Annotated in this window: 102 protein-coding genes, 1 pseudogene and 1 riboswitch (2 of these 104 only partly in view); of the genes and pseudogenes, 26 read left to right on the top strand and 77 right to left on the bottom strand. The window is 38.7% G+C overall.

The genetic code is table 11. The features are described from left to right. Positions 1 to 2,239: the 5' portion of a calcium-translocating P-type ATPase, PMCA-type gene (locus tag IGJ99_RS01100; protein WP_010736593.1), read on the bottom strand. Its footprint begins 422 nt before the window's first position; 2,239 of the gene's 2,661 nt are visible here — the first part of the coding sequence; the start codon lies at positions 2,237 to 2,239; its stop codon lies off the left edge, out of view. Positions 2,240 to 2,808: 569 nt separating this feature from the next. Beyond that, the gene (gene queA / locus IGJ99_RS01095; RefSeq protein WP_023518954.1) at positions 2,809 to 3,840 is read right to left on the bottom strand and encodes a tRNA preQ1(34) S-adenosylmethionine ribosyltransferase-isomerase QueA; all 1,032 of its coding nucleotides are present in this window, start codon (positions 3,838 to 3,840) and stop codon (positions 2,809 to 2,811) included. A gap of 261 nt (positions 3,841 to 4,101) precedes the next feature. On the opposite strand from queA, the gene IGJ99_RS01090 reads away from it, so the two are divergent. Genes IGJ99_RS01090 through IGJ99_RS01075 form a run of 4 tightly spaced genes read left to right on the top strand, consistent with a single transcriptional unit; the run spans position 4,102 to position 7,498 of the window. After that, positions 4,102 to 5,271: a betaine/proline/choline family ABC transporter ATP-binding protein gene (locus IGJ99_RS01090; protein ID WP_023518953.1), complete on the top strand. Its 1,170-nt coding sequence runs from the start codon at positions 4,102 to 4,104 to the stop codon at positions 5,269 to 5,271. 3 nt (positions 5,272 to 5,274) lie between these two features. Next, positions 5,275 to 5,916 carry an ABC transporter permease gene (locus IGJ99_RS01085; RefSeq protein ID WP_409173710.1) on the top strand — a complete coding sequence of 214 codons (642 nt, stop codon included), beginning with the start codon at positions 5,275 to 5,277 and terminating at the stop codon, positions 5,914 to 5,916. Further along, complete coding sequence (locus tag IGJ99_RS01080) at positions 5,913 to 6,830, top strand: osmoprotectant ABC transporter substrate-binding protein (protein WP_096081316.1); 918 nt, start codon at positions 5,913 to 5,915, stop codon at positions 6,828 to 6,830. Before IGJ99_RS01085 ends, IGJ99_RS01080 begins: the two co-directional genes overlap by 4 nt. 5 nt (positions 6,831 to 6,835) lie before the next feature. Further along, positions 6,836 to 7,498 (top strand): ABC transporter permease, encoded by a 663-nt coding sequence (locus tag IGJ99_RS01075; RefSeq protein ID WP_062806264.1) that lies wholly within the window; start codon positions 6,836 to 6,838, stop codon positions 7,496 to 7,498. Between the two features lie 318 nt (positions 7,499 to 7,816). On the opposite strand, the gene IGJ99_RS01070 is transcribed toward IGJ99_RS01075, so the two are convergent. From IGJ99_RS01070 to IGJ99_RS01025, 10 genes are all read right to left on the bottom strand, one after another. After that, the gene (locus IGJ99_RS01070) at positions 7,817 to 8,053 is read right to left on the bottom strand and encodes a type II toxin-antitoxin system PemK/MazF family toxin (RefSeq protein ID WP_010736600.1); all 237 of its coding nucleotides are present in this window, start codon (positions 8,051 to 8,053) and stop codon (positions 7,817 to 7,819) included. Then, positions 8,053 to 8,274, bottom strand: coding sequence for a type II toxin-antitoxin system PemI/MazE family antitoxin (mazE, locus tag IGJ99_RS01065; RefSeq protein ID WP_010736601.1), 222 nt, complete (start codon positions 8,272 to 8,274; stop codon positions 8,053 to 8,055). Before mazE ends, IGJ99_RS01070 begins: the two co-directional genes overlap by 1 nt. A 164-nt stretch (positions 8,275 to 8,438) precedes the next feature. Next, on the bottom strand, positions 8,439 to 10,262 hold the full coding sequence (locus IGJ99_RS01060) for an APC family permease (protein ID WP_010736602.1): 1,824 nt from the start codon (positions 10,260 to 10,262) through the stop codon (positions 8,439 to 8,441). A gap of 300 nt (positions 10,263 to 10,562) precedes the next feature. Then, positions 10,563 to 13,268 (bottom strand): YhgE/Pip domain-containing protein, encoded by a 2,706-nt coding sequence (locus tag IGJ99_RS01055; RefSeq protein ID WP_062805853.1) that lies wholly within the window; start codon positions 13,266 to 13,268, stop codon positions 10,563 to 10,565. A 649-nt stretch (positions 13,269 to 13,917) separates the two neighbouring features. Then, positions 13,918 to 14,280, bottom strand: coding sequence for a type II toxin-antitoxin system PemK/MazF family toxin (locus IGJ99_RS01050; protein ID WP_019722700.1), 363 nt, complete (start codon positions 14,278 to 14,280; stop codon positions 13,918 to 13,920). A 10-nt stretch (positions 14,281 to 14,290) separates the two neighbouring features. Then, complete coding sequence (gene alr, locus IGJ99_RS01045; protein WP_010736605.1) at positions 14,291 to 15,409, bottom strand: alanine racemase; 1,119 nt, start codon at positions 15,407 to 15,409, stop codon at positions 14,291 to 14,293. A gap of 15 nt (positions 15,410 to 15,424) precedes the next feature. After that, a complete protein-coding gene (gene acpS / locus IGJ99_RS01040; RefSeq protein ID WP_010736606.1) occupies positions 15,425 to 15,775 on the bottom strand; it encodes a holo-ACP synthase in 351 nt (116 codons plus the stop codon). Between the two features lie 709 nt (positions 15,776 to 16,484). Further along, a complete protein-coding gene (cshA, locus tag IGJ99_RS01035) occupies positions 16,485 to 18,020 on the bottom strand; it encodes a degradosome RNA helicase CshA (RefSeq protein ID WP_066026494.1) in 1,536 nt (511 codons plus the stop codon). A 316-nt stretch (positions 18,021 to 18,336) separates the two neighbouring features. Continuing rightward, complete coding sequence (locus IGJ99_RS01030) at positions 18,337 to 19,689, bottom strand: UDP-N-acetylmuramoyl-tripeptide--D-alanyl-D-alanine ligase (protein WP_062805855.1); 1,353 nt, start codon at positions 19,687 to 19,689, stop codon at positions 18,337 to 18,339. Positions 19,690 to 19,886: 197 nt separating this feature from the next. Then, a complete protein-coding gene (locus IGJ99_RS01025) occupies positions 19,887 to 20,954 on the bottom strand; it encodes a D-alanine--D-alanine ligase (RefSeq protein WP_438770455.1) in 1,068 nt (355 codons plus the stop codon). A gap of 178 nt (positions 20,955 to 21,132) precedes the next feature. On the opposite strand from IGJ99_RS01025, the gene IGJ99_RS01020 reads away from it, so the two are divergent. Next, positions 21,133 to 22,878, top strand: coding sequence for an ABC1 kinase family protein (locus IGJ99_RS01020; protein WP_010734356.1), 1,746 nt, complete (start codon positions 21,133 to 21,135; stop codon positions 22,876 to 22,878). 179 nt (positions 22,879 to 23,057) lie between these two features. On the opposite strand, the gene IGJ99_RS01015 is transcribed toward IGJ99_RS01020, so the two are convergent. From IGJ99_RS01015 to IGJ99_RS00970, 10 genes are all read right to left on the bottom strand, one after another. Further along, entirely contained in the window at positions 23,058 to 23,423 is a 366-nt protein-coding gene (locus IGJ99_RS01015; RefSeq protein ID WP_438770454.1) for a DUF2512 family protein, read from the bottom strand. A gap of 175 nt (positions 23,424 to 23,598) precedes the next feature. Beyond that, positions 23,599 to 24,045 (bottom strand): YaiI/YqxD family protein, encoded by a 447-nt coding sequence (locus IGJ99_RS01010; protein WP_010734359.1) that lies wholly within the window; start codon positions 24,043 to 24,045, stop codon positions 23,599 to 23,601. Then, positions 24,026 to 25,399, bottom strand: a complete 1,374-nt coding sequence (locus IGJ99_RS01005) for a hypothetical protein (protein WP_023518946.1) — start codon at positions 25,397 to 25,399, stop codon at positions 24,026 to 24,028. Before IGJ99_RS01005 ends, IGJ99_RS01010 begins: the two co-directional genes overlap by 20 nt. Positions 25,400 to 25,833: 434 nt before the next feature. Continuing rightward, complete coding sequence (locus tag IGJ99_RS01000) at positions 25,834 to 26,322, bottom strand: GNAT family N-acetyltransferase (protein ID WP_175401354.1); 489 nt, start codon at positions 26,320 to 26,322, stop codon at positions 25,834 to 25,836. A gap of 25 nt (positions 26,323 to 26,347) precedes the next feature. After that, a complete protein-coding gene (locus IGJ99_RS00995; protein ID WP_010734362.1) occupies positions 26,348 to 26,950 on the bottom strand; it encodes a TVP38/TMEM64 family protein in 603 nt (200 codons plus the stop codon). Positions 26,951 to 27,282: 332 nt separating this feature from the next. Continuing rightward, positions 27,283 to 27,912: a uridine kinase gene (gene udk, locus IGJ99_RS00990; protein WP_010734363.1), complete on the bottom strand. Its 630-nt coding sequence runs from the start codon at positions 27,910 to 27,912 to the stop codon at positions 27,283 to 27,285. An 83-nt stretch (positions 27,913 to 27,995) separates the two neighbouring features. Next, positions 27,996 to 28,691: a YjjG family noncanonical pyrimidine nucleotidase gene (locus IGJ99_RS00985; protein WP_438770452.1), complete on the bottom strand. Its 696-nt coding sequence runs from the start codon at positions 28,689 to 28,691 to the stop codon at positions 27,996 to 27,998. Between the two features lie 132 nt (positions 28,692 to 28,823). After that, on the bottom strand, positions 28,824 to 29,141 hold the full coding sequence (locus tag IGJ99_RS00980) for a hypothetical protein (protein WP_010734365.1): 318 nt from the start codon (positions 29,139 to 29,141) through the stop codon (positions 28,824 to 28,826). After that, on the bottom strand, positions 29,134 to 29,445 hold the full coding sequence (locus tag IGJ99_RS00975; protein ID WP_010734366.1) for a type II toxin-antitoxin system RelB/DinJ family antitoxin: 312 nt from the start codon (positions 29,443 to 29,445) through the stop codon (positions 29,134 to 29,136). Before IGJ99_RS00975 ends, IGJ99_RS00980 begins: the two co-directional genes overlap by 8 nt. Positions 29,446 to 29,529: 84 nt before the next feature. After that, on the bottom strand, positions 29,530 to 30,246 hold the full coding sequence (locus IGJ99_RS00970) for a 16S rRNA pseudouridine(516) synthase (RefSeq protein ID WP_010734367.1): 717 nt from the start codon (positions 30,244 to 30,246) through the stop codon (positions 29,530 to 29,532). A gap of 321 nt (positions 30,247 to 30,567) precedes the next feature. On the opposite strand from IGJ99_RS00970, the gene IGJ99_RS00965 reads away from it, so the two are divergent. From IGJ99_RS00965 to IGJ99_RS00955, 3 genes are all read left to right on the top strand, one after another. After that, entirely contained in the window at positions 30,568 to 31,176 is a 609-nt protein-coding gene (locus IGJ99_RS00965; protein WP_023518943.1) for a 50S ribosomal protein L25/general stress protein Ctc, read from the top strand. A 328-nt stretch (positions 31,177 to 31,504) separates the two neighbouring features. Next, positions 31,505 to 31,828: a DUF960 domain-containing protein gene (locus tag IGJ99_RS00960; RefSeq protein WP_019722687.1), complete on the top strand. Its 324-nt coding sequence runs from the start codon at positions 31,505 to 31,507 to the stop codon at positions 31,826 to 31,828. A 217-nt stretch (positions 31,829 to 32,045) separates the two neighbouring features. Further along, positions 32,046 to 33,422 (top strand): MATE family efflux transporter, encoded by a 1,377-nt coding sequence (locus IGJ99_RS00955; RefSeq protein ID WP_010734370.1) that lies wholly within the window; start codon positions 32,046 to 32,048, stop codon positions 33,420 to 33,422. A gap of 46 nt (positions 33,423 to 33,468) precedes the next feature. Here IGJ99_RS00955 and IGJ99_RS00950 read toward each other — a convergent pair whose 3' ends face one another. Next, on the bottom strand, positions 33,469 to 34,767 hold the full coding sequence (locus IGJ99_RS00950; protein ID WP_010734371.1) for a hemolysin family protein: 1,299 nt from the start codon (positions 34,765 to 34,767) through the stop codon (positions 33,469 to 33,471). Positions 34,768 to 35,026: 259 nt separating this feature from the next. Between IGJ99_RS00950 and pepG1 the strand changes: the two genes are divergently transcribed. Then, positions 35,027 to 35,170 carry a type I toxin-antitoxin system toxin PepG1 gene (pepG1, locus tag IGJ99_RS00945; RefSeq protein ID WP_077151249.1) on the top strand — a complete coding sequence of 48 codons (144 nt, stop codon included), beginning with the start codon at positions 35,027 to 35,029 and terminating at the stop codon, positions 35,168 to 35,170. A gap of 137 nt (positions 35,171 to 35,307) precedes the next feature. Here the strand turns inward: pepG1 and IGJ99_RS00940 are convergent, their stop codons facing one another. The 4 genes from IGJ99_RS00940 to rpsO all read right to left on the bottom strand — a co-directional run bounded on the left by IGJ99_RS00940 (position 35,308) and on the right by rpsO (position 40,396). Beyond that, positions 35,308 to 37,305: a KUP/HAK/KT family potassium transporter gene (locus tag IGJ99_RS00940; RefSeq protein ID WP_062805860.1), complete on the bottom strand. Its 1,998-nt coding sequence runs from the start codon at positions 37,303 to 37,305 to the stop codon at positions 35,308 to 35,310. A gap of 100 nt (positions 37,306 to 37,405) precedes the next feature. Further along, positions 37,406 to 37,663: a GlsB/YeaQ/YmgE family stress response membrane protein gene (locus IGJ99_RS00935; RefSeq protein ID WP_010734373.1), complete on the bottom strand. Its 258-nt coding sequence runs from the start codon at positions 37,661 to 37,663 to the stop codon at positions 37,406 to 37,408. A 174-nt stretch (positions 37,664 to 37,837) separates the two neighbouring features. After that, positions 37,838 to 39,949 (bottom strand): polyribonucleotide nucleotidyltransferase, encoded by a 2,112-nt coding sequence (gene pnp, locus IGJ99_RS00930; RefSeq protein WP_019724328.1) that lies wholly within the window; start codon positions 39,947 to 39,949, stop codon positions 37,838 to 37,840. A gap of 177 nt (positions 39,950 to 40,126) precedes the next feature. Then, positions 40,127 to 40,396: a 30S ribosomal protein S15 gene (gene rpsO / locus IGJ99_RS00925; protein WP_010734375.1), complete on the bottom strand. Its 270-nt coding sequence runs from the start codon at positions 40,394 to 40,396 to the stop codon at positions 40,127 to 40,129. A 242-nt stretch (positions 40,397 to 40,638) separates the two neighbouring features. Here rpsO and def point away from each other — a divergent pair, with 242 nt between their 5' ends. Then, positions 40,639 to 41,202, top strand: a complete 564-nt coding sequence (gene def / locus IGJ99_RS00920; RefSeq protein ID WP_153829968.1) for a peptide deformylase — start codon at positions 40,639 to 40,641, stop codon at positions 41,200 to 41,202. 185 nt (positions 41,203 to 41,387) lie between these two features. Here def and IGJ99_RS00915 read toward each other — a convergent pair whose 3' ends face one another. The 5 genes from IGJ99_RS00915 to IGJ99_RS00895 all read right to left on the bottom strand — a co-directional run bounded on the left by IGJ99_RS00915 (position 41,388) and on the right by IGJ99_RS00895 (position 47,845). Next, the gene (locus tag IGJ99_RS00915) at positions 41,388 to 44,114 is read right to left on the bottom strand and encodes a hypothetical protein (protein WP_438770450.1); all 2,727 of its coding nucleotides are present in this window, start codon (positions 44,112 to 44,114) and stop codon (positions 41,388 to 41,390) included. 64 nt (positions 44,115 to 44,178) lie between these two features. Beyond that, on the bottom strand, positions 44,179 to 45,612 hold the full coding sequence (locus IGJ99_RS00910) for a hypothetical protein (protein ID WP_438770449.1): 1,434 nt from the start codon (positions 45,610 to 45,612) through the stop codon (positions 44,179 to 44,181). A gap of 151 nt (positions 45,613 to 45,763) precedes the next feature. Continuing rightward, positions 45,764 to 46,291, bottom strand: a complete 528-nt coding sequence (locus IGJ99_RS00905) for a transcription repressor NadR (protein ID WP_010734380.1) — start codon at positions 46,289 to 46,291, stop codon at positions 45,764 to 45,766. Between the two features lie 4 nt (positions 46,292 to 46,295). Further along, complete coding sequence (locus IGJ99_RS00900; protein ID WP_438770447.1) at positions 46,296 to 47,132, bottom strand: chorismate mutase; 837 nt, start codon at positions 47,130 to 47,132, stop codon at positions 46,296 to 46,298. Next, a complete protein-coding gene (locus tag IGJ99_RS00895) occupies positions 47,129 to 47,845 on the bottom strand; it encodes an NAD-dependent protein deacylase (protein ID WP_023518937.1) in 717 nt (238 codons plus the stop codon). The genes IGJ99_RS00900 and IGJ99_RS00895 overlap by 4 nt, the downstream gene beginning before the upstream one ends. A gap of 176 nt (positions 47,846 to 48,021) precedes the next feature. Between IGJ99_RS00895 and IGJ99_RS00890 the strand changes: the two genes are divergently transcribed. The 4 genes from IGJ99_RS00890 (at position 48,022) to brnQ (ending at position 53,070) form a co-directional block, all read left to right on the top strand. Then, positions 48,022 to 48,318 carry a hypothetical protein gene (locus IGJ99_RS00890; RefSeq protein WP_010734383.1) on the top strand — a complete coding sequence of 99 codons (297 nt, stop codon included), beginning with the start codon at positions 48,022 to 48,024 and terminating at the stop codon, positions 48,316 to 48,318. Between the two features lie 269 nt (positions 48,319 to 48,587). After that, a riboswitch (Lysine riboswitch) is annotated at positions 48,588 to 48,762 on the top strand. Between the two features lie 212 nt (positions 48,763 to 48,974). Then, positions 48,975 to 50,570 carry an ABC transporter permease subunit gene (locus IGJ99_RS00885; RefSeq protein WP_010734384.1) on the top strand — a complete coding sequence of 532 codons (1,596 nt, stop codon included), beginning with the start codon at positions 48,975 to 48,977 and terminating at the stop codon, positions 50,568 to 50,570. Between the two features lie 12 nt (positions 50,571 to 50,582). Further along, entirely contained in the window at positions 50,583 to 51,323 is a 741-nt protein-coding gene (locus IGJ99_RS00880; RefSeq protein ID WP_010734385.1) for an amino acid ABC transporter ATP-binding protein, read from the top strand. Positions 51,324 to 51,705: 382 nt separating this feature from the next. Then, positions 51,706 to 53,070: a branched-chain amino acid transport system II carrier protein gene (brnQ, locus tag IGJ99_RS00875; RefSeq protein ID WP_077151254.1), complete on the top strand. Its 1,365-nt coding sequence runs from the start codon at positions 51,706 to 51,708 to the stop codon at positions 53,068 to 53,070. Positions 53,071 to 53,364: 294 nt separating this feature from the next. Here brnQ and IGJ99_RS00870 read toward each other — a convergent pair whose 3' ends face one another. The 6 genes from IGJ99_RS00870 to treP all read right to left on the bottom strand — a co-directional run bounded on the left by IGJ99_RS00870 (position 53,365) and on the right by treP (position 58,788). Next, complete coding sequence (locus IGJ99_RS00870; RefSeq protein WP_019724219.1) at positions 53,365 to 53,739, bottom strand: hypothetical protein; 375 nt, start codon at positions 53,737 to 53,739, stop codon at positions 53,365 to 53,367. 131 nt (positions 53,740 to 53,870) lie between these two features. Continuing rightward, the gene (locus IGJ99_RS00865) at positions 53,871 to 54,341 is read right to left on the bottom strand and encodes a low molecular weight protein-tyrosine-phosphatase (RefSeq protein ID WP_010734388.1); all 471 of its coding nucleotides are present in this window, start codon (positions 54,339 to 54,341) and stop codon (positions 53,871 to 53,873) included. Between the two features lie 48 nt (positions 54,342 to 54,389). Next, positions 54,390 to 55,004 carry a TetR/AcrR family transcriptional regulator gene (locus IGJ99_RS00860; RefSeq protein ID WP_409173703.1) on the bottom strand — a complete coding sequence of 205 codons (615 nt, stop codon included), beginning with the start codon at positions 55,002 to 55,004 and terminating at the stop codon, positions 54,390 to 54,392. Positions 55,005 to 55,040: 36 nt separating this feature from the next. Continuing rightward, a complete protein-coding gene (ruvB, locus tag IGJ99_RS00855) occupies positions 55,041 to 56,042 on the bottom strand; it encodes a Holliday junction branch migration DNA helicase RuvB (protein WP_023518933.1) in 1,002 nt (333 codons plus the stop codon). 12 nt (positions 56,043 to 56,054) lie between these two features. Continuing rightward, entirely contained in the window at positions 56,055 to 56,657 is a 603-nt protein-coding gene (gene ruvA / locus IGJ99_RS00850; protein ID WP_010734391.1) for a Holliday junction branch migration protein RuvA, read from the bottom strand. A gap of 151 nt (positions 56,658 to 56,808) precedes the next feature. Beyond that, a complete protein-coding gene (gene treP / locus IGJ99_RS00845; protein ID WP_023518932.1) occupies positions 56,809 to 58,788 on the bottom strand; it encodes a PTS system trehalose-specific EIIBC component in 1,980 nt (659 codons plus the stop codon). Between the two features lie 222 nt (positions 58,789 to 59,010). Here treP and IGJ99_RS00840 point away from each other — a divergent pair. The 4 genes and pseudogenes from IGJ99_RS00840 to msrB form a co-directional block, all read left to right on the top strand. After that, positions 59,011 to 59,322, top strand: a pseudogene (locus IGJ99_RS00840) (recombinase family protein); the annotation flags it as partial. Further along, positions 59,303 to 60,547 carry an RNA-guided endonuclease InsQ/TnpB family protein gene (locus IGJ99_RS00835; RefSeq protein ID WP_023518930.1) on the top strand — a complete coding sequence of 415 codons (1,245 nt, stop codon included), beginning with the start codon at positions 59,303 to 59,305 and terminating at the stop codon, positions 60,545 to 60,547. The pseudogene IGJ99_RS00840 and the gene IGJ99_RS00835, both read left to right, overlap by 20 nt. Before the next feature lie 184 nt (positions 60,548 to 60,731). Beyond that, positions 60,732 to 61,445, top strand: a complete 714-nt coding sequence (gene treR, locus IGJ99_RS00830) for a trehalose operon repressor (protein WP_010734394.1) — start codon at positions 60,732 to 60,734, stop codon at positions 61,443 to 61,445. A 509-nt stretch (positions 61,446 to 61,954) separates the two neighbouring features. Continuing rightward, positions 61,955 to 62,401 carry a peptide-methionine (R)-S-oxide reductase MsrB gene (msrB, locus tag IGJ99_RS00825; protein WP_010734395.1) on the top strand — a complete coding sequence of 149 codons (447 nt, stop codon included), beginning with the start codon at positions 61,955 to 61,957 and terminating at the stop codon, positions 62,399 to 62,401. 123 nt (positions 62,402 to 62,524) lie between these two features. Here msrB and IGJ99_RS00820 read toward each other — a convergent pair whose 3' ends face one another. From IGJ99_RS00820 to IGJ99_RS00780, 9 genes are all read right to left on the bottom strand, one after another. Beyond that, positions 62,525 to 63,469 (bottom strand): tocopherol cyclase family protein, encoded by a 945-nt coding sequence (locus IGJ99_RS00820; protein ID WP_438770445.1) that lies wholly within the window; start codon positions 63,467 to 63,469, stop codon positions 62,525 to 62,527. Positions 63,470 to 63,643: 174 nt separating this feature from the next. Continuing rightward, on the bottom strand, positions 63,644 to 64,207 hold the full coding sequence (locus IGJ99_RS00815; RefSeq protein ID WP_169058188.1) for a Maf family protein: 564 nt from the start codon (positions 64,205 to 64,207) through the stop codon (positions 63,644 to 63,646). Positions 64,208 to 64,235: 28 nt separating this feature from the next. After that, positions 64,236 to 66,344, bottom strand: a complete 2,109-nt coding sequence (gene mutL, locus IGJ99_RS00810; RefSeq protein ID WP_224434408.1) for a DNA mismatch repair endonuclease MutL — start codon at positions 66,342 to 66,344, stop codon at positions 64,236 to 64,238. A gap of 17 nt (positions 66,345 to 66,361) precedes the next feature. Continuing rightward, positions 66,362 to 68,950, bottom strand: coding sequence for a DNA mismatch repair protein MutS (gene mutS / locus IGJ99_RS00805; RefSeq protein ID WP_421757542.1), 2,589 nt, complete (start codon positions 68,948 to 68,950; stop codon positions 66,362 to 66,364). Between the two features lie 13 nt (positions 68,951 to 68,963). Next, positions 68,964 to 69,338, bottom strand: coding sequence for a YlbF family regulator (locus tag IGJ99_RS00800; RefSeq protein ID WP_065095881.1), 375 nt, complete (start codon positions 69,336 to 69,338; stop codon positions 68,964 to 68,966). Between the two features lie 15 nt (positions 69,339 to 69,353). After that, positions 69,354 to 70,151 carry a TIGR00282 family metallophosphoesterase gene (locus IGJ99_RS00795; protein WP_023518925.1) on the bottom strand — a complete coding sequence of 266 codons (798 nt, stop codon included), beginning with the start codon at positions 70,149 to 70,151 and terminating at the stop codon, positions 69,354 to 69,356. Between the two features lie 450 nt (positions 70,152 to 70,601). Further along, the gene (locus tag IGJ99_RS00790; RefSeq protein ID WP_034689358.1) at positions 70,602 to 71,375 is read right to left on the bottom strand and encodes an HAD family hydrolase; all 774 of its coding nucleotides are present in this window, start codon (positions 71,373 to 71,375) and stop codon (positions 70,602 to 70,604) included. A gap of 14 nt (positions 71,376 to 71,389) precedes the next feature. Further along, positions 71,390 to 72,022: a DNA alkylation repair protein gene (locus tag IGJ99_RS00785; RefSeq protein ID WP_409173701.1), complete on the bottom strand. Its 633-nt coding sequence runs from the start codon at positions 72,020 to 72,022 to the stop codon at positions 71,390 to 71,392. A gap of 33 nt (positions 72,023 to 72,055) precedes the next feature. Beyond that, positions 72,056 to 72,853 (bottom strand): formate/nitrite transporter family protein, encoded by a 798-nt coding sequence (locus tag IGJ99_RS00780; RefSeq protein WP_010734405.1) that lies wholly within the window; start codon positions 72,851 to 72,853, stop codon positions 72,056 to 72,058. Positions 72,854 to 73,176: 323 nt separating this feature from the next. Between IGJ99_RS00780 and rpsD the strand changes: the two genes are divergently transcribed. Then, positions 73,177 to 73,788 carry a 30S ribosomal protein S4 gene (gene rpsD, locus IGJ99_RS00775; RefSeq protein ID WP_010734406.1) on the top strand — a complete coding sequence of 204 codons (612 nt, stop codon included), beginning with the start codon at positions 73,177 to 73,179 and terminating at the stop codon, positions 73,786 to 73,788. Positions 73,789 to 74,786: 998 nt separating this feature from the next. Continuing rightward, positions 74,787 to 75,329 carry a biotin transporter BioY gene (locus IGJ99_RS00770; protein ID WP_438747494.1) on the top strand — a complete coding sequence of 181 codons (543 nt, stop codon included), beginning with the start codon at positions 74,787 to 74,789 and terminating at the stop codon, positions 75,327 to 75,329. Between the two features lie 119 nt (positions 75,330 to 75,448). On the opposite strand, the gene IGJ99_RS00765 is transcribed toward IGJ99_RS00770, so the two are convergent. Genes IGJ99_RS00765 through IGJ99_RS00750 form a run of 4 tightly spaced genes read right to left on the bottom strand, consistent with a single transcriptional unit; the run spans position 75,449 to position 78,623 of the window. Next, complete coding sequence (locus IGJ99_RS00765; RefSeq protein ID WP_096081307.1) at positions 75,449 to 76,096, bottom strand: DUF998 domain-containing protein; 648 nt, start codon at positions 76,094 to 76,096, stop codon at positions 75,449 to 75,451. A gap of 28 nt (positions 76,097 to 76,124) precedes the next feature. Continuing rightward, positions 76,125 to 76,886: a 3-oxoacyl-ACP reductase gene (locus tag IGJ99_RS00760; protein ID WP_153829974.1), complete on the bottom strand. Its 762-nt coding sequence runs from the start codon at positions 76,884 to 76,886 to the stop codon at positions 76,125 to 76,127. Further along, positions 76,883 to 77,104: a DUF2829 domain-containing protein gene (locus IGJ99_RS00755; protein ID WP_010734410.1), complete on the bottom strand. Its 222-nt coding sequence runs from the start codon at positions 77,102 to 77,104 to the stop codon at positions 76,883 to 76,885. Before IGJ99_RS00755 ends, IGJ99_RS00760 begins: the two co-directional genes overlap by 4 nt. Further along, positions 77,094 to 78,623, bottom strand: a complete 1,530-nt coding sequence (locus IGJ99_RS00750) for a helix-turn-helix domain-containing protein (RefSeq protein WP_244063318.1) — start codon at positions 78,621 to 78,623, stop codon at positions 77,094 to 77,096. The genes IGJ99_RS00755 and IGJ99_RS00750 overlap by 11 nt, the downstream gene beginning before the upstream one ends. Before the next feature lie 433 nt (positions 78,624 to 79,056). Here IGJ99_RS00750 and IGJ99_RS00745 point away from each other — a divergent pair, with 433 nt between their 5' ends. Further along, positions 79,057 to 79,791, top strand: coding sequence for an MIP/aquaporin family protein (locus IGJ99_RS00745; RefSeq protein WP_019723412.1), 735 nt, complete (start codon positions 79,057 to 79,059; stop codon positions 79,789 to 79,791). Between the two features lie 619 nt (positions 79,792 to 80,410). Here IGJ99_RS00745 and IGJ99_RS00740 read toward each other — a convergent pair. The 3 genes from IGJ99_RS00740 to IGJ99_RS00730 are packed head-to-tail and all read right to left on the bottom strand — an operon-like array spanning position 80,411 to position 82,311. Continuing rightward, positions 80,411 to 81,307 (bottom strand): metallophosphoesterase, encoded by an 897-nt coding sequence (locus tag IGJ99_RS00740; RefSeq protein ID WP_438770443.1) that lies wholly within the window; start codon positions 81,305 to 81,307, stop codon positions 80,411 to 80,413. Between the two features lie 18 nt (positions 81,308 to 81,325). Further along, a complete protein-coding gene (locus IGJ99_RS00735) occupies positions 81,326 to 81,685 on the bottom strand; it encodes an iron-sulfur cluster biosynthesis family protein (protein ID WP_010734414.1) in 360 nt (119 codons plus the stop codon). Between the two features lie 47 nt (positions 81,686 to 81,732). Then, positions 81,733 to 82,311 (bottom strand): GNAT family N-acetyltransferase, encoded by a 579-nt coding sequence (locus IGJ99_RS00730; RefSeq protein WP_010734415.1) that lies wholly within the window; start codon positions 82,309 to 82,311, stop codon positions 81,733 to 81,735. 219 nt (positions 82,312 to 82,530) lie between these two features. Here IGJ99_RS00730 and IGJ99_RS00725 point away from each other — a divergent pair, with 219 nt between their 5' ends. Both IGJ99_RS00725 and IGJ99_RS00720 read left to right on the top strand, forming a co-directional pair. Then, the gene (locus tag IGJ99_RS00725; RefSeq protein ID WP_010734416.1) at positions 82,531 to 82,827 is read left to right on the top strand and encodes a hypothetical protein; all 297 of its coding nucleotides are present in this window, start codon (positions 82,531 to 82,533) and stop codon (positions 82,825 to 82,827) included. 67 nt (positions 82,828 to 82,894) lie between these two features. Next, on the top strand, positions 82,895 to 83,017 hold the full coding sequence (locus tag IGJ99_RS00720) for a hypothetical protein (RefSeq protein WP_010734417.1): 123 nt from the start codon (positions 82,895 to 82,897) through the stop codon (positions 83,015 to 83,017). A 185-nt stretch (positions 83,018 to 83,202) separates the two neighbouring features. On the opposite strand, the gene IGJ99_RS00715 is transcribed toward IGJ99_RS00720, so the two are convergent. Genes IGJ99_RS00715 through IGJ99_RS00700 form a run of 4 tightly spaced genes read right to left on the bottom strand, consistent with a single transcriptional unit; the run spans position 83,203 to position 86,832 of the window. After that, positions 83,203 to 84,156 (bottom strand): siderophore ABC transporter substrate-binding protein, encoded by a 954-nt coding sequence (locus tag IGJ99_RS00715; RefSeq protein WP_010734418.1) that lies wholly within the window; start codon positions 84,154 to 84,156, stop codon positions 83,203 to 83,205. Between the two features lie 21 nt (positions 84,157 to 84,177). After that, complete coding sequence (locus IGJ99_RS00710) at positions 84,178 to 84,933, bottom strand: iron ABC transporter ATP-binding protein (protein ID WP_023518917.1); 756 nt, start codon at positions 84,931 to 84,933, stop codon at positions 84,178 to 84,180. Further along, positions 84,930 to 85,889 carry an iron chelate uptake ABC transporter family permease subunit gene (locus IGJ99_RS00705; protein WP_438770441.1) on the bottom strand — a complete coding sequence of 320 codons (960 nt, stop codon included), beginning with the start codon at positions 85,887 to 85,889 and terminating at the stop codon, positions 84,930 to 84,932. Before IGJ99_RS00705 ends, IGJ99_RS00710 begins: the two co-directional genes overlap by 4 nt. After that, complete coding sequence (locus tag IGJ99_RS00700) at positions 85,882 to 86,832, bottom strand: ABC transporter permease (protein WP_153829978.1); 951 nt, start codon at positions 86,830 to 86,832, stop codon at positions 85,882 to 85,884. The genes IGJ99_RS00705 and IGJ99_RS00700 overlap by 8 nt, the downstream gene beginning before the upstream one ends. 383 nt (positions 86,833 to 87,215) lie before the next feature. On the opposite strand from IGJ99_RS00700, the gene IGJ99_RS00695 reads away from it, so the two are divergent. Continuing rightward, entirely contained in the window at positions 87,216 to 87,656 is a 441-nt protein-coding gene (locus tag IGJ99_RS00695) for a YueI family protein (protein ID WP_023518915.1), read from the top strand. Positions 87,657 to 87,798: 142 nt separating this feature from the next. Here the strand turns inward: IGJ99_RS00695 and gshAB are convergent, their stop codons facing one another. From gshAB to IGJ99_RS00665, 6 genes are all read right to left on the bottom strand, one after another. Beyond that, entirely contained in the window at positions 87,799 to 90,084 is a 2,286-nt protein-coding gene (gene gshAB / locus IGJ99_RS00690; RefSeq protein WP_349520721.1) for a bifunctional glutamate--cysteine ligase GshA/glutathione synthetase GshB, read from the bottom strand. A 400-nt stretch (positions 90,085 to 90,484) separates the two neighbouring features. Continuing rightward, the gene (ftsY, locus tag IGJ99_RS00685; RefSeq protein ID WP_010734424.1) at positions 90,485 to 91,483 is read right to left on the bottom strand and encodes a signal recognition particle-docking protein FtsY; all 999 of its coding nucleotides are present in this window, start codon (positions 91,481 to 91,483) and stop codon (positions 90,485 to 90,487) included. 12 nt (positions 91,484 to 91,495) lie between these two features. Then, on the bottom strand, positions 91,496 to 92,305 hold the full coding sequence (locus IGJ99_RS00680) for a Cof-type HAD-IIB family hydrolase (RefSeq protein WP_438747490.1): 810 nt from the start codon (positions 92,303 to 92,305) through the stop codon (positions 91,496 to 91,498). Positions 92,306 to 92,313: 8 nt separating this feature from the next. Continuing rightward, the gene (gene smc / locus IGJ99_RS00675) at positions 92,314 to 95,895 is read right to left on the bottom strand and encodes a chromosome segregation protein SMC (protein ID WP_438770439.1); all 3,582 of its coding nucleotides are present in this window, start codon (positions 95,893 to 95,895) and stop codon (positions 92,314 to 92,316) included. Positions 95,896 to 95,907: 12 nt separating this feature from the next. Continuing rightward, the gene (rnc, locus tag IGJ99_RS00670; protein ID WP_010734427.1) at positions 95,908 to 96,600 is read right to left on the bottom strand and encodes a ribonuclease III; all 693 of its coding nucleotides are present in this window, start codon (positions 96,598 to 96,600) and stop codon (positions 95,908 to 95,910) included. Between the two features lie 462 nt (positions 96,601 to 97,062). Continuing rightward, entirely contained in the window at positions 97,063 to 97,917 is an 855-nt protein-coding gene (locus IGJ99_RS00665; protein ID WP_153829980.1) for a helix-turn-helix domain-containing protein, read from the bottom strand. Positions 97,918 to 98,349: 432 nt separating this feature from the next. On the opposite strand from IGJ99_RS00665, the gene IGJ99_RS00660 reads away from it, so the two are divergent. Continuing rightward, positions 98,350 to 99,024, top strand: a complete 675-nt coding sequence (locus IGJ99_RS00660; RefSeq protein ID WP_023518912.1) for a hypothetical protein — start codon at positions 98,350 to 98,352, stop codon at positions 99,022 to 99,024. 608 nt (positions 99,025 to 99,632) lie between these two features. On the opposite strand, the gene IGJ99_RS00655 is transcribed toward IGJ99_RS00660, so the two are convergent. The 13 genes from IGJ99_RS00655 to IGJ99_RS00595 all read right to left on the bottom strand — a co-directional run bounded on the left by IGJ99_RS00655 (position 99,633) and on the right by IGJ99_RS00595 (position 114,987). Then, positions 99,633 to 100,259, bottom strand: a complete 627-nt coding sequence (locus IGJ99_RS00655) for an ATP-binding cassette domain-containing protein (protein ID WP_023518910.1) — start codon at positions 100,257 to 100,259, stop codon at positions 99,633 to 99,635. Further along, positions 100,252 to 102,222: a DUF1430 domain-containing protein gene (locus IGJ99_RS00650; RefSeq protein ID WP_438770437.1), complete on the bottom strand. Its 1,971-nt coding sequence runs from the start codon at positions 102,220 to 102,222 to the stop codon at positions 100,252 to 100,254. The genes IGJ99_RS00655 and IGJ99_RS00650 overlap by 8 nt, the downstream gene beginning before the upstream one ends. 172 nt (positions 102,223 to 102,394) lie before the next feature. Further along, positions 102,395 to 102,778, bottom strand: coding sequence for a hypothetical protein (locus IGJ99_RS00645; RefSeq protein ID WP_010734432.1), 384 nt, complete (start codon positions 102,776 to 102,778; stop codon positions 102,395 to 102,397). Positions 102,779 to 103,085: 307 nt separating this feature from the next. Further along, a complete protein-coding gene (locus IGJ99_RS00640) occupies positions 103,086 to 104,867 on the bottom strand; it encodes an oligopeptide ABC transporter substrate-binding protein (RefSeq protein ID WP_375152623.1) in 1,782 nt (593 codons plus the stop codon). A gap of 25 nt (positions 104,868 to 104,892) precedes the next feature. After that, a complete protein-coding gene (locus tag IGJ99_RS00635) occupies positions 104,893 to 105,807 on the bottom strand; it encodes an ABC transporter permease (protein WP_010734434.1) in 915 nt (304 codons plus the stop codon). A gap of 28 nt (positions 105,808 to 105,835) precedes the next feature. Further along, a complete protein-coding gene (gene opp4B, locus IGJ99_RS00630) occupies positions 105,836 to 106,798 on the bottom strand; it encodes an oligopeptide ABC transporter permease (RefSeq protein WP_010734435.1) in 963 nt (320 codons plus the stop codon). Continuing rightward, positions 106,798 to 107,742 carry an ABC transporter ATP-binding protein gene (locus IGJ99_RS00625; RefSeq protein WP_010734436.1) on the bottom strand — a complete coding sequence of 315 codons (945 nt, stop codon included), beginning with the start codon at positions 107,740 to 107,742 and terminating at the stop codon, positions 106,798 to 106,800. The genes opp4B and IGJ99_RS00625 overlap by 1 nt, the downstream gene beginning before the upstream one ends. Then, complete coding sequence (locus tag IGJ99_RS00620) at positions 107,743 to 108,747, bottom strand: ABC transporter ATP-binding protein (protein WP_010734437.1); 1,005 nt, start codon at positions 108,745 to 108,747, stop codon at positions 107,743 to 107,745. It abuts the gene before it with no gap. 587 nt (positions 108,748 to 109,334) lie between these two features. Beyond that, complete coding sequence (gene acpP, locus IGJ99_RS00615; RefSeq protein ID WP_023518907.1) at positions 109,335 to 109,577, bottom strand: acyl carrier protein; 243 nt, start codon at positions 109,575 to 109,577, stop codon at positions 109,335 to 109,337. A gap of 119 nt (positions 109,578 to 109,696) precedes the next feature. Continuing rightward, positions 109,697 to 110,698, bottom strand: a complete 1,002-nt coding sequence (plsX, locus tag IGJ99_RS00610) for a phosphate acyltransferase PlsX (protein ID WP_010734439.1) — start codon at positions 110,696 to 110,698, stop codon at positions 109,697 to 109,699. A 46-nt stretch (positions 110,699 to 110,744) separates the two neighbouring features. Further along, on the bottom strand, positions 110,745 to 112,781 hold the full coding sequence (gene recG / locus IGJ99_RS00605) for an ATP-dependent DNA helicase RecG (protein WP_019722580.1): 2,037 nt from the start codon (positions 112,779 to 112,781) through the stop codon (positions 110,745 to 110,747). A 109-nt stretch (positions 112,782 to 112,890) separates the two neighbouring features. Beyond that, positions 112,891 to 114,573 (bottom strand): DAK2 domain-containing protein, encoded by a 1,683-nt coding sequence (locus IGJ99_RS00600; protein ID WP_062805886.1) that lies wholly within the window; start codon positions 114,571 to 114,573, stop codon positions 112,891 to 112,893. Between the two features lie 51 nt (positions 114,574 to 114,624). Beyond that, entirely contained in the window at positions 114,625 to 114,987 is a 363-nt protein-coding gene (locus IGJ99_RS00595) for an Asp23/Gls24 family envelope stress response protein (RefSeq protein WP_010720424.1), read from the bottom strand. A 271-nt stretch (positions 114,988 to 115,258) separates the two neighbouring features. Here IGJ99_RS00595 and rpmB point away from each other — a divergent pair, with 271 nt between their 5' ends. After that, on the top strand, positions 115,259 to 115,343 hold the start of the coding sequence (gene rpmB, locus IGJ99_RS00590) for a 50S ribosomal protein L28 (protein WP_010734442.1). It continues 104 nt past the right edge of the window; the window shows 85 of its 189 coding nt (coding positions 1-85); it begins with the start codon at positions 115,259 to 115,261; its stop codon lies off the right edge, out of view.

Here is a 115,343-nt window from a genome sequence, read left to right as displayed (position 1 = left end):
TGGCAATTTTCTTCATTAGACCACGAGCGAAAATTCCTTCATTTTTAGGAATTGGTGCTTCATTCATGATCCCTTCCTCTGCTGGTTCTCTTCCTAGAGCGAAACCAGGTAGTCCATCAGCAACAACGTTTACGAACAACAGTTGAACGGCTGTAAATGGTGCCCCCCAACCAACTAACATCGCAATCAATACGATAAAAATCTCAGAGATATTACAGCTTAATAAGAAGTTGATGGCTTTTCGAATATTTTGATAAACGGAACGTCCTTGGCTAACTGCATCTACGATCGTAGCGAAGTTGTCATCGGTCAAAATCATGTCAGCGGCACTTTGCGCTACATCTGTACCGGTGATCCCCATCGCACATCCAACGTCACTCGCTTTCAATGCTGGCGCATCGTTCACACCATCACCTGTCATTGCGACCACAGCACCTGTTCGTTGCCATGATTTGACGATTCGGATTTTATCTTCTGGGGTTACGCGAGCATAAACGGATAAATCTTTTACTCGATCATCCAACTCTTCATCAGATAACGCACGGAGTTCCGCACCTGAAAGAGCTTCGTTACTATTGGTCAAAATTCCCAATTCTTTGGCAATCGCACTGGCAGTGACGACATGATCCCCAGTGATCATCACTGTTTTGATACCAGCTTTTTTCGCACGCTTGATAGCACCTTTACTTTCAGGACGCGGCGGATCGATCATACCGATCAAGCCAATCAAACGTAGATCTTTTTCTAAAGCTTCTGAAGTGATTTCTTGTGGTTTTTCGTCATACGTTCGATAACCTACTGCAATTACACGTAAGGCACGTTTCCCAAAACGGTCGTTGACCACTTCTGCTTGTTCAACGTCTCCAGACGTAAATTTTGGTGCTAAGACATCAAATGCGCCTTTAGTGATAGAGATATATTTATCACCCATTTTATGGACAGTCGTCATCATTTTTCGATCAGAGTCGAATGGAAGTTCGTCAACCCTTGGGTATTTTTCTTCTAATTCTTCTTTTGTATGATAGTTTTCCTCAACTGCACGTACAATTGCTGCTTCCGTTGGATTACCTTTGACGATCAATTCATCGTCCTCTTTTTCAACCGTCACATCTGTACATAATGCAGCCATTTTTAAAATTTCCATCGCGCTATTTGTCATTGAATCTTCGACATCTGTTACCTCATCTTCTTTACTCCACACACGACGTACGCGCATCCGGTTTTGTGTCAGTGTACCGGTTTTATCCGAACAGATGACATTCGCAGTACCGAGCGTTTCAACAGCTGGCAGCTGACGAATAATCGCATGTTTTTTCGCCATTTTCTGTACACCATAAGCAAGTGTCAATGTAACGATAACAGTTAATGTTTCTGGTACTGCGGCAACAGCTAAGGAAATCGAAGTCATGAACATTTCAAGTAACGGTTCCCCTTGAAGTTCACCAATCAAAAAGACTAAGGCAGCAGCTGCTAATGCAATCACACTGATTCGCTTCCCTAATTGATTCAAACGGACTTGTAGTGGTGTTTTCTGCATTGTATGGTCATTTAATAATCCGGCAATTTTTCCCATTTCGGTCTGCATACCAATCGCTGTGACGATCGCTTTCCCACGACCAGCAGCAACGGTACAACCTTTAAAGACCATGTTCAATTGGTCACCGAGAGAGTCATCTTCTTGACTTATGTAACCTGCGTCTTTTTCGACAGCCTCACTTTCACCGGTTAGAGCTGATTCTTCTACACGTAATTGTGATGTTTCAACTAAGCGAGCATCCGCAGCAATCGCTGATCCTGCTTCTAATACCAGCACATCCCCGACAACTAGATTCTCAGCATCTACTTTTTCTACTTTACCATCTCTGAGGACCGTAGCGGTTTGTTTATTCATATCTTGTAGGGATTCTAATGCTTTTTCTGCATTTCCTTCTTGAACAATCGCTAGAACTGAATTGATGATAACAATCGCAATGATCAAGAGTCCTTCGAACAGGTCTCCATGTTCAGTTGCAAATGCGGTGTAAAATGAAATGACTGCGGCAACTAACAAAACAATCGTGGTGAAATCTGAAAGACTTCGTATAAATTTTTTGAAGAGTGATTCTTTGGGGGCTTCTTCGAATTGATTTTTGCCTTGTTTTTGACTTCTTTCTTTTGCTTCAGTCATCGACAAGCCTTGATCTATATCTACTTTTGTTTCTTCTGCTATTTCTTCTATTGTTTTTTTGTAACTATCCATCCTATACCTCCTTTAAAAATCATACGTTATGTATAACGCACTATTTTAGTATAACATCATTTTTTTAATTAATTCAACTATATCGCATATATATATGAAGAGAAATATTTTAAAATAATCAATACATATCAATTGCAAACGCTACCAAAACGTGGTATGATTTAACCATAAGGAAGGAGGAAAAGACAAATAGATAGAAGAATTTCTCGATAGAGTAGTATAAGCAAACAAAGTTGTTAGAAGTACAAGTTTCACCTTAACGAGCATGTGAAGTAACCATTATAAATAGCGAATGCGTATGATTGTTTGAAACGAAAATCGTTCAAAAAAAGAAGTAGTGGGATACGTAACAATTAAATAACATGAACATCTGAAAATTGAATAGGAACAAGAGATGATTCAACTGTTGAAGATGTAAAGAAAACAAGATTTTTTGTTTATCAAGAAGAAATTCAACACCGTACTTTGCATGTTCTATGGAAAGTTACACTAATTCTATTTATTTGTTTCCTTCCGAAGCACAAAAGCCCCGACTAATCGAGAGTCGGGGTCTTTTTTATCTTAAAAAGTTACTTTACAAACATCGCATCTCCAAAACTGAAGAAACGGTAACGTTCATCGATGGCATGTTGATAAGCTGATAATGTTAATTCTCTACCAGCAAACGCACTGACTAGCATCACTAAAGTGGATTTTGGCAAATGGAAATTCGTAGAAAAAGCTTCAACTACTTTGAACTCATACCCTGGCGTAATAAAGATATCAGTCCAACCACTATCTGCTTTGATCTCCCCATCAAATTTCGTACCAATCGTTTCTAATGTGCGGATTGAAGTCGTTCCTACTGCCACGATTTTCCCGCCATTTTGGCGAACTTGATTCAAACGAGTAGCAGCTTCTTCGGTCAAACGATAAAATTCACTGTGCATTTCATGCTCTTCGATTTTATCGACACTCACTGGACGGAAGGTTCCTAGACCGACATGCAGTGTCAAATACACAAGCTCCACGCCTTTTGCTTTGATTTCATCTAATAATTCTGTCGTGAAATGTAAGCCAGCAGTTGGTGCAGCTGCTGAGCCATTCTCTTCTGCATAGACAGTTTGATAGCGATCTGGATCTTCTAAACGTTCTTTGATATAAGGCGGTAACGGCATTTCGCCAAGCGCTTCTAGATTCTCTAAGAAAATCCCCTCATAGGCAAACTCAATGATTCGTCCACCATGATCCAGCTCTTCTTTCACGACTGCTTTTAAACGGCCGTCACCAAAAATGATCTCTGTCCCTACTTTGGCACGTTTGGCTGGTTTGATCAGTGTCTCCCACGTGTCACCTTCTGTATTGGTCAAAAGCAATACTTCTAAGTGGGCACCCGTCTCTACTTTTTCACCGTATAAGCGCGCAGGCAATACGCGTGTATTATTCATCACTAACGCATCACCAGGATTTAATTCCTCAATGATTTCATGGAAATGTTTATCCATCATCCCACCTGTCTTACGGTCAACTACAAGTAATCGGGAATGATCCCGGTCTTTTAATGGTGTTTGGGCAATCAGTTCTTCGGGTAACTCAAAATCGAAATCTTCTGTTGTTAACATATCGTCACTCACTTTCTCTGTTTGGCCCTTTTATTTTACCATTTTATGCCGACAATGCCAAAAAGCAAAAATCTTATCCTTCCATTCATTTATGATTGGTTGCGTTATCTTTTCAGCTATATTTTATTTATAATTTCAAAAAACGCCTACTAGTCTAGTTATTTGTATAGTAAATAAATCATCAAATTTGTATTCCTTAGTTATTTTAGGCATACTATTATAAGAACATTCTTTATGGAAAAGAAAAGAAGAGGTGCAATGATGATCGAATTTCAGAATGTATCAAAAATTTATAAAGGTGGAAAAGTCGCGGTCGAGAACGTCAATATTTCTTTTGAAAAAGGCGAATTCATCTGTTTTATCGGTACAAGTGGTAGCGGAAAAACCACTACGATGCGAATGCTTAACCGCATGACGGACCCGACAGAAGGTCAGATTTTGATTGATGGAAAGTCGATCCAAGAAATCAATCCCGTTGAACTCCGACGACAAATCGGCTATGTGATTCAAAGTATCGGTTTGATGCCTCACATGACGATCCGGGAAAATATCACTCTTGTCCAAAAATTATTGAAGGTCAGCCAAGAAGAACGGAACAAAACAGCAGATAAAATGATCGACCTGGTGGAACTTCCTCGTGAAATGCTTGATCGTTACCCACATGAATTATCTGGTGGTCAACAGCAGCGTATCGGTGTCGTTCGCGCGTTAGCGGCGAATCAAGACATCATTTTGATGGATGAACCTTTTGGAGCATTAGACCCTATCACAAGAGATTCCTTACAAGATTTAGTCAAGGATCTGCAAGAACGTCTAGGAAAAACCATCGTCTTCGTGACACATGATATGGATGAAGCAATCAAATTATCCAGTCGTATCGCGATCATGAGTGAAGGTAGAGTCATTCAATTTGATACGCCACAAAATATTTTACGCCACCCTGCCAATGAATTTGTCGAAGAATTGATCGGTGAAGATCGCTTACTTCAAGCCAAACCAGATACCACAAAAGTAGGCGAAGTCATGCTGAACCAAGCCATCACGATCACGCCAGAAAAATCATTGCAAGAAGCCATCAAATTGATGCGTGAAAAACGCGTCGATACGCTTTTAGTGACGGATAATTCAAATACCTTAAAAGGATTTATCGATGTTGAAACAATCGATAAGAAACGTGGAAAAGTCTCGAGTGTTGGCGATATCTTGAACAAGGATGTTTTTTATGTAAAACAATCTGCTTATTTACGTGATACCTTACAACGAATCTTAAAACGTGGTTTAAAATATGTGCCAGTAGTTGATGAACAAAATAAAGTCGTTGGTATTTTAACTCGAGCCTCTCTTGTCGACATCGTCTATGACGTGATCTGGGGCGAAGAACCATCGCTTACTGATGCAATTGGTACGCCATCTGAAACAAAGGAGGTTTAACCAATGGCCGAATTTTTTCAACAACATGGCGCTGAGATCCTCTCAAAAAGTCTCGAACATCTCTATATTTCAGCAATTGCATTGGTCATCGGGATTGCCGTTGCTGTTCCTTTAGGTGTTCTTTTGACGCGTTTTCCTAAAGTCGCAACGATTGTTATTGGACTGACCAGTGCGTTACAAACAGTCCCTTCTCTTGCCCTATTAGCACTTATGATTCCTTTATTCGGTGTCGGTAAAATGCCTGCAATCATTGCCCTATTTATCTATTCCCTTTTACCTATTTTAAGAAATACCTATATTGGGATGAAAAATGTGGATTGGAATTACCGCGATGTCGCAAAAGGCATGGGAATGACAAATATCCAATCGATTTTTTCTGTCGAATTGCCGATCGCTATGCCGACGATCATGGCAGGTATCCGGTTAGCAGCAGTCTATGTGATTGCATGGGCAACCCTCGCCTCTTACATCGGCGCAGGCGGGCTAGGCGATTTGATTTTTAGCGGTTTGAATAATTATCAACCCGATTTGATTTTCGCTGGAACGATCCCTGTAACGATCTTAGCATTGCTTGCAGATTTCTTATTAGGACTATTGGAGAATCGGTTAACACCGATCGCATTGAGGGAGGAGAATGACGAATGAAACGAATCAGAAATAGTGTCGTTCTCGTATTGACCGTCTTATTACTTGCAAGTTGCTCCTTCCCAGGATTGGCAAGTAATACTGATGAAGATACGATTTCTATCACCGGTGGGATCACTTCTGAAGCTCAGATCATTGCCAGTATCGTTGCTGGGATGGTTGAACACTATACGGAAAAAAATACGACGATCATCAATAACTTAGCAACGACGACGATCAATCATCAAGCAATGATGAACGGCGACGCGTCTATTTCTGCCGCTCGCTATACAGGGACGGATTTGACTACTACCCTTAATTTACCGCCTGAGAAAGATCCTGAAAAAGCATTTGATATCGTAAAACGTGAATTTGAAAAAAGGTATGATCAAACCTGGTTTCCTTCTTATGGGTTCGAGAACACCTACGTTTTTCTTGTTCGCAAAGATACTGCGGAAAAATACAATTTAAAGAAAGTCAGTGACTTGAAAAATGTCGCCGATGAACTTGTCGCTGGAGTGGATACTTCCTGGATCAATCGTAAAGGAGATGGCTATGACGGCTTCAAAGAAACATATGGCTTTTCATTTGATTCCATCTTGCCTATGCAGATCGGTCTAGTCTATGACGCTGTAGAAGCTGGGAGAATGGATATCGTTTTAGGTTATTCGACAGACGGACGTATTGCTAGTTATGATCTAGTCATGCTAGAAGATGACTTGAGTTTTTTCCCACCTTATGACGCTGCACCGGTTGTAGATAATCAACTATTAAAAGATACGCCGGGTTTAGCAGAAGCATTAACAAAATTAAGGAATACGATCAGCACTGAAAAAATGCAACAATTGAACTATGAAGCAGACAATAATTTGGTTGAGCCTTCTGTCGTCGCAGAACGCTTTTTAAAAGAAAACCAATACTTTGGAGGGGAGTGACGATGATGGAAAACATGAATTGGCTTGAACAATTTATTTATTATTTTCAAGAGAATGGTACGTATGTCTTTTCACAGTTCCTACGTCACTTTCTCATTTCGATCTATGGCGTACTTTTTGCAGCAATCGTCGGTATCCCCGTTGGTATTCTCATTTCACGAAAACGTAAGTTAGCCAATTGGGTGATCCGTTTTACAAATATCATCCAAACGATTCCTTCTTTAGCGATGGTTTCGATTTTGATGATTGGTTTAGGTTTAGGGGTCAATGTCGTGATCGTCACGGTGTTCTTGTATTCGCTATTGCCGATCATCAAGAACACGTACACTGGGATGATCCAAGTCGACAAAAATATCCTTGATGTCGGTAAAGGGATGGGGATGACAGCCAGCCAACGTCTCTTTATGGTAGAACTACCGCTATCTGTGTCAGTCATTATGGCAGGCATTAGAAATGCTTTAGTCGTTGCCATCGGGATCACAGCCATCGGTGCCTTCGTCGGAGCTGGCGGACTAGGAGACATCATCATTCGTGGGACAAATGCCACAGATGGTACGTCGATCATCTTAGCCGGAGCCTTGCCAACAGCCTTCATGGCAATCATCACCGACTGGGTCTTAGGGATCATCGAACGCCGTTTAGACCCTGCGGCAAAGCATTCAAGATGACGAACATAGAGAATCCATATTGAACCCAATGGATTTCTATTTTTAAATAGTTGAAAACACCACCAGTTCAAGAAATAAATTCTTGATTTGGTGGTGTTTTTTTATTTGAAATTCAGATAGATAGTCATTGACTGAATCTTCTGGTATGTACAGTTCTACATAAACTATAAATAAATGAGTTGCTACTCACTCTGACAATAATGACGAAAAATCAAACACCATATCAATGATTTGCGCCACTTCACCTAATTCAGCCAGAGTGGCTTTCTCTACGAAGCGTATATTTCTCTGCTTTTCCATAAAATCAAATGTTTTGATTTAAAAAGGATTGATATATCCTTGTAGTTTATGCCTCTTATCTAATGCAATATGGTTTTTATATTTCGTATCAGTAATTGGACAAACCGCACACATTCCTGTTACTGCATTATAATGGTTCGCACTGACAACAATTGCAGGTCTTCTTTTTTTAATCTCTCTACCTATACTGGGATTGAAATTAATAATCACAAAATCGCCTTGTTTAGGCGTATAGCCATTAATAGTATATGCCATTAAATAATTTCCTTTCCTACCAGTGAATCCTCAGGAAAACCAGCACGTGCATCAATTGTTTCATCATTTTCAAATGCTTCATCAAAAATATTTTTTTTCTTTTTTATAAACGTGATTGTATCGTCTTCTCCCTTAACAGCACTATACTCAACATTTTCTTCTATGCCAAATTTAGTAGGTACAGTTAAAACAATCGCATTACCTTGTTTCCTAGTCTTCATAATCTTCGCCCTCCATTCTATCTATTATCATCATAATATAAATACAACGTGAATACATTTTTCGTAAAATTGAATACCCAACCCAATTTCATGTAACTATAAAAAAACCTTAGAACACCAAAGTGCTGTTCTAAGGTCAAAAATTGTTACTCGCTATCATGTAATTATTTTTTCAAATGATAACTATACGTACTTACGACGATATTTTCACGCCAAGAAAGACGTAAACGCAATCTCAGACTCGTCTGATTATGCAAGATATTCTGCCATCTGCGATTTGGTACAAACTGTGGAATCAATACGGTCGTCGTATAATTTTGTTTTGCAGCATTCTTGCTGACTATGTCCACATAACGCAAAATCGGATTTTGAATCGACCGATAAGAAGAATGGACGATTGAAAGACGAACATCTGGAAAATGCTTTTTAAATTCTGCTTGGATCTCTTTTTCCTTTTCGATATCCTCATCTAATGAAACGTGCATAGCAACAACATAATCACCAATCGAACGCGCATAATTCAACGCTCCGGTATTTACCCGCGTAACGTTCCCTACAAGTACCAAAACCGTATTTCCTTCATACTCGTGTAAGTTTACTTCGTCTTCTAATCGAAGTTGTTCTGCTACTTTTTTATAATGATCATGAATTTTATAGAAGACGAACATGACGATTGGCATGATGATGAAGAACGGCCAAATATCCCCTAAGCGGTAAACAAATAAAATTGCAATGATGGCATAAGAGATAAATGCACCCGTAATATTCGCAATTGATTTCGTCCACCACTTTTTGCCTTCTTTTTTCCATTTGATGACCATTCCTGTTTGCGATAATGCAAAGGGGATAAATACACCAATGGAATACAATGGAATCAATCGTTCAGTAGAGCCATTGAAAATAAACAATAGCACAATCGACCCTAATGCAAGCGTGATGATCCCATTTGAGTACCCTAAACGATCACCACGATCTTGGTACATATGAGGCATGAATTTATCTTTTGCTAAGTTATAGGCTAATACTGGAAAGGCAGAAAACCCTGTATTTGCTGCCACTGCCAAAATCAAAGCTGTCGCAAATTGCAAGATATAATACAAGATCCCATGTCCAAAAACAGCTTGTCCGATTTGGGAAAGAACAGTTACTTCTTTTTCAGGAACGATTCCATACCAATAGTTGATAAACGTGATCCCTACAAAAAAGAATCCTAAGATCAATGCCATCATCGTCAAGGTCATCGCTGCGTTTTTCGCCCGTGGCTTTTTGAAGAACGGTACTGCATTACTGATTGCCTCTACACCAGTCAATGAAGAAGAACCAGAAGAAAAAGCCCGTAAGATCAATGCGACGGAAACCCCAGGGACAACTGCACCAGGCAATGCTGTTGCTTGTAATGGTACTGCCCCAGTCACAATATTAAACAAACCAACGACAATCAATAAGGAGATGACGAGAATAAATGTATAGACTGGGAATAGTAAAAACGAAGCTGACTCTCTCAGTCCACGTAAGTTCAACATCATCAACAAGAGGACGATAGTCACTGAAATCGCTACTTGATGCCCATATAGAGCTGGTATAGCAGAAGTAATCGCCTCTGCACCGGCTGAGACGGAAACCGCAACAGTCAGCATATAATCGATCAATAAAGACCCGCCCGAAATCAGTCCAGCATTTTTACCGAGGTTCTCACTACTAACAACGTAAGCCCCACCCCCGTGTGGATATGCGTGAATGATCTGCCGATAAGAAAGAGTTAATGAAATCAATAAAATAATAACAAATGCAGCAATTGGCAATGAATACCAGATCGCAGCAGCAGACAACGCCACTAATACCACAACGATTTGTTCTGTTCCGTACGCAATCGATGACAACGCATCGGAAGATAGTAGTGCTAACGCAGCAAACCTTGTTAATTTATGCTCGTCGTTTTCCGCCGACTTCAACGGCTTCCCTACTAACAACCTTTTTAAGTAATCCAATTTCTATGCTCCTTTACACACCTTTTCCCCTACGAATTACAGGTGTCATTTTTTATAGTAAACAAGATGTTATAGTACGCCCTTGACCTTTAAATGTCAACAAAATTCGGGAAAAATACCGATAGAAAATCCCCATATTTTTTTAATTCATTTTCAGAGTGATTTCCATAATTAAACCACTTGCTTTCTCTGGTATAGAAAAAAGACGAGCTTAGGAAAATAACGTTATCCTAAACTCGTCTTCACTTAAAAACTGAGACTTCAAACCTTTACGAGAAACGAATAGATGGCATCACGTTTCTAGTGGAAGATTCGACTTTCATGCGCAGCTTCTTTGAATTTCTTCATTTTTTCACTTACAAATGGATAGGATACTGTACCAACGATTCCTACGACAATAAATATGCCGACTAATATCAAAATCGCATGTAGCGCATTTGGCCAATAGATACCACCAGCTGATTCACGTAAGAGGTTGACTGCATGAGTAAATGGCAAGAAAGGATTGATCATTTGGAAAAATTTCCCTGAAACTTGAATTGGATAGTTCCCACCACCACCAGATATGGACAAGACAAGAATAATGATGGCTATCCCTTTGCCGACATTGTCAAACAGTGCTGCTAAAACATAGACGATCATCATAAATGACAAAGCAATCAAAACAGCAAACAGTACACTGTAAACTGGATTCACTACATACACACCAAGCAAGAACATGTTCCCTAAAGTAACGATCAAGCTTTGAGCGATCGCCATCGTCAAGAAGGTCAACATGCGGGCGCCAAACTGTTCCCGTTTTGTATAGTTTTTACGCGCTTTTTTATCTAAATAATAATCTGTTGTAGCGACACTTGAAAGTAAGACCGCACCTACCCACAAACATAGCGCAGTATAGAACGGTGTACTTGCTGATCCATTATTAGGGATTGGATACAACGAATTAGTTTGCAGTTCCACAGGCATCGTAAAGAATTCACTTTCCTTTGTCGCATCTAATTTCAAGAGTTTGATGACTTCCCCAAGATCAACCTCTTCTTCTCCTTTACGGATCGTGTCTGCGGCTTTTTGGATACCAGCTTTGATGTTTGGCCAGTCGTTCGTGATCAAGTCTGCCGCAGCATTCACTGCTGTTTCGACTTCTGGCATTTTATCGTTGACGGTGGTCATTGTGGTATTGATTTCATTTTTGATCGTTGGCCAATCATTTTGGATAAAATCAGCAGCTAAACCAAGTTTCTCTTCTAATACAGGTAAGTCGTTATTGTATAGGTCAGCTCCCTTATTGATTCCATTTACGATCGTTTCCATATTACCATTTAGCATCGTATTTGCATCATGGACCTCTTGACCGATTGCAGGCATTTCTTTTTGATATTTCTCTAAGATCGCCACCGCATTTGTCACGGTTGCTTTGGTTGAATTTAATAGCGAATCAAAGTCGATTTGATCTGCTTTACTCAACGCACCTTGCGCCGTACTGATCGTATCGATCACTTGAGTCAAGATTGATTCAACGGTGGTGCTGACTTCATTTACATTGATACTACTGATCAATCTGTTGACAGAATTAGCAGCAGCTTGTACTTCTTCTAAAAGGCTAGTAACTTGAGAAACATCTCCTGCTTGAACAGCTTCATTTAATCGTGTTAAACGATTTTGTAAATCAGTTAATACTGGTTTAACACTCTTCAATGTATCAATAATAGGTTGTAGTTTTGTATTACCAGCATTGGCTTGTAAATCTTCCAAAAATGAAATCAACTTGTCAGTTGCTTGTTGTTGCTCATTAATACTGTTGATAAAATTAGTTAACAAGTTATTGATATTCGTTTTTTCATCATCTGTCAATTGCCCATCTTTGACAGCATTTTCGATTGTTTTCGCTAATGAACCTGTTGTGGTCGCTACTTGCCCAATCGAATCTAACGTCGTCTTCACGCTTGTCGTGATACCTGGTACTGCTTCTTTTAATTGTTCAGCGCCCGTTTTGGTATCCTCTGCGAGATTCTTCGCTTGTGATTCTAAATTTTTCACATCAGGTAAGATGTCTTGGACTTGTTGGATGATGGTCAATCCTTGTTTTGCTTCCTCGATTCCTTGATTCATCGTTTCTTCGATTGATGAAAAATCGTTGTCGATTTCAGCAATTTGTCGTCCAGCATCTTGGATCTCCGGGATTTTTTGTTGAAGGTCAAGAATGATTTTGGCTTGTTCCTTTAATTCTGGCATTTTATCGTTCAATTCAACGACCTTTTGTCCCATCTCATCCACTTCTGGGAGATAATCAACAAATTCATTTGCTTTCGCTAATTTGTCTTTGATATCTGGTAGTTGTTTTTGTAGATCAAGTACTTGTTGGGTATAGCCATCGATCGTATCTAAGTTTTCATCTGTTGATAAAATCATTGATTTTACTTTATTGATACTTACCAGATTTGTATCGATATCGTACCCAATTTCATTAAAGACTTTTAGTAAAGTTTCGCTCGCCGTCCGAATAAATTCACTGGAGATTTGTGATTGGATCGTAGATGCACCTTTATCTGTGATTTTTGGTGCAATGGCATTGATTTTTTCATTGACTGTATATTCAATTTCCGGCTTTTTGATATCACCACTCGTAAAGCTTAATAAATCCTCCGAGAAATTCTCTGGCAAATAGATACCAGCATAATACTCCCCAGACCGTACACCGTCTTCTAATTCTTTTTTAGAGTCAACAAACTGCCAACCTAAATCTTTATTTTCATGTAATGATTTCAGTACTTCTTTTCCGATGGCAACGTCTTGTCCTTCAAACTCAGCCGGCTTGTCTGCACTATAAACAGCAATCGGTAATTCCCCTGTATTGCCATAAGGGTCCCATAATGCTTTGATATTGAACCAAGCATATAATGAAGGAATGATCATAATTGCGATGATCAAGAGAGTCGCAACAGGATTTTTAAAAATTCGTTTCCAATCAAGTAAATATAAGTTTATTGTATTTTTTATTGATTTCATATTCATCACCTTTTTTTGTTTCAGCTGCATCACTTTATCATGAAAACCATACGATTTTCAATCCTATTTTCAATCCAGCAACTAATTTTTTGACAGTTAAATCAAACTGTCCGAATGTTGTCATCTTTTGCTTAATAAATAATTAATCTTCTTTTATCCACTAGTCCACTATCAAATGTAGCATCCCGATAAATTTTTTATGTGTAGTCAAATAAATCTGTTATAAAAAGCTTACCATAGTTTCTAAAAAAATGTCTAAATTGGTTACTCATAAAATTATAACCTTATTTTCAATATATATATTGTTATTTTATAAACCATATCTTCCGATAGAACTGGAAAATCCGGCAAAACTGAACCACACAAACAAAAAAAGGCACGACAGCCAGAGGTCGGGATCAAAATGTTTAGCTTCGAGAAATAAGGCACCATCCACGAAAATTATTTTTCAAATTTTTGTGGATGGCGCCTTATTTTCGAAGAGGTTACTTCTGTTCCCGCCGTTTATTCGGTTTTAGGTGGTGCGATAGGACGAATGTCCCAGACCATTGAAGTTCCTCTTTTTTGTTGTTGCCAAGCGCTGAATCGCGCAATGATTGACTAAACACACGGTGCTATTTTTTATGTATAAGCGTGCTGTTTTTGTCTTTTATTTTGACACTGGGACAAGCGCTTCGATACCAACACTGATTTTTAATGCACGATCGACATCTAACATGATCGATCGTTCCAAATGACAGACTTTTTCTTTTAATCTGGACTTATCAATCGTTCTGATTTGTTCAAGTAAAATGACTGAGTCTCTTTCGATCCCTGTTCCGGTCGCTTTGATTCCTATATGTGTGGGCAATTTAGGTTTCGCCATTTTCGCAGTAATTGCTGCTACGATGACCGTTGGACTAAAATGATTACCTAAATTGTTCTGAATCACTAAGACCGGTCTTGTCCCACCTTGTTCTGATCCTACCACCGGAGAAAGATCAGCAAAATAAATATCTCCTCTTTTTACCATACGCCTCTCCTCACTCTTGATATTCTCTAGGTATGCGGGGCCCTAGCACACATGCGACTTCGTAATGGATCGTACCCAATTGATCTGCTACATCTTGCATTGTGATTTTAGCCTGTTGATTTTCCCCAATCAACGTAACTTTAGTTCCTACTGGCATTTGATAGGGCAGACGGATCATCAATTGATCCATGCATACACGACCAATGATCTCACAATAATTCCCCTCCACTAATAATGAGAAACCTTGCATTTTCCGTAACCAACCATCTGCGTAACCGATTGGTACAGTTCCGATCCATTCTGAAGCTGAAGTCGTATAGGTTTTTCCATAACCTACACCTTCTCCTGCTGGCAACTCTTTCACTTGGATCAATTCAGATACAAGTTCAAGCGCTGGTTGTAGGGGATACACTTCCGCTAACGCGTGACCGGATGGATTCAAGCCATACATTGCTACCCCATAGCGGATCATATTGCCTGTAGCTTTTTCGTGCCATAATGCAGTAGCACTATTACTGCTGTGGACATATCTTGGTAAAGTAGGTAGACTTTCGATGATCTCACTGAATTTTTGGTTCTGCTGTTCCCAATAGGTGGTATCTGCTTGATCTGCTGTAGAAAAATGAGTATAGATCCCTTCCCATTCTAAATTGGGACTATCCTGGATGATTTCCACTGCCTCATTCACTTCTGCACTATTGAGAAAGCCAATTCTTCCCATTCCGGTATCGACTTTCAAATGCAATTTCAATAAATATTCTAGATGTCGTTCTGCTATATAAGTAGCCGCAGCTTCCAACCATTCTTTTATTCCCGCAGTAATAGATAGATCGTGGATGACTGCAAGTGTCAACGCATCGATCGGAACCATATTCAATACAAGAATAGGTTGTGTGAAACCTGCCTCTCTCAGCTCGATTCCCTCATCTAAAGTAGCTACGCAAAAACCAGAAGCTCCACCTTTTTTTGCAGCTTCTGCTGTTTCGATTGCTCCATGACCGTAACCATCTGCTTTGACAACAGCAAACAATTCTTTCCCATTCAATCGAGCTATTTCATTTGCTACATTTTCTGTAATTGCCTGTTTATGTACAATTGCTTTTGTCGGACGATGCCAAGCAATAACCATTGTTCTTCCTTCTTTCTAGTCTTCTAAAATAATCTGTGCAAAAGCTAACTCGTCTGTATGTGTGATGCTGACCCAGACTGCTCCTTCATGTGGAGATTTCGTTACAATTGGTTGTCCTGATCCATTTTTTAAAATTTCGATCTCTTGAAAGGTAACTTTACCGATCCCTGTTCCCCAAGCCTTTGAAAAAGCTTCTTTACATGCATAACGACCGCCTAAAAACTCAACCTGACGATGAAATGGCAGCAAACGAAACATTTCGATTTCACTTGGTGTCAGTACACGATCAATAAAGTTTTGCTTTTCTTTAATGATCTTAGCAATCCTCGACAGTTCAACTGCATCAATCCCAATCCCTTTTATCATACACGATTCTCTTTTCAAAAAATTTTAGAACACTCTAATTCTACCAAATTTTAGACAATTTACCACCAATAAGTCTAGAAATAACAAAAATGAAAGTTGTTTCCTAGTGAAAACCCACTTCTTCATTTTCTCCAATAAAAAACCATTGAGAATTGATTGATAAAAATCTCTGATGCAAAGAAAACAGTTCAAGTCACTTCATTTCTTTTTTTACGAACGTTTTTCAAAAAAACAAGACTTACAATTCGAAAAACAGCTGATATATAAATCATTTTCCGCCTTGTTTGTTTATAAAATCATTTTATTGGTATTAATTCTAATTTACCATGGATCACGCATAAAAAAAGAAATTATTTTTACTTAATAAACAAAAAAAACAAAAATTTGTTGCTATATCCTTAAAAAGCTAAATATTTTATTTTTTTAAATAACATTTTTGTTAAAGTTATCTAAATTACCTACTAAAAAGAGGAACTACGTTAAATTTATACTTAATACTCTTAGACTTCCCATTATTAGTAGGTTTTTACCCTATGATCTCTACTTCTTTATGTAATGAAAGAGAGAGTATGTTTGTTTTTTTCATTATCTATCATTGCCAAATAAACAATACAAAATAAGCCCGCCAAGGCCAAAAATAGGTAAGCTATTTTTGGATCTGACGGGCTTATTCGGATGGTCCTTCTAAGACCACCACTTTACATGTGGATTAGTCGTTGTTCGTGCGGATCACGAAACCACGTTTTTTGTCGTTTGTGCGTTTTCCACCATTGTCTTTTTGTTTGTTATGGTTTTTGCTGTAGCTACCGCTACCTTTTGAATTTTTGTTGCCACGGTAGTTGCCATTATCACGACGATTACGGTTGTTTCCGCCGCCACTTCCGCCACCACGTTTACCATTTTTGTTGTAGCCTTTTTTCTGCATAGGCAATGGACGTTCTGGTGTGATTTTTACTGGTGTTGCATCTGATGGATCTTTGGCTGTTGTTTTCAACAATAAAGCGACTAAATCTTGAGCAGAGTATTCTTCCAATAATTTATCCGCAGTTTGCAGATATTTATCTAAGCCATTCTCTTCAAGTTTTTCTTCGATTTGTTCAATAGCAGCGCCTAGTTGTCCTTTGAATGCTTCTTTTTCAGTCGGTGGACGTAAAGTTGTCATACGTTTTTTCGTTAAGTTTTCAATAACATGTAAGTAACCCATTTCGTTTGGTGTAACGAAAGTTACTGACATACCACCTTTACCTGCACGACCAGTACGACCGATACGGTGAACATAGCTTTCTGGGTCTTGTGGGATATCATAGTTGTATACATGAGTAACTCCTGAGATATCTAAACCACGTGCAGCTACGTCTGTAGCAACTAAAATATCTAAATGACCACTCTTGAATGAACGTAATACGCTCATACGTTTTTGTTGGGAAAGGTCGCCATGGATACCTTCTGCACGATAGCCACGAGCTTCTAAGCCACGAGCTAATTCATCTACACGACGTTTTGTACGTCCGAAGACGATCGTTAATTCTGGTGATTGTACATCGAGCAAGCGAGTCATCACATCGAATTTTTCGTATTCTTTTGCGCGTACATAGTATTGATCGATCAAATCAGCAGTCATTTCTTTGGTTTTGATTTTCACGTGTGTTGGATCTTTCATGAATTTCACACCGATGTTTTTGATTGCTGGTGGCATTGTTGCTGAGAACAATAGTGTTTGACGTTGGTCTGGTACTTTAGAGATAATACTTTCAATATCTTCTAAGAAGCCCATGTTCAACATTTCGTCTGCTTCATCTAATACTAATGTTTCAACTGTTCCAAGTTTCAATGTGTGACGGTTGATATGGTCTAACATACGACCCGGTGTACCAACGACGATATGTGGACGGTCTTTCAATCCACGGATTTGGCGACCGATATCGGCGCCACCATAGACAGCTTGGACACGGACACGTTTGTCACGTCCTAAACGATAAAGTTCTTCTTGTGTTTGGATCGCTAATTCACGTGTTGGTGCAATAACCAATCCTTGTAGTTCTTGACGATTTGCATCGATTTTCTCTAACATCGGTAAGCCAAACGCAGCAGTTTTACCTGTTCCTGTTTGTGCTTGTCCAATCACATCTTTGCCTTCCAAGGCTAGTGGGATCGTTTCTGATTGGATCGGTGTTGCTTCTTCAAATCCTGCACGTTCTACTGATTTTAATAATTCTGGTGATAATTCTAGTTCTTTAAATTTCAAATGAATCCTCCTATATGGTTGTTAACTGAGGATGTAGCTATAGTTTGCTACCCCGTCTTTTGTTCGGTCAAAGTGTCTGTTGCTTTTTTGACAGTGGCCACGCACGTTTCCCATCCATTCTTAGCCCCTGTGGCACCACCGAAAAATCACTTTGCGAAGTTTAGGCATTAGAAAAGCCAAACGGGTCGCGTTCAGCTTTATCATTGTTATGACATCTGGCTTTCGCATTTCATCATCAAGCCAGTCCAATTTCTCTTCATCTTTCGGCAATAGGTTATTCTAGCATAATTTATTGTTTTCTGCAAGTTTACAGTTTTTATTTCATTTCTTGTAGTCGTTCGACCACTTCAATCAAGCCCATACTATTACTACCTTTTAGTACAATCGTGTCATCTGGCTGGATCTCAGCAATCACCGCTGCAATCAATTGCTCTTTATTTTCTTCGGTATAATAAACCGGCAAATCAGGATATTTCTGAGCCAAAGCATCTTTTAACGCCTGCATTTCTTTTCCATACAAAAAGATCATCGAGAAGATGTCTGAAGAAATATGTTCACTCATTGAAGCATGCATGAGAGGCGAGTCTACTCCTAGCTCCAACATATCGGCTAAAACGGCAAGTTTTCGTCCCGCTGCTGGGAGGCTTGCTACAGTATCTAAGACTAATCCCATGGCTGTAGGATTGGCATTATAAACATCACTTAAGATCGCTGCCCCATTTCCAGCAGTCAGCCATTCTGTTCGATTTTGTGTCACTGAGACAGTTGCTAGACCTCGTCGGATTTCCGACAGAGACAACCCGAAAAACTGCCCGATCGCATAAGCAATCAGCGCGTTCGTCACATTATACTTACCAGGTAAAGGGATCGTGAATGATTCGCCTTCAACGATAAATGTCGTTTGTTGCTTTTCTTCGATGATTTGTTGTGCAGAAATATCGCCTTGTTCGATTCCAAACGTCTTGATTTTTTGAGACAATGGAGCAACCAACGGTTCTAACAATGGTTCATTATTCGGTACGATCAATAATCCGTCTGGTAGCAACCCGTCAGCAATTTCCATTTTTGCTTTGGCGATACCTTCTCGTGACCCTAAATTCTCGATATGAGCCTCACCGATCATCGTGATTGCTGCAACTTTTGGTTGTGCCAGCAACGAGAGTTCCGTAATTTCATTGGCATGATCCATTCCCATTTCTAAAACGATTTTTTCAGTATCCTGAGGCATATGCAAGATCGTATAAGGCATGCCAATATTATTATTGTAATTTCCTTGTGTTTTATAAGTTTTATATCCTTGCGCTAAGACAGAAGCTGTTAGATCCTTTGTGGTCGTCTTCCCATTACTACCGGTAACAGCCACTACATCCGCCCCAACTTTTTTTAAATAATACTGCGCCAACTCTTGCATTGCTTTTAAAGGATCAGAAACTGGTATGATCTCGATCCCCTCTGGTGCCTTTTCGGCTGCCCAACTCCAAAAAGAAGCAACTGCCCCATTTGCGATAGCTTGTTCAATAAATTCATGCCCATCTCTTGTGCCAGCTAAAGGAACGAACAAATCGCCTTCTTTGATTTTGCGGCTATCAAATTCTACTCCTGTGATTGATTGGGTTGACTCATGATGACTGCCAACTGCTTGAGCAATTTCTTGTATTGTTATGTTCATCCATTCTCTGTCCTTTCGATTTAGACCAGTAGTCCTATAGGAATAGGAACAAAAAAGGTGGTGAAAATCGCCAATACTGATAGCGTCGAATAGTAAAAATCTTTCGCTTTCAATCAGTACCAGATGATCATCCACAACCTTTATTTTGCTATACATACTACTTCGACACATTCATACTTGTGCTGATTACGTTTCAATTAGTCAAAGAAACTTTGTCTTTGATTATGACGGTTCACGCCTAATTGGATCAACTCTTCAATCAAGTCACCGTATTTCAAGCCCATATTTTCCCATAGCAAGGGGTACATGCTGAATGCTGTAAATCCAGGCATTGAATTTAATTCATTAAGGAATAATTCATTTTTATTCGTCAAGAAGAAATCACAACGGCTCAAGCCACTTCCACCTAACATCGTATACGCTAATTTTGCGTACTCTTGTGCTTTTTGATGGACTTCTTCTGGTACTTCTGCTGGAATCTGCATCTCGATGCGATTATTGATGTACTTCGCATCATAATCGTAAAATGCCACGTCTTTTACCACTTCACCAGGCAAGGTCGTGCGGACGTCTTCATTCCCTAAAACAGCGACTTCGATCTCCCGTGCTTCGATTCCTTGTTCAACGATGGCACGTGAATCGTATTGGTAAGCTGTTGCTAAGGCATTCTGTAATTCTTCTCGATTTTCAGCCTTAGTGATCCCCACGCTTGATCCCATATTTGCTGGCTTCACGAACATCGGATAAAGCAATGAGCCTTCACATTGGTCAAATACCTTTTTAGGATTTTCTTTCCATTGATTCTTCAAAACTGGAACATAAGGTACTTGCGGTACACCGGCTGCTTGTAAAATATATTTTGTCATGATCTTATCCATGGCACAAGCACTTGTCAGTACACCCGCACCGACGTAAGGCATATTCAAGGTTTCTAAGAATCCTTGGATCGTGCCATCCTCGCCATTTGGACCGTGAAGAACTGGGAAGACGATGGTTCCTTCTTCTTTGATCTCTCCTGGATTGATGACAGTACCCGTAAATCCTTCTGTCATTTTCCCACTTGGGTCCCACGTCAAGTGCAATTCTTCTTCACTTGTAGGTTTTTCAGTCAACAACGGGCCTTTGACCCATTGGCCGTCTTTACTAATAAATACGAGCTGTACTTGATAATAAGCATAATAAATAGCATTTAAAACGGAAAACGCTGAAAGAATCGAAACTTCGTGTTCCGCACTGCGTCCACCATATAATAAAGTAATCTTCAAAAGATTTTCCTCCTGTATTCGATATCATTCATTTTTACTTCATATTTTAGCACAAAAACAAAAGATGCAAACAGCTTATTTGAAAAAAGGTGAGGTACATGTCATTTTATTCAAAAAACAGCGGAATAGTTGTCGCTTTTTTTCTTTATCGTTATGATAAGAGAAAGGAGGCATAGTTATGACCAAAACTACTTCTCGAAGCCGGTTAACAGAAATCATTCACGTATTCATCAAAGAAAATGTTCTGCCTAATCTGATCCAACAAAAAAATCCTGAACAAGTAAAAAAAGCCTTTGAAGAACTTGGCTCAACCTTTATAAAAATTGGGCAAATGCTTTCTGTCCGTGATGACTTACTCTCTGCTGAGTTTACTAAGACATTCAAAACATTGCAAGACAATGTACCAAGTGATCCCTTTGTCACGACGAAAAAAACGATTGAACAGGAATTAGACGCATCCTTAGAAACGATTTTTACTAGCTTCAATAAAGCACCTTTCGCTTCTGCCTCTATGGGTCAAGCGCATCGTGCAACGTTAAAGAATGGCGATGCAGTCGTTGTAAAAGTCCAACATCCAAATATTGCGAAGGAAATCATGATGGACTTACAGTTATTCGAACGGGCGATTCCTTTGATCAAATATATTCCTGAAACAAGCGTCATCGATTTAAAAGGCGTGTTGCAAGAAGTCAAACGTTCATTGACAAACGAATTGGACTTCTACAAAGAAAGTCAAAATGGTGCACGTTTCTATAATCTAAACAACCATTGGTATGAAATTAGATCCCCTAAAATCTATGAGGCACTTTGCACAAAAAAAGTTATTGTGATGGAAGAAATGTCTGGAAAGAACTTCAACCAATTGATGAATCTTGAAGAAACGGATGAACGCCTCATTGAGACACTTACGAATACTCAATTGAAACAACAAGTGGCTAAACGATTGATCGAACATTTTATGAAGCAAATCTTTGACGATGGCTTTTTTCATGCCGATCCACATCCTGGGAATTTATTGTTCCATCCTTTAAGCGTTGAAGAACTTTCAGAAAATGTAACGACAGACACAAAAGAACACCAAAAACAACTAGGCTCGATTTCTTTCAAAACGACTGCTACTGTCACTGAACCATTGCAACCATATACAATCAGTTATATTGATTTCGGTATGATGGGTAGTCTCTCCGCTTCGCTAAGACAAAAGCTGATGGAAATCGTTTTAGCGATTTATACACGAGATATTTACCGTATTGAAAAAGCTGTCATCAACTTATGTCAACAAGAAGGGCCTTTTGATGAAAGTGAATTCCATCAACAACTCGCTAGCTTTTTGACGCAATATTTAGACCTCCCCATTGAAGAAATCGACTTGCAAGAAGTCTTTGCGCAGATCGTCTCGATTTGCCACCAGAACAACTTACAAATCGATCGTGATATCACGTTATTGCTTAAAGCGTTTAGCACATTAGAAGGAGTGATTCGTGTCCTTGATCCTGAAGTATCTTTGATGGAAGTCGCTACGCCCATTGCACAACGATATTTCTTAGCACATCTCTCTGTCGAAGATACCTTGAAGCAAGCGGGCTTAGATATACTCGATGGTATCAAAACCGTACCGAAAATCCCGCAACAAGTCTATCACCTTCTAGAAACTTGGCGTTCTGGACAAGGAAAAATCAATTTGGAACTAAAAAAACAAGACCAACTGATGAACCGGATCGAAAGTATGGTGAACCGTTTAGTATTTGGTGTGATACTCGCCGCATTGATCGTCGGCTCTTCGTTGCTTGTCCAAGCTGCACCAGACGATCAAATCAATTTTATTACACTATTAGGTATATTCACGTATACGATCGCAGCTGTGGTCATTCTCTTTTTAGCCATTGATACACTGATCAACTATTATAAAAAAAGACGAAAATAAACGAAAACATCCCAAAATATGAAACTATTTTCGGATGTTCTCGTTTATTTTTTTAGCTGTGTACTTTTGACACAACCTCATTGCTTGATGATTAGAGTTGCGGATACGACTATTCCTGTTTTTTAGTCTGTAGCCTTTTACTCGCTATCTATTTGATAATTTTAGCTTTTTTGGTTTGATTATTTCATTTTTCGTTCATCTGGTACGATTCTTTGCGAGAGCAACCACTTATGGAAGAACCATTCAGCGATCCCGATCAATACCGCCGGTACTAAAACCTTCATCCAAATATCCGTCATATCGTTCATAAAATAAAGATATAACCATAGAATGGCTGCAGCTGAACCAGCATCTGCAATTGTAGCCGCGATATTTCCTACTTTTCGTAAAATCAATAAATCACCTAATACATAGATCATGACAACAATGATTACTCCGACAATCGTTGAATCCATGAAACTAACACCATACAGTCCCGTTAAAACGATCCACAAAATTGCCCAAATCATGATTGCTTTTACCGCCAACGCCTTCACATGTTTCATTTTCTGCACTCCCTTCTTTTTTGGTTAAAAATATATGATTATATAATTAAATAATCTTCATAATTATATCTTTTGTTATAGAATCAATCAAAGATATCGTACTTTTTTAGTAATAAAAAAGAGGAACACCGCTTCTGTTTAGTTAGAAACAATGTTCACCTATTTTATATTCTATTCAAATTTCTGCAAGCGCTCGGATCAACGCTTTTTTGAACCTTTGGTGATCTTCATGAGTGAAAGGCTTCGGCCCTTTCGTCCGAATGCCCGCTTTTCTCAACTTACTGCTTTGATAACGTTGTTCTAATAATCCATCAATGTTCGTGGTATCAAATTCCTTCCCCGATTGATGAAAGACTCGAACACCTTTAGGTAAGACCAATGAAGCTAAGCCATAATCTTGAGTGATCAAAAAATCACCTTTTTTGATCAGCCCGACGATTTTATAATCTGCACTGTCTGCCCCTTTATCGACGTATACAAACTGTACATAGCTTGGATACTCTTTATTGGTATAGTGATCGACACTTGTCACGATCATCACCTCTAATTGAAAAGATGCCGCAATTTCAATCACGTCATTTTTCACTGGGGAGCCGTCACCATCAATGAATATTTTTTGCATGTTCTTTCCTCCATAAAAGATAAACAGCGATTACTCCCAGGATCAATACACTGACATTTATCCATTTTACGTAAACTAACAATTGGATCATCGCTTTTGGTACGCTCAGACTACCAGTCAATTGGAGCAATACACTCACAGGTTCGTCCAACCATCGTGCCGTCACCAACAGCAATGACATCAATAAAAATTGATGGGTCACACTTCCTTTGTTTTGTGTCGTAAACTTTTTGATCACACGATTATCCATCGGTATTTCTGTATCGATCTCATAATACGTACGATTCAACCAACTACCTACTACCGCGTGCCAAAAACTTAATAAGAATAAACCAACCACAAAGCCGATTTGTGGAAGTAACAGAACCATCAACGAACTAAATAATCCAGCTAATTGAATGAGGACTGGTTCGATCGTGGGAATCTGGATTGCTTGATTGCCAATGATTTTGGCTAACACCATGCCTGCAATATAAGGTAAATACATATATACGCCTAAATAGTCGAAACCATAGACACGGCCGATATAAAGTGTCCCGAATAAAAAAAGAAAATTACCTAACATGCCATTCAGAAAAGTAAAACTATTTAACCAAGTAGGTAATTTCCACTGCTTTCTAGCCCTTCCAAGATAAAAAGCTGCAAATAGAAACAACAGCATAAATCCATAGATTGCTACGTCAAATAATGCAGGATCAATCAACAAACGAGCATTTCTCAAAAGAAACAACAAAACGAAAAAGCCGATAAATAAAAGCAACTCTTTGGTCACTACCACATTCGACTTCATCTCTTTAAAATCCAATTCATAGCGAGGATAATGACTGATCGTATGGTATGCCATAATGTAGAACAATGTATATAACGCTAACGTCATCACGACTTGCGTCGACCCGGGAAGCTCGATCACCCGAAACAAAACAAGCAACAACAGGATCGCAAATGGAAATTTATTTGCTGACATGTTCGTGAATCCCTGTTGTTTTTCATGGTAATTCACTGTGATATTTGTGGGGATCAGCCATGCCGCACTTAGTCCTAAAAGTACACTTGACAGATAATACAGCGGGAAATAAAGGACGCCAAAAATCCCGATCAACGAACCTGCGCCACCCATCAATAAAGAAATCATCAACAAGGTATAACTATCCAGACCAAAGCGAATACTACTAACTAAAAACAGACCTGTCATTCTAAAGGTATAGAACAAAGTGAAGGGTAAAATCGACAACCATTGGTTCCCATCACTCAAACTTAAAAATAAAAGATACGGCACCAAGATAACCGTATTACTCAAAATAAAAGGTGTCGTCTGGGTAAAGTTCCGCCCAAATCGTTTGATATTATCAATCATATAAAAACTCCTTACGTGTTAAACATGAGTTACTTGTCATGTCAACGCATCATCTCTATAGGCATACCCATATGTCTGTAGGTACAAAACTGATTATACCATAGGAGCAAAGCAGCCAACACCCTATAGAGGTTGTGAAAGCAGCCCACTGATCCGCAGCCAACCGATAGACAAAAAAGCAGGAACTCCACAAAATTTGACTAGCAAATTTGGGAATCCCTGCTTATTTTTGAGTGCTGAACATTTCTGTTCGCCACTCACTGGTGCCTGAAAGAATCAGACAGACAAGTCCTTCTCCACAAAAGTCTTGTCCAGCACGCCTACATCCGGTAGGTGATCCGTGGATCATGTGCCGCCAAAATCAATTAGACCTCTAACGTTCAGAGATCTTCTCGACCCGTCGCATAACGTATACTTTAACACAAGCTACCATTTTATGCGAGTCTTTTTTTCATTTTATAATCAACCATTTGAAATCCTTCGCCGATATCGCTGATCAATTCTCCCTCAATGACAAATCCCTGATGTTGATAGACTGCGATTGCTTGTTGATTTCCTTGATTGACACGCAAGAAAATCTCCTGTGCTTCTGTTTCTTTTGCTAATTGTTCGTACCAACGAAAGACTTCTGAGGTCAAACCTTTCCCTCGTACGTCTCGAAGAATATAGAGTTTACTTAAATAGATCGAAGAACCCATCTTTTCATAAGCAGTATAGCCAATCGTTTTTCCCTCTAACTTCAATAAGAAATAGTTGACCCCTGCTGCACATTCTTTTCCGATCTGTTCTTTCGATTGATACGTCTCCAACATATAAGCGACTTGCTTTTGACCGATAATCGGCGTAAAGGCTTCGGGCCATACTTCATGGATAACTGTCACGAGTTCATCGAGTTCTTTCTCAGTTACTACTACTTTCTCCAACATTTTACTTCCTCCATTCAATGAACTAAAAATGCCCTTGTGCTTGCTGGAATAAAAACAACATGATCATACTATATACAGCGACCGACCAAGGTTTTAAAAGAATAACAATTTGCATGTATTCTCTAAATGAAAGCTTCGTCAATCCAGCGACGAGACAAATCAAATCATCTGGCGCAAAAGGTAAAAGTAAGGTAACGATCAATACCTTTTTGATATTGTTTGTTTTTTCAATGACTAGCTGTTCAAATTTTTGGAATTTTTTTGGTGATAAGATAAAACGGACAAAACTCGTACCATAATAACGCACGAATAAAAAACCGATTGCTTCACCAATAATCAAGCCAATACAACTATACAGCAACCCAAAGACATTTCCAAACATCAACATCCCTGCAACAGAAGAAATCCCTCCTGGCAGAATCGGAATGATCACTTGGATGATTTGGATAAGAATAAATAAAATGATCGCATAGCTCCCAAACTGTTGCATGAATTGTTGCAAAGAATCTGCTGATTGAAAGATTCCATGTCGATAGCCATACATGATCAATATGAAAAAAATACTTAATCCAACGAGTGGTGCGACTTGGATGGTTCTATGTACCCATGTTTTCTTCTCAGCCATACGCTTCTCCTACACTTTTCATTTTTCTATGTTTCATAAAAGAACAAGTAATGAACAACTACAAAATCGTCGTATGCAACTTCGAACAACAGAAGCTTGATCCTCTTGTGCCTCCTAAGCCCGAGTAAACAACGTGAAGTAGCTCCTTCAGAAATAAGCGTGAAATCCCAAAAATTTGAAGAAAAATTTTCGGTTTTTCACGCTTATTTCTCGGATTTGAGCACTTCCTTTATGGCTGATTACCCGCAGAAGTTACTTATAAAACGCCGTTTATTTGGTTTTAGAAGATAGGCATAACGGCTACTTCAGTTCTAACACCTGTTCTTATCTTTTTACTGGTGATTCAAAAAACTAGCAACTTTCGTTGTGATCAAGTCAATAGCTACGTGATTTTCGCCACCTTCTGGAACGATAATATCAGCGTAACGTTTTGTTGGTTCAATAAACTGATGATACATCGGCTTAACGACTGTTAAATATTGTTCGATCACAGAATCTAAGGTACGGCCGCGCTCTTCCATATCACGTTTGATCCGGCGAATGATCCGAATGTCATCGTCTGTATCTACATAGATCTTGATATCCATCAAATCACGTAAACGCTCGTCTTCTAAAATCAAGATACCTTCCAAAATAATCACTTCTTTTGGTTCTTGGATGATTGTTGCTTGACTTCTCGTATGAGCAACATAATCATAGACTGGTTTTTCAATGGCTTCATAGTTCAGTAGTTTTTCAACGTGCTGGATCAGCAGTTCATTATCAAAGGCAAAAGGATGATCGTAGTTTGTATTCAACCGTTCTTCAAAGCTAAGATGACTTTGATCTTTATAATAAGAATCTTGTTCAAGCATCATGATGGAGTGGTCTGGAAAGTGACTAAAAATCCCTCGGCTGACGCTTGTCTTTCCGCTTCCCGATCCGCCCGTCACACCAATGATAATTGGCTTGCTTTTTGTCATTGACTAAAACCTCTTTCATATCCGTTTTTTCATTCTAATCTATTATAGCGAAAAAAAAGGAAAATGCACTATTTTTCTGAAAATTAATGAGGTGAGATTTCCAAGAGCGGGTAAAGTTCTTCTAAAGAATCAATCCGATAGGTTGGTTGGATCTCTGGTATTTCAGGCAACTTATTTTTATTGAACCAGATCGTATCGATCTCTGCTTCATTTCCACCTTTGATATCAGAAGTCAGTGAATCACCGATAATCACCGTTCGTTCTTTGTCCAATTCAGGAATATTAGCAAACACGTGATCAAAAAAAGCCTTCATTGGCTTTTGTGCGCCAATCGCTTCTGAGACAAAAATTTCTCGAAAATAATGAATCATCCGAGCATCTGTTAATCGTTGATGTTGGGTTTGAGAAACCCCATTCGTCACTATATAAAGTTCTGCTTCACTTGACACTGCTTCCAGTAATTCATGGCTTCCAGGAATCCAATGATGGCCCTGATTCAAATAATGTCGATAACGTTGATCCATTGCTTGGCTATCTACGGTCTTGCCAAACTGTTGGAACAACAGACCAAAGCGGTTGCCTGTCACTTCATCTCTTGTCATCTGCCCCTTTTCAAATTCTCGCCATAAATGATGATTCAATGCTTTATAACTTGTTCTGATCTCTGGTGTCAGTTCAATGCCTTGTTCCGCAAACAATTGGTGCAAGGCTTCTGTTTCTGTTTGTTGAAAATCTAACAACGTATCATCTACGTCGAATAATAATGTATGATATTTCATCTGATTCTCCTATTTCTTCTATATTTGATATTTCGTTTATTTGCATTTTCGTGGGTTGTTGATTGTTTATCTATAAAAGAAATAAACAAGTGCCTTAGAACCGCCGGCTGTGCACTTGCTTATTAAATGACACTAAATCATTTTAGAAAGTCCAATTATATCTTCTTCTGAGAAATGTCCAATGACTCTGTAGGGATTGAAATTACTCTTCAATTCAAATCGGTTTCCTGTACCTACCCAAGATTTCTTGTTTAATCCTGCAGAATCTAAGTCTTTTATTTCATAATATCGCTTTTTGATCGCCTTTGATTTATTCTCATATTTACTTGTAATAGGAAGAATCAAGAATGAACCTCTGCTTCGAACACGGATAGCAATAGCAGGACGAGTTTTCCCTCCACTGCCATCGTTAAAGGGAATATAGATCAAGAACACGTCATGACTATTCATCTAGATCTCTCATCCATGACACTAGATCTTCGTGGTCACCGCTATTTTCTGGCGGATTAGTTTCAACAGACTCTTCCGCAACTCTCATTAACTGCAGTTCAGCCTTCTCTTTACTTGTTAAAGATAACTCAAATGGAATTTCTCCTCTGGCAGCTACCCTTTTATATAAAGCAGTGATTAAGATTGATGGATTTACTCCTAATGAATCTAAAATGCTTTCGACGTCAGTAGCTAGATTCTTATTGATATTCACTTGGACTTTCTTTTTTTCGTTGGTTTTATCTTTTTCTTTGATTTCAGACATAGAACATCACCTCTCACTCCTATTTTACTCCTAATAGGAGTGTAAAACAAATTCATTGAATGAACGATCAATTCATGATTATTACTATTTAAAATATTTTTTTAATTTTTTTAGTTCGTCTAACGTCAATGAGCGATAAGATCCTTCAGTCAAATGCGGATCTAGTTGTAATGGGCCCATGCTGATTCGTTGCAATGCAGTGACTTTTTTTCCACAAGCTAAAAACATCTTTTTCACTTGATGGAATTTCCCCTCTTCGATCGTCAGTCGTACGATACTTTTTTTATGTTGCGCGACAAGAATCTCTAAATGTGCAGGTAAGCATTGGTAACCACCATCAAAAACAATTCCTTTTTCAAAAGCAATTCGATCAGCTTCTGTCACTTGTTCATTGACAACTGCTACATATGTTTTCTGTACTTTTTTATCAGGCAACAACATTTCATAACCTAATTGGCCATTGGAAGTGATCAACGATAAACCTGTTGTATCTCGGTCTAATCGCCCAACTGGATACAAAGGTTGTGTGCGATCGGCTGAAGCCAACAAATCGATAACAGTCGTTTTGTGAATGTCCGTCACCGCTGTTACTGCTCTTTTCGGTTTATTCAGCATAAAGTATACTTCATTTGTATGTAGCTTTACGCCATCCACTTCGATACAGTGGAGCAAACTATCCACATTACGATTCTGTTTCTGTTCCACTTTACCATCGATACGTACGAGTTTCATCGCAAAAAGTCGTTTCATCTCTTTACGTGATGTTTCTAATTCTTTTTCTATTAATTTATCTAACCGCATAACTGCTTCCTTTCCTAGCTACATAAGCATTATAACCTGAATCATACACCATGCAAAATGGAAACGCTAAGTTGTTTCCTTGACTTACTCAGTGAATCGCGTTACGGTTAAAGAGTAAAGTGAATTGGATTTCTCATACACAGCGTAATGACCTGGTGGAGAAAAGTTGAATCCTGACTTTTTAAGGGCAGATGCGCGCATCTGTCTTTTTGCGTTTTTTCGCGCTACCTGATAATGTGCAAGAGACCATGTGACATTCACTTAAATAAAATCTGTCTGACACCAAAGCAGACAGTCACATTTTAAGGAGGAATTTTGGTTATGTCAGTATCATTAGAAGTAAGTAAAAGAGAAGTACGTCCCCGTTCATTGAGAAACAAATTGCGTCATGAAGGAAAAGTTCCTGCAATCGTTTATGGCTACAATGTAGAAAGCACGCCAATTTCATTTGATAGTGCGACATTTAGTAAAGTATTGCGTGAGAATGCCGCAAACACAGTTATCACAATGAACATTGAAGGAAAAAAAGTCAACACACTTGTTCATAAAATCCAATCAAACACATTTACCAACCAATTAGAACACGTGGAATTCCTATCTGTTAATATGACAGAAGAAACAGAAGTCGAAACAGAAGTTGTCCTTGTCGGCGAATCTACTGGTGTAAAATCTGGTGGTGTATTGGCTCAAAACTTATATACTGTGATTGTTTCTGCTACGCCAGATCAATTACCAGAAAACATCGAAGTGGATATCACTGATTTAGCATTAGGTGATTCGATCACTGTAGCGGATCTACCGAAAAATGACGCATACACGATCATTACTGATGGAGAAGAACAAATCGCCGCAGTTGTTGCACCAACAGAAGAAGAAGAATCAACTGGTGAAGCAGCAGAACCAGAAGTGATTGGTTCAACTGAAGAATAAACGTCTTTTGATCAACGAAGCAGTGACTTGTGTCATTGCTTCGTTTTTTTTTAATTCCCACTTAAAAAAAAATTGTTTTAAGAATGGTATATTCCTATTTATCAACCCTTATTTGTTTTTTGATAAGCGCAAAAACCCTTATATAATAAGGTTTCTTGAAGTCCTCTTAAAAGTTTCTTATACTTTGAAAAAAAGTATGCAAATATTGTTGCATTTTGTATAAATGTTTATTAGAATGAACCAACGTTAAAAAAGTATAACTCGTTTATCCTGATAATAATATGTTGTTCTCGTCATTTCGGTTTTTTAGACAAAGGAGGCTAAGCCGATGTTTGAAAGTTTTGATAATAACCGTAATCGATACGCATCATTAGGTGTGGTATCAAGTTTACCAGATGAACTGATCGATAGTATCTGGTTCATTATTGATTTAGACCTTAAGGGTGTTATTCCGTTAGATAATATTTTAGCTTTTGATTTAATGAACAATCATGGAAAAGTAACCTTGCATTTTTCTCAAGCGGGCAGTACCGTTGAGATGGGGATCGATTTGCCATTCCCTTATTCTCCACAGTATCCGGCGCAAGTATTTGCCTATGATGATGGGACCAGAGAAACCATTCTTCTCCCAAGTGAAATTAAACAGTACTAAAATAAACCCTTTGTTTTGCACGATAGCCAAGTAGTTGACTCTTTGATTTTCATCGCAGACTCACTTCTTGGCTACTTTTATGATGACCTTATCTGAAAATTTTCAGAAAACACAAAGCATTTTAGCTATTTATTTATCATGAGATTCTAATTGGTATTCCAAGGGTAAACACTATATACTACTAACTAAATTTTAAAAGAAATAAGGAGTTTACAAGATGCGCGATTTAACAAAAGGAAGCCCAGCCAAACTGATTTTGCTATTTACTGTCCCTTTATTGATAGGCAATGTTTTTCAGCAGTTTTACAACATGGTCGATATGATCATCGTTGGGCAGACATTAGGGAAAAACTCACTAGCAGCTGTAGGAGCTACCGGTGGATTGACTTTCTTGATTATTGGCTTTGCTCAAGGTCTAACCGCTGGTTTAGCCATTATTACAGCACAACGATATGGTGCGAAAGACTTCCGTGGTTTGAAAAAAAGTTTTGCTACAAGTGTCATGATTAGTGTCATTGTTACTGTGATTTTAACCGTCCTTAGCTTAGTATTTATTCGTCCGATGCTCCAGTTGATGCAAACACCTGCAGATATCATCGATGAAGCACAAACATTCATCGTCATCATCCTATGGGGAATCTTTGCTGCCGTCAGCTTCAATTTATTGTCAAATGTTATTCGCGCACTTGGTGATAGTCGAACGCCTTTACTCTTTTTGATCGTTGCGGTAATTATCAATGTTGTCTTGGATTTGATCTTTATTATCAACTTCGGTATGGGAGTAGAAGGTGCTGCTATTGCAACAGTGATTGCGCAAATTGCTTCTAGTCTATTATGTATCGTCTATATCAAGAAAAAGATTCCGATGCTTCAATTACGTAAAAAAGATTTTTCGTTCGATAAACAAGAGATCCGCACACATTTAAATGTTGCTTTACCAATGGCGTTCCAATCTTCGATCATTGCGATTGGTGCAATCGTCTTGCAATCTGCATTAAACAGCTTAGGTACAGATGTCGTAGCTGCCCAAGCCGCAGCTGGTCGAATCGATCAATTTGCTGTTCAACCTATGATGTCCTTTGGGATTGCGATGGCGACTTTTGCAGCACAAAACTATGGAGCGAAACAATATGGACGTATCTTAAAAGGCGTTCGTCAAACATTAGTCATGAGTATTGGCTTTAGTTTCTTAGCCGGAGCAATTGTTATTTTCCTTGGCCGACCATTGGTGAGCTTGTTTGTCAGCCCAAATGAAACTGTCGTTTTTGATTTGGCGCAAACGTATTTCAACATCAACGGCTCCCTTTACTGGATCTTAGCTATCCTATTTATCTTACGTTACACTTTACAAGGGCTTGGTCAAAGTAAAGTACCGACGATTGCAGGGATGATGGAGCTGATCATGCGTTCTTTCGCTGCGATCATTCTGACTGGGATCTGGGGCTATCCAGGTGCTGCTCTTGCTTCACCACTTGCTTGGGCTGGTTCTGTCATTGTCTTGCTCTACTCTTATATCCGCGCTGTGAAACATTTGAAACAGTTAGATGCCGAACAACAGCAATTTTCAATTGAAGATGCTGAAATCAGTTATTAGATTCAAAAAAAGTGTTCCTCCTATATTATGGGAAGAACACTTTTTTTTATGGATTCGTTGGTAAAATCACCAAGCTGAAATAGTCGATATGTGCATGATCATATTCTAAAACGGTGAATTGAAATTGATCGATCGTAATCACTGTACCTGCCTCGATATCTTTTTGATAGCTCGACATAAAACCAGCCAGAGTGATGAAATTTGTTTCTTCAAATTCTGGCACATCTTCATTGAAGTAGCGTTCAAAATCATCAAGCGTCAACTTACCTGAAACAATATAGCTACCATCTTCTTGTTTCGCAATCAACGCTTGGTCCACATCTGTTTCATCTCGAATCTCACCGACGATCTCTTCTAAAATATCTTCGATCGTGACAAGTCCACTTGTCCCACCATATTCATCCTTTAAGATCGCTATATGTTTTCCTTTTCTTCGCATGATCGTCAATAGTTTTTTGATGGGGATAGTTTCTGCTGTCACGATTGGTTCTTCAATCAGAGACTCCACCGTTATCTGGTCATCTTCTAAAGATTGTTTGATCAACGCAGGTAATGTCACGTATCCTAACACATTATCTTTGGATTCCAGTATGACAGGATATCTCGTATGCCCGCGTTCAATCGATTCCTTGATGGCTTGTTTGACTGTATCTGACGCATCAAAAACTTGCATCGATGTCCGATCTACTTGAATGTCTTTTGCCAGCGTGTCATCAAATTCAAAGACATTTTCTAAGTACTGGTATTCATCCTTTGTCAACTCGCCTTGCTGGTAAGAATTGAGGGCAACTAAAGTCAATTCTTCTTGCGAGAGTGTCTCTTCACCTTCTGATACTAGTTTCACGCCTAGCAATTTACCTAAGCTTGCTGCCGAATGATTCAATACCCAGATGAAAGGAAACATCGCCAGATAAAAATAATGCAAGGGTCTGACTACGAATAACACCACTTGTTCCGTATTGACGATACTATAACTTTTCGGCAAAAGTTCCCCCACCACAACGTCGACATACGTCACCAGAATGAACCCTAATGCGACAGAGATCGTTGCACTTATTCCCCGTCCGATCGGAAGTTGACCGATCCAAGGTTCCAACAATGCTGCCACAGAACCTTCGCCAACCCAACCAATGATCAAGCCTGTCAATGTGATACCCAACTGACTTGCAGATAAATAATCGTCTAAATGATGGGTCACATGAAGCGCTAGTTTAGCGTTCTTCACGTCGTCTTTTTCCAATTGCTCTAAACGGGAACGTCTGATTTTTACCAAAGCAAATTCACTCGCAACAAAAAAAGCAGTGATTGCTATCATCAAAAATAATATGACAAAATTTAATACCATTTGTTTCGCCTCACTTTTCCATTTCAATTGTACAACTTTTCGTAAAAAGAGTATAACTAGGAGGCTTTTGATTTCTGCTTCTCTACTAGATCACTCTAAATAATGGGAGGATTTATTCACTTGTATCACTAGCATTCAACAGCTATTCAATAACAAGAAAATTTATAAATTAAGGTTTAAAATGTGCGCATGTGCTATGCTATTACGTGACAGTACAGTTTAATGACGGTGGCTATCCTTCGAAAGCGAGGTGGTGCGTATGCACATCCTTTCTAAATCTTACGAAAGGAGACGCCTTTTGTCGGCACTCGATACAGTCCAATTGATGCTCAGCTTTGGTATGTTTACCATCACTCTGGTCACATTGGTTGTAGCATTGCTTAGCGACGACAAAAAGAAATAACCGTCCTCGGCCTAGGACGGTTATTTTGTAAAAAATAACTTGAAATATGCCGCTGTTAATTAAGCGGTACTGTCAAAGGGGAGTTGTTGACGCAACTCCTCTTTTCAGATTTAGTATAGCATAAACTAATTTTTTATCTACTTATTTTTTCGTTCTTTCAACCACGTTTTTCTTGTTCCACCAATCAGCAAAGGTACTGTTTCATGTTTGACTTCACTGTATTCTAAACCAAACCATGTTTCTGGCGTCGTAGCGATTTTCTTGATGGCAAGTTTGGCTTGCATGATTTGTCGTTCCCATTTCCCAAGAGTTGTTACATTGGAAACTACTTCGTCGATCAAGATGAATTGGAAATCGCCGACTTCTCTTCCTGGAGTCAATGAATACGTCTGTGGTTGTTTTGGTAGACGTCCTTGTTTCATTAAATCGTGGATGATTTGTCGAACGTAGACATTGATTTCTTGTTGCACGCGGAATCCTAAGAACAGGTTCACTTGAACAACGAAATCGGTCCCCATCATATCCACTTGATATTCTTTCGTATAAGGTTCATCGGTTACTTCTACATGGACAAACCAATAGGCCTTCGCCCGCTTTGGTCGTTTATCTAAAATAGAATACACGAACTGACGACCGACCTTCCCATCTGCCATATCTGGCACTAAGAAAACCACATTTGTTTGATACATTGGTAAGGATTTGTCCTCTTTCAATGCTTGAAGTTGTGGAATATATTCTTTTAATGCCACTTCTTCTGCGACCGATTCACGAATGATATTTCCTTGTTCCCAAACAAACATGACTGCTAGAATGACTAAAGCAATCAGCACAGCGACAAAACCGCCATGGAAGAACTTCACGATACTTGAAATAAAGAAGACGACTTCGATTGCCCCAAAGAAAAAGGTAATTGTATGAGCCAACCACTTCGGATAGCCAGTTTGGAGCAAATAGAAATAAAGTAAGGCAGTCGTCATCAACATCGTTACGGTAATGGACAGCCCGTACGCAGCTTCCATATGATGTGAGGTTCTGAAGGTCACGACAACCAGTGAACAAGCAATCCATAGAATCAAATTCACTGCCGGAATATACATCTGTCCGATACTGCTTCCAGGATACATGATTTTCAATCGAGGCAATAATTTCAATTTGATTGCTTCTGAAACTAGAGTAAATGATCCAGTAATTAGCGCTTGCGAAGCGATAACAGCCGCAATCGTTGCAAATATGACCCCAATGACAGTAAAACTAGCCGGCATCATTTGGAAAAATGGATTCAAGTTTTCGATCGCCTGTGTTTCTGTATTTTGATAGACATTCAACAGCCATGCTGCCTGCCCAAAATAATTCAATACCAAACATACTTTAACGTATGGCCAGCTTAAACGGATGTTTCGTTTTCCGACATGTCCTAAGTCAGAATAAAGCGCCTCTGCCCCAGTAGTTGCCAAAAAGATATTTCCTAGAATGAATAAACCTAGCTTATTATCAGGACTAAATAGCAACTGGATCGCATAATAAGGATTTAAGGCACGGATTACTGTCCAGTCTTGACTGAAATTAAACAAGCCCATCGCGCCTAAAAAGGTGAACCATAAAAACATAATCGGGCCAAATGCTTTCCCGACGACTTCTGTACCAAATCGTTGGACCATGAATAAAACAAAAATAATAACTAAAGTAATAATGACGATGATGTTCTGGTCATTGCCGAAACGGTCAAAGAATTGTGGAATCCCACGTAATCCTTCAATAGCGGTCGTAACCGTTACAGCAGGTGTCAGTACGCCATCTGCTAACAATGCTGCGCCACCGATCATTGCAGGTATGATCAGATATTTACCGCCTTTTCTAACCAAAGTATATAAAGAAAAGATACCACCTTCCCCATGGTTATCTGCATTTAATGCAATCACGACATATTTGATCGTCGTTAATAATGTCAAAGTCCAAAAAATCAAGGAGACTGCTCCGATAACAAAATCTGGGTTGATCCCTCGCAAGCCGCCATTGTCTTCTACGATTGCTTTCATTACATAAAGCGGACTCGTACCGATATCTCCATAAACAACTCCCATGGCTACGAGTAACCCTGCCATCGAGATTTTTTTTGTGTTATGCTTTGTTGTCACTGTTCCCCCTCATTTCTCCAATCCTATGATTGACCTAAATTTCACCTAATTATCCAAGGATTCAACCTTGGTGTCAATAAATTCGATAAAAATAACTAAGTCAACGATGCCTTCTTAAATAATCAGCAGTAAATGAGTAGAGAGCTAAACAAACGAGTGCCCCGATCAAGGATGGGATAAGATAAAAGCCACTGATCGACGGACCTAGATCGCCTAACACAAATTCACCTAACCAACTTCCAAAGAAACCAATGATAATATTTCCAGTGACGCCTCCTGGTACATCTTCATTAAGAACAGCTCCAGCAACGAATCCTAATATGCCACCTACTATCAATGAGAATAAAAAATGGATCATTTCCATTCCTCCTTTTGCACTTTAAATAACTAAGTGTTTTTTAAGAAAATTTAAATTGACCCTTTATGTCTTTTCTTTATCGATTTTAAAAAATAAGCGTACTACTTTTGAAAATATAAAATTATTTTCGTAGTAGTACGCTTATTAAAAAACTTTTATCTTAAAACGATGGAATTACTTCTTGTCCTCTTCGTTCAACATTGCTTTTCTTGAAAGATTCACACGACCTTGTTTGTCGATCTCTGTCACTTTCACCAACACTTCATCGCCTAGTTTCACAACGTCTTCTACATTGTTTACACGTTCATTCGCTAATTGAGAAATATGGACTAAGCCGTCTTTCCCTTTGATCAAGTTGACAAATGCACCGAATTTTTCGATACGAACAACTTTACCAAGGTAGACTTCGCCAACTTTGACTTCTTTTGTCAAATCTTCGATGATCTTGATTGCTTTTTGGATCATTTCTTTATCAGAAGAAGCAATACTTACTTTACCGTCTTGATCGATATCGATCTTCACGCCTGTTTCATCAATGATTCCATTGATCGTATCGCCACCTTTACCGATGACATCTTTGATTTTCGCAGGATCGATTTGGATCATTTCGATTTTCGGTGCATATTGGCTAAGCTCTTCACGTGGTGTAGCAATCGTTGAAGTCAATTCTTCTAAGATTTCCATACGTGCTTGTTTTGCTTGTGCCAATGCTTCTTTTAAGATTTGTTCCGTGATACCTTGGATCTTGATATCCATTTGTAGTGCTGTGATTCCATCTTTTGTTCCGGCAACTTTGAAGTCCATGTCGCCTAAATGGTCTTCTAGACCTTGGATGTCTGTTAAAATCGTGTAGTTTTCACCATCAGATACTAATCCCATAGCAATACCAGCAACAGGTGCTTTGATTGGCACACCTGCGTCCATCAATGCTAAAGTACCTGCACAGATACTTGCTTGAGAAGATGAACCATTCGATTCAAGTACTTCTGCCACTAGACGGATCGTGTAAGGAAACTCTTCTTCTGAAGGAATCACTTGTGCCAATGCACGTTCACCTAATGCACCATGACCGATTTCTCGACGACCTGGTGATCCGGCACGACCAGTTGAACCCACAGAAAATTGTGGGAAGTTATAGTGATGGATGAATCGTTTGCTGACTTCTACACCTAAGCCATCAATGATTTGGTGTTCCCCTAAAGGTGCCAATGTACATGATGATAGTGCTTGTGTTTGTCCACGAGTAAATAATCCAGAACCATGAACACGTGGCAACAAGCCAACTTCTGATGCTAAAGGACGGATCTCATCTAATTTACGACCATCAGGACGGATTTTGTCAATCGTGATCAACTCACGAACGACGTCTTTTTCAAGATCTTCCGTAATTTGTTTCACTTCTTTTAGTAATTGTGCTTCCTCTTCATGACCCGCAAATTTCTCTGCATAAGCTTCGCGAATATCGATTTTCACTTGGTCGATATTATCTTCACGAGCTAATTTTTCTTCTGTCATGACCGCTTCTTTCATCGTGCCATACGATGCATCAAAAATTTCTTTTTTCAAGTCAGCATCGACTTGTAATAAAGAAACTTCCATTTTTTCTTTGCCGACAGCTTGAACGATTTCTTCTTGGAATGCGACTAATTCTTTGATTGCGTCAAATCCAAATAATAATGCGCCCAACATATCTTCTTCTGAAACTTCTTTTGCGCCACTTTCAACCATGTTGATTGCTTGTTTTGTACCAGCTACGCTTAATTCGATATCGGTAGTCTCTGCTTGTTCAACTGTTGGGTTCAAGACATATTCGCCATTGACACGGCCAACTTCAACACCTGCGATCGGTCCATCGAATGGGATATCTGAAATCGATAAAGCTAGTGAAGAACCTAACATTGCTGCCATTGCTGGAGAACAATCTGTTTCTACACTCATCACGATATTTGTGACTTGGACTTCATTACGGAAACCTTCCGCAAACATTGGACGGATCGGACGGTCGATCAAACGAGCAGTCAAGGTTGCTTCCGTACTTGGACGACCTTCACGTTTGATAAATCCTCCTGGGATCTTACCAGCTGCATACATTTTTTCTTCATAATTGATCGTCAATGGAAAGAAATCTGTATCTTTCGCTTCTTTTGAAGCAACTGCCGCACTTAATACGACCGTATCCCCATAACGAACTAATACTGCTCCATTGGCTTGTTTGGCTAATTGGCCAACTTCGATCTCTAAGGGACGTCCGCCCCATGTCGTTTTAAAAACTTGTTTTTCTGACATAAATACTCCTTTTCTTTCTCGTGAACGCTAGACGCTACTAAACAAATGAAAACCGCGAAAGCGACCTTTTGCACCTTTCATTTGGTTAGTAGGAGTCCATCAAGCTGATTCACAGAAATGTTTGATAGTTTAAAGTAAAAAAGTGAGATTCACGCGAACCCCACTTTCTGTTAAAAATTAACGGCGTAAGCCTAGACGTTGGATCAATTCACGGTAACGTTGAACGTCAGTTTTACGTAAGTAAGCTAACAAGTTACGACGATGACCAACTTTTTTCATCAAACCACGGTATGAATGATGATCTTTTTTGTGAACACGTGCATGTTCGTTCAAGTGGTTGATTTCTTCAGTTAATACAGCGATTTGTACTTCTGGAGAACCAGTATCTCCTTCATGACGTGCGTAATCTTTGATGATTTCGTTTTTACGTTCTTTTGAAATTGCCATTTCTTTCACCTCGTTTAATTATTCCCCTGTGACTGAGTAAAACGTTGGTGATTCGTTTAACCAAGTAACAGGACATATGCTTTAAACATACAGCTATACTTTACCTGAATCTTTCTAATAAATCAAGTGTAGAATCCTTAAGAAAATCTAGTTGATTAAACAATCAGGCTACTACTTTTTCAAATTTATGGTAAACTATTAACCGAAAAGAGAGTGTTTGATAAGAAAGGGGTACATATTCCATGATCACAATGGATGATATTATTCGAGAAGGCAATCCAACATTACGTGAAGTAGCGCAAGAAGTCGCTCTTCCACTCAGTGAGGAAGATCTTTTATTAGGAGAAGAAATGTTGGAATTTCTTAAAAATAGCCAAGATCCAATCAAAGCAGAAGAATTAAATTTACGTGGTGGTGTCGGCCTAGCTGCGCCCCAGCTTGATATTTCAAAACGGATCATTGCGGTCCACGTACCAAATCCAGATCCAGAAAGCACAGAACCAACGTTGAGTACGGTCATGTATAACCCAAAAATCTTGAGCCATTCCGTCCAGAATGCTTGCTTAGGCGAAGGTGAAGGCTGTTTATCAGTCGATCGTGAAGTTCCTGGGTATGTTGTGCGCCATGCAAAAATCACGCTTTCGTATTATGACAAAAACGGTGAGAAACAAAAAATCCGTTTAAAAAATTATGAATCCATCGTGGTGCAACATGAAATTGACCATATCAATGGCGTAATGTTCTATGACCATATCAACGACCAAAATCCTTTTGCCTTAAAAGAAGGCGTCTTGGTGATCGAGTAATAATGGAGAATCACAAAAATGAACAGAGAGTGGCAGTTGCATCTGCTTTTCTCTGTTCATTTTTTCTACCGTAGAAAATCATCTTAGCCTTGTTCCATCATTTTTAAGAAATGGAGAAACGGAGACACTTGTTCCTTGTATCGAATACTCTTACATCTTCTTTTAAAGTTAAAAAGCTTAGCGAATCAACGTTCCGACATTTTTTTATGTTGGTATGTTGTTTTCTGGTGCATCCCGAGATTCTTTCCAAATCTAGTTTGCCGAAAATCAGTTAACGATGTAGCCATCCTAACTTTTTCTGAATTGATTTGTTTGGTAGTCTCATTTTCTGCTGGAGTGCTTCTCCCTTTTTCAAATAGATTATTGAACCGAGTCACAATACTACTAAAGCAATGGGTTTTACTTTTAGCTTCCTCTCTAGTGTTCGTGCTTCGATCATTCATCCCCACCACTTTTATTTGATACGATTGACTTTTTCTTTGAATTGATTGATCGGTAGCTTGATCAATTAATCGTTTTATTGGTTTGTGTAGTGGATCTAGCCTCACTTCGCCTCTGATATCAGGTGCTATTCTTCCAAATAGTGTACTTACATTTTTGTACAGCTTCAACTCATCTAAGGATTCTTCTATTACACTTTCCTTGTTTTGTGAAGTTTCTTTTCCAAATAAGCTGCTTTTGAAACTATCTAATTCATTTTTTTGTTCATTTGAACGCATTTTGGCAACTACAACTTGACCTTTTTTTACTACCGTGGTTAATTGGGTAACGACCCTCTTGAAATCTTTAAGGTTATCAGTGACTACTACTTTAGCTTTTTGGGGTTCGATCTGATCTAGCGAAGTGAATGTCCGTTCACATTTCTTGGTCTCTTCGTTTAACGGTAGAAGTACATCGATAGTTGCTTTTTTGGTCACCCCTATATGTAGATCCTCTATAGGAAAGTGTTCATTTTTGATAACTGATTTTGGCACACGATTTGCCCATAATTCCGGATCACGCTCCCATGGTGCAACTGCTCTTTGCCCATTTTCCCAAAAAACAAGTCTACCTTGCAGTTGGTTTCTTTGAAGATACAAGACTCGCAGCGCATGATCGAACACATCATTTCTAAAACCGTCAATTGTTTGATCCATTTGATAGGGAGGCGAATCTAATGGTACCCATAGCTCAACATCTTCTCTTTTTTTTACAGCTTCAATCAGGATCAATTCAGAACGGTGGATCAAGGGATTTTGGCTCCCCGCATCTACAATCTCTTCAAAGACTTGATTAGTATATTCTATTGTTTGTGTATACTCTTGCCTCTCTCCCAATGATTGGATTGGATAAACAGCGTTTGTGTTCAAATCTATGCTATCTCTCATTACTTGAATGATTTCTTCAAGTAGAGGATTGTCCTGTATTGCTCTTTCTAGATCCTTGTAATTAAATGAACATTTTCTTAAGGCGTGAAAAATCATTTCTATGTAAACTTTCGAATCATGGGGGATCTTTTTTTGTCTAGGATCTAAATGATCCAATTTTTCAATTAAGCCTTTTCTATCCTGTTCGTCACCAAAAATCAATACGTGTTTTAACTTTTCGCCATTTTTTTCTATTAGAGAAATCGTTTTCTGCGGGTCGTGAAGCAATCCAGGTTCGCTCAGTATCTGCTCCATCTTTGTTTCTTTTGGTACTTTGCGTTGGTGTAATTCCTCTTGTACTTCCTGTTCTTTCTTTTCTAAGGTAGCTATCATTCGTTGGGTCATTTCCTTAGCTATCGGAACCTGGATAAATGGTAAACGACCATTAATTATGTTGGTTATATACTTTTGTTCATCAAGATATTCTATTAAATCAGCAGAAGAAATCTCTGCAAGCTTACTCGTAGAATGAATGCCTAGTGACTCAATGATATTACTGGATTTTTCTTGGATCAGGTTCTCATCTATAGTTGGAAGTTGTCCAGGATGATTGAATATTGCTGAAATATAAGGATCTTCCTTAAAAAGAAAGTGGATTTGTGGATGCCATCGATGCTTTTTAGTATCAATATTTTCTAAAAATTCACTTTTGAGCTGCCCTTTTTTAAATAAATAATAAAAATATATATAATCAAGCTGCCGATTTAGCTCTGGATTCTTTCCTTTCAAAGCCATCAGAAATCGCTTACGCATTTCCAAAATTGATTCAGCATGTTCTGAATGCCATTTAGGTGTCACTTGCTCACTCGTATCTAAAGAAAAGATATCTTTCCTACAATGAAATAAAATTGTTTTTAGCGCAGCATCAACCTCGTTAACTGAACAATTTCCAGTCTTTTGTCCTTTCATGACGATGATTGGTATACCGATCGATTCGTTTTGGGTTGAAAGAGCTGCTAACCTTTTCAATACAAAATATGGTTTGCGAACTTCATGAAATCGCTCTTTAAGAAACAGTTCACTTAGTTCCGCAATATTTGTCGGAGGAATTTCAAAATAAGAAACCGTTTGATCATCGAAGTACCTCTCTTTATCCACCTTCATCACTACAAAAGAATTATTTTTTTTATAAACGGTCAATCCACATGTATGAGGTGAAACTTGTCCATGCTCTCCTGGATAAAAAGAAGAAGGTATCAACATGAAATCTGTTGAATCATTATTTCTCAATTTTTCAAAAATCATTTGAACTTGTTCTTTTTTCTCAAAATCATAAAAATCTTTGGTCCGTTTTAGCGATTCAATGATATTTTCTTTTTGGCTTTTTTTTATAAAAAATTCGTCTTGATCGTCATGAATCATTTGGATATACGTTGAGAATAGTAATTGATAATCTTTATTTAAACCAAAATGATTGATATTTTCTTGTAGTGATAAAGACAAAGCTAACAAATCCAACTTTTTTCTAAATTCATTCGTTAAGTCAGTTGTTGTTTGATTTAACATCGTTGACCTCCATATAATTATTATTTTTTACTCTTTCGTTTTCAAATACGTATTTTTTTCTCAGTCAGCGCAAACGCTCCTTGACACGTAACGTTTGCTTGCTTTGTGATTGACTGTTCGTCTTTGCATATGTTTTCAATTGTTTAAATTCTTTTTTCTCAGTAAGCATAGACACTTCTGGTTGTGCCAGGCTCTTTGACTTAGGCTGATAGGTCGCCCAAAACTCCGGATCAGACTCCCAAGGTGGAGAAACAAATTTTTTCTTTTCAATAAAAACGACTCGCTGCTTGAACCGCTCCCAGTTTCGATATAGATAGCGTAGTTCACTTCCAGTAATGCCGGGGACTTTTTTTACTACTCTTAAATCACAAAGTTCGTCTAATAGAAAGACTACTGTTACATGTTGAGACAACAAAGTAAGTTCTAGCCCGATTTTACAGCCTTTTTTTATGAAGTGTTGTTTGATCTCTGGACGATCAAATTGGGTATAATCTTTTGAAATGACCTCTTTAAAGATGTTTTTCAATTGAAATTTTTCAATCGTTTGTGTGACATGATAATATGTTTCCCACAATGGTAAATAGCGTTCCTTTTCGGGGAGGTAATCAATCCAATGACTAAAAAATTCTTCTCTACTTTTTTCTGTAGGACAATGTTTTATATATTCAAAAGTACTGTTCATTAAAATATCATTATACTTATCGATATTAACATCATTTGTGTCCTTATATTGGAAATGCTTTAACAAAACTTGATCTTCATATTTAAAGTGGATACGTGCTACCCATAATCCGTAGATTAGAAGATGTCTCTCTGACGAGAAAATAGCCGCTGATTTTCTCAAATCATTTTCCACACAATTTCTCCATAATCTAGCATTTCTTTCCCAAGGAGCTGCGACGATTTGTCCATTCTCCCAAAAGACAATTGTCGCTTTGAGTTTGTCTTTTTCATGATATAAACTGCGTAACGTAAAATCTGTATATCTGTTTTGCTTCCCTTGGATCGTTGCTGCAAAATTCCCACCATAAGAATCTAAAGATATCCAGATGACAAGATCACTTCGATTTTTCGCAACTTCAATCATTAATAATTCTGTGTTTTTTAACAATTGTATTCGTATACTATAAGCCAAAGTATCTTTCATTGAATGATTGGCAAATTGTCCTGTTTCCTTGTATTGTTGATACTCTTCAAGAAACGGCTCCGAGTAGATCCTGTGCAATTGAAACCTTGGGTCCTCCATCATGATGGCTTGAATATCTTCCCAGAGTGGGTATTTGCTGCCTGCTTTTATTTGGTCAATCAACTCTTTGGGTTGAAGAGAGAAATTCTCAAAAGGTTGTTGAATGAGATAGTCGACTAACTCTTCCATATAAACCAATGGGTCATATGGATTTGTTTTTTTCCTGAGTTCTCTATCATTCAACTGTTGTTCCAAAGTGCTTTCAGCTGCTCCAAAGCAAAGAATTGTTTTTTGATTTGTTCCTCGAAGCATTTTTCTCCCTCTTTCAATAAAAGTATTTGTAGCATTTCTGTTCATTATAGTTAAAGTTTTGCCATAGCATAAATCAATTATTTTATAAATAAAGAAAAAATGAGATTGAGATAGAAGTAAAAACACTCCTATCTCAATCTCATAAAGTAAATTATTGATTCCCTTCGAACAAGATGCCTGCTTCTGCCAAGCCTTGTTTGATTTGTTGCAATACTTCCTTATGTGAGTAACGGATCGTATGCAGATGGATCCCATCCGTTAATTCAGACAATAACGAAGCCTGACTTTTCCGATAACGTTTCATAAATGAACGAATATCTTCTGCTGTCTTGATATGAAGCATTCCTGTCAGTTCGCCGTACAAGGGATGCTCAACGATGACGTCTAGTATCTCGCCACCATGAGCAACGATCAACTGTAGTTCTTCCTCTGTTTGTTCTCTCTGATGTTGTACCGCAATTTTACTGATGAACCCATTTTTGTCTTGTTCATCTTCCAAAAGATATCCTCTGGCCGTCGCCACGATCGCTTCTCCTGCCGCTCGTAGCAACGCAATGTCTCCTACAATGATTTGGCGGCTGACACCAAAACGAGTAGCAAACTTACTGGCACTGACAGGTTTCTCTGCATCAACTAGCGTTTCAATAATTTCTTTTCGGCGAGTTTCTCCTTCAATCATTTATCTACTCCATTCGTTTCTTTTGATAGTTTCGTGAGTGCTTCATGATATCTGCATAAGTAACTAAGATCGTCTCACTGTATTCTGGTGTTTTCAACCAACTGGCAACTTTATCCAACACTTGTTGTTCTCTTTTTCCATCGTAAACCGCTTGGTTAGTGGCTCGTTTGACATCACCGATCTTCGTGACGGTAGCCATTCTTTTTTCAAGTAGTTCTACTAATTGGTGATCGATTTGATCAATCGATTGTCTCAACTCTTCCAATGACTCTTCAGGCATTGGTTCATCGATGCGTTTGATGATCCGTGCCGGATTCCCTGCGATCACTACATTATCTGGGAACGATTTGGTCACGACTGCTCCCGCCCCGACCACGACATTGTCTCCTAAAGTCACTCCAGGAGTGATGATCACTCCACCACCTAGCCACACATTATTGCCGATTTCGATTGGTTTAGCAAATTCTAACCCACTATTTCGCTTCACTGGATGTAGTGGATGTGTGGCAGTATAAAGCTGAACATTAGGGGCAAACATGCAGTTATCACCAATTTTGATCGTACTGACATCTAAGAATGTACAATTAAAGTTCGCATAAAAATTCTCACCTACGTAAATATTATAGCCATAATCAAAATTGATCGTTGGTTCCATATAAATCTTCTCGCCGGTAGCACCAAATGTCTCTTTAAGTAATTGACTGCGAAGTTCACTTGTTTCCGCTTGGTTGATGATCTGGCTTTGACTTCGAGCAAATTTTCTATCGGCTGATAATTCTGGATCACCCGCAAAATAAAGTTCACCGGCAATCATTTTTTCTTTTTCTGTTTTAGCTGTCATTTTACACTCTCCTGTACTTTTTTGAACACCTTCGTTCCATCTGTTTGGACAAATCGGTACGCCTCTGATAGATAGACAGGGGTCTGATTGATGACTAATAGCTTCGCTTGTGGTGAGCGAAACTGGATCAAATCACAAAAAGGATGGACTTGGAAACTTGTCCCTACAATCACAATCAAGTCGGCCTGACTGACAGCAAAAGCTGCTTGCTCTAATACTTCATCCTGGAACCCTTCTCCATATAACACAATATCTGGGCGGATCTGGCCACCACACAGTTGATGCTTGTCACTGGTCAGATAATCTTGCCAGTCAACAGGTTGATGGCAGTTTCGACAATAACAATGATACAGATTCCCATGAAAATTAACTAGTTTTTTACTTCCAGCTTTTTCATGTAACCCATCGATATTTTGCGAAACGACCCATACCTCTTTTTCTTTAGCCAACTCTACGATTTCTCGATGGATGATATTCGGGCGTGCTTCGGGATGATAAAGATGTTTGAGAAACGAATAAAATTTTTGTGGTTCTTCATCCATCGCTTGATGACTCAACAAATATTCTGGACGATCCATCCCTTGGTAAACACCTGTTAGTGAACGATAATCGGGTATTCCAGAAGGTGTGGACACACCTGCCCCTGTTAGAAAGGTCAGTTTTTGACTTTCAATTATCGCTGTCGCTGCTTCTTCAATTGTTTGTTCCAACATTTATCACTCACCTCTCTTCTATTATAATCGAAATAAAATGAAACATACCCTCAATCGAATGAAAATTCAGAGATTTTTTTTGAGAAAATACTCACAAACATCACTGACAAAACAATGAAAACGTGCTACAATACCAATGATCTGTATATTTTGAGTATGAAATGAGGTGAATCAATATGGTTGCATTCTTAATTTATTGGGGCGTTATTTTAGCATGTATCGCTTGGTTAGCATTAAGTATTTATTTCTCTATCTTCTATCTAGTACGTAAAGAAAATGGAAATCTATGGGCGTTTGCCTTTTTCAATGTATTGGCAGCAATTGTTCTAGCAATTACATTAGTTGTTTATCGCACATGGGGCTGGGGGATCACACAATACTCTAGTTTGATCTATCTCGTTTTAGCTATTTATGGGGTAACAGTTATTTTACAAGCCATTCTTGGTCGTGAACCTAAGAAAGCTACAGCTTAAAATACTTTTAGATAAAAAAGGAAACAGACTGCGTGATTTTGCAGTCTGTTTTTCGTTATTTTACTATCATTTAAGCGTTGCATAAAATGTATAATTATTCTTTTTTTGAAAACATTCTCTTTTCCTTTTTTCATGAAAGAAATTAAATAAACAGGATATTTCTTTATTTATCAACTTTTTTCTGCAAAAATGTAGTTTCTCATTGACAAAGTGGCTACTCTATCGTAGACTATTTTTTGTATAAATAACTGAATACGAGATGCCTCAATCAATGAGGTAGAGGTCGCGAGAATCATTAAACCTGTGGAGTGAAGCAAACATGTGGAAGCAGGGCTAGGGAGGATCGCCGAAATGTACTTTTTTTTGCTTAAAAAGTATGTTGGGACGTAAGTTAACAGCTTACGGACTGTCTTAGCAGTGATGCTAAGTTGCGCTATGTTTTGTGAGAGGTTTATCACTCTGTGAAATTTAGCGGCCCTTTTGTACCTACAAAGCGGTCGTTTTTTATTTCTCCTTGATAAGCAACTGCAATGCATGTATTCGACCACTCGTGTCAAGGCGCTTTGGTTATCAGCCAAAGAAGCTGAGCGAACGTTGGTCTTATCAGTATATGCCTGAAGGACCACGTACGTGAACAAACAAAAAGGAGAAGACAGATGAAAAAAAATTCAGTTACACTCACTCTAATTTTTACGTTTATTCTATCGATCTTTAGCTTGACCACTTTGGCTCATGCAGATGATAAAACACCGAGCGATCAATTTCGTGTCGGAATGGAAGCTGGTTATGCGCCCTTTAACTGGTCTCAACAAACAGATGCAAACAATGCCTATCCAATTCAAGGACAAAACAGCTTTGCTGGCGGATATGATGTACAAATTGCCAAAAAGGTAGCTGAAGGTTTAGGAAAAGAACTAGTCATTGTCCAAACGAAATGGGACGGTTTACCGCCTGCCCTTCAATCTGGAAAGATCGATGCAATCATTGCCGGCATGAGTCCGACGGCAGAACGCCAAAAAGAAATCGACTTTACTGATCCATACTATGAATCAGAACTTGTGATTGTCGTACAAAAAGATGGTAAGTTTGCGAATGCGACTAGCTTAGAAGATCTTTCTGGCGCAAAAATCACTGCACAATTGAATACATTCCACTATAACGTGATCGATCAGATCCCAGGAGTGGACAAGCAACAAGCAATGGATAACTTTTCAGCCATGCGAACAGCACTAGCTTCTGGCATGATTGACGGTTATGTTAGTGAACGTCCAGAAGGGGTAACCGCCACAAGCGTCAACCCAGCCTTGAAAATGCTCGAACTAGATGAAGCAAATGGCTTTCAAACAAATCCCGAAGATGTCCAGATTGCTGTAGGGATGCGTAAAGGTGATCCTGATCTTCAACAAGTCAACCAAATATTAAGCGGTATTTCTCATGATGATCGTATTGCTATCATGGACCAAGCCATTGAAGACCAACCTGCGTCAACGGATGGAGATGCAGAAGAAACTGGCTTGCTCCATGATTTCAAGACGATTTGGGATCAATATGGCAACATGTTCTTACGTGGAGCTGGTTTGACACTATTTATCGCATTGATCGGTACAGTTGTAGGAACAACATTAGGTTTATTGATTGGCGTCTTTCGCTCAATTCCAGAATCTGATAATAAAGTGACACGCTTCTTCCAAAAAGTAGCTAATTTCTTATTATCTGTTTATATCGAAGTCTTCCGTGGTACACCAATGATGGTTCAAGCCATGGTCATCTTCTATGGATTGGCTCTAGCCTTTGGTATTTCTCTGGATCGCACGATTGCTGCGTTGTTCATCGTTTCGATCAACACTGGTGCGTATATGACTGAGATTGTACGTGGTGGGATTTTTGCAGTAGATGGCGGACAATTTGAAGCAGCCCAAGCAATCGGCATGACCCACAGTCAAACGATGCGCAAAGTAGTGATTCCGCAAGTATTGAGAAATATTTTGCCGGCTACTGGAAATGAGTTTGTCATCAATATCAAAGACACCGCCGTATTAAGTGTCATTGGTGTAGCAGATCTATTCTTCCAAGGAAACTCTGCCTCTGGTGCCAACTTCCAATTCTTCCAAACATTCACGATCGTTGGGATCATCTACTTGATCATGACCTTCACGATCACAAGAATCCTACGTGTGATTGAGAAGAAAATCGACGGACCTACTGCGTATACAAAAATTGAAGAAGTCAACAACGCGAACCTACAGGAATAAGGAGGCAGTCCTATGAGTGAGAATATCATCGAAATCAATCATTTAAGTAAAAAATTCGGCGACAATGAAGTGCTGAAAGATATTAGCATGACCGTCAATAAAGGGGAAGTCGTGACCATCATCGGTTCCTCTGGTTCAGGTAAATCAACATTCTTACGTTGTATCAATTTACTAGAAAAACCATCAGGCGGCGAGATCATTTACAACAACGAAAACGTCTTAGCACCAAAATATAATTTACCAAAGTATCGGACAAATGTCGGTATGGTTTTCCAATCTTTCAATCTTTTCAATAATATGAATGTTTTAGAAAATTGTATTTCTGGACAAACCACTGTCTTAAAAAGAGAGAAAGAGCATGCCCGTAAAGTGGCAATCGAAAACTTAGAAAAAGTCGGTATGAGACAATACATCGAAGCTCGTCCTTCTCAACTATCCGGTGGTCAAAAACAACGGGTCGCTATCGCTCGTGCTCTATCAATGAACCCTGATGTGATGCTCTTCGATGAGCCAACTTCTGCCCTTGATCCTGAAATGGTCGGTGAAGTATTGAATACGATCAAAGATCTAGCCCATACTGGACTGACAATGATCATCGTAACCCATGAAATGGAATTTGCGAAAGAGGTATCTGACCGAGTGATCTTCATGGATAAAGGTGTGATCGCGGAAGAAGGAAGTCCTGAAGATATCTTCGTTCATCCAAAAGAAACACGTACGAAAGAGTTCTTGTCACGCATTTTGAATAACTAATAAAGTATCAAATCACCCTTAGTATTCAAACTACCGCAACTTGATTGAGCAAGGTCATCCTACTCAAAAAGTTGCGGTTCTTCTTTTTATTTATTGTTTTTGTTCCGATCGCTTTATCGGTTGAACTTTTGCGCAACCTCACGTAACATGTGGTTGTGAGAAACCTCTTCAAATTAAGAAGATTCAGATATTGGAGTGATCTTTTGACTAACATTTTTTCGAGGCAGTGAAAACACGCTACTTATTCCTCTCACAGGGTTAGCGGTCGTTTCGTCAATGTGTAGCATCATTCTAGAGAATTCGATAATTTTCAGAAAATTGTTGCAATTCATCACATAATTTGTTACTTTTAACAAAATACAAAAAAGTAAAGGAGTTTTCTATGTCAAAAAAATTATCATTCAAAGAAAATCTATTCATCGGTTCCATGCTATTTGGCCTATTTTTTGGAGCTGGTAATCTTATATTTCCTGTCCATATGGGGCAAGAAGCTGGTGCGGATATCTTCTGGGCAAATCTTGGCTTTTTAGTTACAGGGATCGGTTTACCATTCTTAGGTGTCATTGCGATCGGTGTTTCAAAGACCTCTGGTGTCTACGAATTAGCACAACGAATCAATAAAACTTATGCACTTATTTTTACTGTCTTACTTTATTTAGTCATTGGTCCATTTTTTGCCTTACCACGTTTGGCAACTACTTCTTTTGAAATTGGCTTAGCACCTTTTATTCCAGCAGAAAATCAAACATTATTTTTAGCTATTTTTAGTTTCTTATTCTTTTTAGCTGCTTGGTGGTTATCCAAACGTCCAACTAAAATCTTGGATTATGTTGGTAAATTTTTGAATCCCGCATTTTTAGTATTACTAGGTATCTTGTTATTACTTGCTTTTATCAACCCACTTGGCTCAGTGTCGGATGCGCCTGTCCAACCTCACTACCAAAACCAAGCATTCTTCACTGGTTTTACACAAGGATACAACACGTTGGATGCGTTAGCTGCCTTAGCTTTTGGGATCATTATCGTCACGACGATTCGTGGCATGGGTGTCACAAAGCCTTCTGATATTGCAAGAGATACGATCAAATCAGGCGCGATCAGCATCGTTTTGATGGGGATCATCTATACCCTACTTTCTTATGCAGGAACAATGAGTCTAGGAACATTCCCAATGAGTGCGAATGGTGGTATCGCCTTGGCACAAATTGCTGATCACTATTTAGGAACTTACGGGAGTATCCTATTAGCCTTTATCGTGATTCTTGCTTGTTTAAAAACAGGTATCGGACTGATTACTGCATTCGCAGAAACATTCACTGAATTGTTTCCTAAAAGAAGCTATCTATTCTTTGTAACCGGAACAAGTTTATTAGCATGTTTAGTTGCAAACGTGGGCTTAACGAATATTATTCAGATCTCTTTACCGGTCTTGATGTTTATTTATCCATTGGCAATGACCTTGATCTTACTTGTATTGTTTGGCCCATTATTTAAACAACGTACTTCTGTTTATCGAATGACCACATATTTCACATTACTCGCTTCCATCGTGGATGGACTGAATGCTTGTCCTGATTCAATTAAGCAAACAAGTTTCGTCAAAGGAATTTTAACATTCGCTGATTCCTATCTCCCATTCTTCTCATTAGGAATGGGCTGGATCACACCAGCATTGATTGGCTTTATCATCGGATTACTCTGGAGTTTCTTTAAAAATGAAAAAAAGTCTGACTTGATGGTTAGCTAACAAAAAAAGAGATGTTTAACTTTTTGTATAAAAAAATTAACAACTTTGGTAAACTTTCGTCACAAAATATTCACAACTCACCTTTAATATATAAGTATACCAACAAACAACCCTAACAACACTTTTTCATTTTTAACTCCTTTCCTGCTAGCTCCCCGGCTAGCAGGTCCTTTTTTTTTATTCATACCGATCCAACAAATCAAGTTCTTTGAGAATCTTTAGATTCTCTCTTTAGTAAGAAAAACATATAAAAAAGCTATGAAAAAGCAATCTACTTTTTCATAGCTTTTATTCTTATTTAGATAATCGCTCTTGGTCTCCCGTAGGCGAAAGACTAGTGATTTTTTCGATTTGTTCAATTGGGACGATTCGGATTTGTTGCTCTTGGTTTTGCAAGCGAATCATCACTCGGTCATGCTCAACTGTTTTCGTTGCCACCCAACCGGAAAAGGTTTCGTACTTATTGCTTAGTGGATTCTCGCGCACTTGTAGAATCACTAAACTATTCTGAGCTGCAGCTTTCTGGAGTTCGAGAATGAACTCCCCTTGTAACCGTACATTCTCAGCTTTTTCTTCTGTGTCATTCACAAATGAATCAAAAAGTTGAAACGAAGTATTAGTCACTAACTTTGTCAGTTTCTTCATTGGTGATACTGTTTCTTCATCCATTGAATGTACCCCTCCCCTAGCTAAGAATATGTTACTTAATTACTCCTATTTTATCCAATTTTTCTTAAAAAAACAAGAATATAGTTTATTTTATACCAACTTTTACCTAAAACCGTCAAACAACACATGTGTTATTTTAAGTCGTTTTCCATCCATAATTCAAGCCATTTTTCTAAGCCTTCATTGATCAATCGATAGGTTTCTTCAAAGTTATTCGTGTAATATGGATCAGGTACATTTTGTGCTTTTTTGCCAATGACTGGACTCAAAAATAGTTGGATTTTCTCTTGCGCTTCAATCGGCGCAAGTTGCTTTAAGTCAGCCACATTTGACTGATCCATACCGATGATCCAATCAAATTTTTGGAAGTCTTCTTGACGTATTTGGCGAGCAATCATTTCTTGCGTATCAACATGTTCTTTTGCCAAGATCGCTTGTGTACCTGGATGAGGGGCACTACCTACCTCATAGGTACTTGTTGCAGCCGAATCAATGACGAAGGAATCCAACAGATCCTGTTCTGCTACTTTCTTTTTTAATAACCCTTCTGCCATAGGTGAACGACAAATGTTTCCTAAACAAACAAATAATACTTTCGTCATAGCATTCTCTCCTTTTGTATTCCTATTTTTGGAATCAATGAAAAAAGGTCATTCGTCTTTTATTTCCTGTTCTTCTTCCAATGCGTACAACCGATACGAATACAATTCAGTATCTTTGGCTAAACGAAAGAACTGCATTGCAACTTCTAAGGGTGTTTCTGTATAACCTTGTGTGATCCAATTGACTAAGACTCCACTACAGCCATAGGAGAAAAAACGAGCATAAAATAATTTATCTTTGGAAGTTAGTTGTTTTTCTTCATCCATTTGCTCAAATATTTTAATAAATGAGGGTTGGATCAACGCAGAAAATTGCTTTTGCAGAATCTCCTGTTCTGAACTAACGGTACTTGAATAGAACTGTTTATTTTCGGCAATGGCTTTTAACATCAGCAATGCTTGCTCTTCCCAATTGTCGAGAGAAAGCGATTCTGTTTTTAGGTAATGCAATGAATCTTCATAGTACACCCAACGCAATAAATCATACTTATCGGTGAAATGATAATAAAATGTTTGTCGGTTGATGCCTGCTTCGTGTGCGATCTGTTGCACACTGATTTTGCGAAAAGGCTGTGTTTCGCAAAGCGACACCAAGATTTTTTTGATCATTTGTTTCGTATGTGAAGCGTCTCCCACAATGATCCCTCCCATCTCTTCAATCATTATTCTACTATTTGCTCTTTCAATAGAAAAGAGTGATCACACTTGGTAGTCATAGCCAAAGTGTTCATACGCATAGGCGGTAGCGATCCGCCCACGAGGAGTCCGTTTCAAAAAGCCTTTTTGGATCAAAAAAGGTTCATACATATCTTCGACTGTTTCTCGCTCTTCTCCAATATTAACGGATAAAGTGCTTAGACCTACTGGACCCCCACCATACAGCTCGATCATCGTACGTAGCAATTTCTGATCGACATAATCCAATCCCGCTTGATCGACCTGTAAGAGTGTCAATGCGCGGTCAGCAATCAACTGATCGATCTTGCCATCTCCTTGTACTTGGGCAAAATCACGCACTCGTTTTAACAAGCGATTAGCGATCCGCGGGGTCCCACGGGAACGTCGTGCGATTTCTAAAGCCCCTTCGGTGATGATCTCCGTTTGAAAAATATCGGCAGATCGTAAAACGATTTCTCTTAAATCTTCTTCTTCATAGTATTCCATGTGAGCAATGATTCCAAAACGGTCACGTAAAGGTGCAGACAGCATCCCTGCTCGAGTGGTTGCACCGATCAACGTGAAAGGTGGTAACGGAAAATGAACGGGGTGAGCGGTCGGCCCTTGCCCTACCATGATATCTACATAGAAATCTTCCATCGCCGAATAAAGCATTTCTTCTGCCACGCGAGGTAAGCGATGGATCTCATCAATAAACAAGACATCCCCTGCTTCTAGTTCATTCAAAATTGCCACCAGATCTCCTGGTCGCTCAATGGCTGGTCCACTTGTCGTACGGATATTGACTTGCATCTCGTTTGCGATGACCATAGCCATCGTTGTTTTCCCCAATCCCGGAGGACCGTATAACAAGACGTGGTCTAGCGGTTCTTCACGATTACATGCCGCTTCGATGTAGATACTCAATTCTTGTTTTACTTTATGTTGACCGATATATTGCGCAAGCAATTGAGGGCGCAAAGATTTTTCTAAACTTAATTCATTCTCACCAGGTTCTGGTGAAAGAAGATGTTCATCTGTCATCAAGCGTCCTCCTTACTTTTTCATCATCAATTTCAATGCTTGCCTTAAATACTCATCCGTTGTTTGATTGTCGATTTCTTTAAGTTGTTTCTCTACACGTTTGATTTCACGCTCACTGTAACCAAGAGCAGATAGAGCTTCCATTGCCTCTGATAAGGCACTTGCATCTTGAACCGTTGCTTCATCAAATAAAGAAAATGGCATATCGATACTCAACTCGCCAAACTTGCCTTTTAGATCCAAGATCATTTGTTGTGCTGTTTTTTTACCTACACCTGGGAACTTCGTCAAGTAAGTGACATCGCCAGTTTCCACCGCTTGGATCAAGCCAGAATGATCGTCACTCGCCATGATCGCTAATGCACTTTTCGGTCCGATCCCTGAAACACTGACTAATCGTAAAAACAATTGTTTCTCTTCGAGTGAATCAAAACCGTATAGTAAATGTGCATCTTCACGGATGACTTGATGGACATAGATTTTTACTTCTTTATCTAACTTACTACTATAGCGATAAGGGTTACCTAACGCAATTTGATAGCCCACCCCTTGCGTTTCTACAACGATATAATACGGACTGATAAAAGTCACCATGCCTCTTAGATATTCATACATTGAAATTTCCTCTTTCTTTCGCACACATACGTTCCCATATTTCTATCCATTGTAGCATACTTTGCGATTTAAAAAAAGTGTTCCCAAAAACAGAACTACGAGCTTAGGTCTTTGATAAAGACCCAAACTCGTAGCATATTTTCTCTGTGTATTAGCGATTGATAGACGCTTGACCAATCATTTCTTCATGTTGGACTTGGCCTGATTTACTTAATGAGAAATCAGCCACTTTGTCCGTATTCGTTAGAACAACTAAGACATCTGTTTGTTTACCTGCTTGTTCAACGGCACTGAGATCCATCTCTGCTAGTTGTGTCGTTGGCGAGACCTGATCGCCTTCTTTCACAAGAACATTGAACGGTGCACCCTTTAATTCGACAGTATCAAGTCCCATGTGAACAAGAACTTCCACACCGGTTTCACTTAGAATACCGATGGCATGTTTTGTTTCAAATACACTAGTTACTTTACCATTTACTGGCGAATAGATTTTTTGATTGTCCGGAACGATCGCATAGCCCTCACCCATCATTTTTTGTGAGAAAACTGGATCATTCACTTCTGTAATTGCTTTGATTTTTCCGTCTGCAACGGCGAATAACTCTTCATTGGCAGTGGCTACAGCAGTTGTTCCTGCGGCTTCAAAGTTTTGTGTAGGAATAGATACGCCTTCTGCAGTTTGTAATACACTTACTTCTTCTGGATTAACTGGATCTAATTTGTTCAAGATCCCTTTACGTCTAAATACTACAGTTAAACCAAATGGTACGATGATTGCGATGATCATTGCAATCGTGAATGGTAACCACGTTTGTGCTTGGATTGCTAAGATTCCTGGCAAACCACCGACACCGATCGCATTTGCTCGAACATCCATCAAGTTCGCAAACATTCCTGCTACACCAGAACCGATCATTGCAGCTACAAATGGATACACATATTTCAAGTTGATCCCAAACATTGCGGGTTCCGTTACCCCTAGATAACAAGAAATCATCGCTGGGATAGAAACTTGTTCTTCTTTTTTATTGCCACGATGCAAGAAGATGATTGCAAGTACAGCAGATCCTTGCGCAATATTTGACAATGCGATCATTGGCCATAAATTGGTTGAACCAAAGTCAGCAATCAACTGCATATCGATGGCATTTGTCATATGGTGTAATCCTGTAATAACTAGTGGTGCATATAAGAAACCAAATAACGCACTGAATAACCAGCTGATCGATGAAGTCAAGCCAGTATTCACGATTGATGAGATCCAGTTACCAATTGCCCAACCGACTGGACCTAACACTACATTAGCCGCGATAACAGTTGGTAATAGTGAAAACAGTGGGACAAAAATCATTGAGATCGATTGTGGGATATACTTACGGAAGAAAATCTCTAAATAGGCAAGTAAGAACCCGGCAAGCATCGCTGGAATGACTTGCGCTTGGTAACCAATCATTTGTACTTGTGCAAAGCCAAAGTCCCAAAATGGGATATCTGCAGCGGCAGTTGAAGCGACACTATAGGCATTTAATAATTGCGGTGAAACCAAAGTAATCCCTAAAACAATTCCTAAAATCTGTGTCGTTCCCATTTTCTTTGCAATACTCCAAGTAATCCCTACAGGTAGGAAATGGAAAATCGCTTCCCCAGGTAGCCATAAGAATGAATTCACACCATTCCAGAATGTTGAACTTTCTGCAATCGTTCCACCTAAACTCTCGAACTGAATGCCTTCCAACACGTTACGGAACCCTAAAATCAATCCCCCAACAATGATTGCTGGAATCAATGGTGTGAAGATTTCAGCTAGAACTGCAATTGCTCGTTGCAACGGATTAAGATTCTGTTTTGCAGCAGCTTTACTTTGTTCTTTTGAAACGCCTTCAACTCCTGATACCGCAACAAAGTCGTTATAAAATGTTGAGACATCATTTCCGATGATCACTTGGAATTGACCGGCATTGGTAAACATTCCTTTTACACTGTCGATGTCTTCGATCTCAGCTTCATTTGCTTTTGCAGGGTCATTTAAAACAAAGCGCATACGTGTCGCACAATGGCTGACCGCAGCAATATTTTCTTTCCCGCCGACTCCCTTTAACAGCTTCTCGGCATCTGCTTGATATTTCCCCATAACATAAACCCCTTTCATTTGACTTGTTTATACAAGTTGCTTTGTACTCACACTATAATGTTTTTCTCAACAAATTGCAAGCGTTTTATGCTAAAAACATAAATAACTTGTAATCGTTATTATCTTTGTCGTAGAAACATCTTCCTTCTATCCAAGTCCAGTTTGAAATCTCCATATAGCTGTAGTATAGTTTATAAGCGAAGAACGAACGATTGCACGTTAAACGCACATCGGACACCAAAAAATCGAAAATATTACACGGAAGATCACTATTTAACTTACATCAAAGGCGATAATACAAGTGGCAAAAAGCACATTGCTTACGCTCGAGTGTCTAATGTCGGACAAACAGATGACTTGAAAAATCAAGTTGAGTTTTTGAGAAAATATGCAAATGTAAAAGGCATAATTTTAGATGATGTAATCGTGGATATTGGCAGTGGTCTTAATTACAAGTGTAAAACATGGAATCTGTTGTTAGACGAAGTAATGGCGAAGAATGTAGACGCCATTTATGTCACATTTAAAGATAGATAAGTATAATAAAGAGATTGAAGGTGATAAAGATGTTAGTGGCGTACAAAACAGAAATTCTTCCAACAGAAGAACAAAAAAAATCATTAATCGAACCATTGGTGTTGCTCGTTTTGTAAAGAACTTTTATATTTACCACAACCAAGAAGTCTATAAATCAGGTGGGAAATTTGTCTCAGGTATAGATTTTTCAAAGTGGTTGAATAACGACTACATTCCCAACCATCCAGACAAGCTGTGGATCAAAGCTGTTTATGCGAAGTCAACGAAACACGCGATTATGGAGACAGAAAAAGCCTTTAGAAATTTTTTTCAAGGAAAAGCTAATTTTCCTAAATTTAAAAAGAAGAAGCACCAAGATGTATCGATGTATTTCGTGAAGAACGATAAAAAGACAATCATCCGTTGTGAGCGTCATCGGATAAAAGTTCCCTCTTTGAATTGGGTAAAACTGAACGAAAAAGGCTATATTCCTAAACACGATGACAAACATAGCATAAAGAGTGGCACAATCAGCCAACAAGCAAACCGGTACTACCTGTCGGTCATCGTGGAACAGGACTGTACCGCTCAAGTACTGAACGATACTCCTACCGAAGGCGTGGGTATCGACTTAGGATTAAAAGATTTTGCGATTCTTTCCACGGGGAAAACCTATAAAAATATCAATAAATCAGGAAAAATTCGTAAAATCGAAAAACAATTAAAACGACAACAACGCAAGCTGTCGAGGAAATACGAAAGCGAAAAAAAGCGTGTCAACGAAAAACAATCAAAGAGAGGAGAAGCTACTCGCAAAAATATTGAAAAACAAGTCTTGAAAGTACAAAAACTTCATAAACGGTTGACAGATATCCGTAGGGACAGAGTGAATAAAATTGTGTTAGAGCTAGTAAAAACCAAACCAGCTTATATCACAATTGAAGATTTGAATGTCAAGGGGATGATGAAAAACCGGCATCTTTCAAAAGCTGTGAGAGAGCAATCTTTCTATGCTTTTCGTAAAAAATTAGCAGACAAATGTAAAGTCTCTACTATTGAGTTAAGACTGGCCGATCGATTCTATCCTAGCTCGAAATTATGTCATGAATGTGGGCATAAGAAAGTAGCTTTAAAGCTATCAGAGCGTACCTATCGTTGTGAGAACTGTGGGTACGTAGCAGATAGAGATTATAACGCAAGCATGAATTTGAAAGATGTGAAGGAATACAATGTGATTGCATAAGCACGCAACTTTGTATATGTACCGATGGCTTAGTCGGGAATCAACGACTGTGGAGAACGAGACAAACCGTAGTAGTGTCGAAGTGACGAGGCGGCGTTCGGTGAAACAGTAATTCTACCTACGTGAGTGGTAGAGAAATCTCGATATAGGTATTTTTGTCTATATTTTGAGTAGCAGAGGAACGATGAACAAATTCAATGAAATTTTTTTAGACTTAGAAAAGAAAATCTTAGACAAAGAGTATCCTCCTCATACTTTACTACCCAGTGAAAATCAATTGATCAAAATTTATGGTGTTTCACGGGAAACAATTCGTAAAGCACTTAATCTATTGACGACAGAAGGATATATTCAAAAGAAACAAGGAAAAGGATCGATCGTTTTAGACCGAAATCGTTTTGATTTCCCGATTGCTGGACTAACAAGTTATAAGGAACTCCAAGAAAATCAACATATCCCGAGTGAAACGATCGTAAAAACACTTGAAGAAACTGTAGTCGACAACGAATTACACAAAGTAACTGGCTGGGCAGTCAATACACCTGTCTGGCATTTAGTCCGCCAAAGAAAAATCAATGGCGAAGTCGTGATTTTAGATCGGGATTATTTATTAAAAGAAACCGTACCTACTTTAACCAAGGAACAAGCAGCCAATTCGATTTATGAATACTTTGAAAATGAGCTAGATCTCTCCATTGCCTATGCCCAAAAAGAAATCACTGTCGAACCAATCGATGCCAGTATTTCAGAGTCGATGGACCTCCATGACGATCCTTATGTCGTAATTGTCCGTGGCCTCGTTTATTTAGAAAATACTGAATGCTTCGAATACACTGAATCGATCCACCGCCTCGACAAATTCCGGTTCGTGGAATTTGCACGAAGAAGAAGGTTGTGAGAAAGCCGTTCAGCTCCGAGTAGTAAGACGGAACGTGAGAAAATAGCTTCTCATATTTTTTCACGTTTTGACTTACTATTGAAGGAGTTGGCTTTCGAACACCGTTTATCTAGGTTGTGAAAGAAGCGATTAACACTAAGGCAGAAGACAGAAAAATCGAAAATGGCTGTTTCATTTTTGATTTTTTTGGCTTGTGACCGAAGTGTTGCTTCTTGAACACCGTTTATCAAGGTTGTAAGAAAAGCGTCCTGACCTGAACAGTAAGATAGGAAATTGAAAAATAGCTTCTCATATTTTTCAAATTTTTTAGCTTATTGTTGAAGGTCAGCTTTTCGAACACCGTTTATCAAGGTTGTGAAAAAGCCCAGTAGCTCAACGTAATTAGGTAGCAAGTAAAACCTGTTCGTTAAATTTCCGCTAAATTGCTAGGCTATCCTCCCTACTTAAAGCAGATTGTTTGCTTCTATTTCAGATGGCAGTATGATTAGGAGACAAAGGGGGCTGTATCAATGAGTAAACCAACCGACACAAACAAAGAGGACTTAAAAGAAACATTATCTCCGATTTCTTATGCAGTGACACAAGAAAACGCCACAGAACGTCCATTTACTGGAGAATACGACGATTTTTATGAAAAAGGGATCTATGTCGATATTGTCAGTGGCGAACCGCTTTTCAGTTCTGCAGAGAAATATGATGCAGGCTGTGGCTGGCCAGCTTTCAGCCAACCCATCAGCAGAAAAGACGTCAAAGAAAAAGCGGATTTTTCTCACGGGATGCACCGAGTCGAAGTAAGAAGTAATGAAGCCGACTCCCATCTTGGACATGTTTTTAATGATGGACCCGCAGATAAAGGTGGCTTACGCTATTGCATCAACTCTGCTGCCTTGAAGTTTATCCCTTATGAAGAAATGGATGCTGCTGGTTACAGTGAATATAAATCAATTGTCGAATAAGTCGAATGTGATAAAATCACATCGCTCCGAAAAATAAGCCTGAACCTCCGGAAATTGTTCTAATTTCTGGAGGTTCAGGCTTATTTTTGAAGGTGCGCTATAACTTTTATATGATCAAGATCCTTAATACTCGTGCCCATGGAGATTGCCCACTTCTTCAAAACCAGCAGCCTTCCCCTTTTGATGAAAGATTTCTTGCTTGTTTTCTCGGACAATCAAGGTCATCTCTGTACTCGCTTTTTCACGGATGATCCGACTCATTTGACCTTGTTGTGGCGCCATCAACGCATGCCCTTCTTTTGCTAACACTTGCATTTCTAGTTCAATATTTTTTTGCTGTATTCGAATGATCAGATGCTCCTCTTCACGGAAAATCTCCGAAATTTTAGCTCCATCATACGTGGATAAGCGATATTCTTCCCCACCGACTTGCAAAATCGAAATGATTCCTAAAAAACGAAAACCTAAAAACGGGATCTCTGCTGCGGAAAAGAAAAAGCGAGCATCCGAATCGCTAAACTGATTGCATTGGACCCATAAATAGGTTGCGGGAAAGGAACTTCCCCAGTCCTTTTCTAAATATCCGATTCCATTTGTAAAATCAATCAATTGACCGTTCCAACTCAACGTTCCTTCTAACGAATGCTTCATGCTTAAAATTCCGTGATAGCATTCCATAAAAGATAAATAAGAGAAAGGTCCCATGATACTCGGGGCATAGCGACTCCTTTTTAACGGAGTAAACTCTCCATAAGAAATCGTTCCTTCAATCGTCAATGAGGGGCTACGTAAAGCTAGTGTGATTCCTTCCTCACTAAATGTATTCTCACCGATTTTCACAAATAAACGATCTTCGCTTGCCATGAAGACTTCACGATCAAAATGAAAGACTTCCGAAGACTCATGATTGATCACTTGGATAAACGGGCACTTTTCTCCTTGTTCTCCAATGGAGTAACCCAGAATAAATGCGTAGACTTCATCGCCGATTTGATGCTTAAAATACCAACCTTCAAAGAACGGCGCTTTTTTCGTTTCACCATGATAAAACTTATCCGTTGTAATCACTTCGTCCACTCCCTTCAACTAGATTAAGTTTACCATGTTTTTTTATAGCTTCTAGCAGATACGCTTGACTCTAGGTCATGAACTAATGTAACCAGAAAAAACACATGATCCGTTTCTTGCTACTCGGATCATGTGTTTTTGATTTTATTCACCTAGATACAGTTGTCCACGATTTTAGGACAAAAGATCTGGCCATTTTTTCAACGCCTGATTGACTGCGCCAATCGGAAAGCCGACAATACTATAGTAATCGCCAGAAATCGACTCTACGAAAGCCCCTGCGTAACTTTGAATGCCGTACGCCCCAGCTTTATCACGGTGATCGCCAGTTGCTAGATAGCGCTCGATCTCTTCATCGGTCAATTCATAAAAAGTGACTGATGCTTGGGAAAGGATGCACTCTTCTTGCGTCCCATCAGTTATTACGACGGCTGTGTAGACGTCGTGTGTCGTACCACTGAATTTGCGTAACATCCGTTTTGCCTCTTCATCATCCTCCGGTTTACCAAGGATTTCGTTTCCTAGAACTACGGTAGTATCACTAGCAATGACTAACGTTTCTTCATTATTTTGTACAGCAGCTGCTTTTTCTGCTGCCATTCGTTGGACATAAGCAACTGGGTCTTCTTTTAGCTTAGGCGTTTCATCAATATCTGCCGGTTGGATCGAAAATGCTGGCACTAATCTTCCGAGTAATTCTTTTCTTCTAGGCGACTGTGAAGCCAATACTATTTTCATCAAAAACTTCCTTTCCGAATCTCGCGGATCAATGCGGATCTTGGATTCGTTTAAACATTCGTTCCATGTCGGAATTCGTAAAGTGGATCAATACCGGACGACCATGAGGGCAGTTGAATGGATTCTCACATTTTGCTAAGTCTTTTAATAAGACCCTCGCTTGTGCTTCGTTCAAGTAGTGATTCGCTTTGATCGAGCGTTTACAGCTCATCATGATTGCTGTGGCTTCTCTGAATTTCTTCACACTTACTTCACCCGTTGTCAATAACATGTCGATCATCCCTTGAATGATCGATTCTTCTTCCCCACTTGGATACCATGTCGGATGCGCTCGCACGATAAAACTATTCTGACCAAATTCTTCCAGATAAATGCCTGCCTCTTCCAATAGTTCTTTCTTCTCTTTTAGCTTGATTGCATCACTATTAGGATAGTCTAAAACAAAAGGCACGAGTAATTCTTGCAAATCATCTGAAACATCGGCGATTTTTTCACGGAAATATTCATATTTGATCCGCTCTTGCGCAGCATGTTGGTCAATGATGTATAAGCCTTCATTGCTTTGAGCAAATAAATAGGTTCCATGCATTTGGCCAAAATATTCAAGATGTGGGAAGCGTTGTGTTGGTACTTCCTGCTCGACTTTACTGATTGCTTTCTCCAACATTCGGCTATCTTGACTCATGTCAAACTCGGGATGCAACTTAGTTTCTTCTTGCTCAAATCTTGGTTCTTCCTCTATGCTTTTCTCTTCTACTGATGCTGTTCGTTCTTCTTGTACTGAGTAGTTATCAACAGTGGATAAATGATTTTGTTGAAAGTTATCCACTGGTTTTTCTACAAAGTTATCAACACTTTCACCAGAGTTATCCACCGTTTTTTCCTCTTTTTCTGGATAATTCAGTGTATCTTCAGAAAAAACAGAAGAGTTTTCAACATTTTCCACAGACTTATCAACAGGATAGGTTGATTTTTGTGGATTTTCTTCAACGTAAAATGTACCTGTCTGGCGATCGAAATTTAAACTTTGGGGTTTCTTTGGTGGTTCCTCAAACGCATAAGAAAGATCGATTTCGATTTGTTCCGTTTTAGGTTGATCGGCGATTTTTTTCTTGAAACGTAAATTGTCTGCTGCACTAGGAATCAGATTTTCTTGACTTAGTGCTTGTTGAATCGCTTGTGCAATCAATTCAGTCAATTCTTTTTCCTTCGATAGACGAACTTCTTGCTTCGTTGGATGAACATTCACATCGACAAGCAACGGGTCCATTTTGACTTCTAAAACAGCGATTGGAAAACGACCAACCATCAGTTTAGAACCATAACCTGCCACGATTGCTTTGTTCAAGGAAAAGTTCTTGATAAAACGACCATTGATGATCGTTGAAAGATAATTACGACTCGCACGAGTGACTTCTGGTAAAGAAATGTAACCAGAAACTTCAAAATCTAGATCTTTTGCTTCAACCTTCAACATTTTTTTCGCTGTCGCCAAACCATAGATTCCGGCAATCGTTTGTTTCAAATCTCCGTTACCAGCTGTTGCTAACATCTTGTTGCCCTCATGGACTAAGCGGAAAGCGATGTCGGGATGGCTCAATGCTAGTCGATTGACGATATCGCCTATATTTGCCAATTCCGTTTGTAATGTCTTGACGTATTTTAACCGTGCAGGCGTGTTAAAAAACAAATTGCTCACTGTGATTTTCGTACCTTGTCTCAATGGAGCAGGGCGATGTGTCAACACTTCCCCACCTTTTAATTCAAGATAGGTCCCTTGTGTTTCATCTTGATTGGCTGTCTCGATCGTCAATTCAGAGACAGAAGCAATACTAGGAAGAGCTTCCCCTCGGAACCCTAATGTCCGAATGCGGAACAAGTCATCACGGTTATGGATTTTACTCGTCGCGTGACGTTTGAACGCATTTTCAACGTCTTCTGCTAAGATTCCTTCACCGTTATCGATGATTTGGATTTTTCGTAAACCGGCTTCTTCTACGAGAATATCGATTTGAGAGCTATGGGCATCAATGGCATTTTCAACAAGTTCTTTCACCACAGAAGCAGGTCGTTCAACGACTTCTCCTGCGGCGATTTGATTGGCCAAGCGTTCGGATAATTCTTGGATCTTCGCCATCGATCAGCACCTTCTTCCTATAATTGTTTTTGCAGTTCGTACAATTTATTCAACGCATCCATTGGCGTCATTTCTAGTAGGTTCAACTGTTTCAATGCAGCAATGATTTGCGTTTCAGCTTCCGTTGCTTCACCAAATAAAGATAGTTGTTGACTCTCTTCATTGACCTGCTGGCTTGGTTGAGTTGTTTGTGTCATTGGATAGTCGCTTTTTTTCGTGACAGATGCTTCAAGTGCCGAGACATGGTGTGTCGTTTCTCCTGATTCTAAAAAGGCTAAGATCGCAGAGGCACGTGACAATAATTCATCTGGTAGACCCGCAATTTTAGCTACATGGATCCCGTAGCTTTTATCTGCTGGACCGTCCATCATCTTGTGCAAAAATACCACATCGCCATCTTTTTCGACTGCACCAACATGGACATTTTTCAATTGCGGCAATTCCGTATCAAGCACTGTCAACTCATGATAGTGCGTAGAAAACAATGTCTTGGCTTTAACGTGTTGATGGATATACTCAATGATAGCTTGTGCTAATGCCATACCATCGTAAGTGGCTGTTCCTCGACCGAGTTCATCAAATAAAATCAAACTGTTCGGTGTCGCATGGCGCAACGCTTGGTTGGCTTCCATCATTTCTACCATAAAAGTACTTTGTCCTGCAATCAAATCATCACTTGCACCGATTCGAGTAAAGATTCGATCAAAAATCGGCAGCACTGCTTTTTGCGCCGGAACAAAACAGCCCATCTGTGCCATCAATACCGTCAATGCCAACTGTCGCATATACGTACTTTTACCAGACATATTTGGCCCAGTGATCAACAAGATCATTTCTTCTTCCGACATGATCACACTATTTGGAATGTATTCTTGATGTCCTAATACTTTTTCTACCACCGGATGACGTCCTTCTTCGATCACCAATGTTTTTTTGTTCGTTAATTCTGGACGAACATATTGATAACGTTCACTGATCGTTGCAAAACTTTGTAAGACGTCTACAGTACTCAATGATTTTGCTAAGGTTTGCAATGGCTGGATTGCTTTTTTCACTTCTTCTCTAACAGCTAAAAAGAGTTGGTATTCTAGATCTACTGATTTTTCTTCCGCTTCTAGAATCTGTGTTTCTAATTCTTTTAATTCAGGTGTGATAAATCGTTCTGCATTGGCTAAGGTTTGTTTACGTTCATATTTTTCCAGTTCAGCATTCATCAAATTCGCTTTCGTGATTTCAATATAGTAACCAAACACTCGATTAAACCCAACTTTTAAATTTTTGATCCCTGTACTTTGGCGTTCGCGCGCTTCTAATTCTGCTAACCACTGTTTGCCATTTCTCATCGCAGAACGATAGGTATCTAGCTGTTCATTGAAGCCATCTTTGATGACGTTTCCTTCAGTGATTTGTAAAGGTGCATCCTCTTGGATCGCTTGTTCGATCAGTTCCACTAATGAATCCATTGGCTGCATATCTGTTAATAACTCTGACCATTGTCCTTGATCGATGCCTTCAATCAACCCGCGAATCATCGGTACTTGCTGCAATGATGTTTTTAACTGGATCAAATCTCGACCATTGACGTTACCAAATGCGACACGTCCAGCTAAACGTTCTAAATCATAGACTTTCGTCAACGCACTCTGTAAATCAAGACGTTCAAAATAACTATTGATCAGCGATGCCACCATTTCTTGCCGAGCATTGATTTGATGGGATTGGATCAGCGGACGATCAAGCCATTGTTTTAGCAAACGTCCCCCCATTGCTGTTTTGGTTTCATCTAATAACCACAGAAGCGTGCCATGTTTTTTTCCAGTACGGATCGACTGGCTTAATTCTAAATTGAATTTAGAATAATAATCCATCTTCAAGAAATGATCTGGTTGGTATTCGACCGCTTTTTGGATATGTGCCAAACTTCTTTTTTGGGTGACTGCTAAATAAGTAAGTAACTTTCCAGTCGCTTCCTTTTCTAATTCATCCGTCAACTCACTCGTTAGAAAATTGAATTCTGCATTTTCTTCTACACTTTCTTGTTTTGAGAAGACTAAGCCAAGTCTTGTGCTTAGTTGTTCATATAACGTTTCACTGATCTCTGTTCCTAGAATCAATTCTTTTGTTTGTAACGCGGAAGTTTCGTTCAAGACAGCTTCTTCATCAAGTAAGCGGGCTGTTTTTAATTCACCTGTACTCAAATCAGCATAAGCAAACCCAAAAGCGGAACCTTGATTAACTACTGCCGTCAGAAAGTTGTTGTCTTTGGCTGATAATCCTTTACTATCCATCACTGTTCCAGGAGTCACTAATTGCACGACTTCTCGTTTGACCATGCCTTTGGTCGTCTTTGGATCTTCGACTTGTTCACAAATCGCTACTTTGTATCCTTTTTCGATCAAACTGTCGATATATCCTTGTGCAGAATGATGCGGTACCCCACACATCGGAATTGGATCATCCGCATTACGATTTCGACTAGTTAATGTCAGTTCTAAGATTTGTGCTGCTTTGACAGCATCTTCATAAAATAATTCATAAAAATCTCCGAGACGATAGAACAAAAAAGCATCTTGGTATTGTGCCTTGATGCTTAGATATTGTTCCATCATTGGAGTGTTCTTAGTTTTTTGAGGCATTATGCTCCTCCTCTATATACTCATTGATTTCATTTTGGATCATTTGAGTCAAGTGTTGCAATAACTCATTTGCTTCCATCAATTGACGGCGGTAAGCGATCACTAAAGGATATTCGTCGATAGATTGCGTCAAGACTTCGATCCGTTTGATCGCTTCTTTTTCTGCTTCTTTTTGTCCATAATGCGCATATTGTACGGCATCTTTTTGCGCTTGCTTCAATGCTTCTGTTTGTTGATTCAAGTAACGACTATGTTTCACTTTATGTTCCAATTCCTGATAACGTGTGATCGTTTCATTCTTCTTTAAAAGAGTCGCCAATTGGTCGACTTCTAATTGGATCGTCGTTTTGTCCTGCACATTCCCTCTCGCTTTCTATTCTCTGTAAGGGCGGTCATCGTTGATTTGGATCAATTGGATATCTTTTGCCTGTCCCGTCTGGTCGTCGATGTCCAAGATACAACCACTTAAAAGCCCTCGACCTTGTTCCACCACTTCAAAACGCTTTGGTAAAGCCGTTAAAAATTTTTCAATCACTGGTTCACGGCGCATCCCTAAAATTCCATCATATGGACCCGTCATACCGACATCCGTCAAATACGCCGTTCCTTGTGGCAAGATTCGCGCATCGTTCGTTTGAACGTGCGTGTGTGTACCGACTACAGCAGATACTTTTCCATCTAAAAACCAGCCCATTGCTTGTTTTTCACTCGTCGTTTCTCCATGAAAATCAACAAAAATGATCGGTGTTCTTTTCCGAGCTTCTTCGACTAACTCGGTCATTTTACGAAATGGATCATCTAAATCAACCATAAACGAACGAGCTTGCATATTGATGACCGCCAGTTCCAATTGATTGACTTTGACAAAAACGATTCCTTGCCCAGGCGTTCCTTCTGGAAAATTTGCTGGACGAACCATTTTTTTCGCATCATCGATAAATTCAAAAATATCACGATTGTCCCACGTATGATTCCCCATCGTCACGACATCTACGCCATCTTGCAGAAACTTTTTATAGATTTTCTCTGTGATCCCACGACCTGAAGCCGCATTCTCACCATTCACGATCGTCATTTGTGGACGATATTTTTTCTTCAAGCGAGGGAGATATTCTGTGATCATTTCTCTACCCATCGCACCTACTACATCACCAATAAACAATACCCGCACACGATTTCCTCTTCTCTTCTAACGTATCTTATATTATAAGTGTTTTAGTAAAGAAAGGAAAGAGGTTGTAAAAGAAGCTCTTTTCTAGAATATCAAGAAAGGGTATTTTGAACTAACTAGCATCAGCTTTTTATAACTTTATTTTCTAACTATGTAAATTGATCAAAATTTATTTTTTAATTCTTTTTACTAAGTAAACAATAGACAGGGCTAAACCTATGAAGAACATGAACCAAAACAGCAATTTCAAAACCAAAACGACGTGTACGATGATGTCTCCCATGATATCACCTCCTATTTTAAAGAAGTCGGATAGTACCTATATGATAATATGATGGCCTATCGTTTATGTATCATACAAAAACCATAAGAAGAGAGGGCATTCCATCAGAAAAATCCTGTTGCATGCCCTCTTTTTAACTAAAATTATTGTTGTATGATGTTTATGACCTAAATCAAAGCTAACTCTTTCAATGCCTTCCAAATACCATCTTGATCATTCGTATCTGTCACCATTTTTGCTTCCGCTTGGACTTCTGGTACGGCATTCCCCATTGCCACCCCAATGCCAGACATACGAAGCATTTCGCGATCATTTTGTCCGTCACCAAAACTGATGACGTCTTCTGGCGCAATCCCTACTCGATTGGCTAGGTTCATGATCGTTACCGCTTTGGAACCATCGTGTGGCACCACATCGACACTATTTTCGTGCCAGCGAACAAAACGGATACGATCGTAAGCGCTGAATTGTTGGTCATAAGAGTGATCAAAGAAAGCTAACGCTTGATACACATCCTGTTTTTCAACAAAGTATTCGTCCAATTCTGGTAAGTGTGCACCAAATGAATGCATCGCATCTTCCATCATATCGATACGATTAGATGAAAAGCGTTTGATTGAATCTAAACTAACAAATGCGGTATCAATAGCCTTTTCTTGTGCTTCTTGAATAAATTGGTGTAATTGTTCTTGATCCAGCAAATTTTTATAGACTTGTTCATGATCCAAAAATCCGGCTGCACCGTTACATAGAATATAATTGCTAAATGCTAGATCACGGATAACTTCTTGTGCGTGAAAGCGACTACGCCCTGTAGCAATCGTCACTAAATGTCCATCTTTACGTAGTTTTTCCAAGGCTTCCCTTGTACTATCCAACGCCTGTTTGTTGGAGTCTAACAACGTGCCGTCGATATCAAAAGCAATTAATTTGCGTGTCATTCTATCTCGCCTCTCTATAAATACTTACTTGCTTCTCTCGTTGCAAGCTTGCTTAATTCTTTTGTCAATTGTTCTTTTACCCAAAGTGGATTTGTTTTGCTATAGTCCCGCAACGACCAACCAATAGCCTTTTGAATAAAAAATTCCTTTGTTGAACGATCTGCATCAATCGCTCGTTCGAGTAGAGCGACATCTGTCTGTTCTTTAAACCCTAGTTGCAAGGTGATCGCAATTCGTCTTAACCAAAAGTCTTCTTGACCTTCAAATAATTTGAAAACCGCCTCAACTTCTTGGTGAAGTTTTCCCCACGTGCTGTAGACTTTTTGCCAAGAATCGATACTGTCCCACCATTCCTTCTGTAAGACAAGCTCAAGTAACCATACTAAGTTATCAAAAGAAAGACGTTTGACGTTCTTTTGGACTAAATCGATCGCTAAATACTGATACTCACGTTCTTCCTGCATATAATAATCTTTTACTAATAAAAGTAAGTCTGAAATAGGTATCTTCTGGCTTTCTTTTAAAAGAGCCTTTTGTAGTAACGCTCTTTCTGGCTTAGGAACTCCTGCAAATCGGAAATGATGCTTCATGTAAGCTTCCATCTGCTGAGCTTTTTCTTTATTATTCGGGAAAACAATTGTCTCCAAGGGATGGCCTCCTTCGATTTTTAAAGGAACGAACTAGTCAACATAGGATGATTTTGATTGATTCAACCATGCATAACCTAAACCAATGACTAAACCACCACCAACGTAATTCCCAATCAACGCAAAGGATAGATTGTGGATCACATTACCAACAGTCATCGCATCCATCTGCCCACCTGAAACAAAATAAGCTAATGTAAATGCCGGGAAGTTGGCAATAACGTGTTCATAGCCTAAAAAAGCAAAAATGAAAATAATGAAAACAATCGCTAAGACTTTCCCTGCATCATCTTTCATTCGCATACTAATCAATACCGCTGTATTTACTACAATGTTGGCAAACATTGCCTCCACCAAAATAGTTGTTGTCGGTTTCGTCAATTTGACTGCAATCGACTCTAACATATAATTATCCATGGGCAGATCTTGGAATGGTGTTGTCAAGGAAATTAAAAAGCCAAATAATACCCCACCAATCAAGTTAAATAAAATACAAGTAAACAGAATTTTTGCAGCTAGACCTAATTTTAACCGCTTACGTTGGACCCCGACCGACATATAAAGCATATTTGAGGTACCAAGTTCAGCATTCATGTATAAAATCATGACTAACGACCAACTAAACATAAACGCATAAAGTATCTTTCCAAATCCATGAGCAATATGCTCACCTTTGATCGCAATCGAAAAAGCAACAGCAGTTCCAAGTGTCAAGAACAAACTGGCTAATAAAGCACGCACGGCATACCGGGCGTAACTATTTCCGATCAAATCAACTTTCTTTTCGATTGATGCCTCAATCTTTTCAAACAACGGTGATACTGGGTTCATCTCTTTTCTCCTTTAAGATTTGTTCAATTATTTTCATGCTTTTGGCATATACCCTCTTATTCTATAGACAGAACTGGGGTTTGTAAAGCTTTTTTGCTACTTATTCTCTTGACATTGATAGGTCATATCGCTTATACTGTAATTCGTGTAAAATAATGCAGCAGAAAAATAATAACTCGTCCCTAGTTTGTTGCCCCGCTTCGGGTTCAATTGTGTAACCGCGGCTGCAAAGGTGAAGATTGAAGAACAAACTATACGATTATGAATTTTTTAACGGATTATTTTACTCCAAAAAATATAGTTATCTATTGGAGGAAATTTTAATGTCTCGTTATACAGGACCATCATGGAAAATTTCTCGTCGCCTAGGTATTTCACTATCTGGCACAGGAAAAGAATTAGCACGTCGCCCTTACGCTCCTGGTCAACATGGACCAAACAGCCGTGGCAAACAATCAGAATACGGTATGCAATTAACTGAAAAACAAAAATTACGTCATATGTACGGTATGAACGAACGTCAATTCCGTAACTTGTTCGTTAAAGCAAGCAAAATCAAAGAAGGTAAACACGGGGTTAACTTCATGATCTTACTAGAACAACGTTTAGACAATGTTGTTTATCGTTTAGGTCTTGCAACTACTCGTCGTCAAGCACGTCAATTAGTTAACCATGGTCATATCATGGTTGATGGCAAACGTGTTGATATCCCTTCATACCACGTTGCAGTTGGTCAAGTGATTTCAGTTCGTGAAAAATCACAAAACATCTCAACTGTAAAAGAAGCAGTTGAAGCAACTGTTGGACGTCCAGCATTCGTAAGCTTTGACGCTGAAAAATTAGAAGGTTCATTGACTCGTTTACCAGAACGTGACGAATTGTACCCAGAAATCGACGAAGCACTTGTCGTTGAATACTACAACCAAAGCCTATAATTCAAAAAACTTTGGTACAAAAAAACCGGCTATCTTTTGGATAGCTGGTTTTTTTTTAGGTTGCGAAAGAAGCGCTCAACACTAAGGCATAAGCCAGAAAAATCGAAAATGGCTGTTTCATTTTTGATTTTTCTGGCTTATGTCCGAAGTGTTGCTTTTTGAACACCGTTTATCAAGGTTGCAAAAAATCCGATTAGCTCCAAGTAATAAGAAATAATGTCCCCGTGTCTTTTCTTCGCTCGGACACACATAAAAAGATAGACCTCAAAACAACGTACGTATTTCGTTGAGTCGAGTGCTATCTTTTTATGTTGGCTTTAGCAGGTTCAGGTGCATCCATGACTCGAACAATAGCAAGAGAAATCAATTTGTATTCGCTACTTGGGTGATAAAAAAGCGAAGTTTTTGATGTTCTCAATTGTTCTCTGAAGATACAGCTTTTAACTGCCACTTCCCACTTGATTTAGACGAGGAAAAGAACATGTCCTCTACAGTGTGATGCTTCAAATTTCATAAACTGTCTCGCATCATTGTTTTTCCAATGAAATGTCTCCTTTAAGCAAGCAACTGCTTAATTTCTTCCTTTATCAATGGTGGATAGACATGTTAACTTATCACTTTCACAGTTGCTGATTATTGGCACATTCATTCGTCAGACAGCTTTTTGTTACCCATGGCAAATCGATGAATGTTCACTGGCCGTTTCAACCAACAAACCAGTTCATTGACTAGGTTGAGCACCTATCTGTAGAAAGATCATGAATGATCATCCTCATTTTTCTATGTGCCAAAATATAGTTAATTATGTTATATAAAAATTATATCACGTATCAAAACACTTGCTATTCATACTTTTTCTCACATTTGGAAATATTTTTGTACTCTTACTTCTTATGTGCTTTTTCAAAATATATCATAAAGAGACTTTACATTTATTTTCTCTTCCTCTATAATTTCGTTAACTACAAAAATAAATAAGGTTAACGAAAGGAGAATGGATGACAAAATCATTAAAAGAACTTATACTCGTTGCCGAATTTGCTGCAATCATTGCAGTTCTCTCACAATTTGTTATTCCATTAGGATTGATTCCACTTACTGGTCAGACTTTTGCGATTGGCTTGACCGCCACGTTTCTTGGGAAACGTGCTGGTACTCTCGCAGTTTGTATGTACCTCTTATTAGGCTTGATCGGACTTCCCGTCTTTACTGGCATGACTGGGGGAATGGGCATCTTATTCGGACCATCTGGTGGCTACCTTTTTGGTTTTATTCTTCAGTCTTTCGTAATTGGTTGGTGGATTGAGAAGACTAATTCTCGCTTTTTCCATGCTTGGTGTGCCAATCTATTTGGCTCTCTTCTTGCTTTATCTGTAGGAACTCTTTGGTTATCGTTTAGTAGTCATTTGTCTATTCAAACTGCTCTATTGAGTGGGTTCTTCCCCTTCTTGTTACCAGAGTTGCTCAAAAGTACGGGAGCAGCTTATGTTGGCACTACTTTAAGAAAAAGATTACGATTCAACATTCAAAAATTAGTTTAAAAAATTAATAGGATAAAAAAAGAAAAACTTTAAAAATAAGCGATATCCGCTAAATAGAGCAACTATTTTTTGGCGGATATCGCTTATTCTCATAGCCAGACACTTCTATAATCATCCAGTTATACCATTTCATTTTTCACTATCAGCTTATTATTCGTCGTATAGATGAAGGACAGAAAGAAAACAAAGGCTTGCAGTGGGAAGATCACCATTCGCTCCGTCAACCCTAAAATATTCCATCCTTGTGCCATTCCAATTGGATTCAATGCGCCAAAAAAAGTGATCAATATGGCGGTAGCAATACATATTTTTCCTAACGTACGTAGTTTTTCTTGTTTAAGATAACCAAATCCAATAAGGAATAAAGACGATATAGTAGTAAATACGACAATGATCGTCACAACAATATGCATCGTATTTTGGGAATTCATATCCGCCTTATCGCCTGTCAATGGAAATAGTTTATAGCCTACCACTGTAGTGCTTGCCATCACAAGAAAAATCAGATAACCGATCCGAGTCATCCCATGATACTTTTCAAAGGCGTTCACGACCATTCCAATGACAAACAGTAAAAAGCCTATACCATAGATAAGCAGGATCATATTCAATAAATTCGCATTTGGCGCACCAACGGCGGTTAAAGAACTGATGTCTGTCGTGATTGGATCATATGATTCCCAAAGGTATTGCCCAAGAAACACATGTACAAAATAAGCAACTACACTAACCATTCCAAGAGGCATCAACCAATCGATCACTTTCATACGTTTCCCCCACTTATTCTCCTTTCAGCTATTTAAGCAACCATCCACCATCGATTGGAACGATTGCTCCATGGATATAACTCGCTTGAGGCGTCGCAAGAAATAACGTCAATTCTGCCACTTCTTCCGGCTGTGCCCAACGCTTAACAGGCGTTTCTTCTGCGACCCATTTGGCCATCTCTCCGTCACCTGCAAAATCAGCTGCATTCATCGGTGTTTGGATGGCGCCTGGTGCGATGGCTTTTACACGGATCCCTTGCGCAGCATAATCAAGGGCTAATTGCTTTGTGAACCCAATAATGGCATGTTTGGCACTCGTATACGCGATCCCACCACCGCCAGCCACCATACCTGCAATGGAGGCCATATTGATGATCGTTCCCGTTTGCTGTTCGAGCATATCAGGCAACACTTGTTTTGTTAATCGAAAGAGACTTCTTACGTTGACCTCATAGATCCGATCCCAAAGTGTTTCGTCTGTGTCTAATAAAGGCTTGTAGCCATCAAGAATCCCTGCGGTATTCAATAAGATTGAAATATCGCCGACTTTTTCATGACACGTAGTGACCGCTTGTTCAATCACTTCTTTTTGTGAAATATCACCGAGAAATGAGATAAAATGCGTAGGATATTTTATGGCTAGTTCTTCCATCTTACCTAATTTCAAATCCACACCAAATACTTTCGCTCCTTGATTTAAAAAAGCTTCTGCTTGTGCAGCACCGATTCCTTGAGCGGCACCTGTCACAAAGACGACTTGACTCGCTAAGTCCGGATAATGATTCGTCATTCAACGATCATCCAATCTTCTGCTAGAATATCGCAAACGGTTGGCGCAAAGCTAGAAAATCCTTCGTCGCTCGTTTTGATCAGAAAATAAGGCGTTACTGGACAACCATCAAATTCATCATCGGATACTAGAACAACATATAATTCAAATCCACTCCAACCTTTTCTAATAACCTTTGCACCTGTTTTTAACTGTGGCAATACTTCTTCAAATGTCATGATTTTTTCTCTCTTTCTTTATTTGGATTTCTTTGATTTTATCAAATAAACGGATATAATCCGAGAGTTCAAGTTCATCTGTGACGATGAAATAGTCTAGATCCGCCCAAGGTTTGCGATGGATCTTGCTTGTGGATAGTAATAGATCGACCTCTCTTCCTCGATAATCCGCTGGTAAAAAGTACAACTGATACTCCTCTCTGAAAAAGTGCCTTAGGTTTTCTTTTAGTAATTCTTCTTCAAAAAGAGGAAAGTCCGTCATCAGTAAAATAGTGACTTTTGGTAATTGTCGATCAAAAACACGCATCGTTTTTAACACGGTTAGATACCTTCGCATCAAGAAAGTCGCATTCTCATAGACCCACTCGTCTGCACGTTGTGTTGCACGATTGAAAAAATTCAGCAACCATTGTTTCAATGACTCATTTTCACTAACGAAGTGTCTAGAAAAATTGCTACCTTCCCCATCAACCATTTCCTTCGCATGAGGAAACAAGTACGCGAACAGATGACTACTTAGCAAATAGTTCTCTGCTTCTTTGGTGAATGATTCCTCGGTCAACTGCTTTTCTTCGCAGTATGCTACTAACGCATTCTTCATTTCTAATAGAGCTATAAAAGGAGCGGTTTGTTGTTTTCGGTGAAAAGCAAAAATCTGCTTACGGATTCCTGACGATTGATAGTATTCTTCTCTGGTCATCAGCACTAGAAATAGTGCACCTAATTCTTCTTTCCCTTGGAAATAGTTTGGAAAAAAAGGCGCCATCCACTGACTGAATGCTTCAAAGAGTGGATTTTTTTCAATCAACTGTCGTTTTTTATTATTTAAAACCACAAAATGTTTTTGTGATTTACGTAAGAAAAATGCACCTAACATATACTCTAATCGCCGTTTCTTGATCTCATTCAACCGAACATCAAAAAACTGTAAAATCTGGTCAGCAATTTGTTTGACGTCCTGTTGTGGAATAGTTTCGAAGGGCCAAACTTTACCACGAAATAACTGCCAAAAAGTCATATGTAGGTATAATCGAATGATTTCTTCTTCCCCACACGCAATATAGCTTCCTCTTTTGAGTTGGATACCATACCTCGAAAATTGTTCTTTCCAATCATTGATTTTCCGATGAGCAGTTGACTCACTAATATAATGCTTTTGTGAGAATTGATAGAGCGTATGAAATTCTTCAAAAAAAATGTCGTGCAATAGCTGGTATTTAAGCGTACTTTGCACGAGGTAAATCAAAAAGCGTTCACGTTCAATAGGATCCAGAGAATCATAGAAATGATAACCCGATCGATGATTCTTCGTAAATAAAGATTGCTCTTTTCCACTGAATAATTGATAATTTTTGATCAATTCAACTAAATATCTGGTTACACTTCGTGCGTCTAGTTGAACCTTTTGTGCAAGTTGTGCCGCTGTGTGCCCTACCTGATCCTCAAAGCTTTCGAGTAAGAGCACCTTGTAATATAAGTCTTTGTCAAAACGTTTTAAGTACTCAGAAGACAAATACAACGACTTCACCCCTTATCGACTATTTTCCTCATTGTAGCATATAATCCTTATTGAAACACCAAAACAGACAAGCTAAGGAGGCATTCAATTACAGTAATCCCCTTCTTTTTGTAGACGATTCACTCATCGTGCATAGTGCGATTATTCGTTCCATTTCAGTTTCATTTTTTCTGAAATTTTCAAAAAATGTTTGTTGATAGCAACAATATTTGATAAAATTCACTATTTATTTTTGATATATTTATAGTTAGGGTTGGTGTTTTGTGTCATAGGGTTTTATCAATGTGTCGACTGTTGCTCGGATTTCTTTCTATAAAGAAGTCGTTTTTTATTTTGCACTTATCACGACAACAGAAGTACACCTCTTACGGAACACTTCACCCGCTGTGTTGTTGTTTCTTTTTTATATTTCAATAAATTAATGGAGGATATTATGGATTATTCACTTATGACCCGTCTAGCGGCGGAACTACTTGGTACAGCATTATTGATCGTTTTAGGTAATGGTGCTGTCGCAAACGTAGATTTAAAAGGAACAAAAGGATATGGCAGTGACTGGATGCTGATTGCTGTTGGTTATGGTTTTGGTGTGATGATGCCAGCAATGATTTTTGGTGGCATTAGCGGAAATCATATCAATCCGGCATTTACGATCGCTTTAGCCTCTAATGGTTTATTCCCTTGGGCAGAAGTCGTGCCTTATATCGTTGCACAATTACTTGGAGCAGCTCTTGGACAATTGATCGTGGTCGCTTGTTATAAACCTTACTATGATCAAACTGAAGATGTAAACCATGTCTTAGGAACTTTCTCAACTATCAACAGTGTTGGTTCTAAATTCAATGGTTTCGTCAACGAATTCTTCGGTTCATTCGTCTTATTCTTTGGCGCGTTAGGTATCACAAAAGCACCTTTCTTCCAAGATAACTTAGGAACAGCTCACTTAGCTCTTGGTTTCTTAGTTTGGACATTGGTCGCTTCACTAGGTGGTCCTACAGGCCCTGGATTGAACCCAGCACGTGACTTTGCACCTCGTTTGGTTCATGCGTTGTTACCATTGAAACATAAAGGTTCTTCACAATGGGATTACGCTTGGGTTCCAGTTGTTGCACCAATTTGTGCCGGTGTTGTAGCAGTATTTGTCTACAAAGCATTATTTATGGCATAAAATTAATGAGTACTATAAAAACGGAAATCTTTGGAAACAATTCCTTAGATTTCCGTTTTTTATTGATTTCAAAGCTAAAATCATCCTCTGATTGGCTTAATATCCTTTAAATCATCTTGATGCCAGTTTCTTTGTTTATCGGATATCTTCAATACTTGTTTTTAATCAAGGACAGGTGGCACCTTAGCCAATCGGCATCACTCATACTTTACTTTTTGGCTTGGTACTCTTCGTGATTGGCATGATAAGTTTTATCTTTATCAAAAATAAGAATAAAATCTCGGTTAGATAAATCAATACAAAAAACCGAAGTGTATAACCATTAGCTTCGGAGCAGTTTCTACTATAGAGTAACAAAGAATATTCTTATCGTATATCCCCCTAAATAAGGGTAGGATAGGGTCGTAGTTTGTACATCAAAGAGAGAATTTAATCATTATGGACACAAGTAAGACAAAAAAACGATTAAGAATCCATTTAGACAAGTGAATTGAAAAAAGAAGTTGGCAGCTTATTATCTGATGTAACGCTAGATTACACGATCGATGAAGTAAAACCAAAAAATATATGAAAAACCACCAAGTGTCATCTAAATCGATACTTGGTGGTCTTCAAATTTTCAGTAAGCAATCACTGTTACTGCTTGTTCAAACTCTTTTTTTAAATGTTGTAACTGGTATTCTTTAAATTCTGGACGATGCGTTCGTAATAATACGCGTAATTTCATTGGATTGTAACGATCAATCAATTGATATTCATCGATAAAATCTCGTGTCAATTGCCATTCGTAATAATAGCCAAACGGCCGACAACTATACGTCGTTCCTAGGAGTACTTTATCCTCAAACCGTCGATGCGTATGCCCAAAGACGACTTGTTGAAGATTATCGTATTGATCGAGTAGTTTTCCAAATGAAGCTGAACCTAAGAACGCATTGAGTTGGTTCCAACGTTCATAAGGCGCGTTTTGGTAAACAATGAATTCTTGTTTTGGGACAAAATGTGTTGATAAGATCACATTCATTTTCTTTTTGTGTAGCGTATCCAATAATGATCGTGTTGCTTCTACTACTCGATCATTCACTTCTAGATCCGTTCCATCTCGCTCAATCAAGCGGTCATACCAGTACAAACGCTTCATCCGAACGATTTTCTTCATGTCTTTTTCTTCTGAGAATTGGTAATCATACCAACCGTTGATGCCTAATAACACGGTTTTCTCATTTAATGGAATATAGCGCTCATTCAAAAAATGGACGTCTGGAAAATGACTGATCATTGCTTCGCCAGTAACATCGGCTAACTCATGATTGCCAAAATGGAAAGTCGTTGGTAGTCGCTCTGCAAAAAATTCAGCGACTGCGACACAACGATCGACTTTATTGGCGGTATCCCCAGCCAAATGAAGCCGAGTAATCTTTTTTTGTTGTAAGACTTCCCATAAGAGCATTAATTCAGCTTCGCCAAATTGATTGATGTCCACATGTAAGTCACTGATGATCGCTAAATTTCCCATTCTTTTTCCTTCTAAATCTTAGATAGTTGATGTGACGATTTGGAGGTTATTTTTGATGATTCCTCCTGGTCCTTTCAGTTGCAGACTCTTGTAAGTTGGTTCTACTGCTAACGTCGTCGGATTATCCAAATAAACGAGTGCGCTTTTCTTGATTTTGATTGGTCCCATTTGGGTATCGACTACTTCAGAATATAAGCTTAGATCTGCCGATGTTTCTTTTTCTACAATAATCAGACGAAAAGAAGTATCGATTTGGCAAGTGATCCGGCTATTCGCAAATGGTCCATCTCCGTCTTCTACATCTAGCAATAATTGTTCATTGTCATTCACTTTTCCACGAAGCAGTTCTTCCGCTTCTTTTGATACGATAAATTCCATCTTAATCACCTCAATTTTAGCTTAATGATTTTTGTACGAAGTTGCAACTAACTTGTTTTTGGGTGACCTTCCAACCAAGCTTTTTTGGTAATTCCTTTAAGAACGATTGAAATAATTTCTCCTTTTTCTCGTTTTGCATCAGGAATCACAGCTTCTTCTCTCATTCCTAACTTGTCCATCACTCGTCCCGATTTACTATTTTTCGTATTATGATAAGCAAAGATCCTTACGAGATCCATTTTTTCAAAGCCCAATTTCAGAAGCGCTTTTCCAGCTTCCGGCATGATTCCTTTTCCCCAATACTTTTTATTTAAAGCGTAACCTAATTCAGCCGTATCATCGCCTTCTTGTATCCGCAAATCGATCGTACCAATCATCTTGCGGTTTTCTTTCCATTCAATAGCATATTTTCCAAGCGGTGATGCCATAAAAAAATTCGCAACACTGATTTTTGTATCTTCGATCGACTGATGTCGAGGGAAAACAAAGCGGGTCGTTTCTACATCATGGGCATATTCAAATATATCTTCTACGTCTTCCAATGTGATTGGTCTTAAAATCAGACGTTCCGTTTCTATGACACGATTTTCTGCAAACACTAAGTTTCGATTGATCAATAATTCCATGTGCATCCCCTACTTTTTTCTTTAGTTTAAATTACTGTATCGAAATTCACGGAAAGAAGCAAGACAAAACTTAATATCTCCTTAAAATAACAGATTAACTATAGATAAGCGAAAAAACTTAAACAATTGCTGAAAAAGAATAATTATTTGTTCACGATTTATTAACAAATTTTAGCTATTGTTATCTTAACAACTAAACAAGCGCTGGAGGTCTTACTTATGACAGAGTATATAAAAAGCATTTACTTTATTGAAGAAACACAGAACATTGAAGGATCTTATATTGAAGTCAAAACACTATTTGTTGATGAAGACAAAGAAAAAGCATTGTCGATCTATCACAAATTAGCAAAGAAAAAACCAAACTACTTCGGATTGATTTTAAGTGAGTACAAAATCAAAGCGGAAGATAGTTATTTTTATCAACTTTTGAAACGTTGGTCAAAACTGCCAGCTGACTTTTATCGTCAAGTCAAGATCGTCAATTATCAAGCATTAGCCGAAACACATGCTTGATTCTATGCTTTAAGCTTTCTCTAAGGTTCGCCTTGTATCCTTTAATCAAATCAAAGGAGGCGATCTTATGTTCCGACAATGGCTTGCTCACTTTTTCCATGATACAACCCCACGAATCGATCCTTATGAAGTCGATAATGAATTTACCCTTACACTAGATTTTCCTAACGATCAAACAATCACCCATTGAATCAGAGGTTGTGATAGAAGTGCCTAGCTCCGAGAAATAAGCCGAGAAACCCGAAAATTGTTTTTCAAATTTTGGGTTTCTCGGCTTATTTTTGAAGGTGCTACTTCTGGAACACCGTTTATTCAGTTGTAGGATGCAAGATGACTGATGTACCAGGCTCATTTTCTTAGTTATTCATTGAAAAATTATTTTAGCGCTTGATTGACATCTTCAATCATCAAGTTCATTGATTCAAGTCCACCACCACTCAAATACCATACATCTGGTTGCAATGAAATTACTTGATCATTTTTACCGGCATCTGTTTGTGCCACTAATTCATTGGCAGCTACGTTATCGTTGCTTGTATCTCCACCAATTGCTTTGGTACGATCAATCACAAATAAAATCCCTGGATTCTTCTCTAAAACATATTCATAAGAAACACTTTGACCATGTGTAGACGCCTCGATTTGATCATCGGCTTGTTTAAAGCCAAATAAATCATGAACGAGTCCGAAACGTGAACCTGAACCATATGCTGAAAGTTGCCCTTCATTCACTAAAGTAACTAAAGCTGTTTGATCAAGCGCGCTGGCTTTCTCTTTCACTTCATCGATTTGTTTCGTTAAATCTGTTAATTTTTCTTCTGCTTCTTTTTCTTTATCAAAAATCTTTGCCAATGTTGTCACATTTTCTTGCATCGATTCCCATGGCTTTTCTGCATCCATTGCTAAATATAGTGTTGGGGCAATTTGGCTCAACTGTTCCTGATAATCACTTTGACGACCGGAAATAATAATCAAATCTGGTTGCATCTCATTGATTTTTTCCAAATCTGGTTCTTTGATTCCTCCAGCAGATTCAACTTCTTGATATTTTTCTAAGTAAGCAGGTAAATTTTTAGTTGCCGCTCCTATGACTTTGTCTCCAACACCTAATGCATCAAGCGTATCTAATGATCCATTGTCGAACACTACAACTTTCTCAGGGTTTTGTTGCACTTCTACAGACTCACCATTGCTATCTTTGACTGTCAACATTGTATCCGTTGTGACAGTACTTGATGCTTTGGTTTCACTCGTTTGTGCTTCGTTATTTCCACATGCTGCTAATCCTAATGATGCTATGACTAAAAATCCTAAAACTATTTTCTTCATTTTGACGCTCCTTCGTAGTTTTTAGAAATAAAGACAAAATCTGCGTCCTTCGATTTCACAGATTCGAATGTCCATTTCGTATAATTGATCTAGTACTTCTTTTTTAATAATATCGTTCGTTTTGCCTTGTCTAAATAACTTCCCTTGTTTCATTGCGACGATTTCATCTGCGTAACTCGCTGCAAAGTTGATATCGTGTAACACAATGATGATCGTTTTTCCTAATTCTTGTACAAGGCGCTTTAAAATTTGCATGATTTGTACCGCAAAATTCATATCGAGATTATTGAGTGGTTCATCCAGCAAAATGTAATCAGTATCTTGCGCAAGAACCATCGCAATATACGCTCGTTGCAACTGACCCCCAGAAAGCGTGTCGATCGTTTGGTCCTTCAGTTCTTCCAACCCTAGATGCTGGAGTGATTCTTCGATGATCTGATGGTCTTTCGTTGTCAGCTTTCCTTTCGAATAAGGAAAACGCCCGAACGATACAAGCTCCTCGACTGTGATTTTCATACTGATCTCATTAGATTGTTTCAAAATAGCTAGTTTTTTTGCCATCTCTTTGGACTTCCAAGCTTTTACTTCATTGTGATCCAAGTAGATCTCACCTGCATCTTTAGGAATCAAACGACTGATCATAGAAAGAACGGTTGACTTTCCTGCGCCGTTTGGACCGATGAAGGCTGTCAATTGTTGATCCGAGATTTCCAATTGCAAGGCCTCGACGACCGTTTTTCCTTGGTAAGACTTCTCGACACTATTCAAATTGATCATCCCAGTTCCTTCCTTTCTCGAATCAATTTTGTAATAAAGTAAATACCCCCTGTGAACTCTACAACCACACTGACCGTCGTGTTCCACCCAAACACTTGCTCAACGATCAATTGTCCCCCAGTCAAAAACAAGAAAGCAATCAAAAAACTTCCTAGTAGCAAAACACCATGACGATACGTTGCAAACAAACGATAGCTGACGTTTGCGACAATAAATCCAAGAAAGGTAATTGGTCCCACCAAAGCAGTGGCTGTTCCTGTCAACAAGCTGACACAACAAAGAATAGAAAATTGAAAACGCTCTGTCTCAATCCCAAGGTTCGTTGCTTGATCCTTCCCTAGATGAAAGACATCCAGAAAATGTCTTTTATAAAAAAGGAACACCCAACAACAGCCAATCAACAATGCAGCAGGTAGGAGGTAGGAGGTCTGGACATTACCGAAACTAGCAAATAACTTCCCTTGCAACAAATCATATTCATTCGGGTCCATCACCACTTGTAAAAACGTACTGATACTATTGAAAAGTGTCCCTAAAATCATCCCCGTCATCAATAATAAGAATAAGTTAGGGGCTTCTTTTCGTAATAAAAAGAAAAACAATAACTGGCTTAAGCCAACCATCAATGCCACGTTGACTAAGAAAAAGGCTGTGCCTGTTTGCTGAAGCATCGTCACCCCACCAATCAAGAAAAAGAGGAGGGTTTGAACAAGTACATAGAGGGAATCGAGTCCTAACACAGAAGGTGTCAAAAATTGATTTTGGGTAATCGTTTGGAAACTAACGGTCGCACTGCTTGTCGCGAGTGCCACTAAAATGAACGCCATGATTTTTTTGCTTCGTAAGGCCCATGCAAAAGCCCAATTACCATACGTGTTGATAGTCAAATAGCCGATCGTCACGCCAATCACGAGTAGAGACAAAATAAAAAATAGACCAGTGATCTTTTTACCCATGTTTGCGCCCCCTTACTAACAAGTAAAGGAAAATCAAACCACCGATGATCCCTACGATGACGCTGACTGGGATTTCATAAGGAAAAATCACAAGACGAGCGATCATGTCACAGATAAGCAAAAAGATACTACCAAAAATGGCGGTAATTCCTAACGTTTTATGTACCTGATCCCCATAGAGCTTTGCTGTGATATTTGGAATGATCACTCCCAAGAAAGGAATCGTCCCAACCATGATCAAAGTGATCGCACTGGCTAAAGAAACAAGGCCAATCCCTAGTAGTTGCATGTTGCGATAATTCATCCCTAAATTCACTGCGAACGATTCACCTAAGCCTACGATCGTAAATTGATAGGCAAAAAAAGATAAGATAAGTAATAAAGGAATCGTTACATACAATAATTCATAATTTCCCCGTATGACTGTTGCAAAATTTCCTTGTAGCCATGAAGACATATTTTGTACTAACTGAAACTGATAGGCGAAAAATGTTGCAGCAGAGCCGATAATATTTCCTAGCATCACGCCGATCAATGGTAACATCAGCTGATTTTTTTGTGGAAAAAATCGTGCAAAAGATAAAAATAAGAGCGTACCTGCAAACGCAAATAAAAATGCAGTTGCTGAACGAATCCACAAAGAAGCATTCGGTAAAAAGAGCATCACCACTAAGATACCCAATCTCGCACTATCCATCGTGCCAGCTGTCGTTGGTGAAACAAATTTATTTTGAGTCAGATGTTGCATGATCAACCCACAAATACTACTCGTTGCCCCTACCAGTACTAAACAGATCGTTCGCGGAAAACGTGTCGCCAACAACAATTGCATACTCTGTCCTTCAAATCGGATAATCTCCATGAATTCCACTCGAGACACGCCAATAAATAGCGAACATATACTTAAAATAACTAACAAAACCATCAAGCGACCCACGCGCATTTCCCTTTACCTCGCTAACTGAGAACGATTCTCATTCTTATTCTAAGTGAAGCATTGAACAAAAGCAACCGTTTTTTAATGAAATAAGAGCAATCCCTATAAATTTTAGAATACGTGTACGATACAAAAATAAAATTCATTTTTGTTTCTGACCTTAAAAATGTGGGAAGCTATTTCTCAATTTCTGCCTTAATGCTTGGAGCTAAACGACTTTCTCACAACCTGGTTACACGGTGATCCAAAAGCTAACCTTCAACACTAAGCTAGAAAATGACAAAATATGAAAAACTATTTTTCAATTTTCTAGCTTACTGATCAGGTCAAAATGCTTCTGTCACAACCTCTATGTTATAATGACTTAAAACAACAAAGGAGGAAATTGGATGGCATCAGATGAATTGAAAAATCATTTGGACAAAGGAATGTATGGCACGCCCTTGGTCAACCCAGAAGAACAGCATAAATACCTAGGTACCTTTCGTGAACGTTGCTACCTCAGTATGACCGTTGCTGAAATGAATGAGCCGACAAATAAAGAAAAGTTCCTACAAGAACTAGAGAAACGACCAGAAGCATTTATTCTGATAAACGGGACCTTACCCCTGGATATCCAGAATCAATACATCCAATTGGCAACGAAAAATCAAACGAAATTCACGGTTGTAAACGATCATGTTTCTGAAGATCCGCAAAGTATTGGTCTACTGATTGCGGCCAAAGAAGCGGTGAATGAGCCCGTTATTGACGTAGAAGAAAAATATCCAACGAAACAAGAAGAAGAACAACCAAAGAAAAAAAGCTTTTGGGACCGATTATTCAAATAATTTCTAAAAGTTCACTCGATTCTTTGAGTTTCTAATCAAAATTTGTCAGCGTTCGTATGTACCTGTGGCAAAACAAAAAATCATTCACAAACTAGATAAATCTAGTGATGTGGATGATTTTTTTGTCCTACAGGTTCATGATTTATTTAGTCTCTTCTTGTCTGTTGATCACTTCAGGATACAACAGCTCTAAGACATTCATTGTCAGTCTTCTGCCTTGGCCAGCAAATGGGTAAACGTGCATGTGCATCGCTGGATTGAAGTTTGCTTCAATGATGCCATAGGCTTGGTCATCTGTTTGAGGATCGATATCTTTATCAGGAATGATCAAATCGATGCCGCTGATTTTCGCTCCTAGGGCTTCCACTGCTTGTTGGGCAATTTGTTTATACGCGTCTGAAAATTCATCTGTTACGTCGATTGAATCGCCACCTGTACTGATATTGGAATTTTCGCGTAAATACACGATTTGATCTTTTTCAGGTACAGAATGGATGGTTAGTCCTTGCTCTTTTAACATCAACTGCTCAAGTTCACCTAACTGGATCAATTCCAATGGTGCACGATGGTGACTGCCTCTTAATGGATCTAGGTTTTTTTCAGCGACAAGTTCTTCCACCGTCCGTTTTCCGTCACCCACAACATTGGCAGGAACACGAAGTAAGATCGCTTTTACTTGCCCATCGATCACAAAGAAGCGATATTCTGTTCCAGGCATGAATGCTTCAACCAGTATAGAAGTATCTTCACGAAAAGCGATTGCTAAACCAGCCTGGTAATCTTCTAAAGATGCTCCTTCTTTGAAGATCGTGATCCCTAACCCATAATTGGTCGATTTAGGTTTAATAACAAAGGCTTGTTCTGCAAATCGTGGATAAGCGTTCAAAGCCTCTTCGATTGAAGTAAATTCGGCTCCTTCAGGTACACGGAATCCGGCCTCTTTTAGCACTTTTTTAGTGACTGTTTTATTTTCCATGATCAATGGCACAATGTAGCTGTCTTTACTTGTCATATTGGCATTTTTTACATATTCGATATGCTCTTGATGCTGTAGACGTAAAAATTGATCTGATTCATCTATGACCTTTACTTCGATGCCCTTTTGGATCGCATCAAACATCAGAATCTGTGTCGACAGTTCCATGTCACGAAATCCCGCTAATTGATACGAACGTTCATGACTTTCTTCTTCATACTGTTTTCCTAAAGTATAAGCAAAGTCATGCTGGCTTGTTTGTTGTGCTTGCTGATAAATCTTGCCTGCCAATGTTTCACGTGGTTCATCCAATTGTGCGATCATGTCATCGATCAATGGTAGGCGTTCGGATTGTCCTAAAGCTACAAGCATCTCTTTCATTCCTTGAAGAAGCAGTATTCCTTCATCATAAAAAGCAGTTTGATCCATAGGGTTTTCTAACGACACGTGTTCATTTCGCTGCTCGCCTTCTTCGACCCATGCATCGACTGCTACGTCATGTTCCATCCATAGCATATACATTAAGAACGATTGTAAAAACTGAACTTGTGCTTGACTGATCCCTACACGTGCGTAAGGATTTAAATCAATATTTCTCAGTTCAATATAGCGAATACCTGATTTTGCTAAATCAGCTACACGTTTTCCACCACGAAAACGGATCGGTGCATAGAATTCTTTTTCTTCGGATAACTTGCCTTCTTCCACCATTTTTTCAATATCGGTTAAATATTGTTGCATTGACGCATAGGATACTTTGACATTCGGATGGTTCGTATAACCATAGGAACTATTACGAATACTGCGTACCGGTTCTGCTGGTGCTGGCTTGCCGACAAAATAGTGGTCTTCACTTAGAGGTGACGCCCCAAACAAATAAGTGATCAACCAACGATAACGCAAGAAGTTCTGTGCTGTTTTAAAATATAATTCTGTTTTAAATGCTGCAAAGTCGGTAAACTCTGTTTGTTGTACAAACAAGGATTGTAAAAGATCATCACCAAACTCAAAGTTGAAATGGATGCCGCTGACCATTTGCTTGCGTTTGCCATATTCCTTTGCTAAATAACGACGATACAAGACATCTTCAAAATTAGAAAGCTTCGCAATCATGATCTCTTCGTCTTTTTCAGGTAAAGCCGGAGGCATACTTAAAGGCCAGATCATTTCATCATCTGCCATTGAGCGTGAAGCAACGTCGTAGATTGCTTCCAAGTATTTAAAAAGTTCGTTGATAGAATCCGTGACCGGAGTAATCAATTCGACTTGAGTTTCACTAAAATCTGTCTGGATGTATGGATGATACGTACGATCCCCAAAAACCTCAGGATGATCGGTTGTTGCCAACTTTCCAGAGAAGTTCACACGTTGCCCTTCACGTTCAACCCCAAAACGGGCTTGACTAATGAATGGTAGTGAACGAGGATGCAGTAATAATTCTTTATAGTTCATGGTTAAATGTCCTCCAATTCATATGTTTCATTATAGTAAAAACCGCCAAGAAAAAGAATGAAATTGTTTGAAAATGAGAAAAAAGGGGTGTTTTTTTAAAAAAACAGCTGATATTGTAGGAAAATGACTCCAAACTGAACAATAAGATAGCACATAGCCAGACAGGACACAGTCAAAAAAAATCGCTGGTTCATTTTTGGTTTATACTCGAAATATTGTTCCTTGAATATCGCTAGTCCATTGGAAGGAGAAAAAAGAGCCTGAAACAAACGGAACCTCTTCAAAAATAAAGGGAAAACCACGGAAATTTAAAGAACGATTCCCGTGGCTTCTTTTTTATTTCTTGAAGTTGAACACCTTTGTTACAAGCTCTTTAGATGAACTTATGCTCATATACTGTTTATTCTTCTTTCAATAAGCCTTTAAATAGACCGATGACAAAGTCATTTGGATCAAAAGCTTCTAAATCATCGATGCCTTCACCCAAACCAACAAGTTTGACCGGCAGGTGCAATTCATTACGAATGGCTAAGACGATTCCACCTTTAGCTGTACCGTCTAATTTTGTTAAAACTAGCCCTGTCACATCAGAGGTTTCTTTGAACTGTTTCGCTTGGACCATGGCATTTTGCCCTGTCGTCGCATCTAACACAAGTAAGATCTCATGTGGTGCTTCTGGTAATTCTCGTTGGATCACACGTTTGATCTTCTCTAATTCGTTCATCAAATTGACTTTGTTTTGCAGACGTCCAGCTGTATCAACAAGTAAAATATCTGCTTGTTGTTCTTTGGCTTTTTCGATGGCATCGTAAACGACTGCCGCAGGATCGCCACCAGCTTTGCCTCGAACCACTTCAACTTCTGCACGTTCTCCCCAAACGACTAACTGATCGATCGCACCCGCACGGAAGGTATCTGCTGCGGCTAACAATACCTTTTTGCCTTCCGTTTTGTATTGATGTGCTAATTTACCGATACTCGTCGTCTTTCCTACACCATTGACACCAACAAAGAGGATCACTGTCAATCCTTCTTCTTGGAGGTTCAATGTATTGACTTCATCGATGCCTTCTTGCTCATAAAGCTCAACTAATTTTTCGATGATCGCATTTTGGATCTCAGCTGGTTTCTTGGCATTTCTTAGCTTCACTTCTTGGCGTAACGCTTCAGTGATCTTGATGGCTGTTTCAAAGCCGACATCTGCACCGATCAATGTTTCTTCCAATTCTTCGAAGAAATCTTCATCGACCGTACGGAAATTCGCAAACAGTTCATTCATTCGTTCACCGAACGTTTTACGGGTCTTTTCTAGACCCTTATCATATTTCTCTTGTACTTCTACTTCTTCTGGTGCTTCTTCACCAGTAAAGGCTCGTTTGATCTTATCAAAAAATCCCATAGTATACCTCCTTTACACTAAAACAAATTGTTGGATCGCTTTTGCTACCCCATGTTCGATGTTACTTGCCGTGACATGATCAGCGGCTTCTTTGACAAAAGGCACCGCATTTTCCATGGCTACACCAAGTCCTGCGTATTCGATCATCGGTAGATCATTTTCCTCATCTCCGATTGCCATGATCTCACTACGTTCAAGTCCTAAATCTTTTGCTAATAAAGAAATACCATATGCCTTAGTGACACCTTTTGGCATAAATTCTAATAAAACATTGCGCGTTTTGATAATTTCATACGACTCATAATAAGCGCTTGGAATCTCCTTGATTTTTGCATCTAGTTCTTCTTGCTCATAGGCAATGACTGCTTTGTTCAACACAAACTCATCTGTGATATCAGCTAGTACTGCTGGTTGGAATTGCAATAAGTTGTTTAATACATTGTACATCGATTGCTTTTGAAGCGCACTAGGTAATTGCAAGACGACATTATCTGATAAGACGTCTAACGGTAAGTCTAGTTCTTGTGCCAACGCATAAAGACGATGGATATCAGACACAGACATCGCTTTTTTCTCGATGATTTCACCAGTATCATTTTTCTGGACTAAGCCACCGTTGAAGGTAATGCTATAATCGCCTTCTTCGACTAAACCTAATTCTTGTAAATAGTGAGCCATCGCTGCTAACGGACGCCCCGTGCATAAAACGATTTTTACCCCTTGTGCTTTTGCTTGAGCCAAAGCTTGTTTATTCTCAGATGAGATTTTCTTTTCTTCGTTCAATAGTGTTCCGTCTAAATCGATAGCGATTAATTTGATCATTTCGTCCCCTACACTTTCGTTTCACTCATTCTTCCTTCTTCATTGATGTCTTCCATACGGACAGAGACGATTTTTGAAACCCCAGACTCTTGCATGGTCACACCGTATAAGACATTCGCAGCAACCATCGTCCCTTTACGATGCGTCACTACAATAAACTGTATATCGTCTTGGAACTCGCTGAGATAGCGACCAAAGCGTTTGACATTGGCTTCATCTAGCGCAGCTTCGACCTCATCAAGGATACAAAACGGTACAGGGCAGACACGAATAATCGAAAAGAGCAACGCAATCGCAGTCAATGCACGTTCTCCTCCTGAAAGTAAACTTAAACTTTGTAGTTTTTTACCTGGAGGCTGAACTTCGATTTCAATCCCTGTCTGCAACAAATCAGTCGGATCAGTCAACACAAGCTCTGCGCGACCGCCACCAAACATATTTGGGAAAACGATTTTGAATTCTTGGCGGATTGCTTCAAAAACTTCTTTGAAACGAGTCCGTACCTCATCATCCATTTCATCCATTGTTTCAAATAATTGATCCTTAGCCGATAATAAGTCATCCCGTTGCGCAGCCAAAAAGGTATGACGTTCATTCACTTGCTCATACTGCTCAATGGCGTTTAGATTTACTGGGCCTAAACGATCGATTTGTTGTTTCAACGAAGCAACTTCTACCCGGCTGTTCGCTACATCCGTTGTTTCTTCATAAGATTCACAGGCTTTTTCATAATTCATCTGATACTCCGTTTGCAGGTAATTCAGATGATTGTCCAAAATCATTTCCGCACGATTCTTTTGGACCTCTAACTGTGACTGCTCTGTCAAAAGTTCTTTTTGTTTACGGTTTTCAGCTAATAGGTCGGCATCCAACGCATCGATAGTCGTTTGCATTTCTTCACGTGACTGTTTGGCGTCTTCTAGAGAAGCTTTTAAGCGATCTCTTTCTGTCGCTAAATCAGCAATTCGTTGATCTAAACTTTCTTCTGTCAGTTCGTGATCAGAGAAGTCCACAGTCAATGCATGCAGTTGTTGTTCTAGTCCTTCTTGTTTGGCTAATGCCTCATTTTTTTGTACGCGTGCGCCACGTAGTTGGATCTGTAAGTGATTGTATTGCTCTTTCAATACGGCTAATGAGGCTTGCTCCTGTGCTTGTTTTTCCTGGATCTGCGCGCGACGTTCTTCCATCTTGTCACTTTCTTGACTCAATGAACTGATTTCAGCATCGATCTCTTGGCGTTGTACTTCTAGTTCTTGCTGTTTTGCCAAAAGCTCTGCCTGTTGTTTTTGGTAATTCTCCATGAATTGTTGCAGTTCACGCGTTTCATAACTTGAGATTTGCTGTTCTTTTTCAAAACGAGTGAGTTCGTTGGCCACATTTTGTCGTTGATTTGCTACTTCTTGTTCTTCAAAGCGTAACTGTTCCCCTTGTGTCCGCAGAAGTTCTTGTTCTTCTGCCAAAACCGTGACTTCTTGTTGCAATGCTTGGACTTTCTTTTCTTGACTTTGCAACTCCTGATCCGCTTGTTGAAACTCACTCGTCAATTGTTTTAATTCTTGATTTTGTGCAAATAAACTTCCTTGATTGCCTCGCTTCGTCGCCCCACCAGTCATTGAACCACCGGCATTCATGACATCACCTTCTAGTGAGACCACACGATACTGGTAACGAATCTGTTGGGCAATGGCATTGGCACTTGCTAAGTCTTTTGCTAATAGAATCGTCCCTAATAGATTGTGAACGATTGTCTGGATCTGTTCGGGATAAGTCACTTGTTCGCTAGCGATCCCGATAAACCCGTCAACTGTTTGCGCTTGTGCAAAAATATGTGCAGGTAATTGACGAGGTTTGATTGTCGTTAATGGTAGAAACGTTGCTCGTCCGCCTTTTTGTTGTTTCAAATAAGTGATCGCTTGACGTGCATCGCCTTCATTTTCAACAATGACATGTTGCGCTGAACCACCCAAAGCTGTTTCGATTGCCAATGTATAATCAGCTGGAACATCGATCAATTCAGCAACCGCACCAACGATCCCAGAGAGGCGTTGCTTTTGTTGCAAGATCAAACGAACACCTTGATAGAAGCCAAAGTAATTTTCTTGGATTTCTTGTAAACTTTTCTGACGTGCCCGTAATTGTTGGACTTGGTTCATCAGTTGATACATTTTGGGCTGTTCTTTTGCCAAGCGCTCTTGTGCTTGTTTTCCTTTTGTTTGCACAACTTCAAGTGACGCTTTGACCTCATTCAATGCTTGCTGTAGCTTTTCATGTCGCTCTGTCAACTCGATTTGCTTGGCGGACATTTCCGCAACATTCGCTTCCACTTCCGATTGTTTGGCTAGTGTTTGCTGACTTTTAGATGTCTCTTGAACATATTGACGCTCCAAGTACTTCAATTCATTGCCGACAGTTGCTTGTTCTTGCATCAGATCGACATACTGATCGCGTAATTCTGCCAACAATTCTTTGGTTGATTTTTGGTATTTTTCCAATTCTTGTTGCGTACTCATCAGTGCTTTTTCAGCCTGTTGGATCTCTGCTTCTTTTTGACTGACTTCTTGGGTCAAAGTCGCTTGTAATTCTTCAAAATGAGCCACTTTTTCTTGCACTTCAGTTAAAGAAGCTTGGTATTCTTTTGAGCTCTTTTGGGTATGCTTCGTTCGCTCAAGTAATACTTCTTTTTGTCCTTCTGTTTGCTTTAATTTTTCTGACAACGCTAATAACGTTTGTTGATTTTTTTCGATCATACGGTCGGCCTGGTTATTTTGTTTGCGTTTGTCGGCTAATAACTGTTCCTTTGTTTGGATCTGTGTCGTTAAGGATGTTAGTGATTGGTTGAACTGATCTAATTGTAGTTGTCGTTCATCCCACTCTTTTTTTGCCGCTTTGATTTCAGCAATCATCAAAGAGATATCTGTGTTAGTCAATGTTTCTTTTAATCGTAAAAACTCCTTCGCAGCCTCACTCTGGGCGGCCAAAGGAGTTAATTGCTCTTCAAGTTCATAGATGATATCTTGGACACGGCTTAGATTATCCTCTGTTTCAAAAAGCTTTTGCTCCGCCTTTTTCTTGCGCTGTTTGTATTTCAAGACTCCAGCTGCTTCTTCAAAAATCCCTCGTCGGTCTTCTGGCTTACTACTAAAAATCGCTTCGACTTTTCCTTGAGAGATGATCGAAAATGATTCTTTCCCTAAGCCAGAATCCATAAATAATTCTTGGATGTCTTTCAAACGACAAGGTTGTTTATTGATGAAAAAGTCGCTTTCACCTGTCCGACGGTAACGACGTGTTACACTGATCTCACTATACTCTAGTGGCAAGTAATGATCAGAGTTGTCTAATACGACGGTTACTTCAGCGACATTCAATTGTTTACGGGAATCAGAACCGGCAAAAATAATATCCGGCATTTTCCCACCACGAAGGCTTTTTGCAGACTGTTCTCCTAGTACCCAACGGATAGCCTCAGTAATATTACTTTTTCCGCTACCGTTTGGTCCAACGACCGCTGTGACACTATTTTCAAACTCAATGATTGTTTTATCTGCAAATGATTTAAAGCCGGCTATTTCAATGCGTTTTAAATACACGAAGTCTTTCCCTCACTTACTTAGTGCTGCTAAAGCATTCTCAGCAGCAGCTTGTTCTGCTAGTTTTTTCGATTTTCCTTGTCCAGTTCCAATCAACCGATCATCCACGTATACTTCGATCCAAAAAATACGTTCGTGTGCTGGACCTTCTTCATTGATCAAACGATATTCAATCAACACGTCTCCAGCTTTTTGCAATACTTCTTGTAATCTTGTTTTATGATCCATCTCATGGGAAAAAGCACCGGCACGCACCTTCGGAAAAATCACCGTTTCAATAAACGCATGTGCTGCGTCAAATCCTTGATCAAGGTACAACGCTCCTAAAAAGGCTTCAAACAGATCACAAAGAAGCGCTGGACGGGTTCGTCCGCCTGAGTTCTCCTCACCTTTTCCTAACAGGATGTACTGATCAAAACGACATTCCTTGGCAAATTTGGACAAACTATCTTCACGTACGATAGCTGCACGAGTTTTGGTCAATTTTCCTTCTGGGATATCTGGATACAAACGATACAGATATTCAGAAACCATCAACTCTAATACAGCATCTCCTAAAAACTCAAGACGTTCGTTGTCGGATAGTTGCAAATTGCGATGCTCATTCACATAGGATGAATGGGTAAAAGCTTGTTCAAGTAAGTTTAAATCGTGAAAAACGATGCTATACTTTTCTTTCAATTCTTTTGTTAGCTGATTGTCCATTTCCCACATTCCTTTATGGCTATTTTTTCAATACTTCCTTATTATACTGGTTTTTTATAAAATATGAAATGGTTGAGACAAAAGGTATGAAAAGCTTTATAAACCTTGTTGAAGATTCTTTTTCATAAAAGTATACTAAACCTTGTAATGTTCCTAAATCCAGCTAATTACTTATCAAAGAACAAAAAAAGCACTTTCCAAAAAACAGAAAATGCCTGTTTAAAGTTATATTAATTGTAGTTGGAATCAGCGATTATTCAGTCAGTATAATTTAGCACACGTATATTTAAACAATGTCCAAATATTTTAATAGGAGTACTTTCATTACAATATAAGCACTGAACAAATCTTGTTCTTTTTCATTTCTATGTAATCTTAAAAAATAAGGAACAACATCAGATTTTATAGGTGTGAAAGTATATCTGATCTGATTAATGCATCTTGTTAACTCGACAAACTAATTTATGTATGATCGTCCAAGATTGTTCTTTCAATATCCAAAAAGTTTACTGCCTCTTCTTCATATCCAAGCAGCCTTAGCATCTCAATAGCTATCGAGCCATCAAATTCCAAATCCCCAACGACAGACTGATACAATCGGAAAAAAAATTTCCAATAAATTCTTCCTTTTAAGTAATCTGAGTCCTTTGTTTCATCATACAAAATTCCTAACAAATCCAAAATTCTATCGTAATTTTTATCAGAAAATTCTAAAATGATTGAATTTATAATAAATTTTATTAATGCATGTTGATATTTAGGTATACCTTTAAATTTCCTAAACTGATTGAGCACATCCTTATATTGAAATAATCGGTATTCCTTTTTAAAGAGTCCTAAACAATTAGTATACATTGCTAATTCGAAATATCCCCACTCCTCTATCCTGCTCAAATAATCCAAAATTTTTTTTGATTCATTTTCATCTATCTTACCAAGTTTATAATTTGGTAATTTTTCAGCAACTGCTTTTATTTGAACAATTAGATACAGAAAAAAAATGTCGTTACTTTTTTTATATTCTTCTTGTAAGTTGTCTAGATACTCTTTTGCATGATACTCAGAAATAATTGCACTCCTAAATTTTTTTCGTAAGTGCTCTTTTTTACTTAATTGATAGTTATAATACTCCAAATAGTAGTCATCTATTTGGATATTCATTCTTTCCAAGTATTGCCAAATGGTATCTATGTCAATTCTAGCGGTATCATTTTCAAACCGCTGTAATGCGCTTATCGAATGTACCCCTTCGCTCAAATCTCTTCGCGTTATTTTTCTATCGGTTCTTAATTTTTTAATCAATTCCCCATGTTCCATATAAAATCACCAAATTTTCTACTTATTTTTGACTAACTTTGGTACAAACTATCAAATAACCTTATTATACAACTAAGATACATTATCACATTTAGTAATACACTAAATAATAACGCAGTAAGCATCTAATCTATAACACTGATAATCATATTTATTTGGTAATCACATATCTTGATAAACTAGAAATTGACCTAATCCAAATAAGGAACATTACTTGAGAAAACATTAATAAAAAGAACAAAGGTTTGTAAAGTTTCCCTACAATAATCGGAAGATAAAAACTTTAAATCTACTATAAATAGGAGGAAAAATGATTTCATCTTTAATGATATTATTTGGTTGGGAAGTTGTCAATTTGTAGCAGTTGAACAAAATTTTTTCAAAATCTATCCGTAATATCAAAAAATTACATATAATGGAAGGTCGAATAGTATGAAAATAAACAAATTCCAAGTGCTCTTAACTACCTCTATAGCAATAGTAACATTAGCAACACCATTAGTTCCTTCACTAAGTTCTGTTGTTTACGCATCAGATAGTGAGAATCAAAAAGTGGTCCAAGTAAAAAAATTTGAAGACAAAACAATTGCTGAATTAATGAACGATGCACAGTTAAGATATTCTAGTTCTCTACCTAATACACCATCAACTCAAAATAGCGTTGCTACTGCTTTTGAAAAGAAAGTAATGAATATGACAGTCAAAGATGTAAAGAACAACATCAATGATTTGCTGAAAGAGTTTGATGGTGCTAGTTATAGTTCTCGTGCAGTAGCAGGCGTAGGTGGCAAACTGCAAAATGGTGGCTGGAATATGTACTATAATACTAGCACTGGTAAAACGTCTGTCTATAATTTCTATGATAGACTTGTCATGGGAGCTGGAGGTAGTGTATTGTATAGTGCCATATTAGATGCTCTTGCTGTTACATGTGGAATTACAGTTGCTGGTGCAGTGATTGTTGCTATTTGTAACTTAATTGCAGGTGAATTAGTTAGAAAAACGGCGAGCGCCCGTGGTCTTGTGTCTAGTCACGGAAATGCCGGAACCGTTCGAGTGACGTTAACTGACGAATTATGGTCGTCAAAATATAATGCAAGCTGGTGATTACAATTTTTTCAATATCTAGTTTTACTTTTGTTGTTGTTTTTGTCGGTATAATAAAAATCGTTGCACAGTTAAATGAAATAATTGGCTTGCTACGCTCAAAAAGTAAAATCGAGACTGAGTTGATTGAAGCAATAAAAACAATAAAAGAAAAGAATCATTTTTAGCTACTATTTATCTTAGCTAAAGTAGCACAACCTTAGAGAACAGATAAACTATGACACAAAATTTTTTAAACAGTACAATACTAAACCACTCCCTCTCAAAAGATCAATAGAAACTTAAGCGACGATCTCATCTCTTTTTCTATCAGAGTGAGATCGTCGTATTTTATTATGAATACTTGTAAAATTTATCCGTTAATCGATACTTAATTGGACTATCTTTCCCTAATTTTGAATCCTATTTTTTTACAATTCAGCTTATGCCATTAAGTCATTCGCTGGTTAATCTCCGAGAAGAAGTTCTCTAAGTTAGCTTTACAATATGTGATGGAAATCGAGCGAAACTCAGGAAATCCTTCCTCACTAAACAAGTGTAAAAAGACGATCGTTAATATTTTCCCTTGATTTTTATTGGCTGTATCGCAATTCATTATATGCTTATACCTACACTAACTTCCTTCTATTTATCAGTTCATTCATATCAACTTGCCCACCTAGTTGTTCTGCCAAATCTAAATCATGGGTGACTAAGACGATCGTCACTCCTTGCTCATTCAATTCTTTCAATGCTTCGATCACAAGTTGCCGATTTCCTTTATCCAAAGAGGCAGTGGGCTCATCTGCAAAAACGATTTTAGGGATTTGCAAAAACAAGCGAGCTAAAGCTACTCGTTGTTGCTCACCACCGCTTAAACGAAATACTTTTTGGTGCAATGAATCTTCCATTTGGAACTTGCGGAGCGCAGCAATCATTTTTTCCTCTTTTTTTACTACTAACTGTAAATTTTGCTTGACCGTTTCATTATCGATCAATGCAAAGTTCTGAAATAAAAATCCTGCATACTCACGAAAGAAACGTTTTTTACTTTTACGGTGAAGGAATTGATTGTCTATCCATATTTCACCAGAATCTATGGGCTCCAGTTGTCCTAAGCAATTCAGTAACGTCGTTTTCCCTACACCACTGCTTCCAGTAATCACAGTTATTGAACCAGTCTCTACATGTAAAGATACGTTTTCAAAAATCACTTTTCCTTTGTACTTTTTAGTGATTTCTTTGGCTTCAATCATATTTGATCACCTCCAGACGTTTTCTTTTTTCTGATAAATACGTAGTGAATAAAAGTATACATAATTCAAATAATAGTAATAGAATTAAAATCTGCCACCAAGCATGATTGATGAGTAGTAAGATCAACGCAACAACGGTAGAAATGGTTAATATTATTTTATAATATCTGTGATGCCTCTGTAGCAGAGCCCAACCAGCAATATATTTGAGAAACAGTTTTTTCTTATTCATTTCCACATACAGTAAACTCAAATAAACTTGAATAAAAACAAAACCAATAAGGATCAAGAACAAAATACTAAGGGTTGTATAATATTCACGTTTCACACCCATAAGAGATTGATTGATGCTTTCTTTTACAGCAATCAATCCATAAAAATCATGTTCCATATGATTTTCTTTAATAAATGCTTGGACAAGTTGAGGGTCTCGAAACAAGTAAGTCCCATTTGAAATATCCTGTATCCATATTTCAATATTTGGTTGGATCAATGGCAATGACATGGAAACGATAATTGGATTGGAAGAAAAATTTTTTTCATAGGGTTGGAAGTTATAGTTAAAAAGGACTTGGTTTGCTTGCGTATAGAGAACTTTTAATTCCCCCTCATATGCTTTCGTCTCGTACTCAAAAGAATTTTGATAAAAATCAAGTTCATTCTCTGCTTCTTGAATGATCATTTCTGTATACATTCGCTTATTTTCAGGGATGAGCAGATAGAAAAAAGAATCATCTAATGAGTGTATCGATTGACCTTCAGCATCCTTGATAGCCAATTCTTGTACGGCATGATGATTACTTAACCAAAAAGCGTCATTTTCAATATAATTTAGTGTCGGACTACTATGACCAAGTTCATTGTCTCTTAGAAAAATCCCACCTGACTGTTCTGATTTTTCCAACAAGGGAAGTAACCGTGAATTAATCAACGCTTGTGCTTTCTTTCGCACGTCTTTACTTTTTGCCGGGTCTACAAGTAGACTTGTGTCTCTACTAAATGCTAACTGATAATAGTCAGGAATTCTTGTCCATTGGGAGAGCTGTTGTTCAAGTTCACGCGTCTCCATTACTTTATTTGATAATGTACTGGCTTGCACCGTAACAAACGTGAAGATGATGATCTTTAATAAAAGGTTCAAACTAAATAATAATCGGTAAGGTTTCCTTCCTTTTATTTTATCTGAAATCGTACCGAACGAAAAAATAATCCCACTCGTAAATAATTGAAGAACCCAAATCATTAAATGCCCCCCCAAAAAAATCGGTCGATAAAGAAACTGTAATTGTGGAAACCACCAAGAAAAAGCAACCATCAAGAGAGTAAAAATCGCACTATCAATGAAACTATCCTTGAAGGACACTATCAGCCAACGATGTCCTAACATCTCAATCACACCAATTTTCTTACGAAGAGAAGCTTTGTAAAACAGTAAAGCTAAGATCACAAAGAAAAATAGAATAAAGAAGAGTTGTCCAATACTCATTAATAAACCCGCTGTCAATAACTGGAACCATTTTATCTCCTCAATCTCCAATTTGATTCCTTGATCATGAAAATCAGCAATCATTCCAGATGGAGGGGCTTCTGTTACAATATAAGTACCCAGCGCATCTTGATGTTGCATCTCTGTGTAATCATAAAAATAGGTGGCAACATCCGATTTTATAGGTGGAAAAAAGTATTCCGAACGTTCCACCTTGTCAAAGGTATAAATTTCCTTTGTCGTCTCACCAGAAGCGCCAATTCTAAAAACCAGTTTATGTATAGCAATTTGATGTTTTTTTGCATAAGCAGAAATTTTTTGATTGATTTCCTCAATCGTCCCACTCGCTTCTTCAATCACAATGCCCGAATGAGCATTTGGGATAGCACTCTTGATTCCTTCATTTCCGATAAAAGAAATGGCATAAAGGAAACTTAACACTGTAACTATAAATAACCCTCGATAGATTTTTTTCATAATGAAAGAAAAAAAGGACCTAAAATATGTTTTCAAATATTTAAATACCCGAACTGTATTTGAGATATCACTGAAGAGATTGTTGACTTCTAGTAACAACCTGACCGTAGCAGTAATCTCTATATAGCTCGGGTAATACTGTATAAAAAATTTGTCTTAGGTTCTTAAATCTCTATGCCCACCACCATCCAGAGGTATTTCCCGTAAATGCACGTGGAGCTTCTGCTCTTACTTCTACTCTAGGTCCTCCTGTGACATTAACAGTTTTTGTTCCCTTCGCCTGAACTGTGACTCTTCTACTAGATGGCGTAAATTCTCCCCATACTGTACCAAATCCAGGAATACCGGTTACTCCGCCATAAAATGTATCCATTGTGATTTTCGGCTGAATCATTACTGCTTGTTCTTGCACAATATCCATATCAAATATATTTGCATAGCTTGATATAATCAAAGGTTCATTCATTTCTGACGCACTTACTTGATCGATTGAGACAAATACTCCTATAGCAGCAACAGTTCCAATAACACTAACAACTAATTTTTTGTTTTTCATAAAATTTTCCTTTGTATGTTTTATTTTTGATTTAGTATTTCAAAATGTCGATAAAGTAAGTATATATATGAAACATACCCTCTACTCTCTTTAAATTTATTTATTTTCATATTTATTATATATTTTTCATCCTTAAAAAACAAACATTTCCTTGTTTTTCCTAATTAAAAAACATCCATAGTTTATTCGTTATGTATTAATGATTGATGGTGACAAAACTTTCACAGACCTACTTATTAAAAAAAACCGAGCCAGCCGAGAATAGGAGAATCCTATCTCGAACTGATTCGGTTTTATCATTTGTTGATTATGAACGTGAATCGGAAGTTACAGATACAACAGCCCATGGATTGACAGCATCATATGCCCAGTTCCAATCTTTGACGCGGTCGTTTACTGGTAATACTTCGTTACGGAACAATGTTGGAATAGCAAAAGCTTCTTCAAATGCGTATTCTTGCCATTTTTTGTAAGCTTCTTTTTGGTAATCTGCATCAAATGCTGCACTTGAATTGATATCATTGATCAATTTTGTGTTTTCTTCTGACTCAAAACGAGTGTAGTTGAACGCTGCATTTGCACCCCATAGTCCACTTGGATTTGGATCTGTTCCTGTACTCCAAGCTGCTTGGTAGATATCGATTTCTGGATCATCATTTTCCAAACGATCATAGAATGAGTTGAATTCGATCAGACGACCTGTTGTATATTGAACATCTAAACCAATCTCTTTCCATTGTTGTACGTAGTAATCTGCTAATGGTTGTGCTGTTTCGCCACCTGCCATTGACGCAAAGTTGATTGTCAACTTGTTACCATCTTTGTCTTCACGGATACCATCGCCATCAACATCTTTATATCCTGCATCATCCAATAATTTGTTGGCTTTATCAAGATCTTGAGTGAAGCCTTTTAGATCTGCATCGTGGAAACTTTCAAATACTGGTGGAATCAATGAAGTTGCATTGCTTCTTAAACCAGCATAGAAACGTTCACCTACTGCCGCATTGTCTAAAGCATAGCCCATTGCTTGACGTAATGCTTTGTCAGCCATTTTTGAGTTTGGATCATATTCTACACTTCCACTTTCAGCATCCCATTTACCTAGTTTGAAACCTAAGTAAGTGTATGAAGTTTGCTGACGTCCTAGATTCGTATAACCAGCGATATCTTTGTATGTGTCATACGTATCTGTTGGCATTTGGAAAATCATGTCATATAATTTTGAATTTAATGCTTCTGTTGCACTTGCTGTTGGTAATGATTTCATTGTGATTTTCTTCAATTGTGGTGTACCATTCCAGTAGTATTCATTTGGTAAGAATTCTACTGATTCACCAGCAACGATGTTACTCATATAGTAAGGACCAAATGTCACAGGGTTCTTACGAACTTGATCACTTGATTCCATGTCTTTGATAGCAATTCCTTCAAGTGTGTGTTTTGGTGCTGCATATGTCCAAATTCCACCACCTGCTTGAAGCATGCTTGGGTTCATTTCTTTATATTCGATTTTAACAGTTTTATCATCTACTTTTGTAATTCCAGAAATCGTATCTGCACTACCGCTGTTATATTCTTCCATACCAACGATGTTACGGAATGTATCATCGTAACGGATACCAGTGTATTCAGAGTTTCCGATGATTTCATAAGGGAAAATAACATCATCTGCTGTGACATTGACACCATCAGACCATTTTACGTTGTCTTTAAGTGTGATTGTTGCTGTTTTTGCATCTTCATCTAATTCTAATGAGGCTGCTCCATCGTTTGTAATCGTGAAGTTATCATCATTTGTAAACAATGGTTCATGTGAAGGCGCCATAAACGCTGCATCAAAGGCATCTTGGTAAAATTCCCATTGGAATAATCCTTTGAACTGACTATCTGTTGCTACTGCCACATCTAGCTGTCCATCTTCGATTGCTTCATCATTATTCGTTGTAGCTAATGGGAAAGTCAATTCACTTTTATCCCCATTATCTGCTGAATTATTACCTGACGAGCTAGTTCCGCCGCCATTTCCACACGCTGCTAATGCTCCCACAGATAGCAGTGTGACAAATCCAAAAATCGTTTTCTTCATATCCTATTTTCCCCCTTCACTTCTCTTATCCTAAACGTTGTCGCGCATCTGCAGAGCGCTTAAATGCTTGTCCAACGTAGTTTATACTCAACATCAACACTAAAATTAGAATTGACGCGGGTAACCAAATCCATTGTCGATTCACTAAAACTTCACCATTACTTGCATAACCGATCAATGTTCCTAAACTAGGTACATTAGCTGGCAATCCAAAGCCTAAGAAAGTCAAAGTGGTCTCGATCCCAATATTTGCCGCAAAGTTCATTGTTAAGTTGGTGATGATCAATGAACTAAGGTTTGGCATGATTTCACGGAACATGATTTTGAAATCACTTGTTCCCATCGTTTTTGAAGCACTGACATAATCACGTCTAGCTTCTGATAACGTCTTACTTCTGAATAATCGGGCTTTAGCAACCCAATAAAATGCACTCATGATAAAAATAAATGACCAAACGTTATAGCGCGAAATGATCGAAACAAACACGATAATGATCAACATGATCGGTAAAATCATAATAAAATCAACAATACGCATCAATACGTTATCAATGATCCCACCATAAAACCCTGAAAGAATTCCAAGTCCTACTCCGATGATCGACGTAATGATCGTAATCGCAAAACCGATCATCACAGAGTTTCTTGCTCCGATGATCAATTGACCGAAGACATCACGTCCACCTTCATCTGCTCCTAAAAGGAATTTTGATCCTTGAGAAGAGATGGCGCCAGGTTCAGCATACTTATCAAAAATACTAACAAACATTACTTTATCTTGGTCAATAAAGATCGCCCCGATAAAAATAACTAATAGTAAAACAACTAACAAAGCCAGTGAAAAAATGGCTACTTTATCTTTTTTGAATTCTCGTGCAATCATTCGTATACCCATTGGTGGGATACTTTCTTGCGCAACTTCTTTGTTTTTATCACTCATGATCGATTCTCCCTTCTGTTTGATTTTTTTATTGGATTCGTATACGCGGATCAACAATGCTCATGATAATATCTGACAGCAGTGTTCCGACGAGCGTTGCGATTCCTAAAATCAAGACTAAGGCTGTGATTACGGTATAATCACGTTGACCGATTGAGTCAATAAACAATTTTCCGACACCAGGATAACCAAAGATTTTTTCGATAACGACAGAACCAGCAATCAATGAAGTGATTTCATACCCCATTTGAGATGCCATCGGCAATGCTGCATTACGGAAAATGTGACGACTGAATACTTTGTTTGTCGGCACCCCTTTGGAACGAGCTGTACGTACAAAGTCTAAGGATTTCGAATCAATGACTTCACTTCGTAAATACTGGATCGTTACTGCTGTGGCTAAAAAGGCCTGTGTGATCGATGGTAATAAAATGTATTGCAATCGATCCATCCATTGAGCGAAAAATCCTCCCTGGAAACCTAAAGTCTGAGAACCACTTGTTGGGAACCAACCTAAACGATAGCCAAAAACAAACAACATGATCAATCCGAAAATGAATAATGGAACAGCAAAACTGAAGAAGTTATAAATAACAACAGCTTTGTCCAAAATCGAATTTTGGTATCGACCAGCTAACATACCTAGTGGTACAGCAATCAAGTACGTAATAATAACAGTTAAAATAGATAAATATAAAGTATTGACGATTCGTTCTCCAATCAAAGAGGAAACCGAACGCTTATACAAGAAACTTTGTCCAAAATCACCTTGTAAGGCATTTCCGACCCAACGGAAATATTGTTCATACCAAGGATCATTCAAGCCCGCTGCCTGACGCATCTGCTCGATCACAGCTGGATCTTGGTTTGGGTTGATCAATCCTGTAAACGGATCTCCAGGCATGGCTTGCGCTAGCATAAAGATCAACACACTAAGAATGATCACTTGTGGGATCATCAAAAGAACTCTTCGTAGAATCGTTTTCCACATTAGCTAGCACCTCCATCTTTCAACGCTACTTTGTGTGTAGTGGTTAGTGTACGTAAATCATACACTCGCCCTGCTGTATCGTAGTAATCTTTTTGATGTTCGATATACTCACGTTCAACATTTCGTCGGTTTTGTTTTTGTATTTCCCGATTGTCTACATCAATTCGTGGAATCGCAGATAGTAAGCGTTTTGTGTAGATGTGGCGCGGATCATTATAGATATCTTCTCGTGTACCGATTTCAACAAATCGACCTTTGTACATGATCGCGATGTTGTCACACATGTGTTTTACGACACCCAAGTCATGAGAGATGAATAAATAGCTCAAACCAAATTCTTGTTGGATGCGTTTCATAAAGTTCAATACTTGTGCCTGAACAGATAAGTCTAGGGCAGATACAGGTTCATCAGCAACAATCAATTTAGGATTCGTTGCTACTGCTCGGGCAACCCCTAAACGCTGTCTTTGTCCACCAGAAAATTCATGAGGATATTTGTATAACGCATCTTCTGGCATCCCAACGATGTCCAATAAGCCTTTGACTTTTTTCTTTTCTTCCTGATCGCTCAAGCGTTCAAAGTTACGGATCGGCTCAGCGATAATGTCCAGTACTCGTTTTTTAGGATTTAAACTAGACATTGAATCTTGAAAGATCATTTGGACGTCTTTGTTGTAGCCGATTTTTTTGCGGTTACTTCTTTTCGTGACGTCTTTTCCTTCATACATGATTTGGCCAGAAGTCACTTTTTCTAGGCCGACAACCGCTTTTCCGGTTGTGGACTTCCCAGAACCTGATTCTCCAACTAGTCCGTATGTTTTTCCTTTTTCAATAATAAAATCGACACCGTCTACTGCATAGACATGGTCTGTTACTCGGTTGAAAAACCCACTGCGAATAGGATAGTGAACTTTCAAATCTTTGATTGTAATTAATTCTGACATCTACACCTCTCCTTTTTCGTCTCTAAAGTGGAAATGTTTATAACATGAGCAACGTACCATATGATTCGGTGCGATTTCATGCAAGACTGGATTTTCTTCGTGAGCGCTTGCTGGGATCCAAGGAATCCGTGGCGCAAATCGGCAACCTGTTCGTGGCATATTTTTTAATGAAGGGACTACGCCTTCAATCACATGTAACTCTGCCTCGTGATTTCCTTCTTGTGGAATCGAATTTAGCAATGATTGTGTATATGGGTGTTTTGGATTTTCAAATAACTCTTTGACTCCTGCAACTTCAACAAATTGTCCACCATACATCACAGCAACACGATCCGCCATTTCAGCTACGACACCTAAATCATGTGTGATCAAGATGATCCCAGTTTTAGTTTCTTCTTGTAAATCTTTCAGTAAGTCAAGGATCTGTGCTTGGATCGTTACGTCCAAGGCAGTCGTTGGTTCATCCGCGATAATGATCGGTGGCTTACATGCAATCGCAATCGCGATGATCACCCGCTGTCTCATCCCACCTGACAACTCATGAGGATACTGACGTCCAACTCGTGCAGGATTCGGAATCCCTACTTGTTCTAGTAATTCTAATGCACGTGCTTGTCTTTGCTCAGCAGTCATTTTTGTATGGTAAGACAAACCTTCTTTGATTTGGTCTTCAATTCTCATCAAAGGGTTTAGTGCAGATAATGGATCTTGAAAAATCATCCCAATATCATTTCCGCGGATCTTGTTATACAATGTTTCATTTAATTCAATTAAATTTAAATCATTGTACATGATCTCCCCTGTGATCTTTGTATTGTTAGGATCTAATAATCCCATAATCGTTGTAGCTAACGTACTTTTCCCGCAACCAGACTCACCAACGATGGCTAAGATCTCGTTTTTATCTAAAGTAAAAGAAACGTCGTCTACTGCATCGTAGTATTCATCTTTTAGACGGAAGCCTGTGTGTAGGTTCTGAACATCTAATAATTGGTTATCTGACAATCGAATACCCCTCTCTGCTCCCTCGATGGAAGTTTTTAATAAAAAAAATAATCCTACACTGAATAACAACTTAGCAAAAAAAAATTAAATAAGTAGCATTCTAAGGAGTGTGTAATTAATTATTAATAATTATATAGAAAACCGTTTTATATTGCAAGATTATTTCACGCTGTTGCCAGAATTGTCTGAAAAATCTTACGTAGCTATGTCAGCTCCTAAAGAAGATTAAAAAAAAATGAGGTATGTGGCTAACCTTCTCTTTATCCTACTATTTTTATAAATTAAGAATCATTATAAAAATCTGCAAAAATCACTTTTTATATAAAAAACAGTTTTAACCTAAGAGGTGTCCTATTTTATAAAAGCATAATTATACAATACATACGAAATAGATATGTTGTGAAACTACCTCTTTCTATCGAATGTTGTGACATATTTCTTCTCTTTAAAAAAACTCTTTTATTTAAATAATTATGACTGAAAAAGCCAAGAAACCATGAAATAGCTAAACTATTTCTGACTTCTTGGCTTTGAGTTGAAATTGGCTTTTGCCAATTCATTCATCAGTTGATGTGTATTTATTCAATTTATTTCAAGTGTTTGCTGATATAATCCACGGCACCGCCGACTGTTTCGATTTGTTCAGCATCTTCATCAGAGATCTCTGTACCGAATTCATCTTCCAGTTCAAGAACAAATTCCATGATACTAATTGAATCAGCTTTCAGATCATCTTTAATGTTCAATTCATCTGTCACTTTGTCTGTATCCATTTCAAAGTGATTTGAAATGATTTTAGCTACCTTATTAAATACTTCTTCGCGCGTCAATTTTTTCACCCCCACAATTCTTAGAACTACTACGTTTTCTTCACCATAGCTAATTTTACTGACAATTTTTTGGAATGTCCACCCTTTTTTCTCCATCAGCTTGTCAATTCGTAGAAAATTTAGTCCTCTTTTTTCTCAAATTGCTCCACCAGTTGTCCTACAACATTGGTTTCAAGCATTGTATGGATTTGACGGATCGTATAGCGAACTGCATCTGGTCCAGTTGCACCATGCGTTTTGATAACTGGTGCTTTCAATCCAAATAAAACAGCTCCTCCATGTTTTGAATAGTCCATTTCAGATTTCAAAGAGCGCAAACCGTCTTTTAGCAGTAATGCACCCATTTTACCTTTGATGCCTTCATTCAAGATGGCAGATTTCAATAAGGTCATCATATTCATCGCTGTGCCTTCAATGGATTTCAACACTGCATTTCCGGTAAAACCATCGGTTACTACGACGTCTGCCACACCATTTAGTAAGTCACGCGCTTCCACATTGCCAATGAAGTTCAAGCTTGTTTCATTTTGCAAAAGTTCAAAGGCTTGTTTTGTCAATTCACTGCCCTTAGTCTCTTCCGTCCCATTATTGAGCAATGCGACACGAGGTCGTCCGATACCACGAACTTTTCTTGCATAAAATGACCCTAAAATACCATATTGTAAAAGATGCTCTGGTTTGTTTTCTGCATTTGCACCTAAATCTAGCATATCAAACCCTTCGCCTTCTTTGCCAATAACTGGCAATGTGGACATTAGTCCAGGGCGTTCGATGTTTTTGATGCGTCCAACAATAAACAAGCCAGCTGCTAGTAAGGCTCCTGTATTTCCTGCTGAAAAAATCGCATCTGCTTCCCCATTTTTAACTGCTTGGGCAGCTAAAACCATTGAAGCAGTTTTCTTGCGACGGATCGCTTTAACTGGTTCGTCATCACTATTGATTTTTTCGTCAGTATGGACGATTGTGATATTTTTTTCGTCTGTCAAATATTTTTTGATCTCTGATTCTTTACCGTAAAGAACAAATTCCAACTCAGGGAAATCTTTTTGTGCTAGAGCGATTCCTTCCACAATGGCTTGTGGTGCGTGATCTCCGCCCATTGCATCTACTGCAATTCTCATTATTATTTCCACTCCTTGTCATCATTTTGAAAGTATTGATAATCTGTTAATCAAAATAACGATTATCTTGTTCGCCTAATTGCAACTTGGCTGTTAATGGTTGATATTCAGGTAATAACTGCCAGTCTTTGATTTGCCAGATTGCCGCAGCTTCTTCACGGGCAACCTCTAAGACATTCCCATCTGTTACTAGATCTGCGATCGCAAATTCTGGCAAGCCGGATTGACGGAAGCCAAATACCTCTCCAGGCCCTCGTAATTCTAAATCCTTTTCACTCAAGATAAAGCCATTCGTGGTCTCTGTCATGATTTTCATTCGTTCGACACCCAGTTCATTTTTCGGATTTGCCACGAGGATACAATAAGAAGCCTCACTTCCTCGACCGACACGCCCACGCAACTGATGCAGCTGAGCTAATCCAAAACGATCCGCATCCATGATCAACATGACCGTTGCATTCGGCACATTGACACCGACCTCGATCACTGTGGTTGACACTAAGATCTGGAGTTGATTTTCTTTGAATGTTTCCATGATCTGATCTTTTTCTTGATTCTTCATTTTACCATGCAACAAGCCAACTTCATATTCTGGTGCAAATAACTCACGAAGTTTTTCGTAAATTTCCACTGCATTTTTCACATCTAACGCTTCGGACTCCTCAATCAATGGACAAATCACATACATTTGATGCCCTCTGCGCAATTCTTTATAGGTCCATTCTAGCACGCTATCTAATTGAGGTGTTCGGACCCATCTTGTTTCGATCGGAATCCGTCCAGCGGGAAGCTCGTCGATTACAGATACATCCATTTCGCCGTATGCTGTAATTGCTAAAGTTCGAGGGATAGGGGTGGCAGTCATAAACAACACATCTGGACGCCAACCCTTCTCACGCAATACTTTTCGTTGGTTCACGCCAAAACGATGTTGCTCATCGGTGATCACTAAACCCAGATTTTGGAATGCGACACCTTCTTGAATCAGTGCATGTGTTCCCACAACGATATCGATTTCCCCATTTTCTAACCGTTCTAATAGCTCGCGACGTTCTTTTGCTTTCGTTGATCCGGTCAATAACGCAACGGTCACTTCATTTGGGTCAAATAATTGGGATAAACTTTCCATATGTTGTTGCGCCAATATTTCTGTTGGGACCATCAACGCTCCTTGAAAGCCAGCAGTCACTGTCGCATATAAAGCAATCGCAGCAACAACGGTCTTTCCACTTCCCACATCCCCTTGCAACAAACGCTGCATATGGTGTGGATTACGGAGATCACGGCAAATTTCATTAGTGACACGTTTTTGTGCCGTCGTTAATTCAAACGGCAACTTTTTCGTAAATTGTTTTAATCGTTCCACATCATAAAGGATCTCTAAGCCATTCTTTTCAGACTTTTCGGCTTTTTTCAGTCCTTGTAACTGCATCTGGAAAAAAAAGAATTCTTCAAAAACAATCCGTCGTTTGGCTTGATGATTTTCCTCATGATTTTGCGGAAAATGCATACTTCTTACAGCAGTTGGACGATCAAGCAAACGGTATTTTTCAATTAAAGATAGTGGTAAATTTTCTTCAATCAAATCACCATACTCACTAAACCCTCGACGGATCAGATCGACCAGTGTCGTTTGGCGAATGGATTTGTTGACATGATAGATCGGAGAGAAATCATCTGGACTTTGCGAACCAAGGATCTTCATCCCATTTAGTGCTTTACGTTTCGCATCCCATTTCCCATAAACTGCGATTTCTTCAGATAAAATGACTTTATCTTTCAAATAGGGCTGATTGAAGAAAGAAACATTGAATACTTCATGTTCTTGCATCATTCGAAACTGCAGACGGCTTTTTTTGTAGCCAAAACGACTCATTACTGGCGGAGAGACAACTAACCCTTTTAATGTAACTTTTTCTTGGTCTTGGATTTCGTTTAGATTTCTTTCTTGGATATCTTCATAACGAAAAGGATAGTAAGTTAATAAGTCTTCGATTGTATGGATGCCTAGACTAGCCAAGCTATCCGCTCTTTTTTGACCAACACCTGCCAGCACTGTGACTGGATCAGCTAACGAACGCATAAGATTTCCCTCCTTTAACAAAAAAAGGAACTTGGTCAACGATTTGCAAATCGTTGACCGAAGATCCTTTCAAATGATTTTCTGCTTTATCTATCGGCTTCAGGCTGTATTATTCAGCAGAAAATAAATAAGGATAGACAGGTTGATCTCCTTGATGGATCTCGATTTCTAACTCAGGATATTTGTCGCTCAGTTGAGCCGCAAATGCTTGTGCTTGCTCTGCAGACCCGTCTTCTCCGGTTAATATCGTGACGATCTCAGTATCCTCGTTGATCATTTGCTCTAATGTAGCAAGTGATGTCGCTAAGATGTCTGGATTAGAGATCACGATTTTCCCATCGATCATCCCTAAGAAATCACCTTCTGTGATTTTCACTCCGTCGATCATCGTGTCGCGGATCGCATGTGTCACTTGACCACTGACAACACTTGAAAGCACATCTGTCATCGTTTCTTTATTTTCTTCTAACGTTGCTTGTTCATTGAAGGACAACATCGCTGTCAATCCTTGAGAGACTGTTTTTGATGGAACAACAGCAACTGGAAGTTCAGCCACTTCAGCCGCTTGATCAGCTGCCATAAAGATATTTTTGTTATTCGGTAAGATGATGACTTTATCTGCATTCACTTCATTGATCGCTTTCACGATATCTTCCGTACTTGGATTCATCGTCTGTCCACCACTGATCACGTAGTTTGCTCCTAGACTTTCAAATAACTCTTGCACACCTTTTCCGGCTGCGATGGCAACGATCCCGTAAGGTACACGAGGCTTCGTTTGTGCGACCGGCGCTGAAGGGGCTTGGTCATGTTCTAAGATCGTTTCATGTTGCAAACGCATGTTGTCCACTTTGACTTTCACTAGGGAACCAAATTTCTGTCCGTAATTCATGACTTCCCCAGGGTTTTCTGTATGAACGTGTACTTTGATGATTTCATCGTCATTGACCACTAACAGGGAATCCCCAAGGCCATCTAGATAGTTACGAAACTCTTCATAATCAAATGTACTATCTACAGTTGGACCTTCACCGATCTTCACCATGATTTCTGTACAGTAACCATAATGGATATCCTCAGTTGCTAACTGACCTTGCACACTACGATGATGCTCTGCATTTACCATATCGTCCATTTGAGCAGGAGATGGTTCATAGACCTCGTCTGCTTGGTATTCACCATTCAACGCAGTTAAAAAACCTTCGTATACGAATAATAGTCCTTGACCGCCACTATCAACAACGCCTACTTCTTTTAATACAGGCAATAAATCAGGTGTTTTTGCTAACGCACGTTTCCCACCTTTAACGACCGCAGTCATGACTTCGATCACATCATCTGTTGATTTTGCTTTTTTCTCACCAGCTTTGGCAGCTTCTCTTGCGACTGTCAGGATCGTTCCTTCGACAGGTTTCATTACTGCTTTATAAGCTGTTTCGACCCCATGAGTAAAAGCTGCAGCTAAATCTGTTGCTGTCAAAACAGTCACATCAGGGATTTGTTTTGAAAAACCACGGAACAACTGAGATAAAATAACCCCAGAGTTTCCTCTTGCCCCCATCAATAAACCTTTAGATAACAGCGCTGCTAATTCTCCTACCTTTTCAGAGGTAGAATCAACAACGGCTTTTGCACCACTTGTCATTGATAAATTCATATTGGTACCGGTATCTCCATCGGGAACCGGGAATACATTTAGGGAATTGACGTATTCTGCATTTTTTTGTAGCCGATTCGCACCGGACTGAACCATTTCCTGGAATTGGCTTGCACTAATTTCTGTTACACTCACCTAGATAATCCTCCTTCAGATCGACTGCTGAACAGTCAGCAAGTCTCCTGCCTAGTCTGGCAGTACACGAACACCTTGCACGAAGACATTTACTGAATTGGCTGTAACACCTAGTAAAGTCTCCAAGTTATATTTCACTTTTTCTTGGACATTACGAGAAACTTCTGAAATTTTTGTGCCATAACTAATGATTGTATAAACATCTACTGCGATCCCATTAGCTTCTTGGCGGACAACTACTCCTCTTGAGTAATTTTCTTTACGCAAAATTTCAGTGATATTATCTTTGATTTGATTCTTGCTAGCCATTCCTACAACACCAAATACATCTGTTGCGGCACCACCAACAACTGTTGCGATGACATCATTGGTAATTTCAATGGTTCCAGCTGACGTTTGAATTTTTACAGCCATGAATGAGCCTCCTTAACGGGTAAAATATTCCCATTTTTCTACTATCACATTTTATCATAGCGTCAACCGAAATAAAAGGTTGTTCCCTTAAAGTACTCAAAAACCATTGAAAAAAATTAGGAAAAGACTTTGTTCACGTTACAATTAATCACTGAAAATGTCAATCAATTCTATGAAAATATGCTTGCAAATTCCTACGCCATATGATATGTTATTCTGGTATGAGCTGAATTTACTATTGCTCCAAATCAAGGCAAAGGAGGAAATTTACATGGCAAAAGTTTGTTACTTTACAGGTCGCAAGACAAAAAGTGGAAACAACCGTTCACATGCGATGAACTCAACAAAACGTACAG

The sequence above is a fragment of the Enterococcus sp. AZ095b genome (genome assembly GCF_051714725.1).
In the GTDB taxonomy this organism is placed as follows: Bacteria; Bacillota; Bacilli; order Lactobacillales; family Enterococcaceae; genus Enterococcus_B; species Enterococcus_B pernyi.
Note: the sequence above shows the minus strand (reverse complement) of the source record. Positions and strands in the feature narration are given on the sequence as shown.

Coding starts and splice junctions, on each gene's coding strand:
- mazE (WP_010736601.1), bottom strand. CDS start 8,274: ATGAAGACTAGGAAACAAGGTAATGCGATTGTTTTAACTGTACCTACT.
- alr (WP_010736605.1), bottom strand. CDS start 15,409: ATGGTTATTGCTTGGCATCGTCCGACAAAAGCAATTGTACATAAACAG.
- IGJ99_RS01005 (WP_023518946.1), bottom strand. CDS start 25,399: ATGATTGATAATATCAAACGATTTGGGCGGAACTTTACCCAGACGACA.
- IGJ99_RS01010 (WP_010734359.1), bottom strand. CDS start 24,045: ATGCAAAAAATATTCATTGATGGTGACGGCTCCCCAGTGAAAAATGAC.
- IGJ99_RS00595 (WP_010720424.1), bottom strand. CDS start 114,987: ATGGCTGTAAAAATTCAAACGTCAGCTGGAACCATTGAAATTACCAAT.
- plsX (WP_010734439.1), bottom strand. CDS start 110,698: ATGAGAATTGCAGTAGATGCAATGGGCGGAGATCACGCACCACAAGCC.
- rpsD (WP_010734406.1), top strand. CDS start 73,177: ATGTCTCGTTATACAGGACCATCATGGAAAATTTCTCGTCGCCTAGGT.
- IGJ99_RS00780 (WP_010734405.1), bottom strand. CDS start 72,853: ATGAACCCAGTATCACCGTTGTTTGAAAAGATTGAGGCATCAATCGAA.
- IGJ99_RS00715 (WP_010734418.1), bottom strand. CDS start 84,156: ATGAAGAAAATAGTTTTAGGATTTTTAGTCATAGCATCATTAGGATTA.
- IGJ99_RS00740 (WP_438770443.1), bottom strand. CDS start 81,307: ATGGGAAATTTAGCGATCATCAGTGACTTACATGTGGACATCAATCAA.
- gshAB (WP_349520721.1), bottom strand. CDS start 90,084: ATGAACTATAAAGAATTATTACTGCATCCTCGTTCACTACCATTCATT.
- treP (WP_023518932.1), bottom strand. CDS start 58,788: ATGGGGAAATATCAAGCAGATGCCGAGAAGCTGTTAAAGGGAGTCGGC.
- IGJ99_RS00960 (WP_019722687.1), top strand. CDS start 31,505: ATGTTTGAAAGTTTTGATAATAACCGTAATCGATACGCATCATTAGGT.
- opp4B (WP_010734435.1), bottom strand. CDS start 106,798: ATGTGGAAAACGATTCTACGAAGAGTTCTTTTGATGATCCCACAAGTG.
- IGJ99_RS00880 (WP_010734385.1), top strand. CDS start 50,583: ATGAGTGAGAATATCATCGAAATCAATCATTTAAGTAAAAAATTCGGC.
- ruvA (WP_010734391.1), bottom strand. CDS start 56,657: ATGTATGAATATCTAAGAGGCATGGTGACTTTTATCAGTCCGTATTAT.
- IGJ99_RS00730 (WP_010734415.1), bottom strand. CDS start 82,311: ATGGAATTATTGATCAATCGAAACTTAGTGTTTGCAGAAAATCGTGTC.
- IGJ99_RS01015 (WP_438770454.1), bottom strand. CDS start 23,423: ATGAAACATGTGAAGGCGTTGGCGGTAAAAGCAATCATGATTTGGGCA.
- IGJ99_RS00890 (WP_010734383.1), top strand. CDS start 48,022: ATGGTTGCATTCTTAATTTATTGGGGCGTTATTTTAGCATGTATCGCT.
- IGJ99_RS00975 (WP_010734366.1), bottom strand. CDS start 29,445: ATGTCTGAAATCAAAGAAAAAGATAAAACCAACGAAAAAAAGAAAGTC.
- IGJ99_RS00965 (WP_023518943.1), top strand. CDS start 30,568: ATGTCAGTATCATTAGAAGTAAGTAAAAGAGAAGTACGTCCCCGTTCA.
- IGJ99_RS00680 (WP_438747490.1), bottom strand. CDS start 92,305: ATGATCAAATTAATCGCTATCGATTTAGACGGAACACTATTGAACGAA.
- ruvB (WP_023518933.1), bottom strand. CDS start 56,042: ATGACAGATGAACATCTTCTTTCACCAGAACCTGGTGAGAATGAATTA.
- IGJ99_RS00985 (WP_438770452.1), bottom strand. CDS start 28,691: ATGAAATATCATACATTATTATTCGACGTAGATGATACGTTGTTAGAT.
- ftsY (WP_010734424.1), bottom strand. CDS start 91,483: ATGGGATTTTTTGATAAGATCAAACGAGCCTTTACTGGTGAAGAAGCA.
- treR (WP_010734394.1), top strand. CDS start 60,732: ATGAACAAATTCAATGAAATTTTTTTAGACTTAGAAAAGAAAATCTTA.
- pnp (WP_019724328.1), bottom strand. CDS start 39,949: ATGTCAGAAAAACAAGTTTTTAAAACGACATGGGGCGGACGTCCCTTA.
- IGJ99_RS01075 (WP_062806264.1), top strand. CDS start 6,836: ATGGAAAACATGAATTGGCTTGAACAATTTATTTATTATTTTCAAGAG.
- IGJ99_RS00885 (WP_010734384.1), top strand. CDS start 48,975: ATGAAAAAAAATTCAGTTACACTCACTCTAATTTTTACGTTTATTCTA.
- IGJ99_RS00995 (WP_010734362.1), bottom strand. CDS start 26,950: ATGGCTGAGAAGAAAACATGGGTACATAGAACCATCCAAGTCGCACCA.
- queA (WP_023518954.1), bottom strand. CDS start 3,840: ATGTTAACAACAGAAGATTTCGATTTTGAGTTACCCGAAGAACTGATT.
- IGJ99_RS00705 (WP_438770441.1), bottom strand. CDS start 85,889: ATGGGTAAAAAGATCACTGGTCTATTTTTTATTTTGTCTCTACTCGTG.
- IGJ99_RS00980 (WP_010734365.1), bottom strand. CDS start 29,141: ATGAATAGTCATGACGTGTTCTTGATCTATATTCCCTTTAACGATGGC.
- IGJ99_RS00870 (WP_019724219.1), bottom strand. CDS start 53,739: ATGGATGAAGAAACAGTATCACCAATGAAGAAACTGACAAAGTTAGTG.
- def (WP_153829968.1), top strand. CDS start 40,639: ATGATCACAATGGATGATATTATTCGAGAAGGCAATCCAACATTACGT.
- IGJ99_RS00625 (WP_010734436.1), bottom strand. CDS start 107,742: ATGTCAGAATTAATTACAATCAAAGATTTGAAAGTTCACTATCCTATT.
- IGJ99_RS00650 (WP_438770437.1), bottom strand. CDS start 102,222: ATGAAAAAAATCTATCGAGGGTTATTTATAGTTACAGTGTTAAGTTTC.
- IGJ99_RS00815 (WP_169058188.1), bottom strand. CDS start 64,207: ATGAAAATAGTATTGGCTTCACAGTCGCCTAGAAGAAAAGAATTACTC.
- pepG1 (WP_077151249.1), top strand. CDS start 35,027: ATGCACATCCTTTCTAAATCTTACGAAAGGAGACGCCTTTTGTCGGCA.
- IGJ99_RS00860 (WP_409173703.1), bottom strand. CDS start 55,004: ATGATTGAAGAGATGGGAGGGATCATTGTGGGAGACGCTTCACATACG.
- IGJ99_RS01020 (WP_010734356.1), top strand. CDS start 21,133: ATGACCAAAACTACTTCTCGAAGCCGGTTAACAGAAATCATTCACGTA.
- msrB (WP_010734395.1), top strand. CDS start 61,955: ATGAGTAAACCAACCGACACAAACAAAGAGGACTTAAAAGAAACATTA.
- IGJ99_RS00905 (WP_010734380.1), bottom strand. CDS start 46,291: ATGATTGAAGGAGAAACTCGCCGAAAAGAAATTATTGAAACGCTAGTT.
- IGJ99_RS00770 (WP_438747494.1), top strand. CDS start 74,787: ATGACAAAATCATTAAAAGAACTTATACTCGTTGCCGAATTTGCTGCA.
- rpsO (WP_010734375.1), bottom strand. CDS start 40,396: ATGGCAATTTCAAAAGAACGTAAAAACGAAATCATCAAAGATTACGCA.
- IGJ99_RS00665 (WP_153829980.1), bottom strand. CDS start 97,917: ATGGAACATGGGGAATTGATTAAAAAATTAAGAACCGATAGAAAAATA.
- IGJ99_RS00900 (WP_438770447.1), bottom strand. CDS start 47,132: ATGACAGCTAAAACAGAAAAAGAAAAAATGATTGCCGGTGAACTTTAT.
- recG (WP_019722580.1), bottom strand. CDS start 112,781: ATGCGTTCGTTAGCTGATCCAGTCACAGTGCTGGCAGGTGTTGGTCAA.
- IGJ99_RS00735 (WP_010734414.1), bottom strand. CDS start 81,685: ATGGAATTTATCGTATCAAAAGAAGCGGAAGAACTGCTTCGTGGAAAA.
- IGJ99_RS00725 (WP_010734416.1), top strand. CDS start 82,531: ATGACAGAGTATATAAAAAGCATTTACTTTATTGAAGAAACACAGAAC.
- IGJ99_RS01080 (WP_096081316.1), top strand. CDS start 5,913: ATGAAACGAATCAGAAATAGTGTCGTTCTCGTATTGACCGTCTTATTA.
- IGJ99_RS00700 (WP_153829978.1), bottom strand. CDS start 86,832: ATGCGCGTGGGTCGCTTGATGGTTTTGTTAGTTATTTTAAGTATATGT.
- IGJ99_RS00765 (WP_096081307.1), bottom strand. CDS start 76,096: ATGAAAGTGATCGATTGGTTGATGCCTCTTGGAATGGTTAGTGTAGTT.
- IGJ99_RS00935 (WP_010734373.1), bottom strand. CDS start 37,663: ATGATCCATTTTTTATTCTCATTGATAGTAGGTGGCATATTAGGATTC.
- mutL (WP_224434408.1), bottom strand. CDS start 66,344: ATGGCGAAGATCCAAGAATTATCCGAACGCTTGGCCAATCAAATCGCC.
- udk (WP_010734363.1), bottom strand. CDS start 27,912: ATGACAAAAAGCAAGCCAATTATCATTGGTGTGACGGGCGGATCGGGA.
- IGJ99_RS01085 (WP_409173710.1), top strand. CDS start 5,275: ATGGCCGAATTTTTTCAACAACATGGCGCTGAGATCCTCTCAAAAAGT.
- IGJ99_RS01030 (WP_062805855.1), bottom strand. CDS start 19,689: ATGAACATAACAATACAAGAAATTGCTCAAGCAGTTGGCAGTCATCAT.
- IGJ99_RS00755 (WP_010734410.1), bottom strand. CDS start 77,104: ATGACATTTGAAGAAGTATTGCCACAGTTAAAAACAGGTGCAAAGGTT.
- rnc (WP_010734427.1), bottom strand. CDS start 96,600: ATGGACAATCAGCTAACAAAAGAATTGAAAGAAAAGTATAGCATCGTT.
- acpS (WP_010736606.1), bottom strand. CDS start 15,775: ATGATAAAAGGGATTGGGATTGATGCAGTTGAACTGTCGAGGATTGCT.
- IGJ99_RS01055 (WP_062805853.1), bottom strand. CDS start 13,268: ATGAAATCAATAAAAAATACAATAAACTTATATTTACTTGATTGGAAA.
- IGJ99_RS00950 (WP_010734371.1), bottom strand. CDS start 34,767: ATGGTATTAAATTTTGTCATATTATTTTTGATGATAGCAATCACTGCT.
- IGJ99_RS01050 (WP_019722700.1), bottom strand. CDS start 14,280: ATGGTAAAAAGAGGAGATATTTATTTTGCTGATCTTTCTCCGGTGGTA.
- IGJ99_RS00790 (WP_034689358.1), bottom strand. CDS start 71,375: ATGACACGCAAATTAATTGCTTTTGATATCGACGGCACGTTGTTAGAC.
- IGJ99_RS00745 (WP_019723412.1), top strand. CDS start 79,057: ATGGATTATTCACTTATGACCCGTCTAGCGGCGGAACTACTTGGTACA.
- IGJ99_RS00910 (WP_438770449.1), bottom strand. CDS start 45,612: ATGCTTCGAGGAACAAATCAAAAAACAATTCTTTGCTTTGGAGCAGCT.
- IGJ99_RS00660 (WP_023518912.1), top strand. CDS start 98,350: ATGAAAATAAACAAATTCCAAGTGCTCTTAACTACCTCTATAGCAATA.
- IGJ99_RS00895 (WP_023518937.1), bottom strand. CDS start 47,845: ATGTTGGAACAAACAATTGAAGAAGCAGCGACAGCGATAATTGAAAGT.
- IGJ99_RS00645 (WP_010734432.1), bottom strand. CDS start 102,778: ATGAAAAACAAAAAATTAGTTGTTAGTGTTATTGGAACTGTTGCTGCT.
- IGJ99_RS00865 (WP_010734388.1), bottom strand. CDS start 54,341: ATGACGAAAGTATTATTTGTTTGTTTAGGAAACATTTGTCGTTCACCT.
- IGJ99_RS00655 (WP_023518910.1), bottom strand. CDS start 100,259: ATGATTGAAGCCAAAGAAATCACTAAAAAGTACAAAGGAAAAGTGATT.
- IGJ99_RS01090 (WP_023518953.1), top strand. CDS start 4,102: ATGATCGAATTTCAGAATGTATCAAAAATTTATAAAGGTGGAAAAGTC.
- IGJ99_RS00635 (WP_010734434.1), bottom strand. CDS start 105,807: ATGAGTGATAAAAACAAAGAAGTTGCGCAAGAAAGTATCCCACCAATG.
- IGJ99_RS00760 (WP_153829974.1), bottom strand. CDS start 76,886: ATGACGAATCATTATCCGGACTTAGCGAGTCAAGTCGTCTTTGTGACA.
- IGJ99_RS00720 (WP_010734417.1), top strand. CDS start 82,895: ATGTTCCGACAATGGCTTGCTCACTTTTTCCATGATACAACCCCACGA.
- IGJ99_RS00710 (WP_023518917.1), bottom strand. CDS start 84,933: ATGATCAATTTGAATAGTGTCGAGAAGTCTTACCAAGGAAAAACGGTC.
- IGJ99_RS00835 (WP_023518930.1), top strand. CDS start 59,303: ATGTCACATTTAAAGATAGATAAGTATAATAAAGAGATTGAAGGTGAT.
- IGJ99_RS00955 (WP_010734370.1), top strand. CDS start 32,046: ATGCGCGATTTAACAAAAGGAAGCCCAGCCAAACTGATTTTGCTATTT.
- brnQ (WP_077151254.1), top strand. CDS start 51,706: ATGTCAAAAAAATTATCATTCAAAGAAAATCTATTCATCGGTTCCATG.
- IGJ99_RS00695 (WP_023518915.1), top strand. CDS start 87,216: ATGGCATCAGATGAATTGAAAAATCATTTGGACAAAGGAATGTATGGC.
- IGJ99_RS00915 (WP_438770450.1), bottom strand. CDS start 44,114: ATGTTAAATCAAACAACAACTGACTTAACGAATGAATTTAGAAAAAAG.
- IGJ99_RS01070 (WP_010736600.1), bottom strand. CDS start 8,053: ATGGCATATACTATTAATGGCTATACGCCTAAACAAGGCGATTTTGTG.
- IGJ99_RS00970 (WP_010734367.1), bottom strand. CDS start 30,246: ATGCGGTTAGATAAATTAATAGAAAAAGAATTAGAAACATCACGTAAA.
- IGJ99_RS00640 (WP_375152623.1), bottom strand. CDS start 104,867: ATGAAGAAAACGATTTTTGGATTTGTCACACTGCTATCTGTGGGAGCA.
- mutS (WP_421757542.1), bottom strand. CDS start 68,950: ATGGAACAATATCTAAGCATCAAGGCACAATACCAAGATGCTTTTTTG.